The organism is Amycolatopsis sp. NPDC049159, assembly GCF_040648295.1.
Classification (GTDB): domain Bacteria; phylum Actinomycetota; class Actinomycetes; order Mycobacteriales; family Pseudonocardiaceae; genus Amycolatopsis; species Amycolatopsis pretoriensis_A.
On sequence record NZ_JBEZDL010000018.1, the window covers coordinates 111,272 to 224,885 of the forward strand.

Annotated in this window: 107 protein-coding genes and 2 pseudogenes (2 of these 109 cut by a window edge); 58 read left to right on the top strand and 51 right to left on the bottom strand. The window is 70.1% G+C overall.

All coding sequences use genetic code 11. The features are described from left to right. The 3 genes in view from AB0B33_RS30665 to AB0B33_RS30675 are tightly spaced (at most 16 nt apart) and all read right to left on the bottom strand, a layout consistent with a single transcriptional unit that may run on beyond the window. On the bottom strand, positions 1-180 hold the beginning of the coding sequence (locus AB0B33_RS30665) for an amino acid ABC transporter ATP-binding protein (protein ID WP_360777917.1). The gene continues 594 nt to the left of window position 1, outside the view; the window shows 180 of its 774 coding nt (coding positions 1-180); the start codon lies at positions 178-180; its stop codon lies beyond the left edge, outside the window. Next, the gene (locus tag AB0B33_RS30670; RefSeq protein ID WP_360777919.1) at positions 180-1,127 is read right to left on the bottom strand and encodes an amino acid ABC transporter permease; all 948 of its coding nucleotides are present in this window, start codon (positions 1,125-1,127) and stop codon (positions 180-182) included. Before AB0B33_RS30670 ends, AB0B33_RS30665 begins: the two co-directional genes overlap by 1 nt. Positions 1,128-1,143: 16 nt before the next feature. Next, a complete protein-coding gene (locus tag AB0B33_RS30675) occupies positions 1,144-2,076 on the bottom strand; it encodes an ABC transporter substrate-binding protein (RefSeq protein WP_360777921.1) in 933 nt (310 codons plus the stop codon). 148 nt (positions 2,077-2,224) lie between these two features. Between AB0B33_RS30675 and AB0B33_RS30680 the strand changes: the two genes are divergently transcribed. From AB0B33_RS30680 to AB0B33_RS30690, 3 genes are read left to right on the top strand one after another with little or no spacing between them, the layout of a single operon-like run. Then, the gene (locus AB0B33_RS30680) at positions 2,225-3,889 is read left to right on the top strand and encodes a circularly permuted type 2 ATP-grasp protein (protein WP_360777923.1); all 1,665 of its coding nucleotides are present in this window, start codon (positions 2,225-2,227) and stop codon (positions 3,887-3,889) included. 10 nt (positions 3,890-3,899) lie between these two features. Then, a complete protein-coding gene (locus AB0B33_RS30685) occupies positions 3,900-4,847 on the top strand; it encodes an alpha-E domain-containing protein (RefSeq protein WP_360777925.1) in 948 nt (315 codons plus the stop codon). Further along, positions 4,844-5,686, top strand: a complete 843-nt coding sequence (locus tag AB0B33_RS30690; RefSeq protein ID WP_247016562.1) for a transglutaminase family protein — start codon at positions 4,844-4,846, stop codon at positions 5,684-5,686. The genes AB0B33_RS30685 and AB0B33_RS30690 overlap by 4 nt, the downstream gene beginning before the upstream one ends. Here the strand turns inward: AB0B33_RS30690 and AB0B33_RS30695 are convergent. Beyond that, positions 5,683-6,720 (bottom strand): hypothetical protein, encoded by a 1,038-nt coding sequence (locus AB0B33_RS30695; protein WP_360777927.1) that lies wholly within the window; start codon positions 6,718-6,720, stop codon positions 5,683-5,685. The two genes, AB0B33_RS30690 and AB0B33_RS30695, sit on opposite strands and share 4 nt — an antisense overlap. A gap of 84 nt (positions 6,721-6,804) precedes the next feature. Here AB0B33_RS30695 and AB0B33_RS30700 point away from each other — a divergent pair, with 84 nt between their 5' ends. Next, a complete protein-coding gene (locus AB0B33_RS30700; RefSeq protein WP_360777929.1) occupies positions 6,805-7,365 on the top strand; it encodes a helix-turn-helix domain-containing protein in 561 nt (186 codons plus the stop codon). Between the two features lie 72 nt (positions 7,366-7,437). On the opposite strand, the gene AB0B33_RS30705 is transcribed toward AB0B33_RS30700, so the two are convergent. Beyond that, positions 7,438-8,859 carry a M20/M25/M40 family metallo-hydrolase gene (locus AB0B33_RS30705; RefSeq protein WP_360777931.1) on the bottom strand — a complete coding sequence of 474 codons (1,422 nt, stop codon included), beginning with the start codon at positions 8,857-8,859 and terminating at the stop codon, positions 7,438-7,440. A gap of 368 nt (positions 8,860-9,227) precedes the next feature. Between AB0B33_RS30705 and pdhA the strand changes: the two genes are divergently transcribed. The 3 genes from pdhA to AB0B33_RS30720 are packed head-to-tail and all read left to right on the top strand — an operon-like array spanning position 9,228 to position 12,778. Then, positions 9,228-10,433, top strand: coding sequence for a pyruvate dehydrogenase (acetyl-transferring) E1 component subunit alpha (gene pdhA, locus AB0B33_RS30710; protein WP_360777933.1), 1,206 nt, complete (start codon positions 9,228-9,230; stop codon positions 10,431-10,433). Further along, positions 10,433-11,425, top strand: coding sequence for an alpha-ketoacid dehydrogenase subunit beta (locus tag AB0B33_RS30715; protein ID WP_360777935.1), 993 nt, complete (start codon positions 10,433-10,435; stop codon positions 11,423-11,425). Before pdhA ends, AB0B33_RS30715 begins: the two co-directional genes overlap by 1 nt. 15 nt (positions 11,426-11,440) lie before the next feature. Beyond that, a complete protein-coding gene (locus AB0B33_RS30720) occupies positions 11,441-12,778 on the top strand; it encodes a dihydrolipoamide acetyltransferase family protein (RefSeq protein WP_360777937.1) in 1,338 nt (445 codons plus the stop codon). A 75-nt stretch (positions 12,779-12,853) separates the two neighbouring features. Here AB0B33_RS30720 and AB0B33_RS30725 read toward each other — a convergent pair. Further along, positions 12,854-13,057 (bottom strand): annotated as a pseudogene (locus tag AB0B33_RS30725) (DUF6191 domain-containing protein); the annotation flags it as partial. Between the two features lie 94 nt (positions 13,058-13,151). Here AB0B33_RS30725 and AB0B33_RS30730 point away from each other — a divergent pair. Both AB0B33_RS30730 and AB0B33_RS30735 read left to right on the top strand, forming a co-directional pair. Next, on the top strand, positions 13,152-13,739 hold the full coding sequence (locus AB0B33_RS30730) for a TetR family transcriptional regulator (RefSeq protein ID WP_360778126.1): 588 nt from the start codon (positions 13,152-13,154) through the stop codon (positions 13,737-13,739). 20 nt (positions 13,740-13,759) lie between these two features. Continuing rightward, a complete protein-coding gene (locus tag AB0B33_RS30735) occupies positions 13,760-15,706 on the top strand; it encodes an ABC transporter ATP-binding protein (RefSeq protein WP_360777938.1) in 1,947 nt (648 codons plus the stop codon). Here AB0B33_RS30735 and AB0B33_RS30740 read toward each other — a convergent pair. Beyond that, positions 15,663-16,994: a hypothetical protein gene (locus AB0B33_RS30740; protein WP_360777940.1), complete on the bottom strand. Its 1,332-nt coding sequence runs from the start codon at positions 16,992-16,994 to the stop codon at positions 15,663-15,665. The two genes, AB0B33_RS30735 and AB0B33_RS30740, sit on opposite strands and share 44 nt — an antisense overlap. Before the next feature lie 68 nt (positions 16,995-17,062). Between AB0B33_RS30740 and AB0B33_RS30745 the strand changes: the two genes are divergently transcribed. Together AB0B33_RS30745 and AB0B33_RS30750 are read left to right on the top strand one after the other, a co-directional pair. Then, positions 17,063-17,536, top strand: coding sequence for an FxsA family protein (locus AB0B33_RS30745; protein WP_360777942.1), 474 nt, complete (start codon positions 17,063-17,065; stop codon positions 17,534-17,536). 75 nt (positions 17,537-17,611) lie between these two features. Next, entirely contained in the window at positions 17,612-17,986 is a 375-nt protein-coding gene (locus AB0B33_RS30750; RefSeq protein ID WP_360778128.1) for a very short patch repair endonuclease, read from the top strand. 3 nt (positions 17,987-17,989) lie between these two features. Here AB0B33_RS30750 and AB0B33_RS30755 read toward each other — a convergent pair whose 3' ends face one another. Continuing rightward, positions 17,990-19,087 (bottom strand): DNA cytosine methyltransferase, encoded by a 1,098-nt coding sequence (locus AB0B33_RS30755; RefSeq protein WP_360777944.1) that lies wholly within the window; start codon positions 19,085-19,087, stop codon positions 17,990-17,992. 266 nt (positions 19,088-19,353) lie between these two features. Here AB0B33_RS30755 and AB0B33_RS30760 point away from each other — a divergent pair, with 266 nt between their 5' ends. Genes AB0B33_RS30760 through AB0B33_RS30780 form a run of 5 tightly spaced genes read left to right on the top strand, consistent with a single transcriptional unit; the run spans position 19,354 to position 26,534 of the window. After that, on the top strand, positions 19,354-21,924 hold the full coding sequence (locus AB0B33_RS30760; protein WP_360777946.1) for a Z1 domain-containing protein: 2,571 nt from the start codon (positions 19,354-19,356) through the stop codon (positions 21,922-21,924). After that, positions 21,924-22,925 (top strand): PD-(D/E)XK motif protein, encoded by a 1,002-nt coding sequence (locus AB0B33_RS30765; protein WP_360777948.1) that lies wholly within the window; start codon positions 21,924-21,926, stop codon positions 22,923-22,925. Before AB0B33_RS30760 ends, AB0B33_RS30765 begins: the two co-directional genes overlap by 1 nt. Next, complete coding sequence (locus tag AB0B33_RS30770) at positions 22,922-24,850, top strand: hypothetical protein (RefSeq protein ID WP_360777950.1); 1,929 nt, start codon at positions 22,922-22,924, stop codon at positions 24,848-24,850. The genes AB0B33_RS30765 and AB0B33_RS30770 overlap by 4 nt, the downstream gene beginning before the upstream one ends. Further along, the gene (locus AB0B33_RS30775) at positions 24,847-25,743 is read left to right on the top strand and encodes a hypothetical protein (protein WP_360777952.1); all 897 of its coding nucleotides are present in this window, start codon (positions 24,847-24,849) and stop codon (positions 25,741-25,743) included. Before AB0B33_RS30770 ends, AB0B33_RS30775 begins: the two co-directional genes overlap by 4 nt. Beyond that, on the top strand, positions 25,743-26,534 hold the full coding sequence (locus AB0B33_RS30780) for a DUF6339 family protein (protein WP_360777954.1): 792 nt from the start codon (positions 25,743-25,745) through the stop codon (positions 26,532-26,534). Before AB0B33_RS30775 ends, AB0B33_RS30780 begins: the two co-directional genes overlap by 1 nt. Here the strand turns inward: AB0B33_RS30780 and AB0B33_RS30785 are convergent. The 5 genes and pseudogenes from AB0B33_RS30785 to AB0B33_RS30805 all read right to left on the bottom strand — a co-directional run. Then, positions 26,525-26,689: pseudogene (locus AB0B33_RS30785) on the bottom strand (IS481 family transposase); the annotation flags it as partial. The gene AB0B33_RS30780 and the pseudogene AB0B33_RS30785 sit on opposite strands and share 10 nt — an antisense overlap. 235 nt (positions 26,690-26,924) lie before the next feature. Continuing rightward, positions 26,925-27,404, bottom strand: coding sequence for a SitI3 family protein (locus AB0B33_RS30790; RefSeq protein WP_360777956.1), 480 nt, complete (start codon positions 27,402-27,404; stop codon positions 26,925-26,927). A gap of 24 nt (positions 27,405-27,428) precedes the next feature. Continuing rightward, the gene (locus AB0B33_RS30795) at positions 27,429-27,653 is read right to left on the bottom strand and encodes a hypothetical protein (protein ID WP_360777958.1); all 225 of its coding nucleotides are present in this window, start codon (positions 27,651-27,653) and stop codon (positions 27,429-27,431) included. A 1,506-nt stretch (positions 27,654-29,159) separates the two neighbouring features. Continuing rightward, positions 29,160-29,711, bottom strand: a complete 552-nt coding sequence (locus AB0B33_RS30800) for an SCP2 sterol-binding domain-containing protein (RefSeq protein ID WP_247016535.1) — start codon at positions 29,709-29,711, stop codon at positions 29,160-29,162. Positions 29,712-29,780: 69 nt separating this feature from the next. After that, on the bottom strand, positions 29,781-30,443 hold the full coding sequence (locus tag AB0B33_RS30805) for an SCP2 sterol-binding domain-containing protein (RefSeq protein ID WP_360777960.1): 663 nt from the start codon (positions 30,441-30,443) through the stop codon (positions 29,781-29,783). A gap of 127 nt (positions 30,444-30,570) precedes the next feature. Here AB0B33_RS30805 and AB0B33_RS30810 point away from each other — a divergent pair, with 127 nt between their 5' ends. Both AB0B33_RS30810 and AB0B33_RS30815 read left to right on the top strand, forming a co-directional pair. Continuing rightward, on the top strand, positions 30,571-31,227 hold the full coding sequence (locus tag AB0B33_RS30810; RefSeq protein WP_247016531.1) for a TetR/AcrR family transcriptional regulator: 657 nt from the start codon (positions 30,571-30,573) through the stop codon (positions 31,225-31,227). Positions 31,228-31,230: 3 nt separating this feature from the next. Further along, on the top strand, positions 31,231-31,779 hold the full coding sequence (locus tag AB0B33_RS30815; RefSeq protein ID WP_360777963.1) for a plasmid pRiA4b ORF-3 family protein: 549 nt from the start codon (positions 31,231-31,233) through the stop codon (positions 31,777-31,779). On the opposite strand, the gene AB0B33_RS30820 is transcribed toward AB0B33_RS30815, so the two are convergent. Together AB0B33_RS30820 and AB0B33_RS30825 are read right to left on the bottom strand one after the other, a co-directional pair. Further along, on the bottom strand, positions 31,771-32,604 hold the full coding sequence (locus tag AB0B33_RS30820; RefSeq protein WP_360777965.1) for a MaoC/PaaZ C-terminal domain-containing protein: 834 nt from the start codon (positions 32,602-32,604) through the stop codon (positions 31,771-31,773). The two genes, AB0B33_RS30815 and AB0B33_RS30820, sit on opposite strands and share 9 nt — an antisense overlap. Before the next feature lies 1 nt (position 32,605). After that, positions 32,606-33,940: a 3-oxoacyl-ACP reductase gene (locus AB0B33_RS30825; RefSeq protein WP_247016527.1), complete on the bottom strand. Its 1,335-nt coding sequence runs from the start codon at positions 33,938-33,940 to the stop codon at positions 32,606-32,608. 92 nt (positions 33,941-34,032) lie between these two features. Here AB0B33_RS30825 and AB0B33_RS30830 point away from each other — a divergent pair, with 92 nt between their 5' ends. Then, on the top strand, positions 34,033-35,337 hold the full coding sequence (locus AB0B33_RS30830) for an acetyl-CoA C-acetyltransferase (RefSeq protein WP_247016525.1): 1,305 nt from the start codon (positions 34,033-34,035) through the stop codon (positions 35,335-35,337). Between the two features lie 61 nt (positions 35,338-35,398). On the opposite strand, the gene AB0B33_RS30835 is transcribed toward AB0B33_RS30830, so the two are convergent. Further along, entirely contained in the window at positions 35,399-35,938 is a 540-nt protein-coding gene (locus AB0B33_RS30835; protein ID WP_360777968.1) for a DoxX family protein, read from the bottom strand. Between the two features lie 177 nt (positions 35,939-36,115). On the opposite strand from AB0B33_RS30835, the gene AB0B33_RS30840 reads away from it, so the two are divergent. From AB0B33_RS30840 to AB0B33_RS30855, 4 genes are all read left to right on the top strand, one after another. Next, the gene (locus AB0B33_RS30840) at positions 36,116-36,850 is read left to right on the top strand and encodes a MerR family transcriptional regulator (RefSeq protein ID WP_360777970.1); all 735 of its coding nucleotides are present in this window, start codon (positions 36,116-36,118) and stop codon (positions 36,848-36,850) included. Positions 36,851-37,003: 153 nt separating this feature from the next. Beyond that, positions 37,004-38,194, top strand: a complete 1,191-nt coding sequence (locus AB0B33_RS30845; protein ID WP_247016519.1) for an ATP-binding protein — start codon at positions 37,004-37,006, stop codon at positions 38,192-38,194. A gap of 260 nt (positions 38,195-38,454) precedes the next feature. Next, positions 38,455-38,604 (top strand): hypothetical protein, encoded by a 150-nt coding sequence (locus tag AB0B33_RS30850; RefSeq protein ID WP_167379635.1) that lies wholly within the window; start codon positions 38,455-38,457, stop codon positions 38,602-38,604. A 223-nt stretch (positions 38,605-38,827) separates the two neighbouring features. After that, entirely contained in the window at positions 38,828-39,745 is a 918-nt protein-coding gene (locus tag AB0B33_RS30855; RefSeq protein WP_360777972.1) for a bifunctional helix-turn-helix transcriptional regulator/GNAT family N-acetyltransferase, read from the top strand. On the opposite strand, the gene AB0B33_RS30860 is transcribed toward AB0B33_RS30855, so the two are convergent. After that, entirely contained in the window at positions 39,742-40,314 is a 573-nt protein-coding gene (locus tag AB0B33_RS30860) for a peroxidase-related enzyme (RefSeq protein WP_360777974.1), read from the bottom strand. The two genes, AB0B33_RS30855 and AB0B33_RS30860, sit on opposite strands and share 4 nt — an antisense overlap. Positions 40,315-40,501: 187 nt before the next feature. Here AB0B33_RS30860 and AB0B33_RS30865 point away from each other — a divergent pair, with 187 nt between their 5' ends. Further along, positions 40,502-41,116: a hypothetical protein gene (locus AB0B33_RS30865; RefSeq protein ID WP_360777976.1), complete on the top strand. Its 615-nt coding sequence runs from the start codon at positions 40,502-40,504 to the stop codon at positions 41,114-41,116. Here the strand turns inward: AB0B33_RS30865 and mctP are convergent. Both mctP and AB0B33_RS30875 read right to left on the bottom strand, forming a co-directional pair. Beyond that, complete coding sequence (mctP, locus tag AB0B33_RS30870; protein WP_360777978.1) at positions 41,110-42,765, bottom strand: monocarboxylate uptake permease MctP; 1,656 nt, start codon at positions 42,763-42,765, stop codon at positions 41,110-41,112. The two genes, AB0B33_RS30865 and mctP, sit on opposite strands and share 7 nt — an antisense overlap. Then, complete coding sequence (locus tag AB0B33_RS30875) at positions 42,762-43,040, bottom strand: DUF3311 domain-containing protein (RefSeq protein ID WP_247016509.1); 279 nt, start codon at positions 43,038-43,040, stop codon at positions 42,762-42,764. The genes mctP and AB0B33_RS30875 overlap by 4 nt, the downstream gene beginning before the upstream one ends. Positions 43,041-43,228: 188 nt before the next feature. Here AB0B33_RS30875 and AB0B33_RS30880 point away from each other — a divergent pair, with 188 nt between their 5' ends. Then, a complete protein-coding gene (locus tag AB0B33_RS30880) occupies positions 43,229-44,848 on the top strand; it encodes an alpha/beta hydrolase (RefSeq protein WP_360777981.1) in 1,620 nt (539 codons plus the stop codon). Between the two features lie 116 nt (positions 44,849-44,964). Continuing rightward, entirely contained in the window at positions 44,965-45,237 is a 273-nt protein-coding gene (locus AB0B33_RS30885; RefSeq protein WP_247016505.1) for a helix-turn-helix transcriptional regulator, read from the top strand. Here the strand turns inward: AB0B33_RS30885 and AB0B33_RS30890 are convergent. The 13 genes from AB0B33_RS30890 to AB0B33_RS30950 all read right to left on the bottom strand — a co-directional run bounded on the left by AB0B33_RS30890 (position 45,234) and on the right by AB0B33_RS30950 (position 58,083). Further along, positions 45,234-45,812, bottom strand: a complete 579-nt coding sequence (locus tag AB0B33_RS30890; RefSeq protein WP_247016503.1) for an EndoU domain-containing protein — start codon at positions 45,810-45,812, stop codon at positions 45,234-45,236. The two genes, AB0B33_RS30885 and AB0B33_RS30890, sit on opposite strands and share 4 nt — an antisense overlap. A 31-nt stretch (positions 45,813-45,843) precedes the next feature. Next, complete coding sequence (locus AB0B33_RS30895) at positions 45,844-47,124, bottom strand: hypothetical protein (RefSeq protein WP_360777984.1); 1,281 nt, start codon at positions 47,122-47,124, stop codon at positions 45,844-45,846. After that, positions 47,118-47,723, bottom strand: a complete 606-nt coding sequence (locus AB0B33_RS30900) for an ABC transporter ATP-binding protein (RefSeq protein WP_360777986.1) — start codon at positions 47,721-47,723, stop codon at positions 47,118-47,120. The genes AB0B33_RS30895 and AB0B33_RS30900 overlap by 7 nt, the downstream gene beginning before the upstream one ends. Beyond that, positions 47,720-48,595: an LLM class F420-dependent oxidoreductase gene (locus AB0B33_RS30905; RefSeq protein WP_247016497.1), complete on the bottom strand. Its 876-nt coding sequence runs from the start codon at positions 48,593-48,595 to the stop codon at positions 47,720-47,722. The genes AB0B33_RS30900 and AB0B33_RS30905 overlap by 4 nt, the downstream gene beginning before the upstream one ends. A gap of 13 nt (positions 48,596-48,608) precedes the next feature. Then, positions 48,609-49,478 (bottom strand): TIGR03621 family F420-dependent LLM class oxidoreductase, encoded by an 870-nt coding sequence (locus tag AB0B33_RS30910; protein ID WP_360777988.1) that lies wholly within the window; start codon positions 49,476-49,478, stop codon positions 48,609-48,611. A gap of 80 nt (positions 49,479-49,558) precedes the next feature. After that, complete coding sequence (locus AB0B33_RS30915; RefSeq protein ID WP_247016493.1) at positions 49,559-51,379, bottom strand: phosphoenolpyruvate carboxykinase (GTP); 1,821 nt, start codon at positions 51,377-51,379, stop codon at positions 49,559-49,561. Between the two features lie 293 nt (positions 51,380-51,672). Continuing rightward, positions 51,673-52,374, bottom strand: a complete 702-nt coding sequence (locus AB0B33_RS30920; protein WP_247016491.1) for a hypothetical protein — start codon at positions 52,372-52,374, stop codon at positions 51,673-51,675. 103 nt (positions 52,375-52,477) lie between these two features. After that, positions 52,478-54,316 carry a dynamin family protein gene (locus AB0B33_RS30925; protein ID WP_247016489.1) on the bottom strand — a complete coding sequence of 613 codons (1,839 nt, stop codon included), beginning with the start codon at positions 54,314-54,316 and terminating at the stop codon, positions 52,478-52,480. After that, entirely contained in the window at positions 54,313-54,702 is a 390-nt protein-coding gene (gene grpE, locus AB0B33_RS30930; RefSeq protein ID WP_360777991.1) for a nucleotide exchange factor GrpE, read from the bottom strand. The genes AB0B33_RS30925 and grpE overlap by 4 nt, the downstream gene beginning before the upstream one ends. 18 nt (positions 54,703-54,720) lie before the next feature. After that, complete coding sequence (locus tag AB0B33_RS30935; RefSeq protein WP_360777993.1) at positions 54,721-55,335, bottom strand: TetR/AcrR family transcriptional regulator; 615 nt, start codon at positions 55,333-55,335, stop codon at positions 54,721-54,723. Then, the gene (locus tag AB0B33_RS30940; protein ID WP_247016483.1) at positions 55,332-55,811 is read right to left on the bottom strand and encodes a hypothetical protein; all 480 of its coding nucleotides are present in this window, start codon (positions 55,809-55,811) and stop codon (positions 55,332-55,334) included. The genes AB0B33_RS30935 and AB0B33_RS30940 overlap by 4 nt, the downstream gene beginning before the upstream one ends. 46 nt (positions 55,812-55,857) lie before the next feature. Next, positions 55,858-56,505, bottom strand: a complete 648-nt coding sequence (locus AB0B33_RS30945) for a hypothetical protein (RefSeq protein ID WP_360777996.1) — start codon at positions 56,503-56,505, stop codon at positions 55,858-55,860. 60 nt (positions 56,506-56,565) lie between these two features. Beyond that, complete coding sequence (locus AB0B33_RS30950) at positions 56,566-58,083, bottom strand: dynamin family protein (protein ID WP_360778130.1); 1,518 nt, start codon at positions 58,081-58,083, stop codon at positions 56,566-56,568. A 206-nt stretch (positions 58,084-58,289) separates the two neighbouring features. Here AB0B33_RS30950 and AB0B33_RS30955 point away from each other — a divergent pair, with 206 nt between their 5' ends. Then, positions 58,290-59,447 (top strand): sensor histidine kinase, encoded by a 1,158-nt coding sequence (locus AB0B33_RS30955; RefSeq protein WP_360778132.1) that lies wholly within the window; start codon positions 58,290-58,292, stop codon positions 59,445-59,447. After that, positions 59,444-60,100: a response regulator transcription factor gene (locus AB0B33_RS30960; RefSeq protein WP_247016479.1), complete on the top strand. Its 657-nt coding sequence runs from the start codon at positions 59,444-59,446 to the stop codon at positions 60,098-60,100. The genes AB0B33_RS30955 and AB0B33_RS30960 overlap by 4 nt, the downstream gene beginning before the upstream one ends. A gap of 14 nt (positions 60,101-60,114) precedes the next feature. On the opposite strand, the gene AB0B33_RS30965 is transcribed toward AB0B33_RS30960, so the two are convergent. The 3 genes from AB0B33_RS30965 to AB0B33_RS30975 all read right to left on the bottom strand — a co-directional run bounded on the left by AB0B33_RS30965 (position 60,115) and on the right by AB0B33_RS30975 (position 62,669). Continuing rightward, positions 60,115-61,005: a hypothetical protein gene (locus AB0B33_RS30965; protein ID WP_360777998.1), complete on the bottom strand. Its 891-nt coding sequence runs from the start codon at positions 61,003-61,005 to the stop codon at positions 60,115-60,117. Between the two features lie 168 nt (positions 61,006-61,173). Next, positions 61,174-62,085, bottom strand: coding sequence for an SDR family NAD(P)-dependent oxidoreductase (locus AB0B33_RS30970; RefSeq protein ID WP_360778000.1), 912 nt, complete (start codon positions 62,083-62,085; stop codon positions 61,174-61,176). After that, positions 62,082-62,669 carry a TetR/AcrR family transcriptional regulator gene (locus AB0B33_RS30975; protein WP_360778002.1) on the bottom strand — a complete coding sequence of 196 codons (588 nt, stop codon included), beginning with the start codon at positions 62,667-62,669 and terminating at the stop codon, positions 62,082-62,084. Before AB0B33_RS30975 ends, AB0B33_RS30970 begins: the two co-directional genes overlap by 4 nt. 197 nt (positions 62,670-62,866) lie before the next feature. Here AB0B33_RS30975 and AB0B33_RS30980 point away from each other — a divergent pair, with 197 nt between their 5' ends. The 6 genes from AB0B33_RS30980 (at position 62,867) to trmB (ending at position 67,827) form a co-directional block, all read left to right on the top strand. Then, entirely contained in the window at positions 62,867-63,805 is a 939-nt protein-coding gene (locus AB0B33_RS30980) for an ABC transporter ATP-binding protein (protein ID WP_360778004.1), read from the top strand. A 17-nt stretch (positions 63,806-63,822) separates the two neighbouring features. After that, the gene (locus tag AB0B33_RS30985; protein WP_360778006.1) at positions 63,823-64,572 is read left to right on the top strand and encodes an ABC transporter permease; all 750 of its coding nucleotides are present in this window, start codon (positions 63,823-63,825) and stop codon (positions 64,570-64,572) included. 100 nt (positions 64,573-64,672) lie between these two features. Beyond that, complete coding sequence (locus AB0B33_RS30990; protein ID WP_360778009.1) at positions 64,673-65,587, top strand: ATP-binding cassette domain-containing protein; 915 nt, start codon at positions 64,673-64,675, stop codon at positions 65,585-65,587. Next, positions 65,584-66,339 (top strand): hypothetical protein, encoded by a 756-nt coding sequence (locus tag AB0B33_RS30995; protein WP_360778011.1) that lies wholly within the window; start codon positions 65,584-65,586, stop codon positions 66,337-66,339. Before AB0B33_RS30990 ends, AB0B33_RS30995 begins: the two co-directional genes overlap by 4 nt. Positions 66,340-66,517: 178 nt before the next feature. Beyond that, positions 66,518-67,069, top strand: a complete 552-nt coding sequence (locus AB0B33_RS31000; RefSeq protein ID WP_360778013.1) for a hypothetical protein — start codon at positions 66,518-66,520, stop codon at positions 67,067-67,069. Positions 67,070-67,131: 62 nt separating this feature from the next. Beyond that, the gene (gene trmB, locus AB0B33_RS31005) at positions 67,132-67,827 is read left to right on the top strand and encodes a tRNA (guanosine(46)-N7)-methyltransferase TrmB (RefSeq protein WP_247016462.1); all 696 of its coding nucleotides are present in this window, start codon (positions 67,132-67,134) and stop codon (positions 67,825-67,827) included. A 39-nt stretch (positions 67,828-67,866) separates the two neighbouring features. Here the strand turns inward: trmB and AB0B33_RS31010 are convergent, their stop codons facing one another. After that, positions 67,867-70,119, bottom strand: coding sequence for an ABC transporter permease (locus tag AB0B33_RS31010; protein WP_360778015.1), 2,253 nt, complete (start codon positions 70,117-70,119; stop codon positions 67,867-67,869). Further along, positions 70,116-70,817, bottom strand: a complete 702-nt coding sequence (locus AB0B33_RS31015; protein WP_086856530.1) for an ABC transporter ATP-binding protein — start codon at positions 70,815-70,817, stop codon at positions 70,116-70,118. Before AB0B33_RS31015 ends, AB0B33_RS31010 begins: the two co-directional genes overlap by 4 nt. Before the next feature lie 174 nt (positions 70,818-70,991). Between AB0B33_RS31015 and AB0B33_RS31020 the strand changes: the two genes are divergently transcribed. Genes AB0B33_RS31020 through AB0B33_RS31030 form a run of 3 tightly spaced genes read left to right on the top strand, consistent with a single transcriptional unit; the run spans position 70,992 to position 74,760 of the window. Then, positions 70,992-72,779 carry a histidine kinase gene (locus AB0B33_RS31020; protein WP_360778018.1) on the top strand — a complete coding sequence of 596 codons (1,788 nt, stop codon included), beginning with the start codon at positions 70,992-70,994 and terminating at the stop codon, positions 72,777-72,779. Beyond that, on the top strand, positions 72,776-73,429 hold the full coding sequence (locus AB0B33_RS31025) for a response regulator transcription factor (protein WP_360778020.1): 654 nt from the start codon (positions 72,776-72,778) through the stop codon (positions 73,427-73,429). Before AB0B33_RS31020 ends, AB0B33_RS31025 begins: the two co-directional genes overlap by 4 nt. 23 nt (positions 73,430-73,452) lie before the next feature. Next, complete coding sequence (locus AB0B33_RS31030) at positions 73,453-74,760, top strand: amidohydrolase (RefSeq protein ID WP_360778022.1); 1,308 nt, start codon at positions 73,453-73,455, stop codon at positions 74,758-74,760. Between the two features lie 42 nt (positions 74,761-74,802). Here AB0B33_RS31030 and AB0B33_RS31035 read toward each other — a convergent pair whose 3' ends face one another. From AB0B33_RS31035 to AB0B33_RS31055, 5 genes are all read right to left on the bottom strand, one after another. Beyond that, entirely contained in the window at positions 74,803-75,480 is a 678-nt protein-coding gene (locus AB0B33_RS31035; protein WP_360778024.1) for an SDR family oxidoreductase, read from the bottom strand. 13 nt (positions 75,481-75,493) lie between these two features. Then, positions 75,494-77,089, bottom strand: coding sequence for an SdrD B-like domain-containing protein (locus tag AB0B33_RS31040; RefSeq protein WP_360778026.1), 1,596 nt, complete (start codon positions 77,087-77,089; stop codon positions 75,494-75,496). A 72-nt stretch (positions 77,090-77,161) separates the two neighbouring features. Continuing rightward, a complete protein-coding gene (locus AB0B33_RS31045; RefSeq protein WP_360778028.1) occupies positions 77,162-79,219 on the bottom strand; it encodes a PhoX family phosphatase in 2,058 nt (685 codons plus the stop codon). Positions 79,220-79,327: 108 nt separating this feature from the next. After that, positions 79,328-80,545: an MFS transporter gene (locus AB0B33_RS31050; protein ID WP_360778030.1), complete on the bottom strand. Its 1,218-nt coding sequence runs from the start codon at positions 80,543-80,545 to the stop codon at positions 79,328-79,330. Beyond that, positions 80,535-80,993 carry a MarR family transcriptional regulator gene (locus tag AB0B33_RS31055; RefSeq protein ID WP_360778032.1) on the bottom strand — a complete coding sequence of 153 codons (459 nt, stop codon included), beginning with the start codon at positions 80,991-80,993 and terminating at the stop codon, positions 80,535-80,537. Before AB0B33_RS31055 ends, AB0B33_RS31050 begins: the two co-directional genes overlap by 11 nt. A 66-nt stretch (positions 80,994-81,059) precedes the next feature. Here AB0B33_RS31055 and AB0B33_RS31060 point away from each other — a divergent pair, with 66 nt between their 5' ends. Beyond that, on the top strand, positions 81,060-81,698 hold the full coding sequence (locus tag AB0B33_RS31060; protein WP_247016439.1) for an HAD family phosphatase: 639 nt from the start codon (positions 81,060-81,062) through the stop codon (positions 81,696-81,698). On the opposite strand, the gene AB0B33_RS31065 is transcribed toward AB0B33_RS31060, so the two are convergent. The 4 genes from AB0B33_RS31065 to AB0B33_RS31080 form a co-directional block, all read right to left on the bottom strand. Then, positions 81,664-82,386 (bottom strand): hypothetical protein, encoded by a 723-nt coding sequence (locus tag AB0B33_RS31065; RefSeq protein ID WP_360778035.1) that lies wholly within the window; start codon positions 82,384-82,386, stop codon positions 81,664-81,666. The genes AB0B33_RS31060 and AB0B33_RS31065 overlap by 35 nt on opposite strands. After that, positions 82,383-82,901 carry a SigE family RNA polymerase sigma factor gene (locus tag AB0B33_RS31070; RefSeq protein WP_247016435.1) on the bottom strand — a complete coding sequence of 173 codons (519 nt, stop codon included), beginning with the start codon at positions 82,899-82,901 and terminating at the stop codon, positions 82,383-82,385. The genes AB0B33_RS31065 and AB0B33_RS31070 overlap by 4 nt, the downstream gene beginning before the upstream one ends. Before the next feature lie 105 nt (positions 82,902-83,006). Then, positions 83,007-84,095: an inositol-3-phosphate synthase gene (locus AB0B33_RS31075; protein ID WP_247016433.1), complete on the bottom strand. Its 1,089-nt coding sequence runs from the start codon at positions 84,093-84,095 to the stop codon at positions 83,007-83,009. Between the two features lie 72 nt (positions 84,096-84,167). Continuing rightward, a complete protein-coding gene (locus tag AB0B33_RS31080; RefSeq protein WP_086856499.1) occupies positions 84,168-84,713 on the bottom strand; it encodes a PadR family transcriptional regulator in 546 nt (181 codons plus the stop codon). Positions 84,714-84,959: 246 nt separating this feature from the next. On the opposite strand from AB0B33_RS31080, the gene AB0B33_RS31085 reads away from it, so the two are divergent. From AB0B33_RS31085 to AB0B33_RS31100, 4 genes are all read left to right on the top strand, one after another. After that, positions 84,960-85,358: a DUF5318 domain-containing protein gene (locus AB0B33_RS31085; protein WP_360778038.1), complete on the top strand. Its 399-nt coding sequence runs from the start codon at positions 84,960-84,962 to the stop codon at positions 85,356-85,358. 67 nt (positions 85,359-85,425) lie between these two features. Next, entirely contained in the window at positions 85,426-88,158 is a 2,733-nt protein-coding gene (locus tag AB0B33_RS31090; protein ID WP_360778040.1) for a transglycosylase domain-containing protein, read from the top strand. Positions 88,159-88,468: 310 nt separating this feature from the next. Continuing rightward, positions 88,469-90,718, top strand: coding sequence for a transglycosylase domain-containing protein (locus AB0B33_RS31095; RefSeq protein ID WP_360778134.1), 2,250 nt, complete (start codon positions 88,469-88,471; stop codon positions 90,716-90,718). A 78-nt stretch (positions 90,719-90,796) separates the two neighbouring features. Further along, positions 90,797-93,130: a transglycosylase domain-containing protein gene (locus AB0B33_RS31100; RefSeq protein WP_360778042.1), complete on the top strand. Its 2,334-nt coding sequence runs from the start codon at positions 90,797-90,799 to the stop codon at positions 93,128-93,130. 34 nt (positions 93,131-93,164) lie between these two features. Here AB0B33_RS31100 and AB0B33_RS31105 read toward each other — a convergent pair whose 3' ends face one another. Continuing rightward, positions 93,165-94,208 carry a Gfo/Idh/MocA family oxidoreductase gene (locus AB0B33_RS31105; RefSeq protein ID WP_360778044.1) on the bottom strand — a complete coding sequence of 348 codons (1,044 nt, stop codon included), beginning with the start codon at positions 94,206-94,208 and terminating at the stop codon, positions 93,165-93,167. Between the two features lie 56 nt (positions 94,209-94,264). Here AB0B33_RS31105 and AB0B33_RS31110 point away from each other — a divergent pair, with 56 nt between their 5' ends. Then, positions 94,265-95,323 carry an ROK family transcriptional regulator gene (locus AB0B33_RS31110; RefSeq protein ID WP_360778136.1) on the top strand — a complete coding sequence of 353 codons (1,059 nt, stop codon included), beginning with the start codon at positions 94,265-94,267 and terminating at the stop codon, positions 95,321-95,323. Between the two features lie 48 nt (positions 95,324-95,371). After that, positions 95,372-96,922 carry a glycosyltransferase 87 family protein gene (locus tag AB0B33_RS31115; protein ID WP_360778046.1) on the top strand — a complete coding sequence of 517 codons (1,551 nt, stop codon included), beginning with the start codon at positions 95,372-95,374 and terminating at the stop codon, positions 96,920-96,922. Here the strand turns inward: AB0B33_RS31115 and AB0B33_RS31120 are convergent. Continuing rightward, positions 96,919-97,692: a deoxyribonuclease IV gene (locus AB0B33_RS31120; protein WP_360778048.1), complete on the bottom strand. Its 774-nt coding sequence runs from the start codon at positions 97,690-97,692 to the stop codon at positions 96,919-96,921. The genes AB0B33_RS31115 and AB0B33_RS31120 overlap by 4 nt on opposite strands. 114 nt (positions 97,693-97,806) lie before the next feature. Between AB0B33_RS31120 and AB0B33_RS31125 the strand changes: the two genes are divergently transcribed. The 12 genes from AB0B33_RS31125 (at position 97,807) to dnaB (ending at position 107,627) form a co-directional block, all read left to right on the top strand. Beyond that, positions 97,807-98,607: a hypothetical protein gene (locus AB0B33_RS31125; protein WP_360778050.1), complete on the top strand. Its 801-nt coding sequence runs from the start codon at positions 97,807-97,809 to the stop codon at positions 98,605-98,607. 125 nt (positions 98,608-98,732) lie between these two features. Beyond that, the gene (locus AB0B33_RS31130) at positions 98,733-99,641 is read left to right on the top strand and encodes a hypothetical protein (RefSeq protein ID WP_360778052.1); all 909 of its coding nucleotides are present in this window, start codon (positions 98,733-98,735) and stop codon (positions 99,639-99,641) included. Between the two features lie 87 nt (positions 99,642-99,728). After that, a complete protein-coding gene (locus tag AB0B33_RS31135; RefSeq protein WP_360778054.1) occupies positions 99,729-100,649 on the top strand; it encodes a hypothetical protein in 921 nt (306 codons plus the stop codon). A gap of 102 nt (positions 100,650-100,751) precedes the next feature. Next, a complete protein-coding gene (gene rpsF, locus AB0B33_RS31140; protein ID WP_176742059.1) occupies positions 100,752-101,078 on the top strand; it encodes a 30S ribosomal protein S6 in 327 nt (108 codons plus the stop codon). Between the two features lie 17 nt (positions 101,079-101,095). After that, the gene (locus tag AB0B33_RS31145) at positions 101,096-101,611 is read left to right on the top strand and encodes a single-stranded DNA-binding protein (protein ID WP_360778056.1); all 516 of its coding nucleotides are present in this window, start codon (positions 101,096-101,098) and stop codon (positions 101,609-101,611) included. 43 nt (positions 101,612-101,654) lie between these two features. Beyond that, the gene (gene rpsR / locus AB0B33_RS31150; RefSeq protein WP_003098744.1) at positions 101,655-101,903 is read left to right on the top strand and encodes a 30S ribosomal protein S18; all 249 of its coding nucleotides are present in this window, start codon (positions 101,655-101,657) and stop codon (positions 101,901-101,903) included. Positions 101,904-101,917: 14 nt separating this feature from the next. After that, the gene (gene rplI, locus AB0B33_RS31155) at positions 101,918-102,379 is read left to right on the top strand and encodes a 50S ribosomal protein L9 (RefSeq protein ID WP_003098743.1); all 462 of its coding nucleotides are present in this window, start codon (positions 101,918-101,920) and stop codon (positions 102,377-102,379) included. Between the two features lie 126 nt (positions 102,380-102,505). Next, positions 102,506-102,859 carry a hypothetical protein gene (locus AB0B33_RS31160; RefSeq protein ID WP_315863238.1) on the top strand — a complete coding sequence of 118 codons (354 nt, stop codon included), beginning with the start codon at positions 102,506-102,508 and terminating at the stop codon, positions 102,857-102,859. Further along, positions 102,856-103,452 (top strand): DUF3558 domain-containing protein, encoded by a 597-nt coding sequence (locus AB0B33_RS31165; RefSeq protein WP_360778059.1) that lies wholly within the window; start codon positions 102,856-102,858, stop codon positions 103,450-103,452. The genes AB0B33_RS31160 and AB0B33_RS31165 overlap by 4 nt, the downstream gene beginning before the upstream one ends. A 1-nt stretch (position 103,453) precedes the next feature. Next, positions 103,454-104,812, top strand: a complete 1,359-nt coding sequence (locus AB0B33_RS31170) for a hypothetical protein (protein ID WP_360778061.1) — start codon at positions 103,454-103,456, stop codon at positions 104,810-104,812. 88 nt (positions 104,813-104,900) lie between these two features. Beyond that, positions 104,901-105,689, top strand: a complete 789-nt coding sequence (locus tag AB0B33_RS31175; RefSeq protein WP_247016403.1) for an ESX secretion-associated protein EspG — start codon at positions 104,901-104,903, stop codon at positions 105,687-105,689. A gap of 507 nt (positions 105,690-106,196) precedes the next feature. After that, complete coding sequence (dnaB, locus tag AB0B33_RS31180; RefSeq protein ID WP_360778138.1) at positions 106,197-107,627, top strand: replicative DNA helicase; 1,431 nt, start codon at positions 106,197-106,199, stop codon at positions 107,625-107,627. Here the strand turns inward: dnaB and AB0B33_RS31185 are convergent. Then, positions 107,624-108,076, bottom strand: coding sequence for a MarR family winged helix-turn-helix transcriptional regulator (locus AB0B33_RS31185; protein WP_247016401.1), 453 nt, complete (start codon positions 108,074-108,076; stop codon positions 107,624-107,626). The two genes, dnaB and AB0B33_RS31185, sit on opposite strands and share 4 nt — an antisense overlap. A gap of 66 nt (positions 108,077-108,142) precedes the next feature. Here AB0B33_RS31185 and AB0B33_RS31190 point away from each other — a divergent pair, with 66 nt between their 5' ends. Both AB0B33_RS31190 and AB0B33_RS31195 read left to right on the top strand, forming a co-directional pair. Continuing rightward, positions 108,143-108,535, top strand: a complete 393-nt coding sequence (locus AB0B33_RS31190) for a MarR family winged helix-turn-helix transcriptional regulator (RefSeq protein ID WP_360778064.1) — start codon at positions 108,143-108,145, stop codon at positions 108,533-108,535. A gap of 67 nt (positions 108,536-108,602) precedes the next feature. Further along, on the top strand, positions 108,603-109,373 hold the full coding sequence (locus AB0B33_RS31195) for a class III extradiol ring-cleavage dioxygenase (protein WP_360778066.1): 771 nt from the start codon (positions 108,603-108,605) through the stop codon (positions 109,371-109,373). A 206-nt stretch (positions 109,374-109,579) separates the two neighbouring features. On the opposite strand, the gene AB0B33_RS31200 is transcribed toward AB0B33_RS31195, so the two are convergent. Together AB0B33_RS31200 and AB0B33_RS31205 are read right to left on the bottom strand one after the other, a co-directional pair. Beyond that, a complete protein-coding gene (locus AB0B33_RS31200; protein WP_360778068.1) occupies positions 109,580-112,750 on the bottom strand; it encodes a PE-PGRS family protein in 3,171 nt (1,056 codons plus the stop codon). Between the two features lie 208 nt (positions 112,751-112,958). After that, a protein-coding gene (locus AB0B33_RS31205) for a hypothetical protein (RefSeq protein WP_360778070.1) crosses the window boundary here: on the bottom strand, positions 112,959-113,614 show its 3' portion. The gene runs 259 nt beyond the window's last position; 656 of the gene's 915 nt are visible here — the last part of the coding sequence; the start codon falls outside the window, past its right edge; its stop codon occupies positions 112,959-112,961.

Here is a 113,614-nt window from a genome sequence, read left to right on the forward strand (position 1 = left end):
CCGGCCGGCGTCGATCTTCTCGAGGTGGTTGATGCAGCGCAGGAGGGTCGACTTGCCCGAGCCGGACGGCCCGATCAGGCAGAGCACCTCCCGCTCCTGCACCTCGAGGTCGATGCCCTTCAGGACGTCGACGCTGCCGAAGCTCTTGCAGATCCGCTGCGCGGAAACGACCGGAGCCACTACGCCACCCCTCGACTGCCACCCGAGCCGAACCGGAAGCCCAGCATCCGGCCTGCCCACTTGGTCTTGTTCGCCTCGCCCCGCGAAGTGCCGCGAGCGAACCGCTTCTCGATCTGGACCTGGATCACCGTCAGCACGGACGTCATGAACAGGTACCAGGCTCCGGCGGTGAGCAGCAGGGGCACGGTCTTGTAGTTCTGCGCGTAGATGGTCTGCACCGCGACCATCAGCTCGTAGTAGCCGATGACGACGACCAGCGCCGTCGTCTTCAGCATGGAGATCGTCTCGTTGCCGGTCGGCGGGATGATCACCCGCATGGCCTGCGGGAGGATGATCCGCCGCAACGTCTTCGTCCGGCTCATGCCGAGCGCGCTCGCCGCCTCCAGCTGGCCGTCGTCGACCGACTGGATGCCACCGCGCACGATTTCCGCCATGTACGCGGCTTCGTTGAGGCCCAGGCCGAGCAGCGACGCCGTGAACTGCGTGATCAGCTGGTTGGTGTCCCAGCTGACGAACTCCGGCCCGAACGGCACCCCGAGCCCGAGCCGGGGGTAGGCCAGGGCCAGGAAGTTCCAGATGATCAGCTGCGTGATCAGCGGGGTCCCGCGGAACAGCCAGATGTAGATGGCCGCCGCGCCCGACGTCAGCGGGTTCGGCGAAAGGCGCATGACGGCCAGCAGGATGCCGCCGACGATCCCGATGACCATCGAGATCACCGTGAGGATCAAGGTGTTCTGCAGGCCGCGCAGGATCCGGTCGTCGAAGAGGTAGTCCCCGACGACCGGCCACTGCAGGGCATCGTTCGTGATCACGCTGCGGACCACGATGAACGCGACGAAGAGGATGACCACCCCGGCCACCCAGCGCCCGTAGTGGCGCACCGGGACGGCCTTGATGGGCTCGGCGTCGATCGGCGCCTCGGCAGGAGGCGCTTCGGAGGAGCTCACGAACTCAGTCCTTAACTCAGGAGGCCGGGTTGATCTCCGACTTGGTGACCGCGCCGGTGGCGTTCAGGCCCCACTTGTCCAGGATCTTCTTGTACGCGCCGCTGTCGATCAGCTTCTGGATCGCGCCCTGCACGGCCTTGCCGTAGTCGCCGCTACCCTTCGGCAGCACGATGCCGTAGGGCGCCGTGTCGTAGGGCGCGCCGACGGACTCGAGCAGGCCGTTGGTCTGCTTGACCGCGTAGTCGATGACCGGGGAGTCGGCCAGCTCGCCCTGGACGCGCTTGGCGGTGAGGGCCAGGTTGACGTCGGTCTGGGCCTGCAGCTGGGTGACCTCGATGGCCGGCTTGCCGCCGCCGGTGCACGCGGCGTTCTTCTTGTCGAGGTCCTCGACCTGGGTGGTGCCCTTCTGGACGGCGATCTTCTTGCCGCAGAGGTCGTCGACCTTCAGGCCGTCGGGGTTGCCCTTCAGGACGGCCAGCGAGGTGCCCGCGCTGTAGTAGGAGATCATGTCGACCGACTGCAGCCGGTCGGCGTTGATGCTGAACGACGACATCCCCATCTCGTACTTCTTGGCGCTGATGCCGGGGATGATGCCGTCGAACGAGGAGTTCTGGAACTCCATCTGCACCCCGAGCACCTGGCCGATGGCGGTGCCGAGGTCGACGTCGAAGCCGGTCGCCTTGCCGCCGTCCTGGAACTCGTTCGGCGGGTAGCTCTGGTCCTGGCCGACCACGATCTTGCCGTCGGTCTTCACGGCGGCGGGCACCAGCGCGGCGAGCGCGTCGTCCTTCGCGACGGCGCCGGTGTCACCCGACGAAGCACCGGGCGCCGCGCTGCTGGACGCGACGTCACCCGCACCGCTACCACCGGCACCGCAGGCCACGGTCAAGCCGACCAGGGCGAACGCAGGCAACAGGGCGAGCGCCTTGAGTTGGGTTCCTCGGGCCACGTCGTCACTCCTCGTAGTTCTCAGTTCGTGAGAGCACGCATATTGCCACTCATCCATACCAAAGCACAGCACTGTCGAGTTACAGCGACGTTTCGCACCGCGTCCACCCCGGCGCGAGTGTCGCGCACGAAGGGGCACGTGCGTCAGGATGTCGTTCATGAACGCCACCCCGCCCCGGCTGCCCCCGTCCGGTCGACGCGCGAGGAAGGCGACGACCAGCCGGATCACCCGGCCGGGAGCCCGGTTCGAGGGCTACCTCTCCCCGGAACGGCCGCACGCGGGCGCGTACGACGAGATGTTCGCCGCCGACGGCACGGTCCGCGGCCCGTACCGCGCGTTGTACGAGTCGATCGCGGCGCTCGACGCGCACGACCTGAACTCGCGCTCGGCCGCGCTGGACCGGGCGATGGTCGACCAGGGCATCACGTTTTCCCTCTCCGGGCAGGAGCGGCCGTTCCCGCTGGACCTGGTGCCGCGGGTGCTCCAGGCCGCCGAGTGGACGAAGCTCGAACGCGGCGTGGCCCAGCGCGTCCGCGCGCTCGAAGCGTTCCTCGCCGACGTCTACGGCGACCGGCAGATCCTGCGCGACGGCGTCCTGCCGCGGCGGCTGATCACGTCGTGCGAGCACTTCCACCGGGAGGCGTTCGGCATCACCCCGCCGAACGGCGTGCGCATCCACGTGTCCGGTGTGGACCTGGTGCGCGACGAGGAGGGCACGTTCCGGGTGCTGGAGGACAACCTCCGCAACCCGTCCGGGGTGTCGTACGTGATGGAGAACCGGCGCACGATGGCCCGGGTCTTCCCGGACCTCTTCGCCCAGCACCGCGTGCGCCCGGTCGGTGACTACGCGTCGCACCTGCTGCGGGCGCTGCGCGCGGCGTCCGCGGCGAACGTGGCCGACCCGATGGTCGTCGTGCTCACGCCGGGCGTGCACAACTCGGCGTACTTCGAACACTCGCTGCTGGCCCGGCTGATGGGCGTGGAACTGGTCGAAGGCCGCGACATGTTCTGCCGCGACAACGTCGTCTACCTGCGGACCACCGAGGGCGAGCGCCAGGTCGACGTCGTCTACCGGCGGATCGACGACGAGTTCCTCGATCCGGTGCACTACCGGCCGGACTCGGTGCTCGGCGTCGCCGGGATCCAGAACGCGGCGCGCGCGGGCAACGTCGTGGTCGCGAACGCCATCGGCAACGGCGTCGGCGACGACAAGCTCGTCTACACCTACGTGCCGGAAATGGTGAAGTACTACCTGAACGAGAAGCCGCTGCTGCCCAATGTGGACACGTTCCGGTGCTGGCTGCCCGACGAGTTCGACCACGTGGTGGCGCACCTCGACGAACTGGTGATCAAGCCGGTCGACGGCTCCGGCGGCTACGGGATCGTGTTCGGGCCGGACGCGTCGAAGAAGGAGCTGGACACGCTGCGGCGCAAGCTCCGCGCGCACCGGCGCGGCTGGATCGCGCAGCCGGTGGTCCAGCTCTCGACCGTGCCGGCCAAGGTCGACGACCGGCTCGCGCCGCGGCACGTCGACCTGCGGCCGTTCGCGGTCAACGACGGCAAGGACATCTTCGTGCTGCCCGGCGGCTTGACGCGGGTGGCGCTGCCGGAGGGCAGCCTGGTCGTCAACTCCTCGCAGGGCGGCGGCTCGAAGGACACGTGGGTGCTGGCGTCCCGCGCGTCGACGGCCGAGCGGGAACTGGAGCAGCCCGCGCTCGGCGCGATGTCCACTGTGGACGGCCTGGTCGCCGAGCAGGGGCCGGAGCTCTCCACGTCCCAGCAGCAGCAACAGCAACAGCAACAGCAGAGCTAGGGAGGTTCGAATGCTGGCACGCAACGCGGAATCGCTGTACTGGATCGGCCGGTACGTCGAACGCGCCGACGACACCTCCCGCATCCTCAACGTCTCGGTCCACCAGCTGCTGGAGGACGCGACCGTCGACCCGGACCACGCGAGCCGGCAGCTGCTGGCCGTGCTGGGCATCGACACCCCCGACGGCGAGCCCCTCGACGTCTGGAAGCTGACCGAGCTGGTGGCGTACGCGAAGGACAACCCCGCGTCGATCGTCGGCTCGATCAACTCGGCGCGGGAGAACACCCGCGGCGCGCGCGAAGTCGTCTCGACCGAGCTGTGGGAATGCCTGAACGCGACGTGGAACGCGGTGCCGGACCGGCAGCGGTACGCGCGGCGCGCCGGGCCGCACGCGTTCCTGTCGTTCGTGGAGGAGCGCGCGGCGATGTTCGCCGGCCTCGCCGACTCGACGATGAGCCGCGACGACGGCTGGCTGTTCATGGTGCTCGGCCGCTCGATCGAACGCGCCGACATGGTCGTGCGTCTGCTGCTGTCCCGGGTCGCGGACCGCGCGTCTTCGCCCGGCTGGATCACGGTGCTGCGCTCGGCCGGCGCGCAGGACACGTACCTGCGGACCTACCGGGGCGCGCTCGACGCCGGCCGCGTCGTGCAGTTCCTGTTGCGGGACACGCTGTTCCCGCGTTCGGTGTTCCACGCGCTGCGCCAGGCCGAGGACTGCCTCCAGCGGCTCGATCCGGGCGGCGGCGCGCGCAGCAACGAGAAGTCCGAGGCGCTGCGCGAGCTCGGCCGGGCCCGCAGCGAGCTGGAGTTCCTCCGCCCGTCGGACCTGCTGACCGACCTGCCGCGGCGGCTCGGCGCGTTGCAGACGTCGATCCGGGAGATCGGCGAATCGGTGTCGTTGCAGTACTTCAGCACGTCGCCGTGGGTGGCGTGGAGCGGTGCGGAGGTTTCGCTGTGACGTGGCAGCTGCGCGTGGCGCACCGGACCGGCTACCGGTACGCGACCCCGGCGACGCAGTCCTACAACGAAGCCCGGCTGACCCCGCGCTCGGACCGCCGCCAGACGACGGTGGCGACGCGCATCGAGACGACACCCGCGACGCGTGCGTACCGGTACACGGACTACTGGGGCACGGTCGTGACGTCGTTCGACCTCCACGCGCCGCACACCGAGTTCACGGTGCTCGCGACGTCGGTGGTCGAGACGGCGGACGAGGCCGAGCCGATCCACACGGCGTCGTGGCGCGACCTGCGTTCCGACACGGTCGTCGACCACCGCACCGAGTACCTGACCCCGACCGACTACACCCCGCGTGACGTGACGTTGGCCCGCGAGGCTCGTTCGCTGCGGACCGGCCTGGACCCCGCCGAGTCGGTGCTGGCGGTGTGCGAGTGGGTGAACAAGCAGCTCAAGTACCAACCGGGCACGACGGGCGTCCACTCGACGGCCACCGACGCCTGGCAGGCGCGCGAAGGCGTGTGCCAGGACTTCGCGCACGTGACGCTGGTGATGCTGCGCGCGATCGGCATCCCGGCCCGGTACGTCTCCGGTTACCTGCACACGAAACCGGACGCGAAGCTCGGCGAGGTGGTCGAAGGCGAGTCCCACGCGTGGGTCGACGTCTGGACCGGCGGCTGGTGGGCGTACGACCCGACGAACGCGATCCCGGTCGGCCCGCGCCACGTGTGGGTGGCGATGGGCCGGGACTACGCGGACGTGGCGCCGTTGAAGGGCATCTTCACGGGTGGCGGCCAGTCCACTTTGGACGTCTCGGTCCAGCTGACCCGGCTCGCCTAGAGCAGGAAGGTCCCGCCCGCGGCTTCGGCCACCTCCGCGCCCAGCGCCGACGTCGGTGTGTGCGCGCCCGGCTTGCCCTCGCCGCGGGCCAGGCGGGCCGCGACCTCGGCCACCACCGACGTCGTGAAGTCCATGCCCTCGCCCGCGCGGAGCCAGCCTTCGCGCGTCGTGCCGTCGGGCCAGGTGACGACCGCGTGGCCCCACGAGTGCGCACGTGGGCGCGGGGCCGCCTTCGCCTGGATCCCGGCGAGCCGCCCGATCGCGAACCGGCGCAGCGCCGCGATGGACAGCACCCGGCCGAGCAGGGGCAACACCGCCCGGACCGCGGGGGAGGTGGGCGCGAGGCCGGACGTGATGGTCACCGACGGCGCGCCGCTCGCGCGCTGGGCGGCCACCAGCTCACCCGACGGCACACTCGCGGACTTCGCCGTCTCGCCGTCCGGGAACTCCAGCGTCCGCGCGTTCGCGCCGAGCCGCGCGGGGACCAGGCGGCCGTTCCGGTATTCGCGGCCGCCGGTGGTCAGGGCGTCGACGATGCTGGCGGCCAGCGCGACACCCAGTGCTCCCGCTTCGATGGCGACCGACGCCACCGCGTCGACGTGCACCGCACTCGGCGTCGCGCGCCCTTCGCACAGCTTCGCGACGACGGCTTCCGTGGCCAGGACGCCGAAGCCGGCGCCGGTCACGAACGTGCTGCCGCCGGCGAGGGCCGCCTCGTGCAGGTCCAGCAGCCGCGGGACGGCGACCAGGTCCGCGGCGAGGTCGACGTAGTGGCCGCCGGGCAGGCAGGCGCGCGCGATCGTCCCGGCCGTCGCGGCGTACTCGCCGATCGTGTTGACGACGACCGCCGGCCGCTGCCGCCGGATCTCCGCCGCGATGGCCTCGGCGCCGTCGGCGACGACGAACTTCGAGCCGGTCGCCGCCAGCCGTTCCCGGTTCCGCCCGACCAGCACCGCCGGCACCCCGCGCGCCGCCAGCTCGGCGGTGATGCCGCGACCGGTCCGGCCCAAGGCCCCGAGTACCCAGATCTCCATGTCGACCTCCAGTGACGTCTCAGTGTGTCATCACTGACGCTAGCACGTGACGACACACTGAGACATCGCTTGTAGGCTGGGGCCGTGGCCAGATGGGATCCCGGGACCGCGGACCGGCTGCGGAAAGCCGCGCTGGAGCTCTACGCCGAGCACGGGTACGACGCCGTGACCGTGACGCAGATCGCCGAGCGCGCGGGGATCACCCGCCGCTCGTACTTCCGCTACTTCCCCGACAAGCGCGAAGTCCTCTTCGCGGGCTCCGAGCAGTTGCCGCCCGCGATCGCCGAAGCCGTCCTCGCCGCCGACGACGCCGGGTCCCCGCTGCGCACGGCACTCGCGGCGCTCGCCGACGTCGGCACGCAGGTCACGCGGCTGGTCGACCCGTCACCCGAGCGCCGGGCCGTCATCGCGGCCACCGCGGAGCTCCAGGAGCGCGAGCGGACCAAGGGCGCCGCGATCACCGCCGCGCTCCGCGAAGCCCTCGAACGCCGGGGCACCCCGCCCGACCAGGCGAAAGCGGCCGCACAGGTCGCGACGATCGTCTTCGGCGACGCGTTCGACCGGTGGATCGACGCGGCCGGGAAGCAGGACTTCCCGGACTACCTGGAGACGGCCGCCGCAACCTTGCGCGAAGCCTGCCGCTAAAGCCGCACTTTCACGTGAAAGTGATCTGGAGGGACGACCTCCGGATCACTTTCGTAGGGAAAGTGGCGCGCTTCAGCCGCGGGCGTGGGCGTCCAGGATGTGCGCGACGGCCTCGGTGACCTGCTGCGCGTAGCCCAGGTGCAGCCACTCGTCCGGCACGTGGATGTTCGAGTCCGACCCGCACGCGCCGGTGACCAGGAACTGCGCCTCCGGGTACTTCCGCGAGAGCAGGCCCATGAACGGGATCGACCCGCCCATGCCGGTCGCGCGGTGCGGCTGGCCGAAGACCTCGTCGCTGACCGTGCGCAGGGCCGACGTCAGCCACGGCGCTTCGGTCGGCGCGTTCCAGCCGTCCTCCGCCTGCGGGTTGTCGCCGAAGGAGACCTTCGCGCCGTACGGGACGTCGGTGGTCAGGGCTTTCTTCACGGCTTCGAGCGCCTTCTCGGCGTCGGCCGTCGGCGGCAGCCGGAAGCTCAGGGTGAGCGTGGTGCTCTCGCGCAGGACGTTGCCCGCGTCGGCCGGCTTCGGGAAGCCGTCGGCGCCGATCACCGACAGCGTCGGGCGCCACGCGTTGTTGAGCATCAGCTCCAGCGCGTCTTCCGTGATCACGCGCCCGCCTTCGACCAGCGGGAACGCCTTCGCCAGCGCGTCGGGGAAGTCCTTCGACACGGCTTCGAGCTCGGCCAGCCGGTCCGCCGGGACGTCGACCTTGAGCTCGTCGAGCAGCAGCTCGCCGGTCTCGCTGTCCTCGAGCCGCTCGATCAGGCGCCGCAGCACGCGGAACGAGCTGGCGACCACGCCCGAAGCGACGCCGGAGTGCTGCGCCGAAGCCAGCAGCTGCACGGTGACGTCGAGGTGCAGCATCCCGCGCAGGCTCGTGACCAGCCACAACCGCTCGTAGTCGCTGCCGCCGGCGTCCAGGCAGACGACCAGCGAGACGTCGCCGATCCGCTCCGCCAGGTGCTCGACGTAGGCGGGCAGGTCCGGGCTGCCGGACTCCTCGCCGGTCTCCAGCAGCACGACCGTGCGGGCGTGCTCGCCGCCGGCCGCGTGCACGGCCTCCAGGGCCGTCGTCGCCGCGTAGCCGGAGTAGCCGTCGTCGACGGACCCGCGGCCGTACAGGCGGCCGTCGCGGATCACCGGCGTCCACGGGCCGAGGCCCTCGGACCAGCCGCCGACCGGGGGCTGCTTGTCGAGGTGGCCGTACATCAGGACGGTGCCCTTGTCCGCCGCGCCCGGGGTCGCCGGGACGTCGACGAGCAGCAGGGGCGTGCGGTCTTCGAGCTGCACGACCTCGATGGTGGCGCCGGGCAGGTCGCGCCCGGCGATCCAGGCGCGGACGTGCTCGACGGCGGCGGCGAGGTGGCCGGTCTTGGCCCACTCGGCGTCGAAGGCCGGCGACAGGGCGGGGATCGCCACGAGCCCGGACAAACTGGGGGTGACCTCGTCGGTCCAGGCGGTGACAACGGACTCACGAACGGATTTCTGCTCCACGCCGCCATCGTGCCACGGGGGTCCCGGCGTGCGGCACGTCACAACGTCGCCACCGGTGGTGCGGAAGCGCTCACGCACGGCTGAGTGATCACCCCGCCGTACCAGGTGAACGCCCGGACCGGCGCCCGACCCTCGCAGGTCCGATGCTCGGGCGTCCTAACGTTTGCCCTGTTCAGCGCCTGTTTCTCAGCAACAAATAAGTATCCGTGACTCACCAAAGGGCGGACCATCGTGCCAGGATGTCCGCGTGAACCGTCAACGCCGACGGCGACCGAGCGCTTCGGACCCGATGCGCTGGTCCCCGCCGGTGCAGTCGCTGTGGTCGCCACAAGCGGCCGCCAGAGGCACCGACACGAGGAGTACTGCGCATGCCGTCCGAACAGTGGACGCACCCGGAACCCGGGGACGGGCCCGCCGCCGTGGCGGCCCAGCCCTCCCCGGAGCAGGTCATCGCCGGATTGCGAGCAACCAGCGAAGGTGGCGCTGAGCTGACTCAGCTGCTCACCCCCGAAGGCGAACGGGTGCCGTCGCCCCAGTTCGACAAGTACGTCGACGACATCGACGCCGAAGCCCTGCGCGGCCTGTACCGCGACATGGTGCTGGTGCGGCGGGCCGACCGCGAAGCCAACGCCATGCAGCGCCAGGGCCAGCTCGGCATCTGGGTCCCGCTGCTCGGCCAGGAAGCCGCGCAGATCGGCTCGGGCCGCGCCCTGCGGGCGAACGACATGGCCTTCCCCAGCTACCGCGAACACGGCGTCGCGTTCGCGCGCGGGGTCGACATGAAGGACCTGCTCGGCATCTTCCGGTGCACCGACCACAGTGGCTGGGACTACCAGCGCCACGGCTTCCACCCGTACACGATCGTGATCGGCAACCAGGTGCTCAACGCCGCCGGTTACGCGATGGGGCAGAAGTTCGAGGGCAAGGTCGGCGACGACGACGGCGAAGCGACGATCGTCTACTTCGGAGACGGCGCCACCTCGCAGGGCGACGTCCACGAAGGATTCGTCTGGGCCGCGGTCTACGACGCGCCGCTGGTGTTCTTCTGCCAGAACAACCAGTGGGCGATCTCCGAGCCGACCGAGCGCCAGTCGCGCCTGCCGCTCTACCAGCGCGCCCGCGGCTACGGCTTCCCCGGCATCCGCGTCGACGGCAACGACGTCCTGGCCTGCCTCGCGGTGTCCCGCTGGGCGCTCGACGAGTGCCGCCACGGCAACGGACCCGTCTTGATCGAGGCGTTCACCTACCGGATGGACGCGCACACGACGACCGACGACCCCACCCGCTACCGGCTCTCCGACGAGCTGGAGGAGTGGAAGCTGAAGGACCCGATCGAGCGCGTCCGGGCGTTCCTCGCCCGCGGTGGCGGCGCCGACCAGGCGTTCTTCGACAGCGTCCAGGAAGAGGCCGACGCGTTCGCGGCCGACCTGCGCGAGTACACGTTCAACATGCCGGAACCGCCGCCGGACCGGATCTTCAGCAACGTCTACGCCGAGGGCAACCCGGTGCTGGAGTCGCAGCGCGAAGAGTTCCTGTCCTACCTCGACGGTTTCGCCTCGGCGGGTGAGCACTGATGACCGACCTCCAGAAACTCACCATCGGCAAGGCGCTCAACCTCGGCCTGCGCCGCGCGATGGAAGAAGACCCCAAGGTCCTGATCATGGGCGAGGACGTCGGCAAGCTCGGCGGCGTCTTCCGGATCACCGACGGCCTGCAGAAGGACTTCGGCGAGCAGCGCGTGCTGGACACGCCGCTCGCGGAGTCCGGCATCATCGGCACCGCGGTCGGCCTGGCCGTGCGCGGCTTCCGGCCGGTCTGCGAGATCCAGTTCGAGGGCTTCATCTTCCCGGGCTTCGACCAGATCTCCTCGCAGCTGGCGAAGCTGCACTACCGGACGCAGGGCAAGATCAAGATGCCCGTCGTGATCCGGGTGCCGTTCGGCGGCGGGATCGGCGCGGTCGAGCACCACTCGGAGTCCCCGGAGTCGCTGTTCGCGCACATCCCGGGCCTCAAGGTCGTGTCCATTTCGAACGCCGTGGACGCCTACTGGGGCATCCAGGAAGCGATCAAGTCGGACGACCCGATCCTGTTCTTCGAGCCCAAGCGGCTCTACCACTCGGGTGCGCTGCGCGCGGAGATCGACGTCGCGGGCACGCCGCAGCGGATGTTCTCGTCGCAGGTCGTGCGCGAGGGCACGACCGCGACGGTCGTCGCGTACGGCCCGTCGGTGAAGGTCGCGCTCGACGCGGCCGCCGCGGCGGAGGACGAGGGCAAGTCGCTGGAGGTCATCGACCTGCGCACGCTCTCGCCGCTGGACCTCGGCCCGGTGTTCGAGTCGGTGCGCAAGACCGGACGGCTGATCGCGCTGTCGGAGGCGCCGTCCGAGTCGTCGCTGACGTCGGAGATCGCCGCGCGGGTGCAGCAGGAGTGCTTCTACTCGCTGGAAGCGCCGGTGCTGCGGGTGACCGGGTTCGACACGCCGTACCCGCCGGCCAAGCTCGAGGAGCACTACCTCCCCGACCTGGACCGGGTGCTGCACGCCGTCGACCGTTCACTGGCCTGGTAAGGGGGATCCCGCGCAATGCCGACGTACAAAGAGTTCCCCCTGGCCGACACCGCCGAGGGGCTGACCGAAGCCGACATCCTGAACTGGCACGTCAAGCCGGGCGACACGGTCACGGTCAACCAGATCGTGGTCGAGATCGAGACGGCGAAGGCGGCCGTCGAGCTGCCGATCCCGTGGGCCGGCGTGGTCACGGAGCTGCACGTGGAGCCGGGGCAGACGGTGGAGGTCGGCACGCCGATCCTCACCATCGACGTCGACCCCGGTGGCGCGGCGGCGCCCGCGCCTGCTGCCGCCGCTCCCGCTCCGGCTCCGGTCGAAGAAGAAGAGATGAAGCCGCTGGTCGGCTACGGCTCCAAAGCCGTGGTCACGCAGCGGCGGGCCCGGAAGGGTGCCGCTCCGGCTCCCGCACCGGCCGCGGTGGCCGTCGCCGCTCCACCCGCTCCGGCTCCCGTGGCCCCGGCAGCCCCGGCTGCTCCTCGCGGCGGGTACGTTCCGCTCGCGAAGCCGCCGGTGCGGAAGCTCGCGAAGGATCTCGGCGTCGACCTGCACGCGCTCACCGGCACCGCCGATGGCGGCGTCATCACGCGTGAAGACGTCGAGCGCGCCGCGAACGGGACTGCAGTCGTGCCTCCCGTCGCGGTTGCCGGCAACGGATCGCGCGAGCGGCGGGTGCCGATCAAGGGCGTCCGCAAGATGACCGCCGCGGCGATGGTGCAGAGCGCGTACACCGCTCCGCACGTCACGGAGTTCCTGACCATCGACGTCACGCCGATGATGGAGTTCCGCGAGAAGCTGAAGAAGTCGCGGGAGTTCACCGGGGTCAAGGTCACGCCGCTGACGTTCGCCGCGAAGGCCGTGTGCCTGGCGGCGAAGCGCACGCCGGACATCAACGCGGTCTGGGACGAAGCGGCGCAGGAGATCGTCTACAAGGACTACGTGCACCTGGGCATCGCGGCCGCCACGCCGCGCGGCCTGATCGTGCCGAAGGTCCGCGACGCCGACTCGTTGTCACTCAAGGAGCTGGCGCAGGCGCTGACGAAGCTGACCGACGTCGCCCGCGAGGGCAAGACGTCGCCGGCGGACATGGCGAACGGCACGATCACGATCACCAACGTGGGCGTGTTCGGCGTCGACACGGGCACGCCGATCATCAACCCGGGCGAGTCCGCGATCCTGTGCCTCGGCGCGATCAAGGACCAGCCGTGGGTGGTGGACGGCGAGATCAAGGTCCGCAAGGTGCTCCAGCTGTCCCTGAGCTTCGACCACCGGGTGGTCGACGGCCAGCAGGGTTCGGAGTTCCTTGCCGACGTCGGCGCCCTCCTGGCCGACCCGGCAATGGCGATGACGTACTGAGTTTTCGCAGGTGGAGGGCCGTCCCGGAAGTTCCGGGGCGGCCTTCCGCGGTGACGGCCCCCTGAGGACGATCTTCCCGGCGTCGAGGTCGACGCGAGTGCCGCCAGCGGCTTGGTGATCGTCGACCAGCATCAGCTGGACCTGGCGCTGCTCCAGTTCGTGCTGCTTGGTGCCGCCGAGGATCGCCTCGACCTCTTCGGTCGCGACCGCGCTGGCCATCCGCCGGCCGTCGCCACGGCGGTGCCACGGCAGGAACCGGCGACCCCAGAGCACGCCCATGGCGTCAACCTATCCTCACTTGACGGAGTGAGCACTCACTCCGCAGACTGGTGGCATGACACCAGCACCCGAAACCCGGCGGAGAGCGCCGGGCATGAGCCCCGAAGCGCGGCGCGCCATGATCGTGCACGCGGTGCTGCCGCTTCTCATCGAGCACGGCGCGAACGTGACGACCAGCCAGATCGCCCGCGCCGCCGGCATCGGCGAGGGCACCATCTTCCGCGCGTTCAAGGACAAGGACGAGCTGTTCGACGCCTGCACCGCCGAAGCGCTGCGGCCCGACCACGTGCTCGACGCGATCGCCGAGATCCCGGTCGACCAGCCCCTCGCGGACCGGCTCGTCGAGGCCGCCGAAGCGCTCGGCGCGCACCTCGAGCGGATGGGCGCGCTGATGGGCGCCCTGCACGCGTCCGGCCGGGTCCGGCACCGCGACCCCGAACAGCGCCTCAAGGACCAGCGCAAGACGTGGAAGGGCGGCCGCCGCGAGTCGATGGCCGCCATGCGCGGCGCGATGGTCGAGCTGTTCACGCCGGAGAAGGACCGCCTGCGCCTGCCGCCCGAGCAGCTGGCCGGCCTCTTCCTGACCTTGCTGTTCGGCGGCCGGATGGCCCCGGACGGCGACGTACCCACCCCGCGCCAGGTGGTCGACGTCTTCCTGCACGGCGCCGTGGAGGCCCCGTGATCCCGGGTGGTGGGGGCGGGATGGAGTTCATGATGGCCCGCCGCGGCCGTCGCCGGCACGCGTCGACCGTGCCGGAGAGCGGGCTCACGGGCCCGGTCGACATCCCGGAGCCGAAACCGGAAGACCAGCCGAAGGACCTGCGCTCGCGGCTGAAGCGCGCGAAGACGTCCGTGGCGGGCACGGTCCGCGGCCTGCCGAAGGTCGCGAAGCTGACGTGGCAGGCGAGCCCGCCCCTGACGATCGTGCTCGCGCTGATCACGCTGTTGTCGGGCCTCCTCCCGACGGTGACGGCGTACATCGCGAAGCTGCTGCTCGACTCGGTCGTCGCGGCGATCCAGGGCAAGGGAACCACCGGCGACATCGTGAACGTGGCGCTGTTCCAGTTCGCCGTGCTCGCCGCGACGGCGATCAGCAGCGCGCTGACGTCGATCGCGCAGGCCCTGCTGCAGGAGCGCATGACGCTGACCATCCGCCACCGCGTGATGGCCCACGCGAGCGAACTGCACCTGGCGTACTTCGAGGGTTCGACGTCCTACGACATGCTGCGCCAGGCGGCGCAGGAAGCCCCGACCCGTCCGCTGTCGATGATGAACTCGGCGCTCGGCCTGGTCCGGACGCTGATCACGTTCGGCAGCATGATCGCGCTGCTCGTCTCAATCAGTCCGCTGCTGGCGCTGGTCGCGCTGCTGGCGCCGATCCCGGCGTTCATTTCGCAGTCCAAGTACGGCTCGCGCGCGTTCTGGCTGACGTTCCTGATGTCGCCGATCAAGCGGCGGATGGATTACCTGTCTTCGCTGGTCACGACGGACACGTACGCCAAGGAAACGAAGCTGTTCGGCCTCGGCCCGTACTTCGTCGACCGCTTCCGCCGCCTCGGCCTGGTGTCGTACGAGCGGCAGCGGAAGCTGACGATCAACCGCAACATCAGCTCGACGTCCTGGGGTCTGCTGAGCACGTTCGCGGGCTCGGCGATCGCGCTGTACATCGCACTGGAGGCGGTCGGCGGCCGGCTGACCCTGGGCGACCTGGCCCTCTACACGGCGGCGGCAACGTCCGTGCAGGCGTCGGTGTCCGGGCTGTTCACGGCGTTTTCGGGGATGTACGAGAACAATCTGTACCTGGACACGCTCTACCGCTTCCTGGACACGAAACCCGAGATCGTCGCACCTCCGTCGCCGCGGAAGTTCCCGTCCGTTGTGGACGGTCACATCGAGTTCGATTCGGTGACGTTCGCTTACCCGGGCGCCGAGGAACCGGCACTGGAGGACGTCAGCTTCGAGATCCGCCCGGGCGAGACGGTGGCGGTGGTGGGCCGCAACGGCGCGGGCAAGTCGACGCTGTTCAAGTTGCTCTGCCGCTTGTACGACCCGACCGCCGGCCGCATCCTGTTGGACGGCGTGGACATCCGCGAGTACGACCCGGTCGAGCTGCGCGAGCGGATCAGCGCGATGTTCCAGGACTACGTGACGTACCAAGGAACGGCGGCGGAGAACATCGGGCTGGGCGACCTTTCGCGGTTGGAGGATCGCCCGCACATCGAGGATTCGGCCCGCCGAGCGGGCGCGGACGAGCGCATCGAGCGCCTGCCGTCCGGCTACGACAGCCCGCTGGGCCGGTGGTTCGACCAGGGCGTCTCACTGTCCGGTGGCGAGTGGCAGAAGATCGCGCTGGCGCGGGCTTTCCAGCGGGAGGCACCGTTGTTGATCCTGGACGAGCCGACGTCGGCGTTGGACGCGCAGGCTGAGCACGATCTGTTCGCGCGGCTGCGCCAGCTGTCGGAGGGGCGGACGACGCTGTACATCTCGCACCGGTTCTCGACGGTTCGGCAGGCGGAGCGGATTTTGCTGCTGGACCGGGGGAAGGTGGCGGAGTACGGAACTCATGAGGAGCTGATGGCGGCGAAGGCCGGGTACGCGGAGCTGTTCACGCTCCAGGCGCGGGCGTACTTGGACGAGGTGCCGAGCTAAGGATCCGGACGAACTCCGCGGGGATCTCGGTGCCCCCGCGGAGTTCGACGTTCCGCAGGTTCAACCAGGCTTTGGCGCCCTCGTCCGCGCGAAGCTGGACGGCCACGGTATCGAGCACGCAGTCCCGCAGCCAGACCATCCGCTCGCGATCGCTCCACAGCTCCAGCCGCAGACGGGAGCGCAGGAACCGCACGTCCTCGAAGGTCAGCCGCGGAAAGCCGCCCTCGTCATCGCGCCATCCGGCGTAGAGGCCTTCGAAGTCCACATCGGTGTCGGCCAGCTCCAGCTGCTCGAAACGGAGTTCCCCGGCTTCGATGCTGAGCTGCGTGAAGTCCAGACGCGTGCACGCGACCCGGCACCGGTAGAAGTCGGCCGTCTTCCCTTCGACGGTCGCACCGGCCCAGCTGAGTTCCCGCCCGGTGAACTCGGTTCCGACGAACTCGACCGCGCCGTCGAAAGTCGCCTTCGCGAAGGTTGTGCGCTCGGCGGCGAAGCGCGTGCCGTGGCAGCTGAGGCCGCCGCTGAAGCGCGCGCGGTGGAACGAGGCCGACTCCCCGGTGAACTCCGCCCGGTCGAGGATCAGCCGCCCGCGGAACCGGAGCCCGGAGAAGTCGGCGTTCTCGAACGCGACTTCGGTGAAGTCGAAGTCGATCGGCTGCCGCCACCACCGGAGGCCGGTGAGCCGATCGCGGAACATCCGGAGGATCGCTTCCCGCACCACGGACTCGCCAGGCGTCATGGCCGGCGGCTGAAGCCGCAGGTAGCCGCAGAGGACGTCGACGCAGACCTGGCGCTTGTCCTCCCAGTCGTCAGCGAGCCCGGCAAGGGCGTAGACGCCGGTCAACCGGACCGCGGGACTGTCGTGGGCGAGTTGTTCGGCGGCGGCACCGAGCCGTTCGTTGAACCCTTGAACGGTCTCGCGCCCGGCCTTCTCGACAGCGAGGGCGTGCTCGTTCTCGGTGACCCGCTGCTTCCGGTAGTTGACGGCGAGCAGCACCACCCCACCCAGCCCGGCGACCACGGAGAGAGCGATCTTGAGCAGGTCGAGCAACTGGGCGACGTCGAACGCGGCCGTGGTGGGCAGCCGCGGCCAGCCGAGGAACCAGAGCAGCCCGCCCCCGGCACCGCCCGCAACGACGACGGCGATCGCCAGCCAGACGAGCACGGAGACGGCAATACCGGCTCTCACCTGGGGGAACGCGGGAAGCCGCAGCCGTTGACGCCCGGTCAGTGCGACGACGCCGAGCACCGCGAGCGCGATCAGGAGCCAGCGGAACCAGTCGGGCACGAGGTGTGACCCTAGCCGGTGAATTTCGGCCGCGGGAGCAAATCGGACAGGTCGTTCGTTGTCCCGGTATGGCTGTCGCGTTCCTGCTCTACGTCATCGCCGAGATCGCCGCGATCTGGGCGGTGGGCTCGGCTGTCGGCATCCTCGGCACACTCGGCCTGCTGCTCGGTGGCGCATTCCTGGGCTCGTGGCTGGCCCGCCGCGAGGGCGGCAAGGCGATGCGCGCGTTCGTGGAGTCGGCCCGGCTGGGACGCCCTTCGGAGAAGGAGCTGACCGACGGCATGCTCGTCGGGCTCGGCGGGGTGCTGATCCTGGTGCCGGGGTTCGTGAGCGACGTGCTCGGTTTGCTGTTGATCCTCCCGCCGTCCCGCGCGGTGGCTCGGCGGTTGTGGCTGAAGCGGATGGAGAAGCGAGCGGTCCGGTTCGCGAACCAGCGCCGAGGTCCGGTGATGGTGGTGGACAGCGAGGTTGTGCCTCCGCAGGAGCCCCGGGGTGACCGCCCCCAGCCGACGGTGATCGAAGGCCGCGTCATCGAGGGGTAGTCTCCCGCTGGGCTCGAACCTTGTCACAATGTGCGCGTGGAGCGCTTGAAGACCACATCCGCGGTACGCATCCGGATGAGCAAGCAGAAGTCCCGGAACACCGGGATCGAGATGTCTCTGCGCAGACTCCTCCACGGCGCCGGCTTTCGCTACCGCGTGCACCGGCGACCGGTCGAAGGGGTGCGCCGAGAGGCGGACCTGGTCTTCGGTCCCGCCCGCGTCGCCGTCTTCGTCGACGGTTGTTTCTGGCACGGATGTCCGGAACACGCCACTTGGCCGAAGAACAACGCGGAATTCTGGCGCGAGAAGATCGAAACCAACCGCAGACGCGACGCCGACACCGATGAGCGACTCCGGGACGCCGGTTGGCTCGCTCTCCGGATCTGGGAGCACGAGACCGCGGAGGCAGCTGCCGACCGAGTCATCGCCGCGATCCGGGAACGACGCTGAGTCTCAGCTGTCCTCCGTGTCGATCAACAACCCGGCCACCCCGCCGCGAGTCTTCTCCCAACTCTGCTTGACGCACCGGTCCAAGACCTTCTCGTCAAGCTTCTTGCCCAGAGCCGCGGCGAGGACGTGGGCGGCCAAGCGCGGCGGGATGGCGTTGCCGATCTGCTGAGCGATCGCACGCCCGGACCACGGGTAGTCATGCGGGAACGTCTGCAATTTTCCTGCCTCGTGGTCGGTGAAGCGATCCGACATGCCCTTCGGCCTGTCCACCAGCCGGTTGCGGGACACCTTGCCCGTCACGGTGAACGCCGGCTGCGTCGACAGCCGTTCCCCCCGCGCCTTCGGATCCCCGCCGGTGCCGTAGTTGGACACCACTTTGAACCGTTCCGACCAGCCGAGTGCTTCGCCCATCGTCTTCCACGGGCGGAGGCTCGGATCACCTTCTCCTCGCGCCGACTCTTTGCGGTAACGTCGGTGAGTCGGCTTCGGCAACTCGACCTCGTGGCCGTGCCGCGCGATCAGAATCGCACGCCGTCGTGTCTGTGGGACCCCGAATTCTTCGGTGTGCAAGATGCCGCAGTCGACGCTGTAGCCGCGCTTGCGGAGCACCTCGGCGTACGCCTGCCAGACGGGAAGTACAGCCGGAACCTGCTCGAGCACGATGGCTTCGTAGGGAACTCCGGCATCGATGACCCAGCGCAGAGGTTCCAGAACCAGTCCGGTGCGGACGTCCTCACTCAGACGCTTGAGGTCTTCGTCGGAGATGGGGGTGCCCTTACCGACCGCCTTGATCAGATCGACCACCTGGGTGATGACGCGTCTGCCTTCTCCCGGTCCCGCCACTGTGTACGTTTGGCACGGCGGGCCCCCGCTCAAAATCCGAGCCTGCGGATAGTTGGCGGGCTTCGAGAGACGCACGTCGCCCTGCTTGGTATGCAGGCCCGCGTTTTCCCGCGTCACGCAAGCGTCTTGGTCCCATTCGATCCCGACGACGGAGACGCCGAGCCAGTGAGCAGCGACGTCGAGTCCCCCCGGACCTGCGAAGAGGTCCACCATCTCGACCTGCACAGGCAGGGGTAGCGGTGACTGTCCGTCGGTCATGAGTGGGCAGTCTATAAGGCGCCCGATTGCAACGGATTCGACACGCCGGCCGCTTCCCCGCGCGGCCACCCGGACCTGTGTGATGCATCTGTAACCACCACACGGAGTAACGAAAGCCGCCATCAGGGCGACGTGATCGAACGCGGAGTGGACGCGTCCGGTGCTGAGTTACACCGGTCGAAGGTCACCCGTTCGATCTACCTGACGGCACGGCCGTCAGGTTCTACCGTGGATCGGGTCGATGGAACAGGCAGTTGGAGGATTCGGTGACCGACAAGTTCGACCAGCAGTACGCCGCGTTCCTCGACCTGGTGGACTCCGGCACCCCGGAAACCGCCATCAAGAAGATGGAGCTCTTCGGCGCAGAGGACGAGCTCCTGCAGCGGATCGCCGAGCGGCACGAGCGCGAAACCATCAGGATCAGGGAACGTGAGGAGCCGCGCAGCGTCATCCTCGACAACCGCTACACCTGGTACACCGGACCACGGCCACGCGACAGGTACTGGCCGGCGCTCGAAGAGCTGCTCCGGAAGTCGGGCTGGTCGGAGCAGAGCCTCGATGACCTCGACGGTGCTTCGACCAAGGTCGTGTCCCTGCTGAGCCATCCCCAGGTCACGAAATTCTCGACCAAGGGCTTGGTCGTCGGCTACGTCCAGTCCGGCAAGACGACCAACTTCACGGCGGTGACGGCGAAGGCGGCCGACCGCGGCTACAAGCTGTTCATCGTGCTCGCCGGCATCCACAACGGTCTGCGCCGCCAAACCCAGCTCCGCCTGGTGGACCAGCTGGTCAAGCCGAACCCCTCGCGCTGGCTCCAGCTCACCGACCCCGACAAGGACTTCACTCCGCCTGCCAACGCGGCCGCCTATCTGGCCAAGAACAACAAGCAGCACGTCCTGTGCGTCATCAAGAAGAACCCTCGTGTTCTCGAGAAGTTCTCGGCATGGCTCGAGACGGCTTCGGAGTACCTGGCGGACTGCCCGGCCTTGATCATCGACGACGAGGCCGATCAGGCGACGGTCGCCACCGAAACCATCAACCCGCTGATCATCGAGATCCTCGGCCGCCTGCCGAAGTCGGCCTACGTGGGCTACACCGCCACCCCGTTCGCGAACCTGTTGATCGACCCTTCGGTGAAAGATCTGTATCCCGAGCACTTCATCGTCAACCTGCCCAAGCCGAAGGGGCACTTCGGGACCGAGGTGTTGTTCGGCCGGGAGGTGATGGACGGTGAAGATCCCGAGGAGGTCTTCGACGGCTACGACATGATCCGGCAAGTACCCGATTCCGAGGTGGAGTTCGTACGCCCCAGCTCACGCTCCGACGCCGACGGATTCCAACCTGTTTTGACGGAGACGATCAGGACGGCGATTCGGTACTTCTGGCTGAGCACGGCGGCGCGTCGAGTGCGAAACGCAGGCAATCCACACTCGACGATGCTGGTGCACACGAGCGTCAACACCGCCGTCCACAACAGCTTCAAGCACCCCCTCACCAAGCTCCGCAACCAGAGCGAGGCCCTGCTGCGCGCCGGCGACGCCGATCTCCTGGCCGAGCTACGCAAACTCTGGGAGAGCGAAACAGCACGGGTACCGGCGGAGCTGTTCGGCGAGCAACCGGTCGCTTTCGACGAACTGGCACCGCTACTCCCCGGCGTTCTGCACGACTGCCGGATCATCATGGACAACTCCGGGAGCAAGGATCGTCTCGACTACGAGAACGGCCCGATCGTCGCCATCGCCGTCGGCGGCAACACTCTCTCCCGCGGCCTGACGCTCGAAGGCCTGGCCGTGAGCTTCTTCGTCCGATCCGTGTCCGCATACGACACGTTGCTGCAGATGGGGCGGTGGTTCGGTTTCCGCAACGGCTACGCCGACCTCCCCCGCATCTGGATGACAGACGAGCTCCGCGACTGGTTCCGCCACGTTGCGACCGTCGAGAGCGAGATGCGCCGCGACATCGACGTCTACATGGTCGAAGACAAGACGCCGATGACGTTCGCCGTACGACTGCGCACGCATCCCTCGCTGCGCGTGACGGCGGCCGCCAAGATGACCAACGCCATCCCCTCAGCCTCGGCGTACGGCGGTCAGCGCGTACAGACGCGATACTTCCGCACTGACCACGACTGGCTCGCCGCCAACCAGGCAGCCGCTCGCCGGCTCGTCGAGAAAGCCGTGCTCGAGGGCAGTCCGGAGGAGGACAGGCAAGACGACAACGAGCTGATCCGCGGCGTCCCGCACGAGCTCGTGACGGACTTCCTGCGTGAATACCGGTTCCACGAGAAGTCGCAAGAGTGCGATTCCAGGCTGTTGACCGACTACATCGCGAGGCGCATCGCCAAATCCGGCGCGCTGCGGGGCTGGAACATCGCCCTCATTGCCGGTTCGGCGGGCAAGGAGGCGCCGAAGGAGTTCACCTACGCCGACGGATTCACCGTTCGCATGGCCACTCGTTCGGCGCTGCCCGGCGACGACACCGACACCGTCGACATCAAGACCCTGATGAGCCGTCGGGACGCAGCAATCGATCTCGACACCTCATCCGTGCAGGGCGAACTGACCGAAGAGAAAATCAAAGGACTGCGCCTTCGACAAAGCCCGGACACGGCCCTCTTGGCGCTCTACGCGGTCGACAAGGACTCGGAACCCGAGACCCGCCGCGCACACAGTCGCCGAGCGCTGAACGCCGCCGAAGACGTCATCGGGGTCGGACTCGTCTTCCCGCCGCCTTCATCGGACGACTCGACAGTGGAGTGGCAGTACGTAGCCACCAACCTGGCGAAGGTGCGGATCGAAGACGAGGACCTGAGCGGTCTCGACGCGGTGGACTACTGATGGCCGTGGGATTGCGCGAAGTCGTCGACGACCACTGGGGGCGCCTCGACGAAGAACAGGTTTCCAGCCCTCAACGGGTGCGCACGTCGAACCTCCCGGTTGCAACCCCACTCGGCCCCCTGCTCGCAGCGGTGGACCACACGGGAAACCGCCACCTCCTCGTACCGCTGACGGCCCACCAGCACGTACGACTCGATCGCGGTGGCGCAGCCCTGACCGTCCGAGAGAGGCCGCTCGAGAACGAAGAAGTCTACGAGCGGTACGCCGACCTGGGCTGTGATCGGAGGGACCTCGACGGTGTCTTCACCGGACTCGTGGTCGACGTCCTCGATGCGGTCGGTGAAGCGCCTGATCGACCGCTGAAAGCGCTGTACACGGTGGTCAGTCAATGGCGCGCGTTGTTCCAGCATTCACCGGCGCCGCTGAGTCCCGATCGATTGGCGGGCCTCTTCGGTGAACTGGTGGTCCTGAACGAGCTGCTCGCAGGGGAGAGCACGGCCGTCGACTTCTGGACGGGCCCCTCCGGACACCGCCACGACTTCACCGTCGGCACGCACGGGATCGAGGTGAAGACGTCGACCGCGGCGACCGGACGCAAGGCCCGCATACACGGTGCCGAGCAGCTCCAGCCGCCACCGGAGGGCACCCTGGACCTGGTGTGGATCCGAGTGGAACGGGTCGTGGAACAGGGAAGCACCATCTCGGACCTCGTAGACCACGCGCGCCGCACCGGCGACGACGACACCAGGTTGCTCTTCAAGCTCGCGGAGGCCGGGTACCGGCCTGCCGACGCGGACCTCTACGAGGACGTGCGCTTCGTCGTCCGCGAGCAACGTTGGTACGAAGTGGACAGCGAATTCCCCCGCATCGCCCCTTCTTCCGCTCCGCCGGGTGTCTCCGATGTCGACTACACCGTCGACCTGGATCAACAACAGCCGCAGGTCACCGACCCGTCCGAGATCCGTGATCGGACCTTCCGGATCACCCAGGAGAGCAAGTGATCGCAGCAGCCTGGCACTCACAGGTGTTCCCGCCCGAAGGGGCGAGTACTGCCGAGGGGATCCGCAACCAACTCGGCAGGCCTGAGTTGGACCTCCTGACGATACTGATCCGTGAATCGGCTCAGAACAGCTGGGACGCGCGAACGGGCGACACGGCGGTCGACTACCACCTGGACCTGAGGGTGGTCAGCCCGGCGCACGCGCCGGCGTGGCGGGAGCTGCTCACCCGCAATGTGCCGACACACGACCACCTGCCGTTGCGGCAGTCGATCTTGAGCCCGGGGATCCGCATCCTGACGGTTTCGGACCGCGGGACCACCGGCTTGGGCGGGCCGACCCGCGCCGACAACGCGGTGGTCGAGAACCACGACTTCGTCTCGTTCATCCGCAACATCGGCGAGCCGCGGGACACCGAACTCGGTGGCGGCACTTATGGCTTCGGCAAGGGGATCTTCTACCTGTTGAGCAAGCCGGGGACCGTGCTCGTGCACACACGATGTCGGGTCCCGGACGGGTTCGAGACCCGGCTGATGGGCTGTGCGTTGTGGAAAAGCTACGCCGAAGGGGAGGGCCTCTCGGGTCGGCGGTTCACCGGACGACATTGGTGGGGGGCCCAATCCTCGGACGAAGTGGTCGAACCCTTGATCGGGACGGAAGCCGACGCCACGGCGGAACGGCTGGGCTTGCGCGGCTTCGGCCCGGAGGAGACCGGCACGACGGTCGTCGTCATCGATCCCGATCTCGGCGAGCGCGAGATCCAGGAAGCCGGAAGCTACCTCGCGGAGACGATCGCGTGGAACCTGTGGCCGAAGATGCTGACCGACTCCGAGGACGGCGCTCCTCCGATGCGTTTCTCCGTGCAGTGTGACGGCATCACGGTTCCGGTCCCGGACCCTCGTGAGACGACTCCACTGGACATGTTCGTCGCAGCGCACGAGGCAATGCGGTCGAAGGAGAATCGCAAAGACGTCTGGTACCTGGGACACCCCAAGACGAATCTCGGAGCGCTCGGCCTGGAGAAGCGGTTCCTCGCGCCCTTCGACGGGACTCCCGCAGCCGAAGCGGCAGGCATCGGCAACACCGTTCACCACGTCTGTCTGATGCGTACGGCCGAACTGGTGGTCACTTACCACGCCGGACCCAAACCTGCCGCGGAGTACGTTTCGTACGCTGGCGTCTTCCGTGCGGATGTCGAACTCGACAGTGTGTTCGCGTCGTCCGAACCGCCCACCCACGATGCCTGGAACTGGCAATCGCTCGAAGGCTTGCACAAGCGATTCGTCAAGATGGCCTTCACCCGGATCAAGGACGCCATCGAAAGACTGATCGAGATCGACGGTCGGGTCCGGGCTCCCTCATCGGAGATTTCGCTGGGTGCAGCGAGCCGCTCGTTCTCCGATCTGGTCGCGGGCGCTTGGGGCAACGGCGGCTCGTCCGACTACCGGCCGGCCTTCACTCCGGTGAAGCGCACCGCACCAGTAGGCACCGTTCAGCTTTCCGGCGACCTTTACGACGCCGGGAATAGTGGCGAAGGCAGTAATCAGCCCAAAGTGAGCGGACCCGAACCCGCCATCTCGAACGGTCGCCGTCCTCGAGTGGAGTACCTGGACGCGCCGTACTACGAGGTCCGCGCCGGCGACGTTCTGCTGATCCAGAAGTTCCGGGTCACGGCCCTCGGTCTGTACCGGTGCGTCGCAGACCTCGGCGTCGCATTGGCCGGCACGAGCAGCCGGGAAACCGATCCGCCGAAAGGGGCTGCCGAACCGCACCTCGTCGGCTGGGAGGGGCCGGACGGCGCGCTCCACACCGAACCGACGCAGACGCTCGAAGGCGGCGAAGACGTGTGGCGAGTCCTCGTTCGCCCGGCACCCGACACGACGACCGAGATCGCGGTATCCGCTCGACGTGAGGAGGCCCTGCGATGAGTATGCAGGCACCGCCGTACCGGATGGCCCCGGCGGAGGCCGTGTTGGCCGGGCCGTGGCAATGGCTTATCGACGACATTCCGACCGAGTTGCCGGACGCACTGAGCGACTGGGACTACCGCATGGACTTGTCGTTGCGGCAGAACGTGACCGTCGACGTCGACCTGGTGCGGCAGGCCACCGGGCTTCCTCCGTCGGCGAAGTTGACACTCGCGATGATCTGGACTGCGACCGGCTCAGGGTTGAAGTCCGCAGGCGACCGCGTTGGTCTACCCGAATCCGGCATCACGAACGTCGAGCTGAGCGCGGTCTTGTCCGGGAACCAACTCGGTGGCGTGCTGGGCCTGGAAACCACCTTGGTTCTGGCCGAGTACTGCGAAACCGCAGCTTTGGCGTCGCCGCGCCGAGCGGGTTCGATCTTGTGGACCGCCGAGTACCGGACTCGACTCCAGGGTGATGCACCGCTGTTTCCCATCGCCGTGGTCGACTTCTCCAAAACTCAGTACCCCGAAGACGCCGCCTGGCACGTCGAAATCGGCGGGGACTTCGAAACGGCCACCATGGGCGCCCTGCTCCTGCTGGTCAACGAACGTAAGCAAGTGCTGGTGGATGCCATGCGCAACGCAGCCAAACCGCGACCCGTCGACCGCGTCGTGTTGTCCAGCGTGCACGCGGACGTCGCCCGCACGCTGATCGACTACGCACTGCAAGATCAGGACTTCAGCCTGGAGGCCGACTACGGCGAAGAGAGCATCGGCAGCACGCTGCAGGCGCTCGTCGGCAGATTCTTCCCCGGTCAGACTCTGGCCCACTTGCGACGCCGACGCGAGCAGTCGCCGACATCGTTCGCCACTGAGCTACAGCACGCCGTGCGGATCTTCGGAGAGTCCTGATGAGCATCTTGTACCCGCGTCTCCTGCCGCGACAGGCTCACAAGCTGTACGAGCAGTACAAGTCGATGACGCTCGAGGAGCTCGCACAGCAGGCTGCGCTGCGCCACGACTCGGCCGTCTACGCTGCAACGGGCGGCGACCGAGTCCGGGAGAAGGACCTTGATCAGCTGCGCCAGGCCATCGTCGCCATAGCTCGCGAAGCCGGGTTCCCGAATCGCTCGACGCCTGCCACCAAGAACGAATTCGATCGAAAGGTCGCAGAGCTGCTTCACCGAACCACGGGACTCGCACCCGCCGAGGCGGCTGCCCGTGAGATCTGGGTGTTTCTCGCGCTCGTCGTTCTTCCGGACGTCTCGTTCTGGCGGTTCGAGAAACGGACGGATGAACGTTTTCTCGCCAAGGATCTGACGCGGCACGTTTTCGGTCGCCTCTGGTGGCGGGCCCACTTGGTTCACGAAACCGGCAGCGCTGATCCTTATGCCGCCCTCAACATCCTCGGCGAAGGTGCGTTCGACCAGATCTACGCACGACGGCGGGCGCTCGGCGGCAGTCCTCAGCTGGTTCGCTCGATCCTGCACGTCTGGCACGAGGTCGAGACTGGCGGACTGAACGAGACCGACCTGCTCAAGGATTTCCTGAAGCGCCTGCTCCGGCTCGGCGCGTTCATCTCCTTCGAGACCCTCCACGATGAGGAGTTGGATGCCGAGGTACGCCGCGCAGCTCAAGATTCGCTGCATGCGTTCATTGCAGAACGCCGCCCAAGACACGCGCTCGAACACGCTCACGAGTGACGGCTGGTTGTAGTGCCCTGTGAGGTTGGGACGCGGCTGGCGGGTGGCTGACCGGCGAGTGAGGTGTCGCCGCGGTAGGGGCCGGCTGGAGCCCATTCTTCGAGAAAAGTCCGGTTGAACCGCTCGACCTCGCCGTTGGTCTGCGGCCGGTAGGGCGCGTGCCCTTTGTTGGTGAAGGCCCCATTGTCGGTCAGTTCTGCGAGGGGATCCGGATTGCCGGTGCAGATGTCGCAATCCACACCGACCACCGGCGGCCCCCTCACACAAGATCATCCGGTCACGTGTCGCACGGATTGCAACGTCCCCGGACAGAACAGCTAGTCCGCGGTTGGTCCAGAGAACCGTCGCCTGGTCGCGACTCAGGTCAGGCACCGGGCTCACGCGGAACCTTTACTCCTCAGCGAAGGCTTTGGTTTCCCGGCGATAAGCCTGGTGCACCGCACCAAGGCGGTGTTTGGGCCAGATGTCGTCGCGCTCGTTCAGCGTCAGCTCACCCTTGTGACGCATCAGCCAGATGACGTCCATGCCGGAGAACACCGCATCGCCGGTGATCCGCTCCAGCAGACCGGAAACCACTCGGACCATGACGTCCTGCTGCTCAGGGATCTTGTCGTGCTTGTAGAGGCTGAAACCCACCGCCACCGTGGGGGTGATTCCGAAGTCGGTGATGATCGGCGCCCAGGCCGCGGGCTGGCGCTCGTAGACGCGAACCCAGGTGCGAAGGGGGGTAACCGCTCCGTCACGGACCACCTGGTCGGGTGTGACCGATGCGTCGAACAGCTCCAGCGAGCGGCCGACGGTGAGCAGTTCACGCGCGACTTGCTCCGGCGACGAAGAAGTCGCCATTTCGAGATCGTAAGAGATAGCCATTCGAACAGGTCCTCGCGTGCTAAATCACGGGTAACGGTGGAGTATATTGCTTTGTTTGTCGATCGCGATGGCCTCCTTGAGGCCGCCGATCGGGTAATCGTGCAGTTGCGCACGCATCATGTTGAGGTCCACCGGGCTGTCGGCCAGGTTGAGAACGATCCGATCCGTCTGCTCCTTCGCGACCTTCTTCGCCATTTCGTCGGCGATGTTGCGCGCGCGGCCGGTTGACGGCGCGTAGTTGTCGAACACCTTGCCGTCGATGAGGTAGTCGGGGTCTCGGCCGTTCGGCAAGGTTGGCGGGTTCTGCTCGACGTCATAGCCCGATCGGGAGAGGGTGGCCGCCGATTCGTTCTCGCGCTGGAACGAGCGGTTTCCGGGTCAGCCCCCTTCGGGATGTTCGTCGGGTGGCCACCGGGGGCGGCGTGGCGGTCCGGGACTCGGGACGGTTCGGTGTGCCCACTGATCTCATCGCTGATCTTGCCGGCGTCGACACCTTCCACTTCCGGGTTCGGCGTGCCGCTCATGGCCGCCTGCATCGCGGGCACCACACCTTGGGTGATCGCGACCGCCCCACCGGCGGCGACGAGGATGGTTTCCGCGGTGGCGACGACCTCGGCGATGGGAATCGCCAGCGTGGCGCCGGCTTCGACACCGAAGTAGTCGAGCGCTTCGATCACGCCGACGATGAGCGCGTCCAGCCCGCCGTCGGTGAGGACGCTGATGACGAGGACCAGACCGACGATGCTCAGATCATCGATGATCGACTTGATCTTCTCCTGGGTGTCGTTGTTCCAGATCCGGAAGTCGACAAGGCTGTTCGCGACATCGTCCAGGGTCTGCGGCAACCCGGTCAGGATCGAGTTCTGACCGGCAGCGCACTGCCAAAACTGCTCCAGCTCCTCGAGGTCATCGGAATTGTTGTTGCCGACCAGCCCCTGCAGCTTCGAGTGCAGATCGTTGACCAGACCGCGGACAGCGGCCGTCGCGTCGCGACACGCCTGGGCGGCGCTGTCGATCCGGCCGGTGTCGGCCGTGGGGATGTACTTCTCCAGGAAGTCCGGCATCCACCACGGGGAATCGCCGGTCAAGGTCACGAAGTCGGTGTTGCCGGGCCAAGCGTTCGGCACGACCGGCGTCCACGGCGGTGTTCCGCCAGGCTTGCCGGGCACGCTGCTCCGATCGGCGCTCGCGTGGTTGAGGGCGGAGACGTCGATGCCCTTGCCGATGGCGCCGAGCAGGTCGAACGCCGTGCGGAAGCCCTCGTTGAGAATGCAGTCCAGGGCACTGGCCCAGCCGTCCTGGTACTTGTGCGCACCATCGCTCGCACCGGCCGCTCCGGCTGTCTGGTCGAGGTGGTTGAGCAGATCCTGCCGGATGCGCTCGAGACTGTTCTGCGCGTCGACGAACTGTTGCGCGACGAAATGGAAGTCGGAGAGTTCGACCTTCATGGGGTTGGTCGGACCGCCGTCCGGTCCACGTTCCGGTGCGACCACGTTTCAGCTCCGCCAAATCCGGACATTTGTTTCAACTGCGGCAGCGTGGTTGTCGTGCGCATTGGTCACGACGGCGCGAATCCAGCGCAGCTGATCTCGTAAATCGCGGGCGATGAGAACCACTCGGTGATCGATTCCTGGAACGAGTAATGCCCAACCCTGTCCAAGACAGTTGCCAGATCAGCCACGATTTCGTCAACCGCGCCATTCAGCCCCTCAGTAAACAATCGCCTACAGCCCGACTCGGAAGGGTAGTCGAAATCTAATCCACCGTCGGCTTGGGGATGTCGAAGTAGCTTGAGAACCGCACCGCGGGGGCGTACTCGCCCTTCACCTTCACCCGGCCGGTCACGAACATCGCTGCCACCGCCGCGTTGCCCGTTGCCATCCTGATGAAGTCGTCCACCGACAGCGTGATCGTCGTGTCCGGGGATCGCGACAGGTCCGCCGAAGAAACGCACACCCCGTCCTCGATCACCGTCTGGAAGCGGTCGTACCCGTCTTCTCCGGAGCCCTCCGAAAAGCGCCACGAAACCACGAAATCCACGTGGCGTGCCTTCTCCGGCAAGAAATGCTCCGACATCCTGCGGAAAATCTCGTCCAGGAACACCGGGCGCAACTCGGGATGCTCCGCGATCGCCTTCAGCTGCTCGCGAGACGCCCGGCGGACCACGTCGACCAGGACGTCCGTCGACAGCGAGCTCAACTCGATGCCCGCTCCCGCGGAGCCCAGCATGTGCAAGGTTTCCAGGACCTGAATGAACTGCGAAGCTGTCAGGTTGCCGATGACCAGCTTCTCCGCGAACGCGTTCACCACGTGGCTGCTGCGGATCGCTCGGGGCCGGGAAAGGCGCCACTTCGCTTTTCGGGGCACGGATACTGACTATACGGGGTGGGGGAGGTCGAAGAATCCGATCAGGCCCGCCGCGAAGGCCAAGTCGCCCTTGACCTTGATCTTTCCCGTGACGAACAGCACCGCCGGGGTTGCCTGGTGCGTGATCAGCCGGAAGAAGTCGGCCGGCGCTATCGTGATCGTGACTCGGGGGGTGGCGCGCGTCTCCCGGCTGACCGTGCACGAGCCGTGGGAAATCACCGTCTCGTAGCGGTCGTAGCCGCCTTCGCCCGCTCCGCCCGACAGGCGCCAGTGGACCACCGCGTGCAGGTCGCGGGCGCGGTCCGGCCTGATGTGGGCACCCATGCGGGCGAAGATCTCGTCCAGTACGCGCTCGCGCAGGGGGCGCTCCGCGACGACGCTCTCCAGCTGCGCGCGTGACGCCGAGGACACCAGGGACGCGAAGCGGGCCGGCTCGACCTTGCTCAGGTCGAACGCCGGAGCGCGGGCCGCCAGCCTGAGCAGAGCGTTCAAGAGTCTTCGGAAGTCGTCCTTGCCGAGATCGCGCGGGTTGAGCGCGTCGGCGAGGGCGTTCACGTCGAGGGCGTGCGCCTCGGGGCTCAGCGGGTCGAGGCGCTCCAGCGCGTCCAGCAGCGCCGCCCCGCGGAGGGTCGCGACGCGATCGGCGCTGGTCATCCCGGCGTTGTCGGCCATGGTCACTCCCTCTCCGGTTACCCACGCGTAAGGCTACCCGCCAGTAGGTAGGCGGGCAAGCGTGCCGAAATCACCCTGCCGTGGTCGCGCCCGGTACCGTCTCCGGGCAGCAACGAGGAGGTCCAGCGTGTCAGAGGATGATCAGCGTCCGCCCGAACGGGCAAGGCGGCTGCCCCGTGCCGTGCGCGAGCGGCAGATCTTGGACGCGGCCGTCCAGGTCTTCTCGCGCCACGGCTACCACGCGGCGTCGATGGACGAGATCTCCGACGTCGCCGGTGTCTCGAAGCCGATGATCTACACCTACCTCGGCTCCAAAGAGGACCTCTTCGGCGCCTGCATCCGCCGCGAGGCAACGCGGCTGCTCGAGGCCATCCAGGCCGGTGTGCAGCCCGACCTGCCACCCGACATGCAGCTCTGGCACGGCCTGCGGTCCTTCTACCGCTTCGTCGCCGAGTACCGCGAGTCGTGGACGGTCCTGCACCGCCAGGCCCTGACCGTCGGCGGGACCTTCGCCGCGGAGATCACCGACATGCGGGCGCGCGCGATCCAGCTGGTCGCCGCGCTCGTCGTGTCCGCCGGCACCCGCAAGGGCGTCGGCGAGCAGGCCGAGTTCTCCGGCGAGGGCCTCTCCGCGGCCTTGGTCGGGGCGGCCGAATCCCTGGCCGACTGGGCCCTCGACCACCCCGACATCTCCGACGGCGTCCTGGCGTCGTGGCTGATGAACCTCGTCTGGCTCGGCTTCAACGACCTCATCGAGGGCGAGGTCTGGAAGCCTTCGGAATAACGCATGACCACGCTCACGGTGAAAATAACCCTGACCGACAGCGAGCCGGCGATCTGGCGGCGGGTGGCCGTTCCCGACGACTTCTCGCTGGCCGACGTGCACGAGCTGATCCAGGACGCCTTCGGTTGGGAGCGCAGTCACCTGTGGGTGTTCGAGACGGCGGACGGCGTGTACGGGCTTCCGGATCCCGAACTCGGCCACGCCGATGCCCGGTCCAAGCGGATCGGCGAAGTGCTCCGAGCTCCCGCCGACGCACTGAGCTACCAGTACGACTTCGGCGACGACTGGTTTCACGAAGTGACGCTCGAAGCCCGTGAACCAGTACGCGGCCGCCCCCGCTGCCTCGACGGACGCCGGGCCGGACCGCCGGAGGACTGCGGCGGCATCGGCGGCTACGAAGAGCTGCTCGACGTGCTCGCCGACCCCAGCCACGAGGATCACGACGAAACCCTGGAATGGCTTGGCCTGACGGCGGCCGACGAGTTCGACCCGGCGGCGTTCGACCTCGCCGCGGTCAACCGGACGCTCGCCGGCCGATTCCCGTCAGAGTGAGGTGATCGTGCCGTCCAGGTGGGGTTTCGTCTTGCTCCACAGCTCGAACGCCCAGCCCTCCGGAGTGGACCACGACGTGAAGCCCGCCTTGCCCGGCAGGAACACCGGCTGCTTGAAGCGGACGTCCACCGTGAACGCCTCCGGCAGGCGGCCTTCGAACGAGGCCAGTGCGTGGGCCTTCGTCCACATGCCGTGGGCGATCGCCTTCGGGAAGCCGAACAGGCGGGCCGTCAGCGGGTGCAGGTGGATCGGGTTGCGGTCGCCCGAAACCTCAGCGTAGCGACGGCCGATGTCGCCCGGGATCCGCCAGATCGCGTCCGGGGTCGGCGAGGCCAGCTGGTCACGCCGCGAGGAAGATCCCGACGACGAACCCCGCCGCAGGTACGTGCTCACGTCGACCCACACCAGGTCGTCGCCGGCCCAGGCCTCGCTGACGACGTCGAACTGACGCCCGCGCTCGTGCGGGCGCAGGTTCTCCGCGCGCACGCGGATCGTGAGCGGCTCGCTCAGCCGCAGCGCGCGGTGCTGCGTGATCCGGTTCGCCACGTGGACCATGCCGAGCAGCGGGAACGGGAACCCCGGCTCGGTCATCAGCGCCATCTGCAGCGGGAACGCCAGCATGTGCGGGTACGTCGCCGGCAGCTCGTCGCTCAGCCGGAAGCCGCACACCGTGTTGTACGCCGCCAGGTGCGCCGGGTCGACGGTGACGCCGGTGCGGACCAGCTCGGTGTCCGGCAGCGACGAGCCCGTTTTGCGAAAACCGAGCAGCGCCTTCGGGTACAGCGTCGCCAGGCTCGGCGTGCTGTCGAGTTCGCGGATCACCACGTCAGGCCCCCAGCAGCGCCTGGCCGCAGACGCGGACCACGTTGCCGTTCACCGCGGCCGACGCCGGGTTCGCGTACCAGGCGATCGTCTCGGCGACGTCGACGGGGAGGCCGCCCTGGCCGAGGCTGGAGAGCCGGCGGCCGGCCTCGCGGATGAACAGCGGGACCGCCGCCGTCATCTTGGTCTCGATGAAGCCGGGCGCGACCGCGTTGATCGTGCCGCCGTACGCCGCGAGCTGCGGGGCGCCGACGTTCACCATGCCGATCACGCCCGCCTTCGACGTCGCGTAGTTCGTCTGGCCGACGTTGCCGGCGATGCCCGCGATCGACGAAACACCGATGATGCGGCCGTTCTCGCGCAGCACCTTGTCGGCGAGCAGCTTGTCGTTCACCGCCAGCTGCGAGGCCAGGTTCACCGCGATCACCGAGTCCCACGCGCTCTCGCTCATGTTGCCGAGCGTCTTGTCGCGCGTGATGCCCGCGTTGTGCACGACGATGTCGACGCCGCCGTGACGCTCCTTCAGGTACTCCGCGAGCTTCGCGGGCGCACTCGGCGAAGTGATGTCGAGCTGCAGCGCCGATCCGCCGACCTTGTTCGCGACCTTCGACAGGTCGCCGCCCTGCGCGGGGATGTCGAGCGCGACGACGTGGGCGCCGTCGCGGGCCAGCACCTCGGCGATCGCCGCGCCGATGCCGCGGGACGCGCCGGTGACCAGGGCGACCTTGCCGTCGAGCGGCTTCTCCCAGTTCGCGGGCGCGGAGGCTGTCTTGCCTTCGGCGCCGATGCGGATGACCTGCGCGTCGACGAACGCGGACTTCGCGGAAAGCAGGAAGCGCAAGGTCGACTCGGTCGCCTCTTCGGCGCCTTCGGCGACGTACACGAGCTGGGCGGTCGCGCCGCGCTTCAGCTCTTTGCCGACCGAGCGCACGAAGCCCTCGAGCGCGCGCTGCGCGATCCGCTCGCGGCCGTCGACCTGCTCCGGCGGCGTACCCAGCACGACGACGCGGCCGGACGGCCCGACGCTGCGGATCACCGGGTGGAAGAAGTCGTAGACCTCGCGCAGGCGGGCGGGCTCGGTGATGCCGGTGGCGTCGAAGACGAGCGCGGCGTGCCGGTCGGTGGCCGAAGTGACGACCTCGATGCCCGCGTCGGCGAGCTGGTCACGAAGGGTCTTTTCCAGCCGTCCGCCGGGCGCGGCGCCGAGAAGTGCGGGACCCTCGAGGGCGGGTTGCCCGGGCTGGTACCGGCGCAGCGTCGCGGGACTGGGCAGGCCGAGCTTCGGCACCACGAACTTCCCCACCGGGGTTTTCGTGAACTGCTGGTACCTGTCAGCCATCGGTTGCCTCCCGTGCAGTCTGCGTCACGTCGCAGTCTAACCTACTCCCCAGTAGGTTACAGTGTGAGAGACACGACCAGAGAGGTGAGTTCATGCCGCCGAAGCCGAAGCAACCAAAGCAGGCGCCTGCCGTGCGCAAGGTCGCGATCATCGGGGGCAACCGGATCCCCTTCGCGAGGTCGAACGGCCCGTACGCGAAGGCGTCGAACCAGGACATGCTCACCGCCGCGATCGACGGTCTGGTCAGCCGGTTCTCCCTGCAGGGCGAGGTGATCGGCGAGGTCGCGGCCGGTGCCGTGCTCAAGCACTCGAAGGACTTCAACCTGGCCCGCGAGAGCGTGCTGGGCAGCAAGCTTTCGCCCGCGACACCCGCCGCCGACGTCCAGATGGCGTGCGGCACGGGTCTGCAGGCGATCGTCAACGTCGCCAACAAGATCGCGCTCGGCCAGATCGACTCGGCCATCGCCGGTGGCGTCGACACCACGAGCGACGCGCCGCTGGCCGTCAACGAGGACCTCCGGCAGATCCTCATCCAGCTCAACAGCGCGAAGACGCTCGGCGACCGCCTCAAGCTCGTCGCGAAGATCCGCCCGGGCCACATCGTCCCGGCGATCCCGCGCAACTCCGAGCCGCGCACCGGGCTGTCGATGGGCGAGCACGCGGCCCTGACCGCGAAGATCTGGGAGATCACCCGCGAGGCGCAGGACGAACTGGCCGCGGCCAGCCACCAGCACCTCGCCGCGGCCTACGACCGCGGGTTCTTCGACGACCTCGTGACGCCGTTCCTCAAGCTCGCGCGCGACCAGAACCTGCGCGCGGACTCGACCGCGGAGAAGCTGGCCAAGCTCAAGCCGGCCTTCGGCGGCCCGGACGGCACCATGACGGCGGGCAACTCGACGCCGCTGACCGACGGCGCGTCGACGGTCCTGCTCGCCACCGACGAGTGGGCGAAGGCGCACAACCTGCCGGTGCAGGCGTACCTGACGTTCTCGCAGACCGCGGCCGTCGACTACGTCCACGGCGAAGAGGGCCTGCTGATGGCGCCCGCGTACGCCGTGCCGCGGATGCTCGCGAAGGCCGGGCTGACGCTGCAGGACTTCGACTTCTACGAGATCCACGAGGCGTTCGCTTCGCAGGTGCTGGCCACGCTGAAGGCGTGGGAGGACCCGGCGTTCGCCAAGGAGAAGCTGGACCTGGACGCGCCGCTGGGCTCGATCGACCGGGCGAAGCTGAACGTCAACGGCTCGTCGCTGGCGGCCGGGCACCCGTTCGCCGCGACCGGGGGCCGGATCGTCGCCACGCTGGCGAAGCTGCTGCACGAGAAGGGGTCCGGCCGCGGCCTGATCTCGATCTGCGCGGCCGGCGGGCAGGGCGTCACCGCGATCCTCGAGAAGTAGCTTTCATAGGGAAAGTGCCGCCTCCGGGAGTTCCGGGGGCGGCACTTTCCCTATGAAAGTGTCAGCTGGGGAGTTTCTTCTGGGCGCGCTTCGCGAGCTTGTTCGCCCGCTTCTGGCCCCGGCGGGTCAGCCGCTCGGCGCTGCGCCCGACGTCCTTCGCGGCGTTGCGCGCGCGCCAGGCCGCCGAGGGCTTGCCGTGCGTGTCGCTGACCGCGAGCAGGAGGCCGCCGGCCAGGCTCGCGTTCTTGAAGAACTGGATCTGCTGCTGCTGGCGCTCGCCCGGGTCCTTGATGGTCCAGAAGCTGTGCGTCGCGAGCGTCGTCGGCACCAGGCTGCCGAGGAGCAGCCCCGCCGCGAGCCGCGGCGCCTTACCGGCGGCGAACGCGAGGCCGGCGCCGATCTTCACCGCGGCGTCGATCCGAACGAGCGTCACCGGGTCGCGCGGGACCTGCTCCGGGATAACGTCGCCGAACTTGTCCAGCGTGGTGTTGAGGAACGGTTCCGCCGCCTTGGCGTGGCCCTCGGCCTGCCTCAGCGCGTTGATGCCGCCCGTCACGAAGATCGTGGCGAGCAGGGGACGGGCCACTCGACGGAGTATCACGGTCGTTGCCTTCCTCGTACGGGCCGCTGCCTGGTCGAACCTACTCGCTGAGTGCCCGCTCGGCTTGGGCTCGAACCCTCATCGGGCTTTCTGGGTAAATATCGGCCTGACGCTAGAAAGTCGTAGAGAGCTTTAGCGGTTGACCTTGACGCTGCGTCAACTTCTATCGTCGACGCCATGGAGTGGTCGATCCAGGACATCGCCCGCTCGGCGGGGACCACGAGCCGGACCCTGCGCCACTACGGCGCGGTCGGCCTGCTCGAGCCCAGCCGGATCGGCGGCAACGGCTACCGCTACTACGACGAGCACGCGCTCGTCCGGCTGCAGCGGATCCTGTTGCTGCGCGAGCTCGGCCTCGGGCTGTCGGCCATCGCCGAGGTGCTCGACGGGCAACGCGACAGCGAGGCCGCCCTCGAGACGCACCTGGAGCTGCTCGAACAGGAGCGGCGGCGGATCGGACGGCAGATCGAGTCGGTCCGGACGACCCTCCGGAAACTGAAGGGAGGTGAACGACTGATGGCAGAAGAAGTTTTCGACGGCTTCGACCACACCCGCTACGAAAAGGAGGTCACCGAGCGCTGGGGCGAATCGGCGTACCGGACGGGCGACGAATGGTGGCGCTCGCTGTCGGCGGACGAGAAGCAGGCCCACCAGCAGGAGCAGCGGGACATCGCCGCCGCGTTCGGGTCGGCCCACGCGGCCGGGCTCACGGTGGACTCCGACGAGGTCCAGGCGATCACGCGCCGGCTGCACGCATGGCTGAAGCCGGCGGTGTCGTCGGTGTCCGCGGGGTACTTCGCGGGCTTGGGTCAGCTGTACGTCGACGATCCGCGTTACGGGTTCGAAGGTGCGGGCGCGGAATTCGTCCGCGACGCGATGAAGATCTACGCGGAACGGAACCTGAGCGACTAGCGCGACGTCGTAGTGCGCGCTGGGGGTAGGGACGAGCAGGGCTGCAGACCTGTTCGTCTCTATGTACGGCCATCCGGTCGAACCTCGGCGACACGCCTAGCCGTCTATGGCGGAATATCGGGCTCGCGCTAGATACGCCGATAACTTGGCAGAGTGGACCCCATCCGCAACCCCTTCGCGCCGGGCGCCGGGCAACGGCCGCCCGAGCTGGCCGGTCGTGAGCGTGAGCTCAAGGCCTTCGAAGTGGTGCTGGAGCGCGTCGCGCGGGGGAGACCCGAACGCAGTCTCGTGCTCACCGGGCTTCGCGGGGTCGGGAAGACCGTACTGCTCGGGGAGCTGCGCGCGATGGCCGTGCGGCACAAGTGGGGGGCCGGGAAGATCGAGGCGCGGCCGGACGCCGAGCTGCGGCGGCCGCTTTCCGCCGCCCTGCACCGGGCCATCCGGGACCTCGCCGTGCGGCACCGGGCGCCGGACCGGGTCGAAGAGGTACTCGGTGTCCTGAAGGCGTTCGCGCTTCGAGCCAACAAGGCCGACGCGAAGCTGCGTGACCGCTGGCAGCCGGGCATCGACGTGCCCGCCGCGCAGGGGCGGGCCGACTCCGGGGACATCGAGATCGACCTCGTCGAGCTGTTCACCGACGTCGCCGAGCTGGCCGCGGACGTCGGGACCGGCGTCGCGGTGTTCATCGACGAGATCCAGGACCTCCAGCCCGACGACGTCTCCGCGCTCTGCGCGGCCTGCCACGAGCTGTCGCAGTCCGGGGCGCCGCTGGTCGTCGTCGGCGCCGGGCTGCCGCACGTGCCCGCCGTGCTCTCGGCGTCCAAGTCGTATTCCGAGCGGCTCTTCCGCTACGCGCGCATCGACCGGCTCGAGCGCGAGGACGCCGACTTCGCCGTGATGGCGCCGATCGAACGCGAGGACGCCGGCATCGAGCCGGAAGCCCTCGACGCGCTCTTCGACGCCTCCGGCGGCTACCCCTACTTCATCCAGGCCTACGGCAAGGCGGCCTGGGACGCAGCGCCGTCCGACCCGATCACGGTCAAGGACGTCCAGGTCGCGGCGCCCGAGGCGGAGTCGGAGCTGGCGGTCGGCTTCTTCGGTTCGCGCTACGAGCGCGCGACGCCGGCCGAGCGCGAGTACCTGCAGGCGATGGCCGAGCTGACGCAGGGGCGCGACGAACCCGCCGGCACCGCCGACGTCGCCGTCTTCCTCGGGCGGAAGCCGTCTTCGCTGTCGCCGGCCCGCGACAGCCTCATGAAGAAGGGCCTCGTCTACTCCGCCGAGCGGGGGCAGATCGCCTTCACCGTGCCGCACTTCGGCCACTACCTGCTCAGCCGCGACTGACCTGGGCTTTCTCCGTTGTCTCGCGCTCTATGAGCGTCCCTAAGGCTTTATTGCCTATTCGCTAGACATGGCTAGATATCGGTAGCGGGTTGCCTACACGTGACCGCGGCCACCCCCAATCTCTCCGGCGCATACCCACGTTTGCCGATGATTCATCGGCGAGTGCGCCACATCACCGGACATTCGTTGGATTCCTTGTGAAAAAAGGTGCATACTAGAGGCACAACCACCGAGACCCTCCGAAGGGGATGCAGAAACCGATGAACAACATCGCCGCCAAGCTCCGTGCCCGTCGCGCCGAGGTTCGCACTCGCCGGGCGCTGAACCGGGCGATCGACACCGCCGCGACCGCGACGGTCCGTCAGGAACTCATCGCGATCGCGCAGGCTCGCTCGGGCTACATGCGCTGATCTCTCACCCCGTGGCGGTCGCCCATTCGAGTGACCTATGCCACATAGTGCTCAACGTGTAACGACGTGCGAAGTGCCGTCGATACCCAGTACGACCCCGTGATGCTGGCGGACCCCCGACCTGGCAGCATCGCGGGGTTTCCCATTTCCCCGGTAAGTCACTTGCCGCCGCGGACCTGTCGAGTAATCTTTGACTTCGTCAACGAACTTGTTGAGGTGGTCAATGAACAACGACCGGGTGGCCGCGGTCCGCGCTTTCAACCGGCTCTACACCGGCGTCATCGGGGTGCTCGACGAAGGCCCGGCGGACGCCGAGTACTCGCTGCCGGAAGCCAGGGTGCTCTTCGAACTCGCCCACCAGGACCCACTGCCGGTCACTGAACTGCGGAAACGCCTCGACCTGGACGCCGGCTACGCGAGCAGGCTGCTCGCCCGCCTCGAGTCGCGAGGACTGATCGCGCGGGAACGCTCCGAGGAGGACGCCCGCCGCCAGCTCGTCCGCCCGACGGAAGCCGGCCGGGCCGCGTTCGCCGTGCTCAACCAGCGCTCGACCGACCGGATCGGCGGGCTGCTGGGCCGGTTCGCCGACGAAGACCAGCAGCGCCTCCTGGCCGCGATGCGCACGATCGGCGACCTCGTCGGCGAGCGCCGCCGGGACCCGGTGCTCGTCCTGCGCCCGCCACGACCGGGGGACCTCGGCTGGGTGGTGGAACGGCACGGCTCGCTCTACGGCCGGGAGTACGGCTTCGACGACCGGTTCGAGGGGCTCGTCGCGCGCATCGTCGCCGACTTCGTCGAGACCCGCGACGACCCGCGGCAGGCGTTCTGGATCGCCGAGCTCGACGGCGAGCGCGTCGGCGGCATCGCGTGCACCCGCGGGCCGGACGCGGACACGGCGAGGCTGCGGTTGCTGCTGCTCGAGCCGTCGGCCCGCGGCCACGGCGTCGGCAAGCGCCTGGTCACCGAGTGCGTCGAGTTCGCGCGGGCGCACGGCTACCGCGGGATGGAGCTCTCGACGGTCTCCCTCCTCACGGCGGCGCGCTCGATCTACCGCGCGGCCGGGTTCGAGCTCGTCCGCGAGGAGGATTTCGCCGACTGGGGCCCGAAGCTGACCGACGAGACCTGGCGCCTGACGTTCTAGCGCGGCACGCGGCCGAGCAGGAAGAACTCCGGGTTGGGGCGCAGCGCCGTCAGGTGGGCGAGGCGGTTCGACATCGCGAACAACGCCGTGATCGCGCCGACGTCCCAGATCTCGTCGTCGGTCAGGCCCGCGTTGCGCGCGGCTTCGAGGTCGCCCTCGCCGAACAGCGCGGAGTCCTGGGCGAGCGCCAGGGCGAGGTCGACGATCGCGCGACCGCGTTCGTCCAGCTCCACCTGCCACGGGTTGCTCGACACGCGGTCGGCCAGCTCGGGGTCCTTGGCGCGGATGCGCAGGATGGCGCCGTGCGCGACCACGCAGTAGGTGCAGTGGTTGGCGCCGGAGGTGGCGACGACGACCAGCTCGCGCTCGGCCTTGGTGAGTCCTTCGGACCGTTCCATCAGGGCGTCGTGGTAGTCGAGGAACGCGCGCAGCTCGGCGGGGCGGTGGCCGAGGGCGCGGAAGATGTTGGGCACGAAGCCCGACTTCTCCGCGATGGCGCCGACGCGCGCACGGAGGTCGTCGGGCAGGTCTTCGAGTTCCACGACCGGGAACCGGCTCACTTCGCTCATGGGCTTCACGCTAACTTCCGCTGCTCACCGGGGAAACTCCGGAAGCGGACGACGGCGGGCCCGCACCGGGCCCGCGCTGTCGGCGTTCCACATCGAGGCCGCCATCGCGTGGTGCCACACCGCGCCGCGACGACGATTCTCGCGCGGCGGCTGGCTGCGTGCGGCCGATTCCTGGTTGGCTGGACCCGTGACGGACTACGTCGACGGGTACTGCGAACGCGTCGGGCCCGGGCTCTGGGGAGAACCGCTCAACAGTCTCAGCAACCTCGCGTTCCTCGTCGCCGCCGTGCTCGTGTGGCGGCTGGCCGAGGGGGACCGGACCGGGCGGGTGCTCGCCGCGTTGATCGGGCTCGTCTTCGTCGCGAGCAGCGGCTTCCACCTGCTCGCGACGCGGTGGGCGGCCGTCGCGGACTCGGGGGCGATCCTCGTGTTCCTGCTGGTGTACGTCGTGGTGTTCGCCCGCCGCCGGTGGAGCCGGCGGTGGGGGTGGGTGGCCGCGCCGGCGTTCCTCGCGCTGACCGCCGGTACGGCGTTGCTCGGCGGCGGGCTCTACCTCTCCGCCCTCATCGCACTCGGCGTCTTCGCCGCCGTGCTCGCCTTCGCGCGTGACGCGTACTGGACGCACTACGTCGTGGCGGGGGCGGTGTTCGCGCTCTCGCTGAGCTTGCGCACGCTCGACCGGGACGTCTGCGCCTACGTCCCGGCCGGCACGCACTTCCTCTGGCACCTGCTCAACGGCGTGGTGCTCTACCTCGTTTCCCGGGCGCTCATCCGTCCACAGAGGACACAGCGGACTCAGTGAGCGCCGATCGGGCGCAGGTCCTTGTCGTTCTCGTCGGCCAGGTAGTCCGCCGGGTTGGTGTCGTCCGTGCCGTTGAACACCTTCAGCTGCCGGGCGATCACCGTGACGATCGCCGCGACCACCAGGTTGGCGATCAGGGCCACGAAGCCGACGTAGATCTGGACCAGGGAGCCCGAGAACGGGTGCCAGCCGAAGATCGACATGTTGCCCAGTGCCAGCGCCGAGCCGCCGAAGTGGAGTTTTCCGTTGGCCGGGTTGGGGATGCCGTACAGCATGATCAGGCCCCAGCCGATGCCGACGACCCAGCCCGCGATCAGGCCCCAGCGGTGGAACCAGCGCGTGTACAGCGCGAGCGCCACGGCCGGGAGCGTCTGCAGGATCAGCACGCCGCCGATGAGCTGGAGGTCGATCGAGAACTGCGGGTCGATCAGGATGATCACGGCCACCGCGCCGAGCTTCACGACCAGCGAAGCGAGTTTCGCCTGCTTGGCCTCGTCGGCCGGGGTCGCGTTCTTGCGGATGTACTCCTTGTAGATGTTGCGGGTCCACAGGTTCGCCGCGGCGATCGACATGATCGCGGCGGGCACCAGCGCGCCGATGCCGATCGCGGCGAACGCGATGCCGGCGAACCAGGACGAGAACTGGTTGTCGAACAGCACCGGGACGATCGTGTTGCCGTCCGGCTTGCCGGTGGCCGCGTTCGTCAGCGGCTTGACGCCGGCCGTGATGGCCACGTAGCCGAGCAGCGCCAGCAGGCCGAGCACCAGCGAGTACGCCGGGAGCGCGACCATGTTCCGCTTGATGACGGTGCGGCCGCGGGAGGCGAGGACGCTGGTCAGCGAGTGCGGGTAGAGGAACAGCGCGAGCGCCGAACCCAGCGCCAGCGTGGCGTACTGCAGCTGGTTGTTGGCGGTCAGCAGGATCGAGCCGGCCGGCTTGCCGGTGGTCGGGTTCGGCGTGCCGAGCTTCTTCGCCGCCGTGTCGAAGATGTGCGACCAGCCGCCCAGCTTCGAGGGCAGGTAGATGATCGCCACGAGGATGACGATGTAGATCAGGATGTCCTTGACGAACGCGATCAGCGCGGGCGCCCGGAGGCCGGACTGGTAGGTGTAGACCGCCAGGATGACGAAGGCGATCAGCAGCGGCAGGTGCCCGACGATGCCGGAGCCGTTGATGCCCATCGTCCGCAGCACGGCTTCGAGGCCGACCAGCTGCAGCGCGATGTACGGCATGGTCGCGACGATGCCGGTGATCGCCACCAGCAGCGCGAGGATCGGCGAACCGAAGCGGCCGCGCACGAAGTCGGCCGGGGTCACGTAGCCGCGAACCCGCGAAACCGACCACATCCGCAGCGCCGGCAGCAGGACGATCGGGTAGACGACGATCGTGTACGGCAGCGCGTAGAGGCCGAGCGCGCCGGCGCTGAACACCAGCGCGGGCACCGCGACGAAGGTGTACGCCGTGTAGAGGTCACCGCCGAGCAGGAACCACGTGATCCACGAACCGAACTTGCGGCCGCCGAGGCCCCATTCGTCGAGGTGGTCCAGCCCGCCGCCGCGCTGCCAGCGCGCCGCCATGAAGCCGAGGACGGTGACCAGCGCGAACAGGATCGTGAAGATGATCAGTTCGGGCCACTGCAGGTTGCTCATCGAGCGTCCCCTTCGTCCAGGTCGTCGACGCTCAGCCGGTCGGGGGCGTCCGTGGTGGGCTTGTCCCGCGTCATCAGGTAGACGATCCAGGTGCTCAGCACCCCGACCGCGACCATGAGGAACTGGAACCAGTAGAAGAACGGCATCCCGAACAGCCGCGGACCGTCCACGTTGAACAGTGGCGTGACCAGGACCAGCAGCGGGACGATCAGGAGCAGGTTCCACGGGTTGAACCGCGACCCGCGCACCTTTCCGTCGTGCTTCACAGTCGACATCGACCTCACCTAACACTCCCGTAACCGACCGCCTGACCTTAGAACCTGGGTGACAGGGAGTCACGTCTGTCCGATATCGATTTGATCGCCGCGGCCGCCGTTGCCGACCAACGTCGGTTGCCCCGCCTCCGCGAGCCCTATATCAATAGCCGGACTCCGCACGTGAAAAGCCAAAAAGGGGCAACCGTATGACACGACTCCGCTACGCGGTGGTGATCCCGGCGATCGCCGGCACCCTGCTGGCCGGGTTCACGCCGGCCTTCGCGGGCCAGGGGGCCGCGGCCGGCAAGCAGCCGCTGAACTCCTCGAACATCCCGCAGCAGTACGCGAACCAGAAGCTCGACTGGCACAAGTGCGCCGTCCCCGCCGAGCTGCCGACGGCCCCGCCCGCCGGCGCCGAGGACATGGAGTGCGCGACCTACAAGACGCCGCGCAACTGGTACCAGGCGAACGCCCAGATCGACCTGACCATCGCCGTCAGCCGCCTGAAGGCGACCAAGGACGCGACCGCCAGCGTCGTCACCAACCCCGGTGGCCCGGGCGCGCCCGGCCGGAACTTCCCGGCCCGCCTGCGCAACCAGCCGAAGCTGCGGGAGCACCAGGAGATCGTCGGGTTCGACCCGCGCGGCACCGGCAAGAGCACGAACATCACGTGCGGTGGCGCCATCGGCACCGGCTCGGACCTCGACCCGCGTGACCGCGACCGGCAGAACCTGAACCTGATCGTCGCGGCGACGAAGTACGCGGCCCTGTCCTGCCAGCAGAAGTCCGGCGAGCTGGGCCCGCTGATCAACACCGACCAGACGGTCAAGGACATCGACCTGCTGCGCGTGCTGCTCGGCCGCGACAAGATCAACTGGGTCGGCTACTCGGCGGGCACCTGGATGGGCGCGCACTACGCGCAGGCCTACCCGACGCGCACCGGCCGGTTCGTGCTCGACTCCTCGACGGAGTTCACGACCACGTGGCAGAAGTCGTTCGACTGGCAGCCGCTCGGCTTCGAGCGCCGCTTCCGCTCCGACTTCCTCCCGTGGGTGGCGAAGTACGACAAGCTCTACCACTTCGGCACGACCGGTGAAGCGGCCCGCCAGACCTACGAGCAGGTCCGCTACGCCCTGACGCAGGGCGCGGTCACCCTGCCCGACGGCTCGACCGTGTCGGCCAACGGGCTGGACGCCTTCATCGCCTCGAGCATCTACTCGAAGCGCTCCTTCCCGGGTCTCGCCGACTACCTGGTCAGCGTCCGCACGCTGACCCAGGGCACGGCGTCGGCGCAGGCGAAGTCGTCGGCCGCGCAGAAGGTCAAGGCCGCCGACAAGAGCACCGAGACCTCCGGCGCGCAGCCGCTGATGGTCCCGACCGACGGTGACTCCTACGACGCCAGCTTCTGGACCATCCCGTGCAACGAGGGTCCGTGGACCGGCACCGTGAACAGCGCCATCAAGGACTCGCAGAAGCTGATCGACAAGCAGCTGCCGCTCCTGGGTGCCGGCTGGTTCATCCAGCCGTGCCTGTTCTGGAAGAAGCAGCCGGCGCCGCTCCCGGTGCTGGACGGCAAGGGTGTCCCCCCGGTGCTGATCGTCGAGTCGGAGCACGACCCGGCGACGCCGATCGAGGGTGCGCGGCGCGCGCACAAGGCGTTCGCGGGTTCGCGGATGCTGACGATCACCGGCGAGGGTGACCACGGCATCTACGCCGGCGGCAACGCGGGTGTGGACAAGGTCGTGGAGGCCTACCTGGTCGACGGCGTCGTGCCGAACGACCAGAGCCTGCCCGGCATGCCACTTCCGGTGCCCGCGGGCGCCTGACACCACAAGGTGTAGTGGAAGCCCCGCCGAACGGACGTTCGGCGGGGCTTTTCCACACCTGTGCACAGAGTTGTCCACAGGCAGTGGACAACTCAGGTGGTATTAGTATTGGGTTCATGGTGCGAGTACCGCTGACAGACGACGAGCGCGAGCGCGGCGAACGCCTCGGCCAGGCGCTGCGGACGGCGCGGGCCGGCCGGAGCATGGTCGACGTCGCCGCGGAGGCCGGGATCTCGGTCGAAACGCTCCGGAAGATCGAAACCGGGCGCATCCCGACGCCGGCGTTCTTCACGGTCACGGCCATCGCCGACGCTGTGGGCCTGCCGCTCGACGAGCTGCGCGCGGCGGTCGAGCCCGTCGGGTCGCCGACGCTCAGCCAGGCGAGTTAGACCGGGCGCAGCTGGTTCAGGATGTGCTCGCGGTCGTTGAGGAACGCGCAGCCCGCCACCGGCAGGTCGTAGCTGTTGAGCAGCTTCTCGAAGTCGGAGTACTCGTCCGCCGAGAAGCCGAAGCCCAGCTTGACCGAGTGCGCGGCCAGCACGTCCGCCAGTTCCTCCCACTCGCCGGACCACAGCAGCGTCCGGTAGTGCGTGTAGTCCTCGGGGGACAGCCGGTCAGCGACGCTGGTCAGGATGCTGTCGGCGAAGAAGCTGATGCGGTTGCTCTGGAGGTCGGCGACCGTCGGGTTCGCCGGGTCGCGGGCGGTGTCCGGGTTGCGGACGACGCCGGGGCCCGCCACCGGGTACGCGGTGTGCACGTGCCCGTTCTCCTCGACCAGGACGATCAGGTGCACGTTGTACCGTTCGCCGGCGCAGCGCCAGCGGCCGTTCGGCTGCCGCCGCCGGGCCTCGCTGGGGTCGTTCGCGACGTCCTTGACGACCGAGATGATGTGCTCGTCGGTCCAGCCGGCCGGGAACTCGCTGGTCGCCCGCCGCCCGACGCCCGGTGCGTGTCCACCGCCCACTGGTTGCTCCCTTCGTCGGAGCGAGCGTAGGTCAAACGGCGGCGGAGAGCAGCACGATCCCGATGAGCTGGAGGTCGAGGCCGCGGAAGAGCTGGCGCACGAGGTTGGCGGGCATGGGGCCCATCGGGGTGTCCACGAACGCCGGATTGCCGTAGTCGACGGCGGTCCGGGTGACCGTGCGCAGGATCGAGAGCACCGACAGCGGCACCGCGAGCCACGCGCCCGGCCCGAACGAGGTCCCACCCGCGAGGGTGACCACGGCGAGCAGCGCCGCCCAGCCGATCCCGGCGCCCGCCAGCGCCAGGCCGTGGGTCAGCACCAGCTCGCGGTTGCCCGTCCCGAGCCACCGGCGGCGGCCCGGGTTGCGCCAGAGCTCGCCGAGCCCGCCGGCGAACGGCGTCAGCGCGACGTACGCGCCGATGCCGACGAGGACCGCGCCCGGCACGGTCGGCAGGGCGATGTGGGCGACGACGACCGCGAAGCCGACCAGGGCCGCCGCGCCCGCGTACCGCGAGCGGCCGAGCGTGCCCGCGAAGGCCAGCCGGAGCGCGGTCGGGCGGCGCAGCGGGAAGCGCCCGACCGGGGCCGACGGCGGGAGCAGCATCATCGGGTCGAGGAACGTGACGGCGACCGAGCGCAGCACCCGCCCGTCCCACCCGGCGAGCAGCGCCGCCCGGCCCGCGCGGTGCACCGGCTCGCCGCCGAACGCCAGCGGGAGCGCCGCGACCAGCACGCCCGCGGCGACGAACTGCACGACCACCGGGCCGAGGTGCAGCGAGGCGATGAGCAGCCCGGCGACGGCGAGCGCGAGCGGGCCCAGCGCGTCCAGCCGCAGCGCGGTCCGCCGGGCGGCGGCGACCGCGGCGACGGCGGTCGCGACGACCATCGCGACCGCCGCACGCCACTGGTCGAGCCCGGCCCCGCCGACGGCGAGCAGCAGCGCGGCCAGGTAGCCGGTGACCACCAGGACGCCGGTCCACGCGCCGAGCAGCCGCAGCGTGACGACGCGGCCGCGGTCCACCGGGGCGAAGTCGAGCCAGGTCAGCTCGGCCGGCTCGACCCAGGCGAAGCCGCGGCGCAGGAGGCCGCGCCAGCCGACCGCGCAGCAGAGCGTGAGCAGGCCGAGGACGGCCGGGAAGTCCACGTGCGACGATCCGTAGAGCGCCGGACGCCAGCCGTCGACGTGGAAGAACGCGGTGAACAGGAACCCGAAGCCGAACAGGAAGACGAAGCTCGCGGTGTCGCCGCTGAAGATCCCGCCGAACCGCTTGCGGCCCGGGATCCGCATCCGGCGGGGTGCCAGCGTCACCACAGTTCTAGGACGCTGTCCGCGGCTTCGAGCAGCGGCGGGTGGTGCGTGGCCACCACGACCGCCGCGCCGGCCGCCGTCGACCGGGCGATCACCTCGACGAGCCAGTCCTTGCCCGCCGCGTCGAGCGCGCGTTCCGGTTCGTCGAGCAGCAGCACGCGGTGCGGGCGCGCGGTGACGCCGAGCATGAGCAGGCGGCGGCGCTGGCCCGCGGAGAAGTGCCCGGACGTGACGCGCATGCGCTCGCCGAGCCCCGCGTCGCGCAGCAGCTCCTCGTGGTCGCCGAGGTCGGCGCCGAACGAGCCGGCCAGGAGTTCGAGGTGCTGCAACGGCGTCAGCTCGGCGAAGAAGTCGGAGTCGTCGAACAGCACCGACACCTTGCGGCGGAATTCGACGTCCCGCTCGTCCGGCACCTTGCGGTCGATCAGCACGCGGCCGCGCTGCGGCTTCTGCATCCCGTAGAGGCAGCGCATCAAGGTCGACTTGCCGACTCCGTTCGGCCCGACGATCGCCGCGCACTCGCCGGGCTCGACGGCGAAGTCCAGGTCGTCGAACAGCCAGTGCTCGCCGGCCCGGACGCCGATCGCGGTCGCGTCGATCATCGGAGCGCTTCGAGCACCGGGGCGAACTGGTCCATGTTCTGTTCCAGGATCGTGTAGTAGGTCAGCCCGAACCGCTCGCGGTGGGCGTGGAGCTGCTCGGCGACCTCGGCGGGCGAGCCGATCAGCGCGGTCGGCAGCACCGCCAGCTGCTCGACGCTCAGGACGCCCTGCACCCGCTTCTCGAGCTCCGCGAGCGCGCCCGCGCGGTCGCCGGTGATGTGCACGAAGTGGCACAGCAGGTTGAACTCGACCTCCCGGCCGCCGAGCTTCGACCGGACGAACCCGACCCGCTCCTCGATGCCTTCGGCGGTCTCCGGCATCAGTGCGCCGCCGTCCGGCGTCTTCGCGGCACCGGTGAAGCCGATGACGTCGGCGTGCTCGGCCGCGAGGGTCAGCAGCCGGTCGCCGCGGCCGGCGAGCAGCAGCGGCGGTCCGGCGGGGCGCACCGGCGCCGGCTTGTGCTCCGGGTCGGCGTAGGCCCGCTTGAGCTCGAGGATCGACCGCTCGAGGTGGTCGACGCGCTCGCGGGCGGACGGGAACGGCAGCCCGGCGGCCTCGAACTCCTCCTTGACGTACCCCGCGCCGAGCCCCAGCTCCAGGCGGCCGTCGGTGAACTGGTCGGTGCCCGTGACGTCGCGGGCGAGCAGCACCGGGTTGTAGAACGGGGTGTTCAGCACGAAGGTGTTCAGCTTGACCCGCTCGGTGACCTCGGCGGCGAGCACGAGCGCCGGGAACGGCGGCGCCATCCCGAGGTGGTCGGCCGCACCGATGACGTCGAAGCCCAGGTCCTCGGCCTTCCGGCACTTCCCGACCCACCCCGCGCGGTGGTCGGGCACGTGCATGTTGACCCCGAAGCGGAAATCCCCAGTCATACCGACAAGGTACTCAGCGGAGCTTTTCGATCACCGGAGCCAGCCTCGGCAGGTCGTCCTCGATCACTGTGAAGTAGCTGATACCGAGCGTCTCGCGGGTGCGCAGCAGCTGCTCGGCGACGGCGCCGGGGGATCCCACGAGGACGGTCGGCAGCTCGCCCAGTTCGTCGACGCCGAGGTCGGGGACCCGCCGGTGGACGGCTTCCAGCGTGCTGCGGCGGTCGTCGGTCACGCGGGTGACGTGCACCAGCAGGTTCAGCTCGGCGTCCCGGCCGTCGAGGGCGGTCCGCGCGAACTCGACGCGCTCGGTCAGCTCGCCGAGCCCGGCCAGGGACATCCGGCCCTCGACCTTCGTCGCCGCGGTACCGGTGAACCCGACGATGTCGGCGTGCTTCGCGGCCAGCTTGAGCACGCGGTCGCCGCGTCCGCCGAGCAGCAGCGGCGGCCCGGGTTTCTGCACCGGTTCCGGCTTGTGCGACGGATCCGCGTACAGCCGCTTCAGTTCCAGCACCGCGCGTTCGAGCCGCGCGTACCGCTGCCCGGGCGTACCCCACTCGATCCCGGCTGCGTGGAACTCCGCCTCGACGTACCCCGCGCCGATGCCCAGCTCCAGGCGGCCGCCGGTGAACTGGTCGGTGCCCGTGACGTCTCGGGCGAGCAGCACCGGGTGGTGGAAGCAGGCGTTGATGACGAACGTGTTGAGCCGGACCCGCTCGGTCGCCTCGGCCGCGAGCACGAGCGCGGGGAACGGCGGCGCCATCCCGACGTGGTCGGCCGCACCGACGACGTCGTAGCCGAGGTCCTCGGCCTTGCGGCACTTCGCCACCCACTCGGCCCGTGAACCGGGCACCACCAGATCGACGCCGAAGCGGAACGGTCTCATGGTCGCGAAACTACCTGGAACAAAAGAAGGAGACGTCTCCCGGATGCGGCCGGGAGACGTCTCCTTCTGTCTCAGGGTGTTCAGCTCAGGCGCTGGGCCAGCGCGTCGAGCTCGTCACGCAGCGAGGTGGGGACCTCGCCGATCTTCTGGAACCACTCCTCGATCAGCGGCAGCTCCGCGCGCCACTCCTCGGGCTTGACCTCGAGGGCGGCCTGGATGTCCTCGATCGGCTCGGTGAGGCCCTCGGTGTCGAGGTCCTCGGCCCGCGGCACGAAGCCGACCGGCGTCTCGACGGCGTTGCCCTTGCCCTCGACGCGCTCGACGACCCACTTGAGGATCCGCGAGTTCTCGCCGAAGCCCGGCCACAGGAAGCGGCCGTCGTCGCCACGGCGGAACCAGTTGACGTAGAAGATCTTCGGCAGCTTGTTCGCGTCGGCGTTCTTGCCCAGGTTCAGCCAGTGCTTGAAGTAGTCACCGGCGTGGTAGCCGAGGAACGGCAGCATCGCCATCGGGTCGCGGCGCACGTTGCCGACCGCGCCGGCCGCGGCCGCCGTGGTCTCCGACGACATCGTGGCACCCATGAAGACGCCGTGCTGCCAGTCGCGGGCCTCGTTCACCAGCGGCACCGTCGTCTTGCGGCGGCCGCCGAACAGGATCGCCGAGATCGGCACGCCCTTCGGGTCGTCCCACTCGTCGGCGAGGATCGGGCACTGCGACATCGGCGTGCAGTAGCGCGAGTTCGGGTGGGCGGCCTTCTCCTCGGAGTCCGGCGTCCAGTCCTGCTTCTTCCACGACGTGGCGTGGGCGGGCTTGTTCTCCATGCCCTCCCACCAGATGTCGCCGTCGTCGGTGAGGGCGACGTTCGTGAAGACCGTGTTGCCCTGCTCGATCGTGCGCATCGCGTTCGGGTTGGTGTGCCAGTCGGTGCCCGGCGCGACGCCGAAGAAGCCGAACTCGGGGTTGACCGCGTACAGGCGGCCGTCTTCCCCGAAGCGCATCCACGCGATGTCGTCGCCGAGGGTCTCGGCGCGCCAGCCCGGGATGGTCGGCTGCAGCATGGCGAGGTTGGTCTTGCCGCAGGCGCTCGGGAACGCGGCCGCGACGTAGTGGACCTTCTCCTCGGGGGAGATCAGCTTGAGGATCAGCATGTGCTCGGCGAGCCAGCCCTCGTCGCGGGCCATCACCGAGGCGATGCGCAGCGAGTAGCACTTCTTGCCCAGCAGCGAGTTACCGCCGTAGCCGGAGCCGTAGCTCCAGATCGCGCGCTCTTCGGGGAAGTGCGAAATGTACTTCGTTTCGTTGCAGGGCCAGGAAACGTCCTGCTGCCCCGGCTCGAGCGGCGCACCCACGGAGTGGAGTGCCGGCACGAATTCGCGCTCACTGCCATCCGGCGCGACGAACTTCTCGAGGGCCGCCTTGCCCGCGCGGGTCATCACGCGCATCGAAGCGACAACGTAGGCGAAATCGGTGATTTCGATACCCAGCTTGGGATTCTCGTCGGCGAGGGGACCCATGCAGAACGGGATGACGTACATCGTGCGGCCGCGCATCGAGCCCCGGAAGAGCTCGGTCATGGTGGCCTTCATCTCGGCCGGGTCCATCCAGTGGTTGGTCGGACCGGCGTCCTCGGGACGCTCCGAACAGATGAAGGTCCGGTCTTCGACGCGGGCGACGTCGTTGGGGTCGGAGGTGGCCCAGAAGGAGTTCGGCTTCGACTTGAGCTGCACGAACGTGCCGGCGTCGACCAGCTCCTGGTTGATCCGGGCGGCTTCTTCGTCAGACCCGTCGACCCACACCACGCGGTCCGGGTTGGTCAGCTCGGCGACCTCCCGGACGAAGGACAGCACGCCGGTGTGCGTCGTCGGCGCGGTGTCCAGTCCGGGGATGGCGACTGCGGTCATCTCTACTCCTGACTTCCGACGACAAATGAGCCCGCACCGGGAACGACGCTGTTCCGGTGCGGGCTTCATTGCCTGCGGCCGAATGGCTTCGCACACCGGCTGACGACCGGTGTGCGGGTTTTGGGATTCTTCGAGAGTAACCGCATGACCGGCAGGTAACAGAGAGCTGACGTGTACGTTCTCTCACAAGACCGATAAGGGAATCGATTCAGAAGCCGCCTTTTCTTTCATTGACGACATGAAAAAAGCCCGAAGCCGAAGCCCCGGGCTTTCAAACTGAGACGTGGGTCACCTCAGTTGGGGGATATCCACTGTCCCGTGCCGGAGTCGATGCGCGCGACGCCTTCCAGCGTCTGCGTGCCGGCTTCGCCCCAGGCGGCGTCGGCGGCCAGGTCGCCCTCGCTGCCGGAGTCCACCAGTCCACTCGAGACCTCGGTCCACTGGCCGGGGCCGGAGTGCTCGAACGTCGTGGTGGTGCCGTCGGCGCCGGTCTGGATCGCGATGTCCGCTTCGCCGTCGCCGTCCTTGTCGGTGAAGGCGATGGTGCCGCCGCTCTTCGTCTCGACGATGGCGGTGTCGTTGTGGCCGTCGTGGTCGGTGTCGATGGTCGCGACCCCCGCGTCCACCTCGCCGTCCGGCAAGTCGGCGTGGATGTGCCCGCCGGAGCTGTCGTCGCGGCCCCCGGTGTCGGAGTCGTCGTGGCCGCCGCCGTGGGACTCGACCCATTGGCCGCTGGCCTCGTCGTAGACGGCCTGGTCGACGACGTGCCCGGTTTCGTCCAGCACGGCGTACTGGTCGGCTTCACCGTCGTGGTTCGTGTCGATGAACGCCTGCGAGGTGCCGTCGTCGTGCTCGATGATCGCGGTGTCGTTGACGCCGTCGTCGTTCACGTCGTAGTTGACCTCGGCCTGGTACTCCTGACCGTCGACGTGGACGGTCATCGCGTTCGTACCGCTCGCGTCGGTGTCGCTGCCGCCACTCTCGTCGACCCACATGGGAACTTCCCCCTTTTGACCGGGTACCGCCGTCTCTGACCTGCTGTCCGAGGGTATGACTCACCGTATGCCGGTTCGGTTCCGCTCCACAACCGGACGGGGGTCAGGCCGTCTTGTCCCGCAGCGCCCGGATCCTGGTCAGGAAGGTTTCGGCGCGGTCGCGGCCGTCGCTGACCTCTTTGAGCCGCTTCGACACGACGGCGATCTTCTTGGCGCGCTCCTGCGCACCCATCTTGATCGTCTTGTCGACTTCCTTCAGCTCGGCCTCGATCGCGTCGATGCGCCGGCCCAGTGCTTCGTCCAGCGCCATCGACAGCTGCTGCTCGGCCTCGATCAGCTGCTCGGCGACCAGCTGGTCGAGCGTCGAGCGGGCGTCCGCGATCGCCTCCACCAGCCACTGCTTCATGTGCTGCTTGTCGGCCGCGTGCTTGCGCGTGCGGGCCATCCACCAGCCGGCGCCGAGGCCGATGATGATGGTCGCGGGCAGCACGACGGGGTTGAGGATCGCGACGCCGGCCAGCGGCAGCGCGGCCACCTTGCCGGCCCCGACGCCGCCGGAGATGCCCATGAAGACGAGCAGTTTGTCCTCGGCCGTCGGCGGCTTCTTGTCCGGCGGGCGCAGCACCACCGGCGGGCCGCCGGCCCGGGCGAACTGCGCGCGGATGACGTCGAGCTCTTCGGGCGAGAACAGCTCCGACAGCGAGACGTTGGTGACCTGGTTCAGCCGCTGGGAAAGCAGCATCGAGACCCGCTGCGACGTCGTCTGCAGCGCGATGTCGACCTGCTGCGGGAGCGCGGCCAGCTCGTCGCGCTTCGCCGCGTCGATCAGCTGGCGGAAGTGGGTCTGCGCGTCCCGCATCTGCCTGCTGGACTCGTGCCCGACCTCGACGCGGGTGCGCTGCACCTCGCCGCGCAGCTTGAGCTGCCAGCCGCGGGTCGAGGACCGGCGCTCGGCCTGCAGCTGGTCACGACGTTCGCGCAGCTGCTCGGCCTCGGCTTCCCCGGCGGACAGCGCGCGGCTCTCGGCCTGCAGCTTCGCCTTCAGTTCGCCCAGTGCGCTGGAGAGCGCGCGCAGCGTGTTGGCCTCGCCGAGCATCGCCGAGCGGCCCACGAGCAGCTCCTGCAACGCCGTCTGGATCGCTGCGACGCCGGACTTCTCCCGCAGCATCGCGGCCATCTGCTCGTTGGGCGCCTTCGCCGCCGTCTCGAACATCCGCGCCGACACCGGGTGGAACACCGCGTCGGCGAACCGGGGCGCGTGCTCGCGCAGCAGCTGCCGGTCGGCCTCCATGACCTCGCGCCAGCCGCGGAACATGTCCACCTTGGTCAGCGCGAACACCACGGTCTCGACGCGCTCGCCGACGTCGCGCAGGAACTGCAGCTCGGTCGAGGTGAACGGCGCCGAGGCGTCGACGACGAACAGCAGCGCGGTCGCGCCCGCGGCGGCTTCCTTGGCGAGCTCGCCGTGCAGCGAGTCGAGCCCGCCGACGCCGGGGGTGTCGACCAGGGAAAGCCGCATCAGCAGCGGCACCGGCCCGGTGACCTCGACGTACCGCGGCGGGATCTGGCCGGGCGGCAGCTCGTGCGCGGCGGACACCCAGTGGATCAGCTGGCCCAGGTCGATCGGCACCGGCGCGAGCTGGCCGGGGTAGCAGGCCTGCGCGCCCCACGCGTCGGCGTGGTCGAACACCAGGTAGGTGGCGGTGGCGACGTCGGCGTCCACAGGGGACAGTCCCGGCCGCGCGAGCAGCGCGTTGACCAGCGAGCTCTTGCCGCGGTTGGTCTCGCCGACGACCACGACGGCCGGCTTCTTCGGCCGGGTCTTCCGGATGTCCTCGACCCACCGGGCGGCGGCCGGGTCGGCGTCGCGGACGGTGGTCAGCAGCTGCTCTCGCGCGGCCGCGACCTGCGCGGGCAGGCTCGGCGCGGTGGGTGCGCTCACGGGGTCTTCTTCGCGTAGACGGTGACGATCGGGGCGCGCAGCAGGCGGTCGTGGTCGGCGAACCCGGTGACCTCGGTTTCCGCGACGATGCCCTCGAGCGCCGGGTCTTCGGTGGCCACGGCGCCGCCGGCTTCGTGGCAGGCCGGGTCGAAGCGCTCGCCGTCGGGCCGCAGAGCTTGGACGCCGATCGCGGCGAGCCCCTCCTCCAGCCGTTCGACCACACCGCCGCTGCGGGCGCGGTCCAGGGCGTACAGGCACATCTGGATCAGTGCCTGGCGATCCGCGAGAGCGCGCTCCAGATCGGTGTCCTGCTGCTGCAAGGGGTGCACATCGGTGTCCGACGCGGGGGAACCGCGGTCGGTTCCGTCCTTGCGAAACCACGCCATGCCGACAGTCTGGCGGATTCAGCCGCCCGCCGGGGGCGGAACCGGGCGAAGGAACCGGATCAGGATCGTCCGGAGGATCGCTTGCTCGGCGGGCAGATCGAGGCCGGGGTCGAGGCTCGCCCGCGAAATCATCGCGTCGATCAGCCCGGCGACCCAGCCGGCGGCCGCCCGCGGTGCGACGCCCGGGTCGATCAGCCCGGCGGTCCCGGCCCGTTCGACCAGGACGGCCAAGCCGTCACGCAGGGCGCTGTCGTTGCGGTGGATCAGCTCGGCGAACTCGTCGTCGCGAGCGGCCTGCGCGGCGGCTTCCAGCACGATCCGGACGACGCCCGGCTGGGCGATCTGCCCGGCCAGCTCGGCGACGACGTCGAGCAGCGCGGTCCACGGGTTTGCGGCCTTGGCCGCGGTTTCGAGACGCTCGGCCGTCTCGGCGGCGTCGTCGGTGAAGATCGCCGTGAACACCGCGCGCTTGCTGGGGAAGTAGTGGAAGAGGCTGCCGGAGCTGATGCCCGCCGCGCGGCAGATGTCCGCGGTCGTCGTCCGCTCGAAGCCCTTCTCGGCGAAGCAGCCGGCCGCGGCGTCCACGATGGCGCGGCGCTTGGCCGCGTGCTTGGCCGGGTCGACGGTCCTCATCGCTCGACCGGCGGGTCGTCGCGCCAGGGGTAGCCGTGTTCGGCGAAGGCGGGGGCCAGCTCGCGCCCCGACAGGTCGGTCTTCTCGCGGGCGATCTCCCGGCCGTCGGTGGTGCGCAGGACGAGCTCCTTGCCGTCGAGGTAGACGGCGTCGAGGTCGGCCTCGATGCGGCGGGTCTTGTCGCCGCGGACCAGCGTGACGCGGGTGGGCGAGACCGTCACGACCAGGCGGTCGCCGGCCCAGACGACGGCGAACACCAGGCCGAGCACCAGCCCGCCGGCCACCGCGGCCAGCGTCGCCCACGGCTGCGGCAGCTTCGTGAGCACCTTGAACACGCCTTGGAACGGGAACGCCGGCAGGTCGCTGACCCACGCGGCGATGGCCCACACGCCCACGCCGAGCGCGCCGCCGATCAGCGGGCAGCCGACCCAGGACCCGGTGCGCAGCCACGGCGGCTCGTCGACGGTCGTCTCCATGCCGTCCATTATCAGACCGCGTGCTCGGTTTATGAAAGCCGGGGCCTCAAACCAGCTGGGCGATCACGTCGCGGAGCACGGCCTCCAGGCCGGGGCCGTCCTCGGCCAGGCGGGACGAGACCAGCAGCTGGTCGTCGGCCGTGCGCAGCCAGATCGACCCGGCGACGGAGATCTCGATGACGTTCAGCCGGAACGGGTACGCGCGCCGGCCCTGCTTGACCTCGGCCTCCCGCACCAGCTGGCCGAGCCGCTCGCCGGCCACGATCTGGCGCCGGTAGAAACCGGGCGCCCACGGCGTGCCGCCCGACGGCTCGTTCGCCCCGCGCAGGGCGGGCCCGCGGGCGTTGGCGAAGTGGCGGGCCGCGACCGGGCCGAAGAAGTCGACAGCCTGCCGCAGGGCCGAGCCCGGTTCGAGCGCGGGCCTGCCGTACCGGGTGCGCGGGCTGCGCGGGTCCGGGTCCTCACGGCTGCGCAGGGACGCCAGCAGGTCGGTCCACCAGGCGGCCCACTGGTCCTGGACCGCCGCCCGGTCGAGCCCCGGCGGGACGTGGACCGGAACCCGCGGCTCCACCGGCGGCAGCACCTGTCCTTCGGAAACGGACAGGGCCAGGGCGTCGCGGATGAACAGCGCGACGTCGACGTCCGTCTCGCTGCTCCACCCGGCTCGCCAGGATGTCGTGTTTTCCAGTCTCACGTTTCCCAGAGTACGCGGGAAAGGGGGGTGACCAGGGAAAGTCGGCAACCAGAAACAAACTCAGGCTTCGCGCACCTGCTGCCACATCAAGAAGTACGCGCGGTGCACGACGTGGGCGACGCGGCTCTGCGCCGGTGTCGCACCGAAGGAGGCGAAGGACCGCCACCAGCCCGCGCGTTCGAGGGCGTGCGCGGCCAGCTCCGGGCGCGGGGCGCCGGGCTTGCCGAGCTGGGCGCCGATGTCGGCGTTGCTGCCCACCCGGAGCACCTCTTCGGACAGGTCCTCGGGCATGTCGACCGCGCCGGACGCGACCAGCGTCAGCGCTTCGAGCAGCCGCAGCTGGTGGGCTTCGGGCTTGGCGAGCAGCACCTCGATGGCGTCGTGGACGCGCTGGCGTTCGGCCGGATCGGCCGAGGCGTGCGCGAGCGCGGTGACCGACGCGAGGGCGGCGGCGGCCTTGATGCCGTCGGCGCGGGCGGCGAACACGATCGACAACCGGTGCCGCACCGCTTCCAGGCCGGACGCGTCGAGCAGCGACCGCCGCAGCGCGCCCGCCGTCAGCTCCGGCTCCTTGCGGATGGCCTCGACGGCGTGGGAGACGCCGAACAGGTCGAGCTTCTCCAGCAGCCGCAGCCGCGTGCCCGACGGGACGTCGCACTCCCAGCTGGTGAAGATGTCGGCCGAGATCAGCATGGTCTGCAGGATGTCGTCGTCGAGCTCGGCGAGCTGCCGCAGCGCCTCGGCGTCGGCGGAGGTGAAGCCGCCGGACTCGGCCGACTCGGCGATCAGCCCGATCACCGGCAGCACGTCGGCGACGCGCGGCTTCAGCGTCGACGCCTGCTTCTCGGCCAGCAGCGTCGCGGCCTTCCAGACGTCGCCGCCGGAGCCTTCGACCGACTCGGGCGTGATGGTGTCGGCCTTGTTGAGCACGGCGATCGCGTTGACCGGGCCCGCTTCCCGGCTCGCCGTGGCCGCGGTGAACGCGGCGAGCGCCTGCTGGTCGTCCGCGCGGACGCCCTGGGTGACGACGTACAGCACGGCTTCGGCACCGGCGACGGCGTTGCGGGAGGTGTCGTCGAGCTCGTCCGAGCCCTCTTCGTCGCCGTCGTCCTGGCGGTGCTTCGCGGCGCCCAGGAGCTGCTCGGTGCGGGACACCGAAGCGGCGTCGAGCGAGCCGAGGCCCGGGGTGTCGATCACCGTCATGCCCTGCAGGACGGCGTTGGTCAGGTACGCCTCGATGTGCGACACCTTGTCGATGTCGACGCCGAGCTCGGCGGGGATCATCCCGTCGGCGGCGAAGGGGAGCACCTGCTTGCGGCCGTCGGTGAAGACGATTTCGACGCGGTCCACCGTGCCGTACTGGAAGCGGGTCACCAGCCGCGTGCACTCGCCGATGTCGGTCGGCGCGACCCGGCGCCCGATCAGCGCGTTGACCAGCGTCGACTTGCCCGACTTGATCCGCCCGGCCACGGCCACCTGCAGCGGCGCGCCGAGCCGGCGCAGCACCTCGGCGAACCCGGCGGCGGTGCGCGCGGAGACCTGCGACTGCAGGCGGTGGCACAGGTTGGCCACCGACATCGACAGCGGACCCGCGAGCCGGCCCTGCTCCGGTGACGTCACGGCCCCCAGCCCTTCCCGTCGTAGGCGACAACCCCGTGAATCGTGCCATGTCCCTCATCCGGAGGTCGCACCCAAGGTGGTACCGCCGACCGACGCGCGTTCCCGGCCGCGGGACCTAGTGTTGTCTGGTGCGACGGCTGAGCCTCTGGATGCGTGCCCACCCCATGGCGGGCGACACGGTGCTGGCCGTCCTGCTCGGCCTGATCGACATGCTGCTGTTCGTCGCCGACGGGCTGGCGGACCTCGCGGAGCTGCCGCCGTGGTACATCGCCGTGCCGGTGAACATCGCGATGGTGGTGCCGCTGGTGTTTCGGCGGAAGTCGCCGCTGTGGTCGGCGTACGTCGTGCTGGTGATCAGCGTCGTGCACGCGACGCTGCAGCTCGGCGTCGCCAGCGTCGCCGGCCTCGCGATGAGCATCTACTCGGTCGTCGTCTACGCGGGGCGGCGGCAGGGGCTGGTGTTCGTCGGCGCGGTGATCGTCTCCTCGGCCCTGCAGCTGGCGCTGGAGCAGACGGACGAGCTGTTCATCTCGGTGCTGTTCCTCGCGTTCGGCATCGCCCTGTGCTGGACGCTCGGCGAGTTCGTCGGGGCCCGGCGCGCCTACGACGTGGAAGTGGAGGCCAGGTTGCACCTGCTCGAGACCGAACGGGACCAGGCCACCCGGATCGCGGTGGCGGAGGAGCGCGGGCGGATCGCCCGCGAGCTGCACGACGTCGTCGCGCACGCGGTGAGCGTCATGGTGGTGCAGGCCGACGGCGCTTCGTACGCGCTGCGGAGCAACCCCGAGCTCGCCCAGCGGGCCCTGCAAACGATTTCCGAGACCGGCCGCGGCGCGCTCGGGGAGCTGCGGCGCCTGCTGGACGTGCTGCGCAGCGACGACGCGGACGGCGAGCCGCGCGTCCCGCAGCCGGACGCGCACGCACTCGCCGAGCTGGCCGAGCGGATGCGGACCGCCGGCGTGCCGGTGGAGCTGGAGACCAACGAGCTCGGCGACCTGCCGGCCGGCGTCTCGCTGGGGATCTACCGGATCGTCCAGGAGTCGCTGACCAACACGCTCAAACACGCCGGCCGCGGCGCGACGGCGTCGGTGCGGGTGCACCGGACCGGCGACCTGGTCGAGGTGCTGGTGTCCGACGACGGCGCGGGCCGCGTCCCGCAGCTCGCCGGCGCGACGCGCGGCGACCAGCGGCTCCCGGGCGGCAACGGTTTGATCGGCATGCGCGAGCGCGCGCACGTCTACGGCGGCACGTTGGAAGTGGGCCCGGCTCCGGGCGGTGGGTGGCAGGTCCGCGCGGCCCTGCCGGTTAGGTTGGACAAGTGATCCGTGTGGTGGTCGTCGACGACCAGGAACTGATGCGCGTCGGCTTCCGGATGGTGCTCGGCGCGCAGGCCGACATCGACGTCGTCGGCGAGGCCGGCGACGGCGCACAGGCGATCGAGATGGCCGAGGAACTGCGCCCCGACGTCGTGCTGATGGACGTCCGGATGCCGGTGCTCGACGGCGTCGAGGCGACCAAGCGGATCGTCGCCGACGGCACCGCGCGGGTGCTGGTGATGACGACGTTCGACCTCGACGAGTACGTCTACGCGGCGCTGCAGGGCGGGGCGAGCGGGTTCCTGTTGAAGGACACCCAGCCCGACCACCTGGTGTCGGCGCTGCGGGCGGTCGCTTCGGGCGACGCGGTGGTCTCGCCGTCGGTGACCCGGCGCCTGCTCGACCGCTTCGTCGGCTCCGGCGGCCCGCCGATGCGCGACACCGCGGAGCTGGACGTGCTGACCGACCGCGAGCGCGAGGTGCTCGTGCTGATCGCCAAGGGCATGTCGAACCTGGAGATCGCCGAGGCGCTGTTCCTTTCCGAGGCGACGGTGAAGACGCACGTCGGGCGGATCCTGGCGAAGCTGGAGCTGCGAGACCGGGTGCAGGCCGTGGTGCTGGCCTACGAAACCGGTCTCGCCCGCCCCGGCCTCGCCTGACTCAAGCCGCACTTTCATAGGGAAAGTGCCGCTTTCACGGTCTCGACCACACGCTTCGGCTCACCGTACAAGTCGGTCTTGGTGACAACTACGAAGCGCCATCCCTCGGACTCGATCGCGGCCCGGCGCTGCGCATCGAGGCGCGGCTGGATACCACCGAGATGCCATTCGCCGTCGTATTCGACCGCCAGCTTCTGCGCGGGGAACGCCAGATCGAGGCGCCCGAGGAAGTCCCCCGCTCCGGCTACGACTTCGACTTGCACCTCGGGTTTGAGCCCGGCGACGGTGAGCCACACCCGCAGCTCGGACTCGGGAATGCTCTCCGAACGTGCATCTGCCAGCGCAACCGCCTTCCTGGCTCGCACCATGCCGTTGTCGCGGCGTGGCTGGAGGTAGTCGCACAGCTCGACCAGGTCCACCACCCCGCTGTGGAGGAAGGCATCGAGGTAACCGACGACCCGGGGAAGCGATCGATGGAGCTTGGTGTTCGTGAGGGTGTCCAAAACGAGACGAAGGGGCGTGGCGAGCCGAATGCCATCCCACGGCTCACTATCGATCTTTGTCCGGCTGGTTCGCCGGATGTGCAGACCCGCCTGCCGATCGAACACCAGTTGCTCCGGCACGATGAACTCGACCGGGTCCCGCGAGCCGACCAGTTCGAGGCCTCTGACTGCCGCGGCCGAGCACCCGGAGAGCACCGCGTCGACCGGCGCAAGCAGAGCAGCGGCCCGGCATCGCATCGAGTGCGTCACTTCAGTCGTAGAGGCGACGTAGACGTTCCGGAACAACCGGGTGAACAGGGGAGACCGCAGAGCATGTGGCGTCAAGACGTCTTCGGCGACGGCCTGGCTCCCGACGAAGGGCTCGGCGAAGTCGACGAGGTCACTGCTGCGAGAACGGAACACCCGGCAAGCCTGGGACAGACCTCTGACAACCAGCCCCGCCGAAGATCAACTACGTCCCACTTGTCCACATCCCCCGAAATTCATCCACAACTTCTCACTTTCCCTATGAAAGTGACGCCTACCGACAGCCGGTAGCGGAACTTTCATAGGGAAAGTGACGAGTCGGGGCTAGCGGAAGGTGTCTGGTGGGGTTGTTGCCGGGTCCTTGCCCGCGTTGCGGACTTCGGTGATCCAGCGGCCGAAGTCGGGGCGGTCGCCGTCGACGTCGGTGTAGCCGTACTCCTTCATCAGCGTCCACGAAGCCAGGGTCTGGCCGGCGAAGCGGGACGCGGAGGGGTCTTGGGCGAGGGCCGCGACGCCGCGGGCCAGCAGGTACGGTGTCTCGGAGATCTTGAAGTCGACCGGCGCGAGCTTGCCGACCGCGTCGCGCCAGTTGTCTTCGGTGACCTCGAAGTGGTCGAGCATCGACTCCGACCGCAGGAACCCCGGCGTCACGGCGAGGCCGACGCAGTCGTTCTTCTCCAGCTCCACGCCGAGGGCGCGGCCGAGCGCGCGGATGCCGCACTTGGCCAGGTAATAAGGGAGACCCGCGCCGACGTAGTCGTCGTTGTCGCCGTCGGTCACCTCCAGCACCAGGCCGCGGCGGGCGACCACCAGCGGCAGCAGCCTGTGCAGCGCGATCAGGTGCGTGTCGAGCGCGTTGTGCGTCAGGTTCAGCGCGTCTTCCAGCGGCGTCTCCCAGAAGGGCGCGTCGAAGTGGAAGTACATGTCGCCACCCCAGACGTCGTCGACCAGGATGTCGATTCCGTCCACTTCGGACTCGATGCGCGCCTTCAGCGCGTCCACATCGGACACCGACGTGAAGTCGCAGCGCACGACCACCGCCCTGCCGCCCGCCGCTTCGACCAGTTCGCCGGTCTCTTCGATCGTTTCCGGGCGCTTCAGCGGTGACGTCGTTTCGCGCGTCGTGCGGCCGGTGACGTACACCGTCGCGCCCGCGCGGCCCAGTTCCACCGCGATCGCCCGCCCGCAGCCCCGGGTCGCCCCGGTGACCACGGCCACCTTGCCCTGCAAACTCATGCGTCCTCCCGTCCCCGCCACGCGGTCAGCACCGCGTCGACGTCCTCGGCCAGCCGGTCGGCCAGCCGCCCGTGCGGCCGGATCGACCAGTCGATCGACACCCCGTTGATGACCCCGAGCACCGCCCGCGCGGCCCGCGGCACGCTCGGCGCGTGCGGCAGCGACGGAGCCGCCGCCCGCACCAGCCGCCGCAGTTCGTCCTCGACCGCCGTGAAGTGCTCGCCCAGCAGCGACCGCAGCACCGGGTCGCCGATGTCCACGCCGAGCTGGCCCAGGTGGTTCGCCGCTTCTTCGGCGTCACCGAGCACCGCGTAGACCGACACCGCCGCGGCGCGCAGGCCGTCGACCGGGTCGTCCACCCGCTCGGCGCACTCCCGCATCTGCTCGACCGCCCGCCGCGTGGCCCGCCGGCTCATCGCCTGCAGCAGGCCGCTCTTCGAGCCGAACCGCTGCGCGACCGTGCCGACCGAGACGCCCGCCTCCGCCGCCACCTGCGCCAGCGTGAAACCGGGGCCGCAGCGGCCGATCACGGTCTCCGCCGCACCCAGCAGCCGTTCGTCGGTGATGCTCCTCGGCCGGGCCACCCCATTATTGAACCACAGTTCATTAATACCCGCGAATCAGGGTCGGCTCAGGGTCATCACGGATCGCGCATCGGCCGAAGAGCCAGCAAGGTACTACTCAGGTAGGGGGGCCGGTTCGGTCTACAGGGTGACGCGCGAACGGCCTCCGACCCGCGACGATGAACGCGTCGTAAGCGAGGGGCGGAAGAGGAGCAGTCATGATCGAGGCAACCGGCCTCACCAAGCGGTACGGAAAGACACTGGCGGTGAACAACCTGTCGTTCTCCGTGGCCGCGGGTCAGGTCACCGGCTTCCTCGGCCCGAACGGGGCTGGCAAGTCCACCACCATGCGCATGATCCTGGGCCTGGACAACCCGACGGGTGGCCAGGTCACCATCGGGGGCAAGAAGTACCACGACCTCAAGGAGCCGCTGCGCACCGTCGGCGCGCTGCTCGACGCGAAGTGGGTGCACCCGAACCGCTCGGCGCGCGCCCACCTGCAGTGGATGGCGAAGTCCAACCGCATCCCGAACACCCGCGTCGACGAGGTGCTCGACACCGTCGGCCTGACCAGCGTCGCGGGCAAGCGCGCCGGCGGGTTCTCGCTCGGGATGTCGCAGCGGCTCGGCATCGCGGCCGCCCTGCTGGGCGACCCCGAGGTGCTGCTGTTCGACGAGCCGGTGAACGGCCTGGACCCCGAGGGCATCCTCTGGATCCGGAAGTTCATGCACCGGCTGGCCGAGGAAGGCCGCACCGTGTTCGTGTCCAGCCACCTGCTTTCGGAGATGGCGCTGACCGCGAGCAACCTCGTGGTGATCGGCCGGGGGCAGCTGATTTCGCAGTCGTCGACCCAGGACTTCGTCTCCCGCGCGGCGGAGAACACGGTCAAGGTCCGCTCGCCGCAGCTCGCCGAGCTCCGCACCGCCCTGCAGCGCGCCAGCGCCGGTGTCACCGGGGACGACGCCGCGCTCGTGGTGTCCGGGCTGGACAGCGACAAGATCGGCGAGATCGCCGCCGCCAACGGCATCGTGCTGCACGAGCTGAGCCCGCAGACCGGCTCGCTCGAACAGGCCTTCATGCAGATCACGGGCGACTCCGTCGAGTACCACACCGGGCTCGACGCCGAGGCGCAGCACGTGCTCGAGTCCGCCAAGTAAACGGGGAAACCAAGATCATGAACCTGCTCGCGGTAGAACGCATCAAGCTGTTCTCCACCCGCTCGCCGTGGTGGTGCGCCGTCATCGCCCTCGCACTGGGCATCGGCTTCGCCGCCATCATCTCCGGTGCGACGCCGGCCGACTCGCCGGTCACGCTGTCCGCCCTCCAGTTCGGCGGCACGCAGTTCGGCATCGCCGTCGTCATGGTGCTCGCCGCGCTCGCGGTGACCACCGAATACCGCTTCAACACCATCCGCACCACGTTCCAGGCGGTGCCGCACCGCTCGCCGGCGCTGATCGCCAAGGCCGTCGTCGTCGCGCTGGTCGCGCTGGTGATCGGCGAGATCGCCGCGTTCGGCGCCCTCGGCCTCGGCATGCTCATGCGGCCGAACGACGGCATCGGCCTGCACTCCACGCAGGATTGGCTGAACGTCGCGGGCCTCGGCCCGGTGTTCGCCATCAGCGCGGTGCTCGCCGTCGCCATCGGGGTACTGATCCGGCACAGCGCCGGCGCCATCGCGCTGCTGCTCATCTACAACCTGGCCGTGGAAGACCTGATCCGGCTGATCCCGAAGATCGGCGCCCACATCCACGAGTGGATGCCGTTCAACGTGGCGAACAAGTTCCTGCGCGGCTCCGCGGTCGTCGACGGCCCGTCGCCGTCGGACTCGCCGCTGAGCCCCGGCTGGGCGCTGGCGTACTTCGCCGGCATCGCGATCGTGTTCCTGCTCGTCGCACTCGGGGTGGCGAAGAAGCGGGACGCCTGAGGGGTAACAGGGGAAAACGGGAATCCGGGTCGCGCTGTCGGGGGGCGACCCGGATTCCCGTTTCGCAGTAGGCTCCCGGGGTGACGGGACGGGGGAGCGCATGATCGAAGCGAACGCGCTGACCAAGCGGTACGGCGCCACGACCGCGGTCGACGAGCTGACGTTCACCGCGCAGTCGGGGCGGGTCACCGGGTTCCTCGGCCCGAACGGCGCCGGCAAGTCCACGACCATGCGGCTGGTCCTCGGCCTCGACACTCCCGACGCGGGCACGGTGCTCGTCGACGGCACGCCGTACCGGAAGCTGCGGGATCCACTTCGGACGGTCGGCGCGATGCTGGACGCCACCTGGCGCCACCCCGGCCGCAGCGGGCGCGACCACCTGCGCTGGCTGGCCGCCACCAACGGCATCCCCGACAAGCGCGTCGACGAGGTGCTCGCCCTGGTCGGGCTGACGAGCGTCGGCAAGACCCGCGTCCTGCAGTACTCCCTCGGCATGCAGCAGCGGCTGGGGATCGCCGCCGCGATGCTGGGCGACCCGCGCGTGCTGCTGTTCGACGAGCCGGTGAACGGCCTCGACCCCGAGGGCATGGCCTGGATCCGGCAGCTGCTGCACGCGCTGGCCGCCGAGGGCCGGACCGTGTTCGTCTCCAGCCACCTGCTGCCCGAGATGGCGCAGACCGCGCAGGACCTCGTGGTGATCGGCCGCGGCCGGCTCATCTACCAGGGCACGATGGCCGACTTCGTCGCGCGGACGAGTGAACACGGCGTGCGCGTGCGCACGCCGCACGCCGACGAGCTGCGGGCCGCGCTGACCGGGCAGGCCGAGTTCAGCGAAGCCGACGGCGCCTTCCTGGTGTCCGGAATGGACAGTGACCGGATCGGGCAGCTCGCCTTCGACGCGGGCGCGACGCTGCACGAGCTGAGCCCGATCACCGGCTCGCTCGAGCAGGCCTACCTCGACCTCACCCGCGAATCCGTCGAGTTCGCGGGGCCGGCTTCGGAGGCGGCCCGATGATCACCAACCTCCTTCGCGCCGAGCGCATCAAGCTCTTCAGCACCCGCGCGCCCTGGTGGTGCCTGGCGATCGCGTTCGTCGCGCCGCTCGGCTTCACCGCGTTGTTCTTCGCGCTGGCCGGCCCGGAGATCCCGGCGACCGTGGGCAACACCCAGCTCGCGAGCGGCAACGGCCGGACCGTGCTGCTCGTGCTCGCGATCCTCGCGACGGCGTCGGAGTTCAACTGGGGCACCATGCGGCTGACCTTCCAGGCGGTGCCGAGCCGGGTGCCCGCGCTGCTGGCGAAACTGGCGGTCCTCGCCGCGGTCGGCGCGGTGCTCGGGCTGGTCGTCGGCTTCGGCTCGTGGGGGCTGGCGTCGCTGGTGCAGCCGGACGCCGACCTCGCGCTGCACTCGGGCGCGGACTGGCGCGCGGTGCTCGGCCAGGGCCTGACGTTCCTGTTCACCGCGGTGGCCGGCGTCGGTGTCGCGCTCCTGCTGCGCAGCGTCGCCTTCGGGCTGACGGTGGTGCTCGTCTGGACCCAGGTGCTCGAAGGACTGGTGATCCTCATCCCGGGCGCCGGGCGGCACATCTACCAGTGGATGCCGTTCCACGCGGCCGACGAGTTCGTCGGGGCGGGCGGGTTCGCCGCGGGGCCGCTGCAGCTGCCGTCGGCGCCGCTCGGCCCGTGGGGCTACCTCGGTTACTTCGCGGCGATCACCGTTGCCCTGTTCGTGGCCGGCGTGCTTGTCACGTCCCGGCGCGACGCCTGAGCGTGACCGTCGTCTCAATACCGCAAAAACCTTTGTTAAAAGAAGATGAAACGCCTGTGGCTTCTCTCACAGCCACCGGACATACTGCTATGACCAGGCAATATTCGTAAGAGAGAGCGTGCCGGACCCGTCTGAGCTCCCCTGGAGGTGATCCTTGACGGTGGACACCGGTCAAGAATTGGGCAGTACGATTCCCCGAGCTCGCGTCGAAGACGACGCTCCCCGGCTCGAACCGATGCTGGACCTGGAATGGTCGCGGGCGATCGAGCTCCCGCAGGCCGCCATGACGGCGGCCACGCCCGCGGAACTCCGCCGGGCCTGGGTGCACCGCGCGCCCGAAGACCGCGTCCTGGCCCTGTTCCGCGCTTCGGCCGGGATGGCGGGCCCGATCCCCGCGCCCTGGTGGCTGCGGGCGGTGGCGGACGGGACCCTCGACTCGCGGGAACAGGGTTTCCGCGTCGAGGACCGGATCGCGCAGCTGCTCGGCAGGCGCCCGGGCTGGGAATTCGTCCCGTGGGCCGCGGACGGCGAATCCGGGTACTGGGAGTTCATCCCGTCCGAGCGCGGGAAATCGGGTCACGCGATTCCCACGACGGTCATGAACACCGACCGGCACCCGGGCTGGATCGACGTCCTGCCGGCGCACAGCGGCCGGACGCCGGACCCGCTCGCGATCGCCGGGCTGGCCGGCCTGCGGTCTCGGCTCGGGGAGCTCGAAGCCGTTCGTTAATCCATCCATGCCCCCACCACCACCCTCAACGGAGGCGCTGCGCGCCCGGCTACATTCCGTGGGTGGAAAACGAGCACCAACCCCGGCTTCGCAGCGTCGTCAGCTACGTGAAGCGCGGCGGCCGGATGACCGTCGGGCAGCAACGCGCGTGGGACGAACTGTGGCCGGACCTCGGCCGCACGGTCGGTGAGCTGCCCGCCGGGACGCTGGACTTCACCGAGTGGTTCGGCCGCGAAGCGCCGGTGCTGCTGGAGATCGGCTCCGGCATGGGCGAGACGACGTCGCAGCTGGCCGCCGCGGCGCCGGAGCTGAACTACGTCGCGGCCGAGGTCTACGACCCGGGCCTCGGCCAGCTGATGCTGCGCGCCGAAAAGCTGGGCGTCGAGAACCTGCGGCTGCTGCACGGCGACGCCGTCGTCCTGCTGACCGAGCACGTGGAGCCGGGCACGCTGCACGGCGTCCGGCTGTTCTTCCCGGACCCGTGGCCGAAGAAGAAGCACCACAAGCGGCGGATCGTGTCGCCGTCGTTCGCCGCGCTCGTGGCGTCGCGGCTCGCGCCCGGCGGCACCTTCCACATGGCGACCGACTGGGAGAACTACGCCGAGCAGATGCTCGAGGTCTGCTCCGCGGAGCCGCTGTTGAAGAACCGGTACGACGGCTGGGCGCCGCGGCCGGAGTGGCGGCCGGTGACGAAGTTCGAGCAGCGCGCGGAAGTCGAAGGCCGCGTCTCGCACGACCTCATCTTCGAAAAGCGGTAGGAGTTCGCCCCTCCCCCGACAGAGGGGCGAACGTCCTCCCTATTCGTCGGCCAGCGGTTCGGCCTGGACCCGCTTCAGCGCGGGGGTGCAGACCGACGCGCCGAGCAGGGCCACGCCCATCCCGAGCACGACCGGCGCCAGCAGCCACGGGCTGAGCACGATGCCCCGCTCGTCGACCATGCTGAAGAGACCAACACCGACGAGCACCCCGACGATTCCCGCGCCGATGGTGGCGACCAGCGCCGGCAGCGCGGCCTCCATCCGCAGCGCCCGTGCCAGCACCCGGACCGGTGTGCCGGCCGCCATCAGCGCCCCGAAGGTGCGGCGGCGGTCCATCACCGAGCCCGCGGTCGCGACCGCGGCGCTGCACCCGGCCAGGACACCGGCGGCGAGCAGCCCGATCACCGTGACCCGGCGCAGGTCGCCGAGCTCGGTCTGCTGGTTGACCAGGTACTGGTCCCGGCTGCCGATCTCCTCGCCGGCGGCCGGTCCGGCCAGCGCCGTCCGGACGATCTCCCGGTTCGCGTCGGTGGTCGGCGCGACCACGGTCACGTACTTCGGTGTGAAGCCGTCGGGCAGCGCGGCCGGATCGATGATCGACGTGCTGGCCAGGTCCGGGTCCGGGAGGTGGACGGCTTCCGCCCGCGTGCCCGACTTGACCGGCGACGCCTGCCCTTCCCAGGTGTCGGTGACCTTGAACCGCGCCAGGTCGAGCGCCGAGTCGCCGAAGACGGCCGGCCCGCCCGTGCAGTTGTCCGCGGTGAGCCCGAACCGGGTCAGCTTGACGGCGTCCGCGCAGCTCATCACCAGTGCGCGGTGGCCGGTGCGGTTGTTCCCCTCGCCCTGGACCAGGTAGATCTCGCCGACCGCGACGGCCTTGTCCGGCTGCCCGTACTTCGCCAGGGACGCGTTGGCCTGCTCGACGAGCTTGCTCGCGTGCTGCCCGTCGGTGTCGACGTAGAGCGTGGAGTCCGCGAACGACCGCCCGCCACCGGCCATCGACTCGAACGTCGGTAGCAGCGTCAGCGCCATCGACCCGGCGAACACCGCGAGCACGATCCCGGCGGAGGAGCGGTAGGCGCCCTTCGGGTCGTCACGCAGGCGACGGCCGGCGAGCAGCGAAGACGGCCGCCGCCAGATCCGGACGAACGTGCCGCCGACCGCCGACGTCACCCACGGCCCGACGATCGCGGCCGAGCCGACCAGCAGGAACAGCCCCGCCATCACGAACGTGATGCCGCCGTAGTCCTTCGCCGTCGTCACCGCGACGAGGAAGAACAGCCCGGCCGCGGGCAGCGCCAGCAGCCGCCACCAGTGCAACGGCTTCTTCGTGTGGCCGCCGGTCGCGAACAGCGGGTTCTTCAGCACGCGGCGCAGGCCGAGGATGCCGGCCAGCACCACGAGCACCGGGATGGCCAGGACGATGAACACCGTCAGGCCGACCGGCAGCGCGAAGTCGGAGGCGAGCCAGGTGCCGCCGCCCCACGGCACGAACGACGCGAGACCGTGCAGCGCCGGGCTGATCAGCAGGCCGAGCACCGCGCCGATGCCCGCGGACAACGTCGTCTCGGCGGCCACCATGTTCGTGACCTGCCCCGGGGTCGCGCCGGCCAGCCGGATCGCGGCGAGCCGCCGTTCCCGCCGGGCCGCGGTCAGCCGCGCCGAGGACGCGACCAGCACCAGGCTCGGCACCAGCAGCACGATGATCCCGACCCAGGACAGCAGCATGAGCAGGGCGTCCGGGCTCGCCTTCCCGCCGGGGAACCCCGGGATGGGGTCGGCGCGCACCGGCATCGCGTCCGGCGTGTGCCCGACGAGCGCGACGAGCTGCTCCGGGAAGCGGAGGCCGTCCTCCCCGAGCGCACCGACGGGCTTGCCGAACCGGTCGCCGAGCTGGTCGGCCGGGTGCCCCTGCAGCAGCCGGCCGAGCGCCGGCGACACGACGGTCTCGCCCGGTCCCGGCAGCTGCGGCACGCCCGGCGGCAGCTGGACGCCCGCGGCGGTCGCGCCGGGCGCCACCGCGACGTCGACCCGGATGATCTGGTTGCCGTCGAAGTAGTCCTTCGACGAGCTGAAGAGGATCTTGGCCGGGGCGTCCCCGGCGAGGCCGCTGTAGAAGTGCTCGCCCTGCCAGAGGGCACGTTGCTCGCGGTTCTGCGTGGCGAACGGCAGCGTCGCCAGCAGCAGCACCAGCCCGGTCGCGACGGCCACCCCGATCGCGGTGAGGATCGCCGACGTCCGGGTCCGCCGGTCGACCTTCAGCACCCGCAGGGCGATCTGGAGCGAGTTCACGCCGCCTGCCTCGTGGCGATCAGGCCGTCGCGGATGGCGACGGTCTTCGGCATCGACTCGGCCAGCTCGCGGTCGTGCGTCACGACGATCACCGCGGCGCCCGTCTCGTGGGCGGCACCGAGCAGGGCGTCCATCGTCTCGCGGCCGGTGCGCGTGTCGAGCGCGCCGGTCGGCTCGTCGGCGAAGATCACCTTCGGCCGGTGGGTCAGCGCCCGCGCGATCGCGACGCGCTGGGCCTCGCCACCGGACAGCTCACCGGGGCGGCGCTTCTCCTTGCCGGCCAGCCCGAGCCGCGAGAGCCACTGGCGGCCCGCGTCGATGGCCTCCTTGCGGCCGAGCCCGGCCAGCAGCGACGGCAGCGCGACGTTCTCTTCGGCCGAGAGCTCCGCGACCAGCATCCCCGACTGGAAGACGAAGCCGAACTCGGTGCGGCGCAGCTCGCTGCGCTTCTTTTCGCCGAGGTGGTCGATCCGCTGCCCGGCCAGGAAGATCTGCCCGTCGTCGGCCCGAAGGATGCCGGCCAGCACGTGCAGCAGCGACGTCTTGCCCGAGCCGGACGGGCCGACGATGGCGACGGCGTCCCGCGGCTGGATGTCGATGTCGATGCCGGCCAGGGCGTACTGCGCGCCGTAGCGCTTCACGAGCCCACGGCCGGACAGCACCGGGCCACCGGTCCACTGTGGAGTGTTCGGGTCCACGAGGTTTCTCCCTGTCGGTTCGGATCTTGGTGCCGATGAGCTTCGCGGAGATCGGGGGGTGTCCACTTCGGGCAGACGGCCAGTCACGCCCCGCCCCGCATCGGCCGATCGGCCGAGCGAGGGCGAGCCACTCGGCCAAGGTGCGAACCGGGGCGGATCCTCTAACGTCACGTTGTGACCGCCGCGCCCCCTCCGAACACCCTCTACACGCGCACCGCCGCTCTCGTGCGGCGCATCGGCGTGCCCACGGCCGTCCTCTTCGCCGCCCTGCTGTTCGACGTCGTCTTCACGACGCAGGCCGCGCTCGACGACAACGGCCCGCGCTTCGTCGACTTCGGGCTGCTGCCCGGCATCTTCGCGATGACGGCGTGCGCGGTGTGGGCCCAGAAGCGCGCGGCCGTCGCCGGCGTGGCCGGTGGCGGGGTGCTGGTGTTCTCCACCCTCTTCATCCACGCGTTCCACATCCCGCCGTACTCCAGCGTGCTGCCGAAGGTGACCATCACCGAGGTCGTGGCCGGGGTGCTGATGGTCTACTACGTCACCCGGCGGGCGCGCGCGGGCGTGGCGCTCTGCGTCGTGAGCTTCCTGGTCGTCGGGGGCCTGGTCGCCCTGTTCGGCCGGTACGGCGGGGTCGGCGACATCGACGGCGGTACGGCGACCCAGGGCCTGGTGTTCGGCCTGCTGCTGCTCATCGGGCCGGTCGTGCCGGCCATCGCGACCCGGGACCGCGGCCCCCAGGCCGATCCGCGGGTGCGCCGGCTGCGCCGGGTGAACGAGCTCGCGATGGGGCAGTGGCCGCTGATGGGCCTGCTCGGCTTCGCGCTGCTGTTCGAGTTCGGCTACACGTATTCGAGCAACGCCCGCGGCTTCCCGATCCTGTTCTGCTCGCTCGTCGCGGCCGCCATCGCGGTGCTCTCGCCGCGGCGGCCCGCGGACGCGCTCCTCGGCGTCGCCGGGATCCTGCTGCTGTCGGCGGTCGTGACGCCGTTCCTGCACCTGCGCTACGACTACCCGATGCCGGGCGGCGTGCCGTTCGTGCAGGTCATCGCCGCGATGGGCGTGGTGGTGAACGTGACCCGCGCCCGCGGCCTCAACGCGTCGTGGCCGCGGGTGTCGATCCTATCCGGCGTCGTCGCGCTCGCCGCGATCCTCAACTCGGACAAGCCGTCGGGCCTGCAGACCGACCCGCAGACGCTGTCCGTCCTCGCCTTCGCCGCCGCGCTGCTGCTCGGCATCTCGATCGCCACCGGCCTGATGCTGCGCTCGCGGGACTCCGAGCGCACCACGGTCGTCAAGTCGGCGGTGGCCGACGCGCAGACGGCCGAGCGGATGGCGCTGGCCCGCGAGCTGCACGACGTCGTCGCCCACCACGTCACCGGCATCGTCGTCCAGGCGCAGGCCGCGCGGATGATGGCCGCGCAGAAGCCGGAGGTCGCCGTCGAGGCGATGGCCCGGATCGAGAACGCCGGGGTCGAGGCGCTCGCGGCGATGCGGCGGCTGGTCCGCTCGATGCGCGGGGACGCGCCGGCCGGGTCGAGCGAGTTCAGCGAACAGGCGACCACCGATCTGGGTGCCGACCTGCGGAAGCTGGTCGAGGGCGCCAACCACGGCGTGCCGACGTCGATGCACCTCGACCTGCCGCCGGACCTGCCGCACGAGGTCGGCCGCTCGGCGCTGCGGCTGGTGCAGGAGTCGCTGACGAACGTCGGCAAGCACGCGTCCGGCGCGACCGAGGCGTTCGTCGTGGCCGAGGTCCAGGGCCCCGAACTGCACCTGCGGGTGACGGACGACGGACGCGAACCGACGCACCGGCCGGCCGGCGGATCGGGCGGCTACGGTCTGGTCGGGATGCGTGAACGCGTCGCGTTGCTCAAAGGACGGCTGTCGGCCGGGCGTGGCCCGGACGGCGGCTGGCGGGTCGAAGCGTGGCTGCCGCTGGCCGCCGGGGAAGGGGACGAGTGATCCGGGTACTGATCGCCGACGACCAGGAAATGGTGCGGATGGGGTTCCGCATGATCCTGGACGCACAGGACGACATCGAGGTCGTCGCCGACGTCGCGGACGGCGTCTCGGCGGTGTCGAAGGCCCGCGAGCTACGCCCGGACGTCTGCCTGCTCGACATCCGCATGCCGGGCCTCGACGGCCTGGAGGTCACCCGCCAGCTGGCCGGGCCGGACGTGAGCGATCCGCTGAAGGTGGTCGTGGTCACCACGTTCGACCTCGACGAGTACGTCCACACGGCGCTGCGCAACGGCGCGCACGGCTTCCTGCTCAAGGACGCCGGCCCGGCGCTGCTGATCGAGGCGGTCCGCGCGGCCGACCGCGGCGACGCGCTGGTGTCCCCGCAGATCACCATCCGGCTGCTCAAGCACTTCGACGGCGGCGGCGCGGTGAAGGCGCAGGTCGCCCCGCCGTCGGAGCCGCTGACCGCGCGGGAGATGGACGTCGTCAAGGCGGCCGCGCGCGGGCTGACGAACACCGAGATCGGGTCGGAGCTGTTCCTGTCCCTGTCCACGGTGAAGACGCACCTGGCGTCGGTGCAGGGCAAGATCGGCGCGCGGAACCGCGTCGAGATCGCGGCCTGGGCGTGGCGGAGTGGAGTCGTCTCGTAATCGAGGGTGCGTAGTATCCAGAGATGCAACGCCGTTTCCACGCCCCTGTCGTTCTCCCCGCCGACGCGTCCTGTTCGCTCCTGCGTGACGCGGTCGTCGATGTGGACGCCGATGGGCGCATCTCCTACTGCGGACCGGCGGCCACCGCCCCCGAGTCCGCCGCACCGGTCACCACCCTGACCGGCATCCTGCTGCCCGGCCTGGTCAACACGCACGCGCACAGCCCGATGACGCTGCTGCGCGGGATGGGCGGCGACCTGCCGCTGCTGCCCTGGCTCAACGAGATCATCTGGCCCGCCGAAGCGAAGCTGCGGCCGGAGGACATCCGCACCGGCATGCTGCTCGGCTCGGTCGAGATGCTGCGCCACGGCGTCACGACGAGCGCCGAGATGTACTTCGAAGGCGAGCAGCTGGTCGACGCGGTGCTCACCACCGGTGCCCGCGTGCTGGTGGCGCCGCCGGTGATGGAGCTGCCGGGCCTGGACTGGCGGGCCCAGCTGGCCGGCATCGAGCGCTGGATCGACACCGACGGCCTGCGCTTCGGCCACGGCGACCGCGTCGAGCTGGGCTACGGCCCGCACTCGGCGTACATGCTGTCGGCGGAAGCCCTGCGCGCGACGGCCGAATCGGCTGCTTCGCGGGGCGCGCTGATCCAGATCCACGTCGCCGAGGCGGCGGCGGAGGACACCGCGGTCCGCGCCTCGCACGGTTCGGTGCCCGCGCTGCTGAAGGAACTGGGCATGCTCGACGGCCGGGTGCTGGCGGCGCACGCGATCCACCTGTCGGACGACGACATCGCGCTGTTCGCGGCGCACGGCGTCGGCATGGCGCACTGCCCGGGCTCGAACGCGAAACTGGCCTCGGGCATCGCGCGGATCAAGGACCTGCGCGCGGCGGGCGTCGCGGTCGGCCTCGGCACCGACGGTCCGGCGTCGAACGACGACCTCGACCTGTGGGAAGAACTGCAGCTCACGGCCATGTTCGCCCGGCTGGCGACGGGCGACTCGACGGTGCTGACCGCGGCCGACGTCTTCCTGCTGGCGACCCGCGGCGGAGCTTCGGCACTGGGCCGCGACGACATCGGGGCGCTCGCGCCGGGCCGCTGGGCCGACCTGGTGCACATCGACCTCGACGACCCGGCGTTCGCGTGCGGCCTGGACGTGCCGGACGTGCAGCTGCTGTCGAACCTGGTGTGGGCGGCCGGCTCGCGGCGGGTCCGCGACGTGTGGGTCGCGGGCGAGCAGGTCGTGGCCGACGGCGAGTCGGTGAAGGTGGACCGGGCGAAGGTCCAGGCCGGCGTGGCCGAGACCGCCACCCGCCTCCGCGCTTGAGTCCCGAAGCGCCACTTTCCTAGAGAAAGTGGCGTTGGGGGGCTAGCGGGGGCGGAGGGTGATGTCCGTCTGGTGGGCGTCCGGGGTGGCTGACACCGCTGTCACCACCGCGGTCGCCACCGAGTCCGCGCGCAGCAGGTGCGTGGTGTCGTAGTCGCGGCCTTCGCCTTTGAAGATCTCCTGCTGCATCTCGGTGTCCGTGCGGCCCGGGTACACCGACGTCACGCGGATGTCCTTCTCCTCTTCGCGCAGGGCGTCGGCGAAGGCGCGGACCGCGAACTTGCTCGCCGCGTACGGGGACCAGCCCGGGCGGGCGTTGAGGCCCGCGCCGGAGTTGATCACCACGACGTGGCCGCGGGCCGCGCGCAGGGCGGGGAGCAGCAGGCGGGTCAGCTCGACCACGGCGAGGGTGTTGACCTCGAAGTTGTCCCGCCACACGGCGGCGGTGGTGTCCTCGATCCGGGCGATGCGCGCGACGCCCGCCGAGTGGACCAGGACGTCCAGGGACTCGATGCCCGCGACCGCTTCGGCGAGCGACGCCGGGTTCGTCAGCTCCACCGGCCACGGCTTCGCGCCCGGGAGCTCCTTCGCCAGCGCGGACAGCGCTTCGGCGTCGCGGCCGCCGAGCAGCAGGCGGTGCGTCGGCGCGAGCTGGTGCGCGACCGCCGCGCCGATCCCGCGGGAGGCGCCGGTCACGAGGGCGAGAGGCAAGTCCGTCATACCCCCACCGTAACTAGGCGAAGCCGACGTCGACCGTGTGGTCGTCGCGCGCGCCGGGACCGAGCGTCCGGGGGTCCGCGCAGCCCGTCGCCGGGTCCGCGTCGGAGTCCTTCGCGTCGTCGCCGGCGTCCTTCTTCGTCGGCTTGTGCCCCTCCGCCGTGAAGCAGACCTGGTAGCTGCCGTCTTCGAGACCGGCGAAGGCGTACGCGCCGTCCGGGCCGGTGACGACGCTGACTCCGTTGCTCAGCACCGCCTTGACGCCGGCGAGACCGGGCTCGCCCGGGTCCTGGAGGCCGTTGCCGTCGGTGTCGGTCCAGGCGAAGTCGCCGATCCGGTTCGCCGGGGTGACCAGCCCGAGGTCGGCGCCGAAGTCCTCGTGGGACGGGCCGCCGACCGTGCGCGGCGCGGTGCAGCCGCCGGCGTCCGCGTCCGAATCGCGATCGTCGGCGCCGGCGTCCTGGCGGGTCGCGAGGTGGTCGGCCGGGATGGCGAAGCAGACCTGGTAGGTGCCGTCCTTCAGCTTCTCGAAGCCGTACTTCCCGGCGTCGTCCGTGGTCGCGGTGCCGACCGTGCCGCCCGCGCCGTCCTTCAGCGTCACCTTCACGCCGGCGACGCCGGGTTCGTCCGGGTCCTGGAGGCCGTCGCGGTTGCGGTCGGCCCAGACGAAGTCGCCGATCTTCGCGATCGCCGGCGGCGGCAGGACGGTGATCGTCGCCGACGCGGTCTTGTCGCCGAGCGTGCCGCCCGGGTGGTGCACGCCGGTCACCTTCGCCGTGTTGACGTGCCCGTTGTCGGCCACCGTGAGGTCCGGGTGGTCGCAGGTCAGCTGCTTGTTCGCGCCCGCGGCCAGCGTGAACGGCTCGACCGGTGCCGGGCACCACGGGTCCTGCACCGCGATCCCGGTCAGCTCCTCGGTGCCGTCGTTCGTCACGGTGATCCGGTAGTGCGCGGTTTCGCCCGCGGTGACCGTGGCGAACGAGCCCCACGCGCCGGTCGCCGGGTTCTGCACTTCCTTCTTCACCGAGTACGCGGCCAGCTTGAGGTCGACGCAGTCCCAGCGCAGCCGCTCCAGGCTGGTGGTGGTGAAGAACTTGACCGCGGTGGCCTTCGCCGGCGCGGTCGCGGCCGGGAAGTCCTGCCGGGCCAGCCGGCCGTCGCCCGCGTAGTGGTCGACGGCGAGCTTGCTCTCCTGCACCTGCGCGCCGGTCGCGTCGAAGAACCGCAGGCCGGTGGCCGCGCCGTTGCCCGGCGCGTGCGAAGCGGTCCAGACGCTCAGCGTGTAGACGCCGCCGGGGACGAACTTCTCGGTCTGGACGGCGGTGCTGGGCTTGCCGTCCGGGGTCTGGACGAGCGCCGAGCGCTGCCCGTCGACGGCGTACGCCTGGTCGGTCAGCAGCTTCGGCGCCTTCGCGGCCGGCGTCCCGGGCGGGACCGGCGCGGCCGGGGTGAACACGTACCCGTCGGGGGCGCCGTTGCGCGCGGTCTCCTCGACGCTCGGGTTGGCGGCCACCCCGCCGCACGACGGCGGCGGCTCGGCGGCGGCCGCGGGTGCGACCGTCCCCGAGAGCGCCACCACCGCCACTGCCACCACGCGCGCCGAACGGACCATGCCTCGACTATGGCGCGTGCCACCGGCCCCCACCGGCCGAGAACCGTCCACTTCAGAGTGAACCTGGGCCCGTCAGCGCTCGCCGATGCGGCCCGGCAGGCCGAAGCGGCCCTTCTTCCACACCGAGACGAGCGACGGCCGCGGCTGCGCCGTGCCGCCGTCCGGCCAGTGCGACGTCGGGTTCGCCGAGCTCGCCGCGTTCTCGCCGGGGTGCTGGACCGCGACGAGCACCACGTGGTCGGTGACGTTCGGGCCGCACGTCTCGGCGCCCGGCGGCACCGACAGGAACTGCTTGACGTGCCCGCGCTCCGGCCCGGTGACCGGCACCGAGAACAGGCCGTCGTTCGCGCCGAGCGCGTTGCCGTCGGTGGAGATCCACAGGTTGCCGTGGCGGTCGAAGGTCACGTTGTCCGGGCAGGAGATCGGGCTGACCTTGGTCTTGTCGAAGCCGCCGTAGTAGGTGTCGGCCGCGGCCGGGTCGCCGCAGACGAGCAGCAGCCGCCAGGAGAACCTCGTCGAGGCCGCGTCACCGCGGTGCTCTTCCCACTCCAGGATCTGGCCGTTCTTGTTGGCCACGCGGGGGTTCACCTCGTCGACGCCGGCCTTGCCCGCCGCGCCGCGGTCGGAGTTGTTGGTCAGCGCCGCGTAAACCCGGCCGTTGACCGGGTTCGGCTCGATGTCCTCCGGGCGGTCCATCTTCGTGGCCGCGACCTTGTCGGCCGCCTGCCGGGTGAAGACGTAGACCTCTTCGGCGGTGAATCCGTCCACAAAGGACTTGTTCCCGCTCGCCAGCGGGAGCCATTCGCCGGCGCCGTCGAACTCGCCGTCGGCCGGGAGCTCGCCGGTGCCGTCGATCTCCGGAAGCGGGCTGTCGCCGGTGAACCGGGCGACGTACAGGGTGCCCTCGTCGAGCAGGGCCGAGTTGTGCCGCCGCGCGTGCGCGCTCTTGCCCGGCTTGTACTTGCCCTTCGAGACGAACTTGTAGATGTACTCGAAGCGCTCGTCGTCCCCGGTGTACGCGGCGACGCGGCCGTCGGCGGTGATCTTGATGTTGGCGCCCTCGTGCTTGAGGCGACCGAGCGCGGTGTGCTTGATGGGGGTCGACGTCGGGTCGTTCGGGTCGATCTCGACGACCCAGCCGAACCGGTTCGGCTCGTTCGGCTCCTGCGCGACGTCCCAGCGCTTGTCGAACCGCTCCCACTTGCGGGTGCTCGCGCCGGTGCCGATGGCGTACCGCTTCAGCCGCGCGGCTTCGACCGGGTCGGTGACCTTCTCCGAGTTGGCGAAGTACTGGTGGATGTTCTCTTCGCCGGAAAGCACTGTGCCCCACGGCGTCACGCCGCCGGAGCAGTTGTTCTGCGTGCCGCGGACCCTGCGCCCGCTCGGGTCGGCCGACGTCTTCAGGTACTTCGACCCGGCGGCCGGGCCGCGCACCTCGAAGATCGTGTCGAGCGTGATGCGGCGGGCGTACCGGCTCGGCACGACCTCGAGGCCGCCGTGGACGGGGTCACGGCGGGTCAGCAGCACCGACAGGCCGTGCGCCGCCCAGGCGATCTTCACCTGCTCCTCGGTCGGGTTCGCCGGGTCGTACTGGTCGGCCGGGAACAGGTGCACCTCGGCGGTGTACTCGTGGTTCACGACGAGCAGGTTGGTCAGGCCCAGCGGGTCCTGCGGGAGCAGGCCGACGAAGTCGTTGTTGTAGCCGAACTGCTGGGCCTGCGCGGCCGCCGTCTGCCGGGTGAAGTCGAACGCCGGGGCGCCCGGCACCACCGGGTCGCCCCAGCGGATGACGACGCGCTGGGCGTAGCCGTCCGGGACGATGACCGCGTCGAGCTTGTTCGGCGGGACCGGGTCGAAGTCGGTGCCGGGCACCGGACGTGGCGGCTTCCGCGCGGGCGCGGCGGCCGCGGTCCCCGAAAGCGCCGCGAACCCGCCCGCGGCGGCGGCCATCACGGCGCCGGCCTTGAAGGCCCCGCGGCGGGAGATGTCCTTCACGACGTCGCCGAAGTACTCGTTCCCGGACTCGTTCGGCTCGGGGTGGGCACAGGCGTTGCCGCAGCGGTATTCGCAGGTGATCGGGGAGCGGCCGCCCGGGTGGACGGGCAGGAGCGGAAGCAGACGGTCGGGCACGAGGCCTCCAGGGTGGGAGTTCGGGAACGAACCGACCGTAAGCCTCCCAAACCAGCCATTCCAGACATTCAGGTGAACGGCGGGTGTACGACTAGCCCGAACGGCGGGTCAGAACTCCTCGCCGACGAGCACCGCTTCCGCCGGCACGGTGTGCGGGTCCGCCTTCTTCTCCCGCAGCGAGAGCAGGACACCGGCGACGACGCACAGGATGGCCGACACGACGAACGGTGCCTGCGGCGAACCGAACCACTCGGCGACGTGCCCGACCAGCGTCGCGGCCACCGCGCCGCCCAGCCAGCGGCAGAAGTTGTAGCCCGCGCTCGCGACCGGGCGCGGCGCGTCGCTGATCGACATCGCGGTGCCGGTGAACAGCGTGTTCAGCAGGCCGGAGACCAGCCCGGAGACGATGATCCCGACGACCAGGACCGGCTTGCTCGGCACGGCGAGCACCAGCATCAGCACGGCGTAGCCGAAGACAGCGGCCGCGGCGGCGTGCCGTTCGCCGAGCTTGGCGGCCAGCCGCGGGGCCAGCGCGACCCCGGCGACCGCGACGCACAGGCCCCAGCCGCAGAAGATCAGCCCGACGGCGATGGCGCTCCAGCCGAGGACGAACGGCGACCAGGCCAGCACCGCGAAGAAGGCGGCGGTGTAGAGCGCCGAGGCGACGGAGGTGCGCAGCAGACCGGTGTGCTTCAGCGCGCGAAGCGGGTCGAGCAGCTTGATCGGGTCACGCTTCTCGTGCTTGTCGCTCTTCAGGAACACCGCGCACAGCACGAGCGCGCCGGCCATCAGGATCGCGGTGCCGACGAACGGGCCGCGCCACGAGATGCTGCCGAGCAGCGCGCCCAGCAGCGGGCCGACCGACAGGCCGACACCCAACGCGGCTTCGTAGAGCAGGATCGCGCCGGACTGGCCGCCGGTCGCGGCGCCGACGATCACCGAAAGCGCCGTCGCGATGAAGAACGCGTTGCCGAGGCCCCAGACCGCGCGCAGCCCGACGAGCTGCTCGATCGACCCGGCGGCCGCGCACAGGGCGGTGGCCGCGACGATCAGCGTCAGCCCGACCAGCACCGTGCGCTTGGGCCCGAACTTCGCGCTCGCCGCGCCGGTCACCAGCATCGCGATGACCTGGACGCCGAGGTAGGACGAGAAGAGCAGGGTGACCTGCGACGGCGTCGCGTCCAGGCCCTTGGCGATGGACAGCAGGATCGGGTCGACCAGGCCGATCCCCATGAAGGCGATGACCGCGGCGAACGCGGTGATCCACACCTGCTTGGGCTGACCCTTGACCGCGTCCAGCAGGCTCGAGTGGTGTTCAGCGCTCATCGCTGATCAGTTCCTCCTTCTTGGTGTCGACGAGCAATTTGGCGAGAGCCGGCAGGGCGGCTTCGATCGCGGCGCGGTCGGTGTCGTCCATGGCGATGAGCCGCTCGCGGAGGAACTCCTCCCGGGCGGCCACCGTCTCGGCGTAGAAGCGGCGACCCTCGTCGGTGACGTCCACGAGCACCGCGCGGCCGTCGGCGGGGTCCGGGCGGCGGACCGCCAGGCCGAGCCGTTCGAGCCGGCCGACGACGTCGGTCATCGACGGCAGCTTGACCTGCTCGAACTCGGCCAGCGCGCTCATCCGCCGCGGACCGCCGTTGACCAGCTCGCTCAGCACCGACCCCTGGGTGAGGGTCAGCGACAGCTGCGGGGTCTGGCGGCGCACCTGGTGGTACAGCCGGAAGACCAGCGGCCACAGCCGGTGGGCGAGGTCGGCGATCGGGGAAGTCACTTAGCCAGGCTAACAAAAATTAGTAAGGGTGGCTAAGTAACTCCTCTCACAAGCTAGGCTCGGGGCATGGACGCGGTGATCTTCGACCTCGACGGCGTGCTGGTGGATTCCGAGCGGATCTGGGACGAGGTGCGGCGCGCGGTCGTCGCCGAGCACGGGGGCACCTGGCGCGAGGAGGCGACCCGGGCGCAGCAGGGGATGAGCACCCCGGAATGGGCCCGCTACCTGGTGGAAGAGCTCGGCGCGCGGACGACCCCGGCCGAGATCGCGACGATCGTCGTCAAGCGGATGGCCGCCCGGTACGCCGCGGAACCGCCGCTGATCCCGGGTGCCGTGGACGTCGTGCGGCAGGTGTCGGCGCGCTGGCCGGTGGCGATCGCGAGCTCGTCGCCGGTGATCCTGATCAAGGGCTTCCTCGACGTGACCGGCCTCCCGGTCGGCGCGGCGGTGTCGTCCGAGCAGGTCGGCGCCGGCAAACCGGCACCGGACGTCTACCTGCGGGCGGCCGAGCTGCTGGGCGTGGCCCCGGAGGACTGCGCCGCCGTGGAGGACACGACGAACGGGCTCCGGTCCGCGCTGGCGGCGAAGATGGCCGTGTACGCGGTGCCGAACCCGCACTTCCCGCCGGATCCCGAGGTGCTCGCGCAGGCGACGGCGGTGGTGGCGGAGATCACCGGCTTGCCGGGTGCGCTGGGCCTGGGTTGACGTCGTAGCGCACCGGCGGTGACCCCGGCTTGACGTCGGCGAGGTAGACGCGGTCGCGCCCCAGCGTGCCGACCTCCTTGGCCGAGCTCAGGTCGCCGGCCCCGTCGTAGAGGCGCAGCACCCGCACCGACGGGTCGGCGAGGTAGACCGCCTTGCCGGCCGGCAGCGGGCCACCGGGCTTGCCGACGTACCCGGCCCGCACGACGCCGTCCGCCAGCGGGACGCACGACGGCGACTCGATGCCGTACTGCGCGCCGCCGCCGTGGGTCAGCCCCTTGACGAACGCCGAGACGCAGAGCAGCGGCCGGCCCGCGGGGTCCTGGGGGTTGAGCGCGAAGGAGGTCCAGGCTTCCGTCTGGCCCGCGAAGTCGGTGAGGGCGACCGGCTCACCGCCGCCGCTCAGGTTCGCCGGCGTGATCTCGGGGGTGGCGAGCACCAGGTCCTGCCCCGGGCGCGTCGCCGGCTCCGGCGGCGGCGACTGGGCCGTGGTGACCTGGGTGACGATCGAGACGCTGGTCAGCACCACCAGGACGGCGGCCAGCGGCGCGATCCACACGGCGGCCCGGCGGCGGCGGTGCGGCCGGCGCTGCCTGCGCTGCTGCTCCGCCCAGGCCGCGTCGAGGTTGGGCGCGACCTCCGCCGCCTGGTCCCGCAGTGCGTCGGCCAGCTTGCGTTCGAGGTCGGTCATCGCTCACCTCCCAGGTCGTCCCCCAAGTGCTTGCGCAGGTTCTCCATCGCGTGGTGGGTGGTCGCCTTCACGGTGCCGGGCGAGATGCCGAGCGTCTCCGCGATGGCCGCCGTGCTCAGGTCCAGCCAATACCTCAGCACGAGGACCTCGCGCTGTCGCCTCGAGAGCTTTTCCAGCACCGCGCGCAGCTGCTGGTGCTCCCAGTTGGCGACCGCCCTGACCTCGGCCGACAGCTCGTCCGGCGGCCGGTCCTGCGGGGTGCGCCGGACCACGCGCAGGTGGCGCGTGCGCGACCGCGACATGTTCACCACGGTCGTGCGCAGGTAGCCGGCCACCCGGGTGTGGTCGCTGAGCGAGTCCCAGCGCTGGTGGAGCTTGACGAAGGCCTCTTGGGCGACGTTCTCGCCGTCGTCCGCGCCGAGCAGGTGCGCCAGCCGGGTCATCTGGCCGAAGTACTCCCGGAACAGGTCGTGGAAGGTCGGCGCGCCCAGGTCCCCCGGCACGCTTTCGCCCACGCTCGCACTCACACCCCGCCAACGCGCACCCCGCCCCACCGGTTTAGTGCACCACGCCAAGAAGGCCGCCACCAGCGGTGACGGCCTTCTTGGAGCAGGTCTGTCCTACCGCTCGATCTCGCCGCGGATGAACTTCTCGACGGCGTCGCGCGCGGTCGAGTCGTCGTACTGCTCCGGCGGCGACTTCATGAAGTAGGAGGAGGCCGACAGGATCGGACCGCCGATGCCGCGGTCCTTCGCGATCTTCGCCGCGCGGACCGCGTCGATGATGATGCCCGCCGAGTTCGGCGAGTCCCACACCTCGAGCTTGTACTCCAGGTTCAGCGGCACGTCGCCGAAGGCGCGGCCCTCGAGCCGGACGTAGGCCCACTTGCGGTCGTCGAGCCACTGCACGTAGTCCGACGGTCCGATGTGGACGTTGCCCTTGCCGAGGTCGCGGTCGACCTGCGAGGTGACGGCCTGGGTCTTCGAGATCTTCTTCGACTCGAGCCGCTCGAGCTCCTTCATGTTCAGGAAGTCCATGTTCCCGCCCACGTTGAGCTGCATCGTCCGGTCGAGCTGGACGCCGCGGTCCTCGAACAGCTTCGCCAGCACGCGGTGCGTGATGGTGGCGCCGACCTGGGACTTGATGTCGTCGCCGACGATCGGGACGCCGGCGTCTTCGAACTTCTTCGCCCACTCGGGGTCGGAGGCGATGAACACGGGCAGCGCGTTGACGAACGCCACGCCGGCGTCGATCGCGGCCTGGGCGTAGAACTTGTCCGCCACCTCGGAGCCGACGGGCAGGTACGACACGAGCACGTCGGCCTCGGCCTCGCGCAGCGCCGCGACGATGTCGACCGGGGTCTCGTCGGACTCCTCGATCGTCTCGCGGTAGAAGCGGCCGAGGCCGTCATGGGTGTGGCCGCGCTGGACGGTGACGCCGAGCGGCGGCACGTCGGCGATCTTGATGGTGTTGTTCTCCGAGGCGAAGATCGCCTCGGACAGGTCGCGGCTGACCTTCTTGGCGTCCACGTCGAACGCGGCGACGAACTCGATGTCGCGGACGTGGTACCCGCCGAAGTCGACGTGCATCAGACCGGGGACGCGGGTGGCCGGGTCCGCGTCGCGGTAGTACTGGACTCCCTGGACCAGCGACGCCGCGCAGTTGCCGACGCCCACGATGGCCACCCGTACGCGGCGGTTCTCGCCCATGGGGGTTTCTCCTTCAATCCGTGTCTGTTCAGTAGGTCAGGTGCCGCGACGCTGCGGCCCGCGCCGGGCGGCTCAGGTTTCCGGACCCTGCCGCTCGGCTTGTTCGTGCGCGATCAGCTCGTTGAGCCAGCGCACCTCCCGCTCGCTGGTCTCCAGCCCGAGCCGGTGCAGCTCGCGGGTGTAGCGATCGATCTTCTCCTCGGCCCGCGACAGCGCCGCCCGCAATCCCTCGCGGCGCTCCTCGACCCGGCGGCGGCGGCCCTCGAGGATCCGCATCCGCACGTCGGCCGGGGTGCGCGAGAAGAAGGCCAGGTGAACACCGAAGCCTTCGTCGTCCCAGGTCTGCGGCCCGGCGTCGCCGAGCAGCTCACCGAAGCGCTCCTTGCCCTCCGCGGTGAGCTTGTAGACCCGCCGTCCGCGCCGCGACCACGCCCGGTCGTCGGCCTCGTCCAGCTCTTCGACCAGGTACCCGGCCCGCAGCAGCTTCCGCAGGGTCGGGTACAGCGAGCCGTACGAGAACGTCCGGAGCGTGCCGAGCGTCTCGTGCAGCCGCTTGCGCAGCACGTACCCGTGCATGGGCGCTTCGTGCAGAAGACCCAGGATCGCGAACTCCAGCACACCGCACCCCCTTCCGGGAACAAACCGGGGCGACGGACGTTGCTCCGAACGGGTCGCCTCGATCCAACCTACTCAGCCACTATATCGCGCCGATACATCGAAGTGGCGAAGCTAACCTCGACCGTCTACTCAGTGCGGGCGAAATTCACCGGAGAGTTATCGAACGTCCGGCGTGTCCGCCCCGGTCGGGCACTTGGTCGCGCTAGGGGGCGTGGACCACACAGGAAGAGCCCGTACTCTGTCCTGGTGATTAACCAGCGGCAGGTCGTGGACTACGCGTTGCAGCGCCGTGCGCTGCTCGCCGAAGTCCGCTCCGGGCGCGTCGGCGGCTACGAAGCCTGCGACGCGAGCCCGTACCTGCTGCGGGCGGCGAAGTTCCACGGCCGGGCCGGTGACCAGCCCTGCCCGATCTGCCGCCAGGAACCGCTGACCCTGGTGTCCTGGGTCTACGGTGACGAACTCAAGCACGTCGCGGGTTCGGCGAGGACACCCGATGAGCTGGCCAGGATGGCCGGCATGTTCGCCGAGTTCACCGTGTACGACGTCGAAGTGTGCCGGGCGTGCCACTGGAACCACCTGGTCCGGTCGTACGTCCTCGGTACGGGGGAGCCGGCCGACGGTCCACGGAGGACCGCGGGCCGGTGAGCTGGAACACAACCGCTGAAGAGCGCAGAACGGCGCGCTACCGGGCGCCGGTCTGGGAGGCCCATTCGTGAACGACGACCGCAACCGCTCCTGGCCCGGCCAGGAGCCAGATGCACCTCGCCGTGCCCAGTCCGGCCAGTGGCCGGGGGAAGACCCCGGACCGGCGTGGCCCGGCGAAGAAGCCCCCCGCCGACCTCAGCGCAACACCCCGCCCCGCGGCAACCCGCGTGGCGGCGGTGGCGCGCCCGAGTGGCCGTCCGGCGACGAAGGCGGCCCGCAGTGGCCGGGTGAAGAGCCGCCCCGGCGGCCGCAGCGTCCCCGCGGGCAGCAGGGCATGCCGCCGCGGCGGGCCGTCCCGCCGACCGGGCAGCGTCCCCAGCAGGGCCCGCCCGCTTCGCCGCCGGAGGGTTTCCGCCAGCCGCGCGGCGGCCGGCCGGTGCCGCCCCCGGGCCGTGAGCCGGACCTCATCACCCACCACGCGCACAACGGCACCGACGACTTCGGGCGCGACCCGTACGACGACGGCTACGAGGACGCCGCGTTCAACGAGTTCGCCGACGACGTCGAGCCCCAGGACGAGCTCGACGAAAAGGGCAAGCGGATCCTGACGCCGGCGCAGAAGAAGAAGCGCCGCTGGAAGATCGTCCGGCGGGTGGCGTACGCCTTCGTCGGCCTGTTCTTCGTGGTCCCCGCGATCGCGTTCGTCATCACGTACTTCCTGGTCGACGTGCCGACGCCGGAGAGCATCAAGTCGCTGCAGAACCAGCCGATCACCTACTACGACGCCGGCAACCAGGTGATGGGCCGCGAGCTCCCGCCGGGCGGCGACCGCCAGCTGCTCAAGCCGGGCGAGGTCCCCGACGTCGTCAAGCACGCCGTGTACTCGGCGGAAGACGCGACGTTCGAGACCAACTCGGGCTTCGACGTCACCGGCATCCTGCGCGCGGTCTGGAACCAGGTGTCCGGTGGCCAGGGCGGTGGTTCGACCATCTCCCAGCAGTACATCAAGCAGGCCACGCAGAACGACGCCCCGACGCTGACCCGCAAGTGGACCGAGCTGGCGAAGTCGTTCAAGATGAACAACCAGCAGTCCAAGGAAGAGATCATCACTTCCTACCTGAACATCGTCTACTTCGGCCGCGGCGCGAACGGCATCCAGGCGGCCGCGAAGGCGTACTTCAACAAGGACGCGAAGGACCTCAACGCGTCCGAAGCCTCGTTGCTGGCCGGCCTGATCCAGGGCCCCGGCCGCTCGGAGAACCAGAAGTACGCTCTGCAGCGCTGGACGTACGTGATGGACCAGATGGTCGCCAACAAGTGGCTGCGGGCGGACGAGCGCACCGCCGCCCAGTTCCCGACGCCGATCGCGAAGAACGCGAACAAGGAGGAAAACTCCGGGAAGATGACCTACCAGCTCCAGCAGCGGATCAAGGACGAGCTGGCGGCGAAGGGTTACGACGAGAACAGGCTGTTCTCGACCGGAGCGAAGATCTACACCACGATCGACCCGGCGGCGCAGGCCGCGGCGGAGCAGGCCTCTCAGGAGGGCATGAAGGGCCAAACCGACGAGAACCTGCTCAACGCGCTGGTCGCGGTCAACCCGAAGAACGGCGGCGTGATCGCCTACTACGGCGGGCCGGAGCTGGTGAAGGACGCGAACGGCAAGGACCAGATCGGCCAGGACCGGGCGAACCAGGCGCGGAACCCGGGTTCGTCGATGAAGGCGTTCGACCTCGCGGCGTTCCTCAAGATGGGCAAGGGCCTCGGCGAGACGTTCGACGGCTCGAACAACCGGGTGCTCGGCGGCCGCACGGTCCGGAACGCGGGTGACAGCGCGAGCTGCGGCAAGGACTGCACCGTCGCGAAGGCGATGGAGATCTCGGCGAACACCGTGTTCTACGACATGGTCCTGAACGTGACGAAGCCGTCGCGGGTCGCGGAAGCGGCGAAGGAAGCCGGGGTCAAGGTCGCGCCGGACGGCAAGAGCGTCCTCTACACCGACGACAACAACATCTCGCTCGGCGGTGGCGGCACGGCCGTGACGCCGGAGGACATGGCGGCGGCGTACGCGTCGTTCGCCAACGGCGGCACCTACCACGAGCAGCACTTCGTCTCGAAGCTCACGAACAAGCAGGACGAAGTCGAGTTCGACGAGAACAACATCAAGACCAACCCGGCGTTCTCCGACGACGCGGCCAAGAGCCAGCAGATCGCCGGCAACCTCACCGAGGCGCTGGTGCCGGTCATCGATCACTCGAAGCTGAAGTGCCCGACCGGCCACGAGTGCGCCGGCAAGACCGGTACGCAGCAGTACACCGCCAAGGACGACGACCCGGCGGCGTACAAGGACCGCAACGCGCAGACCTGGATGGTCGGCTACACCCCGTCGGTGTCGGCCGCGGTCTGGGTCGGCGGCGACGGCAACAAGCCGCTGCACGACCCGAAGAACAAGCCGATCTTCGGTGCGACCATCGCCGGTCCGACGTGGCAGAACTTCATGAACCTCTACCTCAAGGGCAAACCGGCGGAGAAGTTCGACAAGGTCGCGCCGATCGGCAAGGACGTCAACGACGTGACCACGACGCCGACGAAGCCGCCGGAGACGCCGACCACGACGACCCCGCCGACCACCACGGAGTCGTCGCCCAGCACCGAGCCGACGAAGACCGACACGGAGACGCCGACGTCGCGGACCCGGCCGACCCGGCCCGGACCTGGCGAAACGCCGACGTTCCCGCTGGGCAACAACCAGGGTGGTGGTGGCGGAGTCGCTGCTCCACCGGGCGCCGGCCCGGGCTAGCCCCCTCAGGGCCCTCCGCGATCGCGCGGAGGGCCCTGAGTCGTTTTCGGGGTGATCACCGGCAACCCGGCGCGGTGCTGCGCGTCCATTCCTAAAGGGGTGGCGGTTGTCGCTGCCCGCGAACCTGGAGGACTGCCCCGTGCCCGACGATCGATCCCGCTCCTGGCCGCCGGGCCAGGGTCCTGATCCGCGCCGTCGTGGGCCGTCCGGACCGCAGGGCCCGAACGGGCAGCCGCCGCGCCGGCCGCAGCAGCCCTGGCAGCAGCAACCGCCGCAGCAGCCGCGGGGGTACCGGCCCGAGCCGCCGCCGATGAGCGGCGGCCCCGAGCTGATGACGCACCACGCGTACGAGGAGCCGGGCGGCTACGACGACGTCGAGCAGCCCGAAGACGGCAAGCCGGTCCTCACCCCGGAACAGCGCAAGAAGCGCCGCTGGAAGATCATCCGGCGGGTCGCCTACGGGTTCTTCGGGTTGTTCTTCGTGCTGCCCGCGATCGCGTTCGTCATCACGTACTTCCTGGTCGACGTGCCCTCGCCGACCGAGGTCGCGCAGAACCAGAGCCAGGCGGTGACCTACCTCTTCGCCGACGGTTCGCCGATGGGCAAGGACGTGCCGCGCGGTGGCAACCGGGTGCTGCTGACGCCCGAGCAGATCCCCGACGTCATGAAGCACGCGGCGATCGCGACCGAGGACGACTCCTTCGAGACCAACTCGGGCTTCGACGTCGGCGGCCTGCTGCGCGCGGTCTACAACCAGGCCACCGGCGGGACCGGCGGTGGTTCGACGATTTCGCAGCAGTACATCAAGAAGGCCACCGACAACGACGCCCCGACGTTGACGCGCAAGTGGACCGAGCTGGCCAAGTCCTTCAAGATGAACCAGACGTACGAGAAGAAGGACATCATCACCGCGTACCTGAACATCATCTACTTCGGGCGCGGGGCGTACGGGGTGGGCGCGGCGTCGCAGGCCTTCTTCCACAAGGAAGCCAAGGACCTCAGCTTCTCGGAAGCCGCGCTGCTCGCGGGCCTGATCCAGCAACCGGGCCGGTCGGAGAACCCGAAGGTCGCGAACGACCGCTGGAACACCGCGCTGGACCGGATGGTCAAGAACAACTACATCTCCGCGGCCGACCGCGCGGCGGCGCAGTTCCCGACGCCGATCCCGCTGGAGGACAGCAAGCAGCAGGCCGGCGCGCCGCCCGCGTTCGTCGTGCAGCAGGTGAAGGAAGAGCTGGCCGCGCACGACATTTCGGAAGACCGCTACTACTCCGGCGGTTTCGTGGTCCAGACGACCATCGACCCGAAGGCGCAGCAGGCCGCCGAGCAGGCCGCGACCGACGCGATGAAGAACCAGGTCGACGACAACCTGCTCAACGCGCTCGTCGCCGTCGACCCGAAGACCGGCGGCGTGCTCGCCTACTACGGCGGCAAGCCGATCGTGCAGGTCAACGGGCAGGACCAGGCCGGGCGCGACTGGGCGGACACCCCGCAGAACCCGGGCTCGTCGATGAAGCCGTTCGACCTCACCGCGCTGCTCAAGATGGGCAAGGGACTCGACACCACCTACGACGGCTCCAACAACCGCGTCTTCGACGGCCGCGTCGTGCGCAACGCCGGCCCGGGCAGCAGCTGCTCGCAGCAGTGCACCGTCGCCGAAGCGATGGAGCGTTCGGCGAACACCGTGTTCTACGACATGGTCCTGCACGACACCAAGCAGGGCCCGGTCAAGGAAGCCGCGAAGGAGGCCGGCGTCAAGGTCAAGGAGGACGGCGGCCAGTCGATCATCTCCACCAAGGACAACAACATCTCCCTCGGCGGCGGCGAAACCCAGATCACGCCGCTGGACATGGCCGCGGCGTACGCGACCTTCGCGGCGAACGGCCAGCAGCGCCAACGGCACTTCGTGCTCAAGGTGACCAACGCGCAGAGCGAAGTCGCGTGGGAGGCCCCGACCGAAGCCAAGGCCGTGTTCGACAGCGACTCGGACAAGAGCCGGCAGATCGCCGGCAACGTCACCGAAGCGCTGAAGCCGGTCATCGGGTTCTCGAAGCTGAAGTGCCCCAACGGCCACGAGTGCGCCGGCAAGACCGGTACGCAGCAGCACACGAAGACCGCGGGTGAGCCGGCGTGGGCGGCGAACGCGAACTCGCAGACCTGGATGGTCGGCTACACGCCGTCGGTCTCGGTGGCGGCCTGGGTCGGCGGTGACGGCAACAAGCCGCTGCACGGCAAGAACAACTCGCCGATCTACGGCTCCACGATCGCCGGTCCGATGTGGCAGAAGTTCCTGTCGCTGTACCTGACGGGCAAGCCGGGCGAGCGCTTCGACAAGGTCGACCGCATCGGCGGTGCGGTCGCGCCCCCGCCGTCGTCCGACGTGGCGCCGACGACGGAATCGGCCCCGACCGGCGAGAACGGGAACGACGGGGACAACGGCGACCAGACCGGCGGCACCCCGACCGGCGAGGAGTCGAAGCCGTCGACCCCGCCGAAGCACACGAAGCCGTCGACGACCCCGAAGGAGACTCCGACCGGTACGCCGGACCCGGAGGAGTAGCCGGCTGAACCACGGTGGGCGGCGGTACGTGTGCCTCCCGAGAGGACTGCGTCCGCAGCCCACCGTGGAGGACGGCCCGTGAACCACGACCGGCAGCCCGACCCCCGTCGCCGTCGCGCCCGGCGGCCCGCGCCCCGCGCCGGGCTGCTGGGCAGCGAGCCCGAGCTGATCACCCACCACGCGCACAACGGGACCGAGCCGGACGAGCCACCGACCGTGCCGATCATCCGGCAGCGCGCGGGCGAGCCACCGCGGCGGCCGCGGCCGCTCACCGCCCAGGACCTGCGACGACGGCGGTGGCGGCGGGTCCGGCGGATCGGGTACGTGGCCGCGGGCCTGTTCTTCGCCGTCCCGGGGATCGCCTTCGCGATCACCTACCTCGCCGTCGACGTCCCCTCGCCGGAAACGATCGCGCAGGCGCAGGGCCAGGCCGTCACGTACCTGTTCAGCGACGGCACCGAGATGGGCAAGGACGTGCCCACCGGCGGCAACCGGCAGATCCTGGCGGCGAACCAGATCCCGGACGTCGTCAAGAAAGCCGTGATCGCCACCGAAGACGCGTCCTTCGAGACGAACTCCGGCTTCGACGTCGGCGGCATCCTGCGCGCGGCCTACAACCAGGTCACCGGCGGTTCCGGCGGCGGGTCGACGATTTCCCAGCAGTACATCAAGAACGCTTCCGGCGACGACGATCCGACGCTGACCCGCAAGTGGGCCGAGCTCGCGAAGTCGTTCAAGATGAACCAGACCTACGACAAGGCGGACATCATCACCGCCTACCTCAACATCATCTACTTCGGCCGCGGCTCCTACGGGATCCAGGCCGCCGCGCAGGCGTACTTCGGCAAGGACGCGGGCCAGCTCGACTACTCGCAGGCCGCGCTGCTCGCCGGGTTGATCCAGCAGCCGGGCCGCTCGGAAAACACGGCCGTCGCGACGAACCGGTGGACGACGGCGCTGGACCGGATGCTGAAGAACGGCTACCTGACGACGGCCCAGCGCGCCGCCGCGAAGTTCCCGACGCCAATCCCGCTGCGCGAGAGCAGGCAGGCCGGCGCGCTGAACCCGTTCATCAAGAAGCAGGTCAAGGCCGAGCTGGCCGCGCAGGGCATCGACGAGAAGCAGTACTACTCGGGCGGGTTCCAGGTGTTCACCACGATCGACCCGCAGGCGCAGCAGGCCGCCGAAAAGGCGGTCGCCGAAGGGATGGACGGCCAGACCGACGACCGGATCCTCAACGCGCTGGTCGCCGTCGACCCGAAGACCGGCGGCGTGCTCGCCTACCACGGCGGCGAGGCGATCGTGAAGGGCCCGAACGGCGAGGACCTGGCCGGGCGCGACTGGGCCGACGAGGCGCACAACCCCGGGTCGTCGATGAAGCCGTTCGACCTGGCGGCGTTCCTCAAGCTCGGCCGGGGCCTCGACGCGCGGTTCGACGGCACGTCCCCGCGCACGTTCCCCGGCGTCGACCTCCCGATCCGCAACGCCGGCGACAGCAGCAGCTGCTCGCGGGAGTGCACCGTCTCCGAGGCGATGCAGCGGTCCACGAACACGGTGTTCTACGACATGGTCCTCAACGTGACGAAGCCGGCCGGCGTGGCGGAAGCGGCGCGGGAGGCGGGTATCCAGACGAAGGACAACGGCGGCCGCAGCGAGCTGTTCACCGGCGACAACAACATCTCCATCGGCGGGGGCGGCACGCAGGTGACGCCGTCCGACATGGCCTCGGCGTACGCGACCTTCGCCGCGGGCGGCGTCCAGCGCGACCGGCACTTCGTGCAGAAGGTGACCAACGCGAACGGCGAAACCGCGTACGAGGCGAAGCTCCGCTCGGCCGACGCGTTCGCCGACAACGACACGCAGAAGAGCGCGCAGATCGCCGGGAACGTGACGGCGGCACTGGCGCCGGTGATCCAGTTCTCCCGGCTGACCTGCCCGACCGGTCACGAATGCGCGGGCAAGACGGGGACGCAGCAGCACACGCCGCAGAACGACGAACCCGCGTCGGCGGCCAACGCGAACTCCCAGACGTGGATGGTGGGCTACACGCCTTCGGTGTCGGCCGCGGTCTGGGTGGGCGGCGACGGCGACAAGGCCCTCCGCGGCCCGGGTGGCGCCCCGCTGTTCGGTTCGACGCTCGCCGGCCCGATCTGGGACCGGTTCATGCAGCTCTACCTGAGCGGCCGGCCGGGGGAGCGCTTCGACCGCGTCGCCGCGATCAGCTCGCCGCAGGACCGGGTGCAGGTCCAGCAACCGCCGCCGCAGCAGCAACAACAGCGCGACCAGCGGGACTCGGTCCGGTTCGGCGACGGCGGCAACCGGCAGCAGAACGACCAGCTGGACCGGATCCGCGAATTCCAGCAGCGGCTGCAGGAGCTGCAGGACCAGCAGCGCGGCCGAAGGAGGCCGTGACCTCGGAGCTGGGGGTCACCGAGGTCACGGCCGGTCAGAGGGCGACCACCGCGCCTTCGACGCCGGAGCGGTGCGCGGCTTCGATCACGCGCAGGGCCGCGACCGACGACTCGGGGTCGACCGGGAGCTCGCCTTCGCCGCGCAGCGCGTCGCGCACCTGCGCGTAGAACGACTCGTAGCGGCCGGTCTCGGTGGGGACGGTCTTGGTGTCGTTGCCGACGCCGATCTTGCCCGCGTCCGACGCCGGCTCGACGCCCCACGCGTCGTCGCCCGGCCGCATGCCCGCCTTGATCTGCGGTTCCTGCACGTCGAGGCCGTACTTGGTGAAGGTCGCCTGGTCGCCGAGCACCCGGAAGCGCGGGTTCAGGGTGCCCGCGAGCGCGCTCGCCCACAGGTGCGAGCGGACGCCGTTCGCGTGGTGCAGCGCGACGAAGACGTCGTCGTCGACCTGGACGCCGGCGCGGCGGCGGTCGACCTCGGCGTAGACGCGCGTGACCGGGCCGAACAGCTGCAGCGCCTGGTCGACGATGTGCGCACCGAGGTCGTAGAGCAGGCCGCCGGCCTCGGCCGGGTCGCCGAACTCGCGCCAGTTGTCCTTGGGCTTGGGCACCCAGCGGTCGTAGCGGGACTCGAAGCGGAAGACCTCGCCGAGCTTGCCGGACTCGAGGACCTTCCGGACGGTGAGGAAGTCGGAGTCGAGCCGCCGGTTCTGAAACACGGTCAGGCCGACGCCCGCCACCTTCGCCGCGGCGACGACCCGCTCGGCCTCGGCCGCGGTGGGTGCGAAGGGCTTGTCGACGACCACCGGCAGGCCGGCCTCGATCGCCCGCAGCGCGAGCGGCACGTGCGTGCGGTTGGGCGTGCTGACCACGACGAGGTCGAGTTCGTCCGCGAGCGCGAAGAACGCGTCGGCGTCCGGCACGACCTCCGCGCCGGGGTGGTCGGTGCGCGCCTGCGCGGCGTTGGACGACGTCGTGATCACCGCGGGGGTGAGGCCGGGCGTCGCCGCCACCAGCGGGGCGTGGAAGACGCGTCCGCCGATGCCGTAGCCGAGAACACCCACGCGCAAGTCACTCATGCCCGCCATTAAACAACACTGTTGCGTAATTGGCCAGGCGTGCGAAGATCCTGTCCATGGCGGACACCGGGGTCAACCTGCGCGGCGTGCGGGAGCACAACCGCGCCCTGCTGCTCACGCACATCCTGCGCGCCGGTGGCCTCAGCCGCGTCGAGCTCGCCGAACGCACCGGGCTCACCCAGCAGGCCGTCTCCAAGATCGTGCCCGAACTCCTCGACGCCGGCTTGCTGGACGAGCAGCGCCAGCCGTCGGCCGGGGTCGGCAAGCCGCGCACGCTGCTGACCGTCCGGCCCGGCGCCCGGCACGCGCTCGGCGCGCGGCTCGACCGCGACGAGTTCCGCGTGCTGCGCACCAACCTCATCGGCGAGGTCGAGGAGACGGCGGGCGGCCCGCTGCCGCCCGGGTTCACGCCCGAGCAGGCGGTCGAGGCCATCGGCACCGCCGCGCTCGAGCTCGCCGACGGCTTCGACGTGCTCGGCCTGTGCCTGGGCGCGGTCGGCCCGCTGGACCACCTCGCCGGCCTGGTCCGCGACGCGACGAACATGCCGGGCTGGCACGACGTCCCCCTGCGTGACCTGCTGGAGAAGCGCACCGGGCTGCCGGTGTCGCTCGACAAGAACACCAACGCGGCCGCGTTCGCCCGGCTCTGGCCGCACGGCGAGCCGACGGCGACCGCGGTGGTGCTCGTCGGCACCGGCATCGGCGTCGGCCTGCTGATCGACGGGCGGCTCTACCGCGGCCCGCGGACCAACGCGGGTGAGTTCGGGCACACCACGATCGCCTACGACGGGCCGGTCTGCGCCTGCGGGCGACGCGGCTGCGTCGAGATCATGGCCAAGCGGGCACCGGACACGCGGGCCGCCGCCGGCTACCTCGGCATCGGGCTCGCCGACCTCGTCCAGGTGCTCGACCTGGAGCGGATCGTGCTGGCCGGCCGCGCGGTGCGGGACGAACCGGACGTGCACCGGGAAGCCGTTTCCGCCCGGCTCGAGGAGCTGCTGCCGCTGCCGCACTGGCAGCGGATCGAGGTCGTCGAAGACACCTCCGGCGAGGAGCTCGTGACCCGCGGCGCCGCCGCCGAGGTCCTGGCCTCGTACTACGCGAATCCGGCATGATCACCGGCTTCACCGCCGCGCTCGGCGATCACCGATACGATCCGCCTCGTGCCAGAGGAGACCACGCGCGAGCCGGACCCCGGCCCCGTGACGCTGACCCGGGCCGACCGGGTCGTCCCGAGCTGGAACGAGCCACTCGCGGCGGCGGTCACCAGACCCGTCGGCGGCCCGCTCGGTGAGCACGCGGCGGTCGGCAGGCACTGGTTCTGGTCGCCCCAGCGCGTCGGGCTGCTGCTGGCCACGCTCGCGCTGATGCTCTGCTGGTTCGGCAAGGGGTCCTGCATCCAGCAGTACCAGGACTCCAGCGGCGCCACCCAGCTCGACTGGCGCGCGGGCCGCCCGTTCGTCGCGATGTGCTACTCCGACATCGTGCCGCTCTACAGCTCCGAGCGGCTCGACCGGCCGGGCACCTTCCCGTACTACACGTCGTGGAAGGAGAACTCCCAAACGGCGGAGAACGGCACCCGGTACATGGAGTACCCGGTGTTCACCGGCCTCTTCCAGTGGGCGAACGCGAAGCTCGCGGCGGGCTGGTACCACGTCGCCGAGGCCGGCTGGCTGCCCGGCGGGCTGCCGGTGGCCATCTACTTCGACCTCACGGCGCTGTTCCTGGCGCTCGCCTGGCTCGTCACCGTCTGGGCGACCGGCCGGACGATGAAACGCCGGCCGTGGGACATGGTGCTGGTGGCGATCTCACCGCTGGTGCTGGTGCACGCCTTCACCAACTTCGACGCGATCGCGACCGCGTTCACCGCGACCGGCCTGCTGGCCTGGGCGCGCAAGCGGCCGCTGCTCGCCGGGCTCCTGCTCGGCCTGGGCGCGACGGCGAAGCTCTACCCGCTGTTCCTGCTCGGCGTGCTGTTCGTGCTGTGCCTGCGCGCGGGGAAGCTGACGCCGTTCTGGAAGACCGCGGGCGCCACCGTCGTGACGTGGCTGGTGGTGAACGCGCCGTTCATCCTCACCGCCACCCGCGGCTGGTGGGAGTTCTTCCGGATGAACACCCTGCGGCCGATGGACCCGGACTCGCTGTACAACGTCCTCTCGTACACGACGGGCTGGGCCGGGTTCGACGGCGTGCTGCAGAAGAACCAGACGCCGACGTACCTGAACCTCACGGTGGCCGTGCTGTTCCTGGCCTGCTGCGCGGGGATCGCGTACCTCGCGCTCGCCGCACCGCGACGGCCGCGCGTCGGCCAGCTCGCGTTCCTGGTCGTGGCCGCGTTCCTGCTGACGAACAAGGTGTGGAGCCCGCAGTACTCGCTGTGGCTGGTGCCGCTGGCGGTGCTGGCCATCCCGCGCTGGCGGCTGCTGCTGGGCTGGATGCTGATCGACGCGCTGGTCTGGGTGCCGCGGATGTTCTACTACCTCGGCGTCGACCACAAGGGCCTGCCCGAAGGCTGGTTCCTCGGCACGGTCGTGGTGCGCGACCTGGCCGTGGTGGGGTTGTGCGTGCTGATCGTCCGGGAGATCTACCGCCCCTCGACGGACCTGGTCCGGCTGGCGGGCGACGACGACCCGGCCGGCGGCTTCCTCGACGGCGCCCGGGACGTGATCATCCCGAACGCCACCAGGCGCCGCCGGAAGGCCGTGGCCGTCTAACCGAGCTTTTCCCGCAGGTAGGCGATGTCGGCGGCCTGGCCGCCGGCCGGGGTCTCGACGACGACCGGCGCACCCGCCGCGCGGGCCACCTCGGCCAGCACCTCGGGGTCGATCGTGCCTTCGCCCTCGACGACGTTGGCGTGCCGGTCGCGGGTCGAGCCGAACTCGTCGCGGGAGTTGTTGAGGTGCACCAGGTCGATCCGGCCGGTGATGGCCTTGACCTTTTCGACGGCGGTCGCGAGGTCCCAGCCCGCGGCGAACGCGTGGCAGGTGTCCAGGCAGAACCCGGCGCCGAACTCGCCGACCTTGTCCCACAGCCGGGCGATGACGTCGAGGTCGCGGGTCATCGCGTTCTCGCCGCCCGCGGTGTTCTCGATCAGGATCGGGACCTTGAAGCCGCCCTTCTCCTGCTCGCGCTCGAAGAGCTTGCGCCAGTTGTCGAGGCCGGCCTCGGCGTCGTCGTTCGCGCCGACGTGCCCGCCGTGCACGATCAGGCCCTTGGCGCCGATGGCCGCCGCACCGTCCGCGTGCTGCGTGACGTTCTTGCGGGAGGGGATCCGGATCCGGTTGTTCAGCGAAGCCACGTTGATGAGGTACGGCGAGTGGATGAACACCTCGACGGGGTCGGCCGCGATGGCCTCGCCGTGGGGGTGGGGCTTCGGGGCCTTCCAGCCCTGCGGGTCCGAGAGGAAGAACTGGACGACGTCGGCTTTGCGCTCGGCGACCGCGGTCAACGGGTCGTCGTCACGGACATGGGCGCCAATCAGCATGCCGAGCACGCTACTCCGGGCTCTCTTTTCCCCTGCGGGACCGGTTGGTGACGCTCGTGGAGTACCGTGAGCGCGTTCCGTGATCCAGATTGGTCCGACTGCCGGAGGGCATCGATGGGGAAGCAGCTCACCCGGATCACCGCACTGGGATTCACCTTCGCCGCGTCCGCCACGTTGGCGATGCCGGGCATCGCGAGCGCGGACACCAGCCCGACCCTCGGCGGCGACTGCGCGGCCACGCTGCAGAACGGCCAGGCCCGCGACGCGAAGACGGGCCTCGTGCTCGACGCCGGCGCCCCGCTGAACTCGCCGAACCAGCTGACGATCGGCCTCGACTCGAGCGCGCGGAACACGAACGGCACGGCCCCGCTGCTCACCCTCCCGGTGGGCGACACCGTGAAGGCGCTCGGCATCGGCGAGGTCCCGGTGGTCGGCGACGCGGCGGCCAAGGCCGTCTGCCCGGCCGCGCAGGGCGTCGTCAACACGGTCGGCGGCGTCGTGCAGGGCGCGGACCTGCCCCCGCTGCCGCTCCCACCGGCCCCGCCGTCGCCGCCGTCCCCGAACCCGCCGCAGCCCGCGCCGCCGTCCCCGGTGCCGCCGGGGCAGAACCCGCCGGGCGACAGCACCGGCCCGGTGACCACGGGACCGGGCAACGCGGGCCTGCCGGGCGACGCGATCTCGGGCATCTTCACCAACGCCGCGCTGCTGCCGGGCAGCCTGGTGCAGGCCCCGGTGGTCGCGCAGATCATCCCGGGCCAGCAGGTTCCGACGGTCGACGCCGAGAAGTCCGGCACCGCGGAGGCGCTGCCCGCCATCACGCCGCCGGCGAAACTGCCGATGCTGCTGGCGGTCCTGGCCCTCGCGATCGTGGCCGCGGCCCTCGTCCGGGCGTGGATCCGCCGCAGTCCCGCCTGACCCCTTGACGCAGGGTCACCCCCGCTACCACTCGAATGCCGGACATTTCTGAGCGCGCGGGCGTTACCCGGCTGCCCTAACGTCGTTGTCCTGGGAAAGAGGCCACGACACCAGGGGCGGCGCGCATGCAGCAGCGGACACGGAGGGCAACGGCGGTCGGTGCGACGGCGTTCGTGCTCGCGGGTTCGGCCGTGCTCGGCCTGCCCGGCACGGCCTCGGCCGACACGAAGACGGTGCCGTGCGGCAGCACGGTGACCGCCAAGCCCGGCGACCACATCCAGGGCTCGCTGCTCGGCATTCCCACCATCGACCTGGGCATCGTCGGTCAGGCCACCACCGTGCTCACGAGCGTCGTGGGTGGCCTGCTCAACACGGTCTGCAAGGTCACGGTCAACGTGGTGAACACCGTGGTCTCGCCGGTACCGGTGGTCGGCGCACCGGCCGCGAGCGCACTCAACCAGGCCGCGGACGGGCTCAACTCCGCCGGCACGAGCGGCCTCAACACGATCAACGGTGGCGGCAAGCAGTCGTCCCCGCAGCCCGGCACCGGCGGCAACCCGCAGCAACCGCCCTCCGGCGGGACCGGCGGCAACCAGCAGGGTGGCACCCCGCAGGGCTCCGGCGGCATCCCCGAGGCGAACAGCCCGCTGCTCCCCGGCTTCTCCGGCGGCGGCGCGAGCCCGGCGTTCGGCGGCTTCCCGTTCAGCATCGGCACGGGCTACGCCCCGATGCGCGACTACAGCGGCATCCCGTTCGCGACGGCCGGCCTGTTCACTCCGTCCCCGGCGATCCGGTACGGCAGCCAGATCCCGGGTTACGCCCCGCAGTACGGCCTCACCGGCCCCGACGCCACCGCGGCCGACGGCAGTGCCGGCGTCCAGACGGCGGGCCGCGCCGAAGCGCTACCGTCCGCATCGGACGGTTTCACGAACGGGTCGAATCTGCCGCTGCTGATCGCGGTCCTGGCACTCTCCGGAGTCAGCGCGGGCCTCGTCCGCACGTGGGTGCTCCGCCGAATGGCCGCTGCGAATTGACCCGACTGCCGAGTATCTTTCGCGTATCTCCTTCGTTGATCCTGGTGTTGCCTGGAACGACGCCCCCGTAATCCCCTCTGGAGGACAGTGCTCGTGCGGAAGATCCCCACCTGGCAGACGACCCGCCGCGCACTGACCGTCACCGCCGTCGCCGCCTTCGTGACCGGGGGAGCGTTCCTCTCCTCGGGCACCGCCTCGGCCGCCACGACGCTGGCCGGCACCTGCTCGGGCGCGGTGAACGGCAGCATGGGCGACACGGTCGCCGTGCAGGGCACTTCGGTGAAGGAACTCGTCCGCAAGGGCGCGCAGGACTACGTCAACTCCCACCTCTGGACCGCCCTCTCGGTGTGGCCGAACACCATCGCCGACACCATCGCGGGCAAGGGCGCGCTCGCGGTCGGCCAGGTGCCGAACTCCGCCGGCGGCACGATCGCGGGCTCCGCGATCGGCAGCGCCGTCGCCACCGCGCTGAAGGGCTCCAACGGCCTCGGCGTGCTGGACAGCACCAAGACCGAGGTGCTCAACGCGGTCTCGGCGAACGTCGCGAAGAACTGCGGGCTGACCACGGTCGCCACCAACTACGCCCCGCCGAGCACGCCGGGCGCGGGCGGCACCGGCACCCAGCCGGGCGGCGGCACCGGGACCGTCCCCGGCGGCACCTCGAGCAACCTCTCCAACCTGAACCCCGGCACCGCCGGGGGCACGGGTGGCAGCGCGCCGATGCGCGACTACAGCGGCATCCCCACCGCGACCGCCGGCACGGCCGTCGCCCCGGGCGTCCGGTACCCCGCGAACGGCACCCTTCCGGGTGACGCGTCCGCGCCGCAGGCCGGGGTCGGCGACCAGAGCGGGCAGGGCGCCGACATCCGGGACGCCGGCAACGCGCAGTCGCTCGCCTCGAACGGGGCTTCGAACGACGTGCAGCTGCCGATGCTGCTCGCGGTGATCGTGCTGGCCGGGGTGACCGCCGGGCTGGTGCGGACCTGGGTCCTGCGCCGCGCGAGCTGACCCCGCCGTCCGGTCCTGCCGGTACCCCCAGGTAGCCTTACCTGGACAAACCCTCCTGCTACGGACAGTCCGTGGCCGCGAGCCCATAGGAGGTGAGTGGTTGTGTCACGCCATTACGAGGTAATGGTCATCCTGGACCCCACGCTCGACGAGCGTACGGTCGCCCCGACCCTCGACACGTTCCTCAACGTGATCCGCACTTCGGGCGGAAGCGTCGAGAAGGTCGACGTCTGGGGCCGCCGTCGCCTCTCGTACGAGATCAAGAAGCACGCGGAGGGCATCTACGCCCTGCTCGACCTGAACTCGTCCTCGGACGCGGTGAAGGAGCTGGACCGCCAGCTGTCGCTGCAGGAGACCGTGCTCCGCACCAAGGTCATGCGCCGCGAGGTCAAGCGCGCCGCGGCCAAGCCCGCTGCCGCCAAGGCCTGAGCCCGAGGGGAACCCCGATGGCTGGAGACACCGTCATCACGGTGATCGGCAACCTGACGTCCGACCCGGAACTGCGCTTCACCCCGTCCGGTGCGGCGGTCGCGAACTTCACCGTCGCGTCCACGCCCCGCACGCTCGACAAGCAGTCGGGTGAGTGGAAGGACGGCGAGGCGCTGTTCCTGCGCTGCAACATCTGGCGGCAGGCGGCGGAGAACGTCGCCGAGTCCCTGACCCGCGGCGCCCGCGTCGTCGTGCAGGGCCGCCTGAAGCAGCGGTCGTTCGAGACGAAGGAAGGCGAGAAGCGCACCGTCGTCGAGCTCGAGGTCGACGAAATCGGCCCCTCGCTGCGCTACGCCACGGCCAAGGTCAACAAGGTCAGCCGCGGTGGCGGCGGCGGTGGTGACTTCGGCGGCGGCGGTGGCGGCGGCAACCGTGGCGGTGGCGGCGGCGCGCCGGCCGACGACCCGTGGGGCTCGGCCCCGCCGGCCGGCGGCGGTGGCGGCGGCGGCTTCTCGGACGAGCCCCCCTTCTGATCTCGTACACATCCACAAAGATTTGAATTACCAGGAGTAGACAGTGGCCAAGCCACCCATCCGCAAGCCCAAGAAGAAGGTCTGCGTGTTCTGCAAGGCCGAGAAGAAGGGCCGCCCGGAACTGATCGACTACAAGGACACCAACCTGCTGCGGAAGTACATCTCCGACCGCGGCAAGATCCGTGCCCGTCGCGTCACCGGCAACTGCAGCCAGCACCAGCGTGACATCGCCATCGCGGTCAAGAACTCCCGCGAAATGGCGCTGCTCCCCTACACCTCGACCGCGCGCTAAGGGAGGGCACTGAAATGGCGAAGATCATCCTCACCACGGACGTGGCCAACCTCGGCGGCCCCGGCGACATCGTCGAGGTCAAGGACGGTTACGCGCGCAACTACCTGCTCCCGCGGGGCTACGCGATCGTGGCCTCCAAGGGCGCGGAGAAGAACGTGCGCACCATCCAGCGCGCGCAGGAGAGCCGTCGCATCCGCGACCTCGACCACGCCAAGGAGATCAAGGCGACGCTGGAGGGCCTCGGCGCCATCCAGCTCACCGGCAAGGCGGCCGAGGGCTCGAAGAAGCTCTTCGGTTCGATCACCGCCGGCGAGATCGTCGACGCGATCAAGGCGGCCGGTGGCCCCCTGCTCGACAAGCGGGTCATCGAGCTCCGCGACCACATCAAGACCGTAGGCAAGCACTCGGTCGGCGCCCGGCTCCACCCGGACGTGAAGGTCGACGTGCGGCTCGAGGTCAAGGCCGTCGCGCAGTAAGGCAGTACCTCGTGGAAGGCGGGTCGTCCCTGGTGGGCGGCCCGCCTTCACGCGTTTCGGGGGAACCCCGGACACACGGGCGGCGTCGGAGGAGAATGGGCGGGGACGCGAAGGGGATGGATCCGGATGGCCAATGAAGTCAACATGTCAGCACCGGCCGGTGGCGGTGGCTTCACGTTCGACGCCGACAAGATCGACGCCGTCATCAAGAAGTGGCAGGATCTTCGGGCCGATCTGAAGCGCGACTACAACGACGCCAACCTGATGGCGAACGTGAAGGCGCCCGGCAAGGAGTTCGCCAGCGAGGACTGGGAGAAGCTCGCGAACCCGTCCGGCCAGGCCTTCCTCGAGCAGAACCGCAAGATGCAGGAATACGTCACGAACTACATCGACGCGCTGACCGCGGCGAAGCAGAAGATCACCACCAAGGAGTCGGACACCCAGGCCGACATGGCGAAGACGGGGAACCAGGCCACGTGAACCGACGACTGCTCGCCGTCCCGGCACTGGCCTGCGCCGTGCTCGCCGTCGCCGGGTGCGGCGGGAAGACCAGGGGCACCGCCAACGCGGCGCCGTCGACCGCCGAATCCAGCAGCGAGACCCGCTCGGTCGCCGACACCGCGCCGCGGGTGCCGAGCCCGCTGAACGCCGGGTCGATCACCTCGGACGCCTGCGCGACGCAGTCCGCGTCGACGCGCTCCGAGCTGGGCCTCGGCGAAGGCGAGCCGCGAACCACGGGCAACGGCCCGAGCTGCACGTTCACCGAAACCGCCGACCCGGGCAACCAGATCGACGTGACCACGGTGACGGCGAACAAGAACGGCCTCCAGGACGTCTACGACACCAAGGCCAACGACGCCTACTGGGGCGAGACCCAGGCCGCCGGCTACCCGGCCGTCTACGCCGCCGCGGTCGACGACCGCAAGAGCGGCAAGTGCGGCCTGTTCGTCGCGGTGACCGACGAGCTCGCGGTCAACATCCTGGTGCAGTACGACAACGGCGCCGGCGCTTCGGACCCGTGCTCGGTCGCGCAGAAGTTCGGCGAAGCGATGATCCACACCCTGGGAGGCTGAGATGCTGGAACTGGTGCTGCTGGGCGGCTTCGCCGCCTACAACATGGCCACCACGCACTCCGACGACCACACCTCGGCGCAGGGCGACCGCAAGATCGACTGCTACGACATCTGGGAGAAGATCACCACCGGTCCCGGCGCGGGTTCGATCGCGAACGGGCAGTCGGCGGCGAGCCGGCTCAAGGGTGCTTACGCCGAGCGGCTCAGCACCATCGACGGCCTGGCCAAGGACATGGACGCGGCCTGGACGGGCGGCGGCTCCGACGCGGCGCAGAACGCCGGCGCGCACCCGCTGCGGGTGTGGATGGAGGACTCCGGCACCAAGCTGACCGAGTCCGACAAGTACCTCGGCGAGCAGCACAACGCCTTCACCACCGTGCACACGCAGGTCCAGGAAGTCCCGAAGGACCCGCCGAAGAACAACCTGCTCAACGCGGTGACGCCGTGGACGACCGACACCGACCGGGCGATCCGCGACTACAACGCCAAGGGCCAGGCCAACGTCGACGCCTTCAACACCTACTACAAGGCGAGCAACGACAACGGCCAGAAGCTGCCGACGTACTCCGCGCTCAAGGGCCAGCAGGAGAACGTGAACGTCGACGGCGGCAAGGACGGCAAGAAGAAGCCGGGTGGCGACGGCAACGGGAACGGCACCGGCGACGGGACCGGCGGCGGCAGCGGCGGCGGTGGCTCGATGCCCGGCGTGAACATGCCGGGTGCGGGGGGCGTGCCGTCCTTCGGCGGCCAGCCGACCACGCCCGGCGGCAGCTTCGACCCGTCGAAGGTGCCGGGCTTCGACCCCGGTAAGACGCCGAAGTTCGACCCGTCGCAGATCCCCGGCGGGAACTACGACCCGTCGCAGATCCCCGGGCCCGGCAGCTACACCCCGCCGAACTTCGACGGCACCCACGCGTCCGGCTTCACGCCGCCGAAGATCCCCGGGGCCGGCGGGTTCGGTCCCGGTGGTTCGGGTGGCGCGGGCGACTTCTCGATCCCCGGCGGCGGGGGCTTCGGCCCCGGCGGCTCGGGCGGGATCGGTGACCCGTCGGCGGGCTTCGGCCCGGGCGGCGGGGGCTTCGGGCCCGGCGGCTCGACCGGCGCGGCCGTACCCGGTGGGGCGGGCGCGGGCCGGGGCGGCATGGGCGCCGGCGCCGCCGGTGGTGCCGTGGGCGCGGGCGGCGCGGGGGCCGGCCGAGCCGGTGCCACCGGGATGGGTGGCATGGGCGGCATGGGTCACGGCGCCAAGGGCCAGGGCGGTGGCGACGAGGAACGCACGTCGAAGTACCTCCTCGGCGACGACCCGAACGACATCTTCGGCACCGACGAGCTCACCGCGCCGCCGGTCATCGGCGAGTAGCGCACGCGGGGCCACCGGGCGCGTGCCAAGATGGGCGCGCCCGGCTTTTCAGCGGGTTCGAGAACTGTTTTCGACTGGGGGAAGAGCGGTGCTGGACAGGCAAGTCACGATCACGACCGGCACCCTGCTCAACCTCATCCGGCGCCGGGGCGGCGAGCCGCACACGGTGCTCGCGGAGACGCCGACCTGGTACAGCGACGAGGCCCAGCGCGAGGAAGACGAGCGCGTCAACGCCGAACTCGCCAAGGCCGGGCTGTTCGGCCCGCGCGGCATGCACCCCGGGTTCGTCGCGACGGTCGAGGCGATCGCGCGGCCGCAGCTGGAGTACTACGGCTGGGTCGACGGCGGCTTCCAGGGCAAGCCGGTCAGCTACCGGCTGCTCGGCGGCAGCGCCGGCGGCGAGGCGTTCGTGCTCGCCAAGCACGAGGAAATGGACGTCGTCGTGCTCGGCTCTTCGCGCCCCGGCGAACTCCTCGACGACTTCCTCGGCCAGATCCCGAAGCTGGCGCCCGGTCGCGGTGCTCCGCTGACCGTGCCGAAGAGCCAGATCGAAGGAACCGCCCGCCGCGACGACGACGGGTTCGCGGTGCTCCGCAACGACCGCCCGGCCGAAGGTTCGCAGGAGGCCGACGAGCTCCGCCGGATCCTCGCGTTGCGCCGGATGGGCAGCGGCAGCCTCTACGTCGCGGCCCGCAACCGGAGCGGCGCGCGGCACCGGATCGAACGGCCGGTGAACTACATCGATACGTCGGAAGGCCGGTGGCTGACCGAAGAGGTTCCGGGGCGCGGGGAGAACCGGATCGCCTTCACCCCGGCCGACCAGCGCGTTCTCGCTGACCGGTTACGCAGCGCACAGGGCCGGCTCACCGCGGCCTGATGCCCGCGCCGTTCAGCCCACCGGGTGGCCGCTCTACCCTGCGTGATATTCATCCACAGGCCCTGGGGTCAATGGGCCCGGACTGGTCCACGACACGCCGAAGGACGGACTTCACGCGACACGCCGAACGAGTTTTCGGCAAGTTCTCCACAGCTTGTTCACATGGGTTGACCTGGGGGTTTCGGGAGACCGATCACGCTTGTCCCCAACTTGTCCACAGCTCTCACGCCACCTGTGATTGGTTACCCCCATTCATCCCCAGGTTGTCCACAGAAGGCTCCCCACCCGGAATTGCCATCGGCCGTGTGGGGGATCTAGCGTCCCGCCTCGGGCCTGTACTCACCGTGGCGCTCCGCGTGTCTGCGGCCGCCGGTCGACGTTGTCGTCGATCATCTCCGGTGACGAGGTCCGGGTGACGGGGAAGCACGGCACGAGCCGCGTGCTTCGAGAGCGAAGATCCGGCATAATCGAACGGGTGTTCGACACGATGAGGAGGTGTCCGGGGCGGTGGCGCTGACCGACGACCGCAGTCCGATGTACGCGGAGTCCGACCCGGGCCCGAGCGAGCCACCGCCCGACGGCGGTGGCGGGGGTGGTGGCGGCGGCGGGTTCGACCGCCAGCCGCCGCAGGACATGGCGGCCGAGCAGTCCGTGCTCGGCGGCATGCTGCTGTCCAAGGACGCGGTCGCCGACGTCATCGAGGCCCTCGGCCCCGACGACTTCTACCGGCCCGCGCACCAGGCGATCTACGACTGCATCCTCGACCTCTACGGCCGCGGCGAGCCGGCCGACCCGATCACGGTGTCGGCGGAGCTGGAGCGGCGCGGCGAACTGGGCCGCGTCGGCGGCGCGCCCTACCTGCACACGCTGATCGCGACGGTGCCGACGGCGGCGAACGCCGGGTACTACGCGGAGATCGTCTCGGAGAAGGCCGTGCTGCGCCGGCTCGTCGAGGCGGGCACCCGGATCGTGCAGTACGGCTACGGCGCGGCCGCGGCCGACGGCGCGAACATCGACGAGGTGGTCGACCGCGCGCAGGCCGCGATCTACGACGTCACCGAGCGCCGGACCAGCGAGGACTACGTCGCGCTGGAAGAGCTGCTGCAGCCGACGATGGACGAGATCGACGCGATCGCCTCGCGCGGCGGCCAGTCCCAGGGCATCCCGACCGGCTTCACCGACTTCGACGAGCTGACCAACGGCCTGCACCCGGGCCAGATGATCATCGTCGCCGCCCGCCCCGGTGTCGGCAAGTCGACACTGGGTCTGGACTTCGTCCGGTCGGCGTCCATCAAGCACGGGCTGACCAGCGTCATCTTCTCGCTGGAAATGAGCCGGACCGAGATCGTCATGCGCATGCTCTCGGCCGAGGCGAAGATCCGCCTCTCCGACATGCGCGGTGGCAAGATGTCCGACGACGACTGGACGCGGCTCGCCCGCCGGATGAGCGAGGTCTCCGAAGCGCCGCTGTTCGTCGACGACTCGCCGAACATGACGATGATGGAGATCCGGGCGAAGGCGCGGCGGCTGAAGCAGCGCAACGACCTGAAGCTCGTCGTCCTCGACTACCTCCAGCTGATGACGTCCGGCAAGCGCGTCGAGTCGCGGCAGCAGGAAGTCTCGGAGTTCTCGCGGCAGATGAAGCTGCTGGCGAAGGAGATCGAGGTCCCGGTGATCGCGATCAGCCAGCTGAACCGTGGTCCCGAACAGCGCACGGACAAGCGCCCGATGCTGTCCGACCTGCGTGAGTCCGGCTCACTGGAGCAGGACGCCGACCTCGTCATCCTGGTCAACCGCCCGGACGCCTGGGAGCGCGACGACCCGCGTGCCGGCGAGGCGGACCTGATCATCGCCAAGCACCGTGCCGGCCCGACGGCGACGATCACCGTCGCGCACCAGCTGCACTACAGCCGTTTCGTCGACCTCTCGCACGACTAGCCGAGGGCGCCGTACCCGCGGACGAACGCGGTGAGCAGGCGGCCGAAGGTGTCGCGGTCCTCGTCCGGCCAGTCCGCCATGACCTCGGCGAACACCGAGCGCCGGAAGGCGTGCAGCTCGTCGAGATGCGCCTGGCCGGCCTCGGTCGGCACGAGCACCGCGCGCCTTCCGTCGCGCTGATCAGCTTCGCGGCGAAGCAGCCCTTGCTCGACCGCGCGCGCCACCAGGCGGCTCGCGCGGGGCTGGTCGACGCCCATCGCCGCGCTCAAGGCCGTCACCGTGCTGGGCTCGCCGCGGTCGCCCAGCTCCTCGACGACGTCGAGCAGTTCGTGCACCGGGTCGTGCGCGCCGCGGCCCCTGGCCTTGCCGATCCGGCTCAGGGCCCGCCGCTGCTGGCCGCGGCGGATCGCGATCATCGCGCGCTCGACGTCGGCCACCGCGTCCGTCATGGTTGCTCCACCTCCGAACTGCATGTACTTTTACATGCAGTTGTTCACCGACATATCGGAGTCCTCATGAAACCCCTCGGCTGGTGGCTGCGCCACCTCCACGAGCTCCTCGAATCCTCCATGGCCCGGGTCCTCGAAGCGGAATCGCTGACCCGGCGGCACTGGCAGGTACTCAACACGATCGCCCTCGGCGCCCGCACGCCGGAGGAGGTCGACGCGGCCATGGCGCCGTTCGTCGCCACCGAGGGCTCGATGGCCCCGAAGGTCGCCGACCTGCGCGCCCGCGGCTGGGTCGCCGAAACCGGCGAGCTCACCGAAGTGGGCCGCGCCGCGCACGCCCGCGTCGAGGAGCAGGTGAAGGCCTTCCGCGCGGCCGCGACCGGCGGCGTGAGCGACGACGACTACCGGACGACGATCCGCACGCTGGAGCGGTGCGCGGCCAACCTCGAAGCCGCCTGAGGAATATCCCGGCGCCTCCCGGTGTCCAGTACTCTAGTAGTTGAACTTTCAATCACTGGAGCGCTCGATGACCCGCACCCCGGTCCTCTACCTCAGCCACGGCGCCCCGCCGCTCGCCGACGACGCCACCTGGACCCGCCAGCTCGCCGGCTGGTCGGCCGACCTGCCGAAGCCCCGCGCGATCCTCGTCGTGTCGGCGCACTGGGAGGAAGCGCCGCTGACCCTCGGCGCGACGACGACCGTGCCGCTCGTGTACGACTTCTGGGGCTTCCCCGAGCGCTACTACCAGGTGGAATACGCGGCTCCCGGCGCACCGGAGCTGGCCGCGAAGGTGCGCAAGCTGCTTCGCTCCACCGGCACACCGGTGCACGACGCGCCGGAGCGGGGCCTCGACCACGGCGCCTACGTGCCGCTCGTCGAGATGTACCCGGACGCCGACATCCCGGTGCTGCAGGTCTCGATGCCGTCGCTCGACCCGCAGGAGCTGTTCGACCTGGGCCGCAAGCTCGCGCCGCTGCGCGACGAAGGCGTGCTGATCGTCGGCAGCGGCTTCTTCACCCACAACCTCAGCGGGATGGCCCGCGCCACCGACGGCACCCCGCCGGCGTGGTCGGCCGAGTTCGACCACTGGGGCGACGAGGTCCTGCGCAGCGGCGACGTCGACACGCTGCTCGACTTCCGGCACAAGGCACCGGCGGCGACGCTCGCGCACCCGCGGATCGAGCACTTCGCGCCGCTGTTCGTCTCCCTCGGCGCCAGCTCGGACGAGGGCTCCGGCCGCACCGTGATCGACGGCTTCTGGCACGGCCTGGCGAAGCGCTCCCTGCAGTTCTCCTGACTTTCCCCGGACACGAACGAACCCCAGGGGCCGGGTCGGCTCCTGGGGTTCGTCCTCTCCAGGGAAGGAGAGCCTTTTCGAGTACCGCGATCGCGGGCCGGGGGGTTCCGTGCGAGGTCACCCTCGCGGCGCGGTGGAACGCCAACCCGTGACAGCGGGGTCAGCGGCCGGGCGGGCTCTGGCTGAACCCGCCCGGCAGTACCGGACTACTTGCGCTTGACCAGACCCAGCAGCTTCGCGAGGAAGCCGGTCGAGTCGAGGCCCGACATGGCCGGGACCTGCGCGGCCGGGGCCGCGCTGTCCAGCACCGGCAGCTTCGCGTTCACCGGCAGGGCCGGGGCGGCGGGCAGCGCGGTCGGCAGCGCCGGGGTCGCGGGCAGCGCGACCGGCAGGGCCGGGGTGGCCGGCAGGGCCGGGGTCACCGGCAGCGCGACCGGCAGGGCCGGCACCGCGACGGGCAGGCCACCGGTCGGCAGGTCGGCGCGCTCGGTGCCACCCAGCGCCGGGAGCGCCGGCAGCAGGCCGCCGCTCAGGACCGGGATGTGCACCGGCAGGCCACCGGTCGGCAGGTCGGCGCGCTGGGCACCGCCGGCCAGGGAACCGCCCAGGCCCGAGAGCCCGTTCAGACCCGGCAGGCCACCCGCGGTGGGCAGGTGGGGCAGCCCGGCCATCGGGGAGCTCACCGGCAGGTCGGCGCGCTGCGCCGGGACGGCCGTCGGCAGCGCGGGCAGGCCCGCGGTGGGCAGCCCGGCCGTCGGCAGGCCGCTGGCGAGCGAGGTCAGCGAGGGCAGCTCGCCGGCACCCAGCTCCGAACCCTCGACCGGGTTCGCGATCGCGTCGGCCGCGTCCGTGGCTTCCCCGTCGATGCTCGTCATGTCGGTCGCGTCGGCGGTGGCCACGCCGAGCAGCTCCAGGGGCACCCCGAAGATCTGCACCGGCGCCACGATGTCGTGGTAGAAGTTGTACCCCGACAGGCTGGACCCGTCACCCTCGGTGGTCGGCTCGCCGCCGTTCTCGGTGGTCAGCGTGTTGTCGCCGACGGCGTGCGCGACGCCGCCCACGGTCACCGCGTCGCCGAACAGCTGCGCGATCGCGGTCACCGGCAGGTCGAGGATGTTGCCGGAGATCGCGCCTTCGACACCGGAGGTGGTGTCGTCGCCCGCGTTCTCGACCGAGGTCATGCTGACGCCGGTGCCGCTCGCGACACCCGCGGCGCTGACCGCGTCCCCGAAGACCTGCGCCACCGGCAGCGCGTCCGCGCCGACGATGTTGCCGGCCACCGAGCCACCGTCACCGTTGGTGGTGGCGTCGCCGCCGGCCACCGACGTGGTGTCGTTGGTGCCCAGGCCGTGGCCCAGCGCGGCACCCGCGACGCCGTCGCTGAAGACCTGCGCCACACCGGCGATCGGCGCCTTGACGATGTTGCCGGTGAGCGCGCCGTCCTGCCCGTCGGTGAGGGCGTCGCCGCCCGCCGAGGAGTCGGTGATGTTGTCGTTCTCACCGGTGCCGATGCCCGCGAGGGCGGCACCGCTGCCGGCGGCCAGCACCGGGAGCGAGACCGGGGCCTCGATGATGTTGCCGGCGCCGGCGCCCGCGGGGCCGTTCGCCGTGACGTCGCCGCCCGCGTTGGACGTCGTGTCGGTCGAGCCCTTGCCGTGGCCCTGGCCGACGAACGCGCCGCCGATGTTGGCGACCTGCACCGGCAGCGAAGCCGGCACGGTGCCCAGGTTGGAGCTCAGGAAGCCGTTGTCGTCGTGGGTGGAGCCACCGCCGCCACCGGAGACGACCTTGGTCTCCTCGGCCGAGCCGGAGCCCTGGCCGATGAAGGAGCCGCCGACGCCGAAGACCTCGGCGGGGAGGCCGACCGGCACCTGGACGACGTTGCCCGAGCCGGACGAGTCGTTGCCCTGCGTGCCGTCGTACGCCCCGGCGGTGACCGTCTTGTCCTCGGTCGCCGTGCCGGTCGCGTTGCCGATGTGGCTGCCGCCGATGCCGAAGACCTCGGGCGCGCCCGCGGCCTGGGTGTTGACGATGTTGCCACCCAGCACGGAGTCGTTGCCCCGGGTGTAGCTGCCGTTGCCCGCGTTGGCGTCGGTGGTGTTGTCGTGCGCGGCGTTGGCCTGGCCGATGTAGGTGCCACCGATGCCGAAGGCCTCGACCGGCAGCGCGACCGACGGGTTCAGGACGTTGCCCGAGCCGCTCGCGTTGTCACCGGCGGTCTTGACGAAGCCGCCCGAGTCGACCGTGCTGGAGGAGCTGCCGGTGTCGGGGATGCCCGCCGAGGCGTTGCCGATCCACGAGCCCGCGACACCCGCGACGTTCGCGATCGGGGAGAGCGAGGCCGCCCCGCCGTTGCCGGACAGGAACGAGTCGTTGCCGCTCGTCTCGAGGTAGGTCGGGATGCCGAGGCTGCCCTCGCGCGTGTCACCGGCCGTGGCGTCGGCGGAGGTGTTGCAGCCGTCGGAGTTCGACAGCGAGCCCCACACGGCACCCGAGTTGCAGTTGAACTTGACCGGCAGGGCGATCGGCGCGCCGACCACGTTGCCGGAACCGCTGGCCTGGTCGCCCGAGCTGAACAGCGAGCCGCCGGAGGTGGCGACCGTGTCGGCCGAGTAGCCGTGGCTCTGGCCGTTGCCGAGCAGGTACGACGCGGCGTTGCCGGTCACCTGCACCGGGGTGGCGAACTGGCCGGCCACGATGTTGCCGGAGAGGGAGGAGCCGTCGCCGTTGGTGTCGACGTCCCCGGTCTCGGTGGCGCTCTGGTTGGCCGACCCACCGGTCACGCGGCCGGTGCCGCCGGCGACGCCGCCGCCGTTGCCGGCGATCTGGACGGGGAGCGCCCAGTCGAGGGCAACCGCGTTGCCCGCGAGGCTCGAGTCCTTGCCGGTCGTCGCGATGTCCTGGTTGTGGTCCCAGGTCTGGGTGTGGTCGCCACCCTGCACGGTCGCGTCGCCGAGCACGCCGACCGCGTTGTCCACGATCTGGATCGGGACGACGACGTCGCCCGTGACCTTGTTGCCCTTGAGGTTGTTGTGGCTCGGGGTGAAGGCGCCCGCACCGTCGGCCTTGGTGACACCGCCGAGGGTGCTCTGGCTGATCGGGCTCGCTTCGTCGAGCTGCTTCGCCGCTTCGTTCGCCGCGTTGGTGACCGGCTTGGCGCTCAGCTCCGTCTGCCCGGCGGGCAGGTCCAGCTGGCCGAAGGGGGTCCCGACCGCGTTGTTGGCCTCCTGGATGGGGACCGTCACGTTGAGGTCGAGCGGGGACGCCGGGGCGTCCGGGTTGACGTTCTCGTCGGCCGAGGCGATGCCGGTACCCAGCATCAGCAACCCACCCGTGACAAGTGCGGTCTGGAGTCCGCGCTTTGCCCACGTCTGCATGGGGTTTTTCTCCTTTATTTCGGGTTCCCTTGCGGGCTTGTGGGGGTGCGCTCGTCGAATTCGAAATGGAGTCCGAGCCGCACCCGAGGGGGAAGGAACTTCTTGCGGGCGCGAAAACGCGCACCGCCGGATCACGGGTGGTTCGCGGACGCGGGCGCCGTCAGCTGAGGACGGACTTGGGCGCGTCAGCTACCCGTGCAGGAGGTGTTCAGTCAGGAGTGACACCGGGCTGCTCGCCCGGGGTGCGCATCGCGGTGCGCAGGCCGGCGCGGCTCATGGCCGCGACGGCGGAGTCGACGGCTTCGGTCGTCCAGAAGGGGACGCCGAAGTTGAGGCCGTCGAGGTGACCACCGGGGGCAGTGCTGCCACCCGGGGCGGTGGGGACGGACGGTGCGACCGGAAGCTGCACCGGGGCCAGCGGCGACGGCAGGTCACGGTGCGAATCGCGGGACTCGCCCGCGGCACCGGTGCCGTCTTCGTGCTGGAAACCCGTCGGCATCGCGAGCGGGGCTCGCAACGCGGCGGGGAGCTGGACGGTCGAGACGGCGACCGTGTCCGTGGTCTGGCCGAGGCCCGTGGTGACCGGCTCCGGCTCGACCGGGGCGTGCCCCGGGAGCGGGATCAGGTCGCCGTGGCCGACCGGGTCGAGCAGCTGCAGCACGTCGTGCCCCGGCTCGGGGGTGAAGGTCTGCTCGAGGACCTCGCGGGTGTCCTGCGGCTCGCGGACGATGTGCTCGACCGCGCCGAGCGTGCGGGACGCCGGGCTCACAACGGCGTCCTCGGCGAGGTCCGAAACCGAGTCGCTGACGCGGTCGGAGACCTCGTGGCCGAGGGTGCGGGCGCACGGCTCGCTCCACGACGTGG

Coding starts and splice junctions, on each gene's coding strand:
- AB0B33_RS30985 (WP_360778006.1), top strand. CDS start 63,823: ATGAACCTGCTCGCGGTAGAACGCATCAAGCTGTTCTCCACCCGCTCG.
- AB0B33_RS30880 (WP_360777981.1), top strand. CDS start 43,229: ATGACACGACTCCGCTACGCGGTGGTGATCCCGGCGATCGCCGGCACC.
- AB0B33_RS30885 (WP_247016505.1), top strand. CDS start 44,965: ATGGTGCGAGTACCGCTGACAGACGACGAGCGCGAGCGCGGCGAACGC.
- AB0B33_RS31190 (WP_360778064.1), top strand. CDS start 108,143: ATGAAACCCCTCGGCTGGTGGCTGCGCCACCTCCACGAGCTCCTCGAA.
- grpE (WP_360777991.1), bottom strand. CDS start 54,702: ATGGCGTGGTTTCGCAAGGACGGAACCGACCGCGGTTCCCCCGCGTCG.
- AB0B33_RS30680 (WP_360777923.1), top strand. CDS start 2,225: ATGTCGTTCATGAACGCCACCCCGCCCCGGCTGCCCCCGTCCGGTCGA.
- AB0B33_RS31095 (WP_360778134.1), top strand. CDS start 88,469: ATGAGCGGCGGCCCCGAGCTGATGACGCACCACGCGTACGAGGAGCCG.
- AB0B33_RS30980 (WP_360778004.1), top strand. CDS start 62,867: ATGATCGAGGCAACCGGCCTCACCAAGCGGTACGGAAAGACACTGGCG.
- AB0B33_RS30775 (WP_360777952.1), top strand. CDS start 24,847: ATGAGTATGCAGGCACCGCCGTACCGGATGGCCCCGGCGGAGGCCGTG.
- AB0B33_RS30905 (WP_247016497.1), bottom strand. CDS start 48,595: ATGACTGGGGATTTCCGCTTCGGGGTCAACATGCACGTGCCCGACCAC.
- AB0B33_RS30695 (WP_360777927.1), bottom strand. CDS start 6,720: ATGGAGATCTGGGTACTCGGGGCCTTGGGCCGGACCGGTCGCGGCATC.
- AB0B33_RS31160 (WP_315863238.1), top strand. CDS start 102,506: ATGGCCAATGAAGTCAACATGTCAGCACCGGCCGGTGGCGGTGGCTTC.
- AB0B33_RS30685 (WP_360777925.1), top strand. CDS start 3,900: ATGCTGGCACGCAACGCGGAATCGCTGTACTGGATCGGCCGGTACGTC.
- AB0B33_RS30875 (WP_247016509.1), bottom strand. CDS start 43,040: ATGTCGACTGTGAAGCACGACGGAAAGGTGCGCGGGTCGCGGTTCAAC.
- AB0B33_RS30910 (WP_360777988.1), bottom strand. CDS start 49,478: ATGAGACCGTTCCGCTTCGGCGTCGATCTGGTGGTGCCCGGTTCACGG.
- AB0B33_RS30830 (WP_247016525.1), top strand. CDS start 34,033: ATGCCGCCGAAGCCGAAGCAACCAAAGCAGGCGCCTGCCGTGCGCAAG.
- AB0B33_RS31125 (WP_360778050.1), top strand. CDS start 97,807: ATGGGGAAGCAGCTCACCCGGATCACCGCACTGGGATTCACCTTCGCC.
- AB0B33_RS30805 (WP_360777960.1), bottom strand. CDS start 30,443: ATGGCCGACAACGCCGGGATGACCAGCGCCGATCGCGTCGCGACCCTC.
- mctP (WP_360777978.1), bottom strand. CDS start 42,765: ATGAGCAACCTGCAGTGGCCCGAACTGATCATCTTCACGATCCTGTTC.
- AB0B33_RS30995 (WP_360778011.1), top strand. CDS start 65,584: ATGATCACCAACCTCCTTCGCGCCGAGCGCATCAAGCTCTTCAGCACC.
- AB0B33_RS31105 (WP_360778044.1), bottom strand. CDS start 94,208: ATGAGTGACTTGCGCGTGGGTGTTCTCGGCTACGGCATCGGCGGACGC.
- AB0B33_RS31185 (WP_247016401.1), bottom strand. CDS start 108,076: ATGACGGACGCGGTGGCCGACGTCGAGCGCGCGATGATCGCGATCCGC.
- AB0B33_RS31170 (WP_360778061.1), top strand. CDS start 103,454: ATGCTGGAACTGGTGCTGCTGGGCGGCTTCGCCGCCTACAACATGGCC.
- AB0B33_RS30790 (WP_360777956.1), bottom strand. CDS start 27,404: ATGGCTATCTCTTACGATCTCGAAATGGCGACTTCTTCGTCGCCGGAG.
- AB0B33_RS31035 (WP_360778024.1), bottom strand. CDS start 75,480: ATGACGGACTTGCCTCTCGCCCTCGTGACCGGCGCCTCCCGCGGGATC.
- AB0B33_RS31120 (WP_360778048.1), bottom strand. CDS start 97,692: ATGCTGATTGGCGCCCATGTCCGTGACGACGACCCGTTGACCGCGGTC.
- AB0B33_RS30915 (WP_247016493.1), bottom strand. CDS start 51,379: ATGACCGCAGTCGCCATCCCCGGACTGGACACCGCGCCGACGACGCAC.
- AB0B33_RS30765 (WP_360777948.1), top strand. CDS start 21,924: ATGGCCGTGGGATTGCGCGAAGTCGTCGACGACCACTGGGGGCGCCTC.
- AB0B33_RS31050 (WP_360778030.1), bottom strand. CDS start 80,545: ATGAGCGCTGAACACCACTCGAGCCTGCTGGACGCGGTCAAGGGTCAG.
- AB0B33_RS31030 (WP_360778022.1), top strand. CDS start 73,453: ATGCAACGCCGTTTCCACGCCCCTGTCGTTCTCCCCGCCGACGCGTCC.
- AB0B33_RS30935 (WP_360777993.1), bottom strand. CDS start 55,335: ATGAGGACCGTCGACCCGGCCAAGCACGCGGCCAAGCGCCGCGCCATC.
- AB0B33_RS30730 (WP_360778126.1), top strand. CDS start 13,152: ATGAGCCCCGAAGCGCGGCGCGCCATGATCGTGCACGCGGTGCTGCCG.
- AB0B33_RS30745 (WP_360777942.1), top strand. CDS start 17,063: ATGGCTGTCGCGTTCCTGCTCTACGTCATCGCCGAGATCGCCGCGATC.
- AB0B33_RS31110 (WP_360778136.1), top strand. CDS start 94,265: ATGGCGGACACCGGGGTCAACCTGCGCGGCGTGCGGGAGCACAACCGC.
- AB0B33_RS30780 (WP_360777954.1), top strand. CDS start 25,743: ATGAGCATCTTGTACCCGCGTCTCCTGCCGCGACAGGCTCACAAGCTG.
- AB0B33_RS31060 (WP_247016439.1), top strand. CDS start 81,060: ATGGACGCGGTGATCTTCGACCTCGACGGCGTGCTGGTGGATTCCGAG.
- rplI (WP_003098743.1), top strand. CDS start 101,918: ATGGCGAAGATCATCCTCACCACGGACGTGGCCAACCTCGGCGGCCCC.
- AB0B33_RS31065 (WP_360778035.1), bottom strand. CDS start 82,386: ATGACCGACCTCGAACGCAAGCTGGCCGACGCACTGCGGGACCAGGCG.
- AB0B33_RS30815 (WP_360777963.1), top strand. CDS start 31,231: ATGACCACGCTCACGGTGAAAATAACCCTGACCGACAGCGAGCCGGCG.
- AB0B33_RS30860 (WP_360777974.1), bottom strand. CDS start 40,314: ATGAGCGAAGTGAGCCGGTTCCCGGTCGTGGAACTCGAAGACCTGCCC.
- AB0B33_RS30990 (WP_360778009.1), top strand. CDS start 64,673: ATGATCGAAGCGAACGCGCTGACCAAGCGGTACGGCGCCACGACCGCG.
- AB0B33_RS31075 (WP_247016433.1), bottom strand. CDS start 84,095: ATGGGCGAGAACCGCCGCGTACGGGTGGCCATCGTGGGCGTCGGCAAC.
- AB0B33_RS30735 (WP_360777938.1), top strand. CDS start 13,760: ATGGAGTTCATGATGGCCCGCCGCGGCCGTCGCCGGCACGCGTCGACC.
- AB0B33_RS30920 (WP_247016491.1), bottom strand. CDS start 52,374: ATGTGGGTCGACGAGAGTGGCGGCAGCGACACCGACGCGAGCGGTACG.
- AB0B33_RS31200 (WP_360778068.1), bottom strand. CDS start 112,750: ATGCAGACGTGGGCAAAGCGCGGACTCCAGACCGCACTTGTCACGGGT.
- AB0B33_RS31145 (WP_360778056.1), top strand. CDS start 101,096: ATGGCTGGAGACACCGTCATCACGGTGATCGGCAACCTGACGTCCGAC.
- AB0B33_RS30825 (WP_247016527.1), bottom strand. CDS start 33,940: ATGGCTGACAGGTACCAGCAGTTCACGAAAACCCCGGTGGGGAAGTTC.
- AB0B33_RS30950 (WP_360778130.1), bottom strand. CDS start 58,083: ATGTCGGTGGCCAACCTGTGCCACCGCCTGCAGTCGCAGGTCTCCGCG.
- AB0B33_RS30855 (WP_360777972.1), top strand. CDS start 38,828: ATGAACAACGACCGGGTGGCCGCGGTCCGCGCTTTCAACCGGCTCTAC.
- AB0B33_RS30750 (WP_360778128.1), top strand. CDS start 17,612: ATGAGCAAGCAGAAGTCCCGGAACACCGGGATCGAGATGTCTCTGCGC.
- AB0B33_RS31130 (WP_360778052.1), top strand. CDS start 98,733: ATGCAGCAGCGGACACGGAGGGCAACGGCGGTCGGTGCGACGGCGTTC.
- AB0B33_RS30955 (WP_360778132.1), top strand. CDS start 58,290: ATGGCGGGCGACACGGTGCTGGCCGTCCTGCTCGGCCTGATCGACATG.
- AB0B33_RS30720 (WP_360777937.1), top strand. CDS start 11,441: ATGCCGACGTACAAAGAGTTCCCCCTGGCCGACACCGCCGAGGGGCTG.
- AB0B33_RS31195 (WP_360778066.1), top strand. CDS start 108,603: ATGACCCGCACCCCGGTCCTCTACCTCAGCCACGGCGCCCCGCCGCTC.
- AB0B33_RS30715 (WP_360777935.1), top strand. CDS start 10,433: ATGACCGACCTCCAGAAACTCACCATCGGCAAGGCGCTCAACCTCGGC.
- AB0B33_RS30970 (WP_360778000.1), bottom strand. CDS start 62,085: ATGAGTTTGCAGGGCAAGGTGGCCGTGGTCACCGGGGCGACCCGGGGC.
- AB0B33_RS30755 (WP_360777944.1), bottom strand. CDS start 19,087: ATGACCGACGGACAGTCACCGCTACCCCTGCCTGTGCAGGTCGAGATG.
- AB0B33_RS31040 (WP_360778026.1), bottom strand. CDS start 77,089: ATGGTCCGTTCGGCGCGCGTGGTGGCAGTGGCGGTGGTGGCGCTCTCG.
- AB0B33_RS30900 (WP_360777986.1), bottom strand. CDS start 47,723: ATGATCGACGCGACCGCGATCGGCGTCCGGGCCGGCGAGCACTGGCTG.
- AB0B33_RS30850 (WP_167379635.1), top strand. CDS start 38,455: ATGAACAACATCGCCGCCAAGCTCCGTGCCCGTCGCGCCGAGGTTCGC.
- AB0B33_RS30840 (WP_360777970.1), top strand. CDS start 36,116: ATGGAGTGGTCGATCCAGGACATCGCCCGCTCGGCGGGGACCACGAGC.
- AB0B33_RS30940 (WP_247016483.1), bottom strand. CDS start 55,811: ATGGAGACGACCGTCGACGAGCCGCCGTGGCTGCGCACCGGGTCCTGG.
- pdhA (WP_360777933.1), top strand. CDS start 9,228: ATGCCGTCCGAACAGTGGACGCACCCGGAACCCGGGGACGGGCCCGCC.